This window comes from Emticicia agri (assembly GCF_004168285.1).
Taxonomy (GTDB): Bacteria; Bacteroidota; Bacteroidia; order Cytophagales; family Spirosomataceae; genus Emticicia; species Emticicia agri.
The window spans coordinates 1-115343 of sequence record NZ_SEWF01000002.1 but is presented as its reverse complement, the minus strand read 5'-3'; the positions used below and the strand labels follow the sequence as shown (position 1 = coordinate 115343).

The window sequence follows — 115343 nt, the reverse complement described above, 5'->3', positions numbered from 1 at the left end:
AAAAAGACTCCACCATCAAATCCTCGGCCAACATACGCTCCCGCACATATCTGTATGCAATACGATACAAAAAGCTACCATAGTGCTCAAAAATTTCCTTCTGAGCAGCAGCGTCTTTGTGTCGCAGACGTTCGATTGTAGAGGTTAGAACCAAGTTTAAACGGGGCTTTTAGACTAAATGCACAAAAGGCACAAAAAGTTGTATCAGTACAAAAAAAATTTAAGAAAACCGTAAAAACAACCTGAAAATACTATAAAATACTGCTATTAAGTAAGAGTTACGTATTACAATAAAGGTTGCTGATTTCAGGTAGATTTGATTTCTTTTAAATAATGGCTAACTTGTCAATCAAATCTATAAAAAAACCTACACCTTTATGACCAGACAAATTTCTTTGTTGCTTACCATTGCATGCCTGATTTTTTCTGAATCGCTTCTGGCACAATCAAAAATAGACAGCCTTTTACCCGTTCGTGGATTTTGTATCGGTGCGCCACAACCTAAGCAAGTAGATACTTTTGTAAAATTTATTAATGAAGAATTAGCCACACGTAAAGTAAATACGCTCATACTGCGTGTTGACTGGAATTATCAGTTTCAAAGCCATCCTGAACTACGTGATAGCATTGCTCTATCGAAGCAGGATGTGAAAAAGATGGTAAAAGCCTGTCAGAAAAATAATATCCGTATTATACCGCAAATCAATTTGTTAGGGCATCAGTCATGGGCTAAAACCACGCATAACTTACTAAGGGTATATCCGCAATTTGATGAGACACCACATGTAAAAATGCCTGAAAAATATGTATGGCCTAACGCCGATGGGCTTTATTGTAAAAGCTACTGCCCGCTACACCCTGATGTACACAAAATAGTTTTTGAACTGGTAGATGAAATATGTGAGGTTTTTGAAACAGATGCTTTTCATGCAGGAATGGACGAGGTATTTTATATTGGTGATGATAAATGCCCGAGATGTGGAGGAAGAGACAAAGCAGAATTATTTGCCGGAGAGGTGAATAAAATCAGAAATCATCTGGCATTGAAAAATAGAAAACTATGGATTTGGGGCGACCGCCTGATTGATGGTAAGACTACGGGTATTGGTATGTGGGAAGGCAGTTTTAATAACACCCATCGGGCCATAGACCTGATAGAAAAAGATGTAGTGATTTGTGACTGGCATTATGAAAGACCAGACCAGACTGCCGTTCTGTTTGCTTCAAAGGGTTTTAATGTAATTACCTGCCCCTGGAGAAATCCTAAAAACGCTGTGGTACAAACGCAGGATATGGTAAGATTCAGAAAATCGGTTACACCTGTCATGAAAGACCGTTTCCAGGGTATGATGCAAACAGTGTGGTCTGGTGCCGGACAGTTTTTAGATGAATTTTATGGCGTAAAAGTGAATACAGAAGCCGGAGAAAATACGCAATCAGCATGTTTTAAGGCGATGTTTGAGGAAATTAAGAAAATGGAGGAAAGCAAATAAGAAAACTATGGAAACCTCACTGAAACGTATTGCTTCTATTGATGTATTTCGGGCATTGACCATGCTCCTGATGATTTTTGTAAATGACTTCTGGACGTTGACAGGTATCCCTGACTGGTTACAACACTCCGAAGCTCATGTTGATTTTCTTGGCTTTTCTGATGTTATTTTCCCTTGTTTCTTATTCATTGTAGGTATGTCAATTCCTTTTGCTATTAAAGCCAGGATTGCCAAAGGTGAAAACAATTTTCAGATTATCAGGCACATTGTGATGCGTTCGGTCGCGCTGTTAATCATGGGCCTTTTTACGATAAATATCCCAGAAATGAATGCCGAAGCTACAGGCATGAGTCAGTCGGTATTTCAGGTAAGTGCCGTCATAGGCTTTTTTCTTATCTGGAATGTGTATCCTAAAAGCGAGGATTCTAAAAAATACCTGTTCATGGCCTTACAGATACTTGGGATTGCTATTTTACTGTTTTTGGTTTACAAATTCAGAGGTGGAGAAGGTGGGGCAAAAGCAGAAATGATGCAACCGCACTGGTGGGGTATTTTGGGTCTTATCGGCTGGACCTACCTTACTTGTGCTATTCTCTATCTTTTCTTTTATAAAAATAATACCTTGTTAGTAGTCACATGGGTATTTTTCAATTTATTAAGCATTGCAGGACATGCCAAATGGTTAAACTTGGTGTGGCCGGATGGCCCCGATGACTGGATTTTAGGGAATGGTGCTTTTGCTGCATTTACTTTTACAGGTATATTAGCAACTCTATTGTTAGAGCGTTTTTATACTGCCGAAAAGAAAGCAAAATTAACCTATATCTACATAGGACTCGGTGTGGCAATGTTGCTTTCAGGCTTCATGCTTCGGAAATTCTTTATTATATCGAAGATTTACGCTACACCAACCTGGGTGTTTATATGCTGTGGCATTGCTTTTATTACCTATGCTCTTATTTACTGGCTGACAGATTTACAGCATAAAGCCCATTGGTTCAATAGCATCAAACCTGCAGGTACAAGCACATTGACTTGCTACCTGATACCTTATATTGCTTATTCTTTTTATTTTGCTTTGCCTGTAAGCCTGACATTTGGCATAGTCGGTTTAATCAAATCCTTGCTATTTGCTTTAATGATTATTGGGATTACGGCTTTACTTGGGAAGATTGGTATTAAGTTGAAGATATAAGAATGTGTATATTCCCTATATCTTCAATTTTCTTAATATTCCTGAAACGTCGATACAGATATAAAATTCTGCCGAAGTTTGCGGTGCGTCCCAGACGATTTGAAAAATCGTGATACAACTCCCATTAGATTTGGATAGATAATTATTCAATCACCAGCCAGGTATATCCTTCGGCAGGCAATTGAATGGTCAATTCTATGGAATAATCTCTGTTGAGTTGATATGTAGTGGCTTTGCCATTTTCTGTTCTTACCTTGGCTTCTTTTGTAAGCCCTGTATAATACAGAGGTAATCTGATTTTTCGGGTGATAGCTTCTTTTAGCGGATTATACAGCATAACTAACCCTTTTGTAGTCAGAGACGGATTCACGTGCATAATTCCATCCCAGTCTCTACCGTCAGGACGGCGCAAATGTATAATATCAGTATTCAGAATATCTCTGTACTTTTTATACCAGTTAATGGTTTCTATGACTACTTTTTTGGTTGCCTCAGTATCATATAATCTTGGGCCACGGTAACAGGCCTGTATGCCAGCTCCGTAGTATTGCATCATTAATTGTTTATAATCATTCAGGTGTTCGCTTAGTGGTTCCAGGACTGCTTCTGCTCCCCCACCCTGATATTTGGTCAATGGCACAAATCCCCAACCCATTGACGGAATTTTATCCCAGGTACCATCAAAAATATTTTGTCGGTTCAGCATCTTCTGCTGTTCTCTCGACAAAGAGAAATTAACTTCCCGATACCCTAATGCAATCTTATGGCTACCATCCAAGAAATACCAGTCAGGGGCATTGATATATACGCCACGGGCATTGAGCCACTGATAGAACTCTTTCTGCATTTGCATCTGTACCCATTGCGAGTCGTCTAAGCCTTTATGGCCGGGGTGCTTGGTAGAAGCACAAACATCGCCCGGATATGGGCCGTCATGTTCGAGCAAATCAAAGCCTGTTTCGCTGATAAATTTCTTGAGGCTATTGAGATAGTTGATGCCCCATTTACTTGCCAGACAAGGTGCATTACCAAAGAAAGCTCCTTTATCCGGTAAACCTGTTACAGGGTCAATCACATCATTTTCATCATCAATCCGGCGGCTGCTGAATAATGAATATCCTCCCAATTTAATCCCTTTACTATGGGCATAGTCAGCTAATTCTTTAAATTTCTTGATATTGTCATCAGAGGCATCTTCCATATTCAAGCCACTTCCAAAGCTCAGAATCACCATTTCGTAACCGGTTTCAGCACATTGGTCAATTATAGATTTAACTTTTACCGGGTCAGTACTAATCAGGTGCATAAAGATTGGATTCTGGGTTGTCCAGGGGGCAATGGTGCGATACATTTTCCTGCGTGCCAATCCGTTTCGCTCTCTGTCATAGCTATCTAAAAGCAATTCATACGAACAGATAGATTTATAATGCGCATCAGGTGCTAAATCAATACCAACCCCTAAAGTCGGATAGATTTCTACTACACAGGGGGTTTCGTAATTATAGTTTACCTGCGATGTATAGGAGCTATCAATCTTCCAATGGGTAGCCTGGTCTGACAACTCATAGCGCATTGCATTGTTATAGGCATAGTTATTTTCTATATATAGCTTCTGTGGTTTTTTCATCTTTTCAGGCTTGCCTACCACAGCAGATTCTTCTTCCGGTGTAGCCAATATTTCATTGACTACCTGTGTGAGTTTAAAAGCGCTGTTTGATTTATTCTCAATGCTTACCCATTTACTCAGGAGTGGTATTCCGTCAAAAATTTCATAATGCACTGCTACCTCTAAACCTTTCAATAGCGGCAAACCTGACTTAAAAAACAGCACAAGACTCTTACCAGTTGGCAGATTTTTATTAGCTGTCCAGGTAGTTGACTTCCAGTCAAAGTGTGGTTTTACCTCACCTGTCTCATAGCGTGCATACTGAAAATCTTCGGATTGACTGGTAAATTTTTCTATCCATTCTTCTAATAGGTACCCATGCTCTTTTTGTCCGTATAGCCCTCCGACATTGTACGCCTTGCCATTAATTACTACTCGGGCTTCGGGTCTTACCGAACGAACAAACTGCTCATTGGTAGTCAGGTTCTTGAAACTAACCGTCGCAGCATTTGGACTTATTCGAATTTGTCGGGTTATCAGGCCATTCGTAATTTCTAATAGTTTGCCATCTTTTAATACTTTTATTTCGCTTTTTTGCGTAAAAGGCTGAATCAACCAATCTTTAGCTGATGTTTGGGCAAAGGTGGTATTGACTGCTAATAAGCCGACTATTAACAGGTATTTCAGGGTTTTCATCTTTTGCATTTTATTTTAGCGCATCAGTAAGTTCATAAGTCCAGGCATATTCACATGGAATCGTATTTGGATTTACCTGTGGTGCAGTAATGGTAAGTACCTTATTTTTATAAGTGTATTTTACCTCGCCACCAAAACCCAATAATTTTACTTTAACAGGTTTTTCTACATTTTCTACTGTAATGGTTTCCTGCCATTTGCTGGCAATGGCGTAGAGTGCCTTTCCTTTCTGTGTAAAATAGAGTTTTGATTCTTTAGTGTAAGCAGGGGCTTTATTCCATTTACGGGTACCATAAATAGCACTACCATTTACTTTTAACCAATTACCCATTTCTCTCAATCGCTGCTGCATAATCACCGGAATACGCCCATCGGCAGTTGGCCCGATATTCAACAGGAAATTACCTCCACGGGATACAATATCAATTAACTGATGCACTAATTGCTCGCCTGTCTGATAAACTCCTAAATTTTCATTACGGTTATACCCAAACGATTCACCTATGCCTCTACATTCTTCCCAGGGTCTGGCAAAACCATTGGTAAGAGTATTATCAGTACCCCCATGACCATATTCAGAAGTATAAAAACTCCCGTGTTTGCTTTTGGTATCGTTACCCCAACGGTCGTTTACGACAACGCTGTTTTTTACAGGCGAATCGTTATATAACCATGCCAGAAACTCTTCGCTCTTCCAGGTTTTGGCAGGATGGTCCCACTCACCATCTGTCCACAAAATATCAGGTTGATATTTAGTTACGAGGTCTTTCATTTGCGGAATCATGCGCTCGTTTACGTAAGTATTCACATCACTTTTATAAACCGGATTAAACCATTCGTATAATGAATAATAGTAGCCCATGTGCAGGTTTTTGGCTTTTACAGCTTTAGATAAATCTCCGGCTAAATCTCTGTGCGGGCCTACATCAACGGCATTCCAGTTCCACGATTGCGGACTTGGCCAAAGAGTAAAACCCTCATGGTGTTTTGAGGTTAATACTACATATTTGGCTCCGGCTTGTTCAAATATCTTGGCCCAATCATCAGGCTGAAATAACTCGGCTTTGAATTGCTGCACAAAATCCTGATAAGAGCTTTTGCCATAATTCTTCTCGTGGAAGGCTACAAACTCTTTATGGATTTTAAGATTTGGCGCAAACAGGCGTTGCCAGTACCATTCGGCATAGCCACTACCAAAACCATCAGCATTTGAGTTGGTAGCCCAGGCAGGCACAGAGTAGATACCCCAATGAATAAAAATACCAAACTTAGCATCTTCAAACCAGGCAGGGGTCTGGCGTTGGTCAAGACTTTGCCAGTCAGGTTTATATTGTGCGTATGTACTAAAGCATAGCAGTGTTGTCAGGATTAGAAGGATTTTTCTCATGTAAAATAGGTTATAAGGTGAAATAAAGGCGCAAAGAAAGGCGTGTCATGATTTTTAAACCATAGCACGCCTAAGCACTAATTATTATAGGATATAAGTTTGCTTATTTAGGGAAATGGCTCTTTGCCATAAATACCTTGCCGCCATCGTCAGCCAGTGTAACTGAATAACTAAAACCATGTTGAATAGAGTAAGCGCCATATTCGCCCTGCTTGTTGATAGCTATAAAACCTACCTGAAAACCTTTAGCCTTTTCAGGGTTTATTTTTACGATACGCTCTACGGCAATTTTACAGGCTTCTTCCGGTGTTTTGCCTAAACGCATCATTTCTACTACAAGGTGCGTTCCGGCTACTCTGATTACCTCTTCACCTTGACCGGACGAAGTAGCTGCCCCGATTTCGTTATCAACAAATAAACCTGCGCCTATAATGGGTGAATCTCCTACACGGCCATGTAGTTTAAACGCCATACCACTGGTGGTGCAAGCGCCCGACAGGTTACCCGAAGCATCAAGGGCAATGGTACCCATCGTATCATGGTTAGGCGTACCATCGTCAAAATAGCTTGGGGCAAAAGGGCCGCCATCTGTTTTTTTGGCTTTTATCTGTTGCTGCTCAATATTAATTACAGGCTTATAATCTGATTTCTTCAGCCATTCTTTGTATGTTTTCTCTGCATCAGCCGATAATTTGTCAGGCTCTCTTTTGAAACCATTGGCTAAAGCAAACTGCAAAGCACCATCGCCCACCAGCATCACGTGTGGGGTAGTTTCCATCAGTTTACGAGCTACCGAGATAGGATGTTTGATATGTTGTAAAAAGGCAACTGAACCACAATTGGCTTTTTCGTCCATGATACAGGCATCTAAAGTTACCTTGCCATCACGGTCAGGGTTTCCACCCAAGCCAACACAGCAATTAATGGTATCTTCAATAGAGTTAGCTGCTACTTCTACGGCGTCTAAGGCACGGCCATTTTTCTTGAGTACTTTCCATGCTTCGGCATTTACTGCCAGGCCACTATCCCATGTAGAAACAACAATTGGCTTACTGGCTATGGTTTTGGAAAAAGCCTTGGTTGCCGATATAAATGGTAAGCTCAGTGCCGACCATTGTATAAATTTTCTTCTTGATTGCATTAGTTTGTTGGTTCGTAGGTTATGAGATAAGATTAACTTAAACAGTTTCTTAGTATTTTACAAATTTACGTTCAAATGTACCATCGTCATAAAAATCCAGTATCGCATAGGCTGGTTCAAAATCTCTGAAAGCCCCTTTCCACCAACCACCCGAAACTGCTCCGTTGTTCAGGTAGGTTAAGTCCCAATAAGTAAGCGACTCCTGCATGTGTAAATGGCCGCTCAGACAGGTTTTAATATTCGGGTAACTTCTGAATAGTTTCACCATATCAAATACATCGGTATGAATCAGATTTCTTGGCATCACAATATCTCCGTTTTCCTGATTCTTATTCAGAAATAACCCCGATGCCGCTGACAGAATCGGAATATGAGAAGCAATACAGATATGCTGACTGCCCGGTGTTGCTGCCAGTTCAGCTTTCAGCCATTCCAACTGCTCGGGGTCAAAATAGGCAATATAACCTCCTTTAGGATTCAGTTGGGTAGAGTCTAAAATAATGAATTTCCAGCCTTTTTTCTCAAATGAATAATATCTTTTCGGCATCTGAAACTCATCTGTTACCCATTTTTTGCCGTATAGTCTGTCACCTTTTACATCTTCGGTTTTGCTAAACCAACCCCATACATCGTGGTTACCAATAATATGCTTTACTTCTAATTTATTGTTCTCTTTCAGTATTTTCTGAAAGAGTTTAAACTGAACCTGCGTTTCATCTTTCGATTTTTCCAGTGCATCAAAAATAGCATCGCCCCCATTAATGATAAAATCAGGCTTAGGGTTGAGCGCATTGGCACTTTGGTAGGCTTTTGCCATTCCCTCCTCAGCTATTTTACTTGTAAAAACGTGAACATCGCTCAGGTAAGCTACCCTTAATGCTTTTTTACGGGCAGGTGCGGCCGTGGCTTCAACACCTGCTAATGTACCTGCCAGTGCACTATTTCTCAGAAAACGACGACGATTCATAAAATATAAGGATTATTGTCTGACAATTTTTAGTACCCAGGCATAGCTACTGCCTTTTACTTTTCTCAATTTCTCCGGAATTTCTACTACTACCTTCCCCTCTTTTGCTGTCCATTTCAGTTTTTCGGTGCTACCTAACAGGTTCATCAAAGTATTTTTTGATAATGCCAGATTACTTATTTCAATAGTAGACGGAATACTTTCGCCTTCGTCTGCCCTATAAATAGCATAAGTTGTATTGGCATTGTGAGTAAATACCAGTTTGTTTTGCTTGCCTATTTCGTTATCACCTCTGGTATTATAAATAGCTTCGCTGTTTATTTTCATCCATTTACCAATTTCTTCCAGACGTTGATAGGCTTCTGCATGAAAATCTCCTTGCGGGCTTGGGGCAATATTCAATAGCAAGTTACCATTTTTTGATACTACGTCTGTCAGAATATGTATTAATTTTCGGGCAGATTTGAAATTTTCTTTCGGAATATAGCTCCACGAATCGCCCATAGTCATACAGGTTTCCCACGGAATAGGCATATAATGGTCTGGAATCTGTTGCTCCGGTGTAACATAGTTTTCAAACTCACCGCTTACGGTTCTGTCAACTACCAACAAGCCCGGTTGGCGCTCTCTTCCCATTTTAGCAATGCGTGCCATATCAATATCCTGATCGAAAGGAATGGTTCTTTGCCATGAAACCGACGAATCAATGGTGCTGAATGGGCGTACCCAACCGCCATCTAACCATAAAATATCCATCTTGCCATAATCGCTCATCAGTTCTTCTATCTGGTTATAGGTAAATTGTTTGAAGCTCTTCCATTTCTCAGGATATTTGGCAGGATGATAAGATGGATTGCGGTCTTTCGGAGGAAAATAAGACCACCAGTAATCATCTGTATGCCAGTCAGGCTTAGAGAAATAAGCGCCTATCATAAAATCATCTTTACGGAATGCCCCGAATATTTCTTTGGCTACATTGCTTCTTGGGTTTGAAGCAAAAGGCGTATTGGTAATTTTGTAATCGCTTTGCTTCGTATCAAACATGGCAAAACCATCATGGTGCTTGGTTGTAAAAACCAGGTATTTCATGCCTGCATTTTTAGCAGCAGCCGACCATTTTTCAGGGTTAAACTCTACCGGATTAAATGTTTTAGGCAGGTTTTCATAAGCCTTTTTGTACTCATACCAATTGTCTTTAAAAGGTCCTTTGCGCTCACACCAGCCCTCGTCTTCGGGGCAAAGGCTCCAGCTTTCTACAATTCCCCATTGGCTGTAAGTACCCCAGTGCATCATTAAACCAAATTTCACATTCTGCCATTGGTTTAGTTTTTCTTTCACCTTGGGGTCGCTCGGAACTACATATTTATCATGATTCTGTTCAGAATGTTGCTGAGCAAAAAGGGATTGCCCTAAAAGTGCTATGAGGACAGTGATAAGTGTTTTTTTCATTTTTTTTGGTGTCGGAGAAAGGAAAGAACCCCATCCCTAACCCTTCCCCAACAATGGGGAAGGGGAGTTTTCTTACTCCCTCCCCATTGTTGGGGAGGGTTGGGGTGGGGTTTTCTTTCAATATCTATAATAATTATTTGCTTAGGTTTTCAGCGAAATACAACTTCGTGATACTTTAAAAATTCTGTTTCAATAAATGCGGTCGTTCACGCTCAATCTTTAGCATTAATTCTCCAAAAAGGGTATTTGCCCAGGCAAACCACTTGCGGGTAAATTTGCTGGCATCGTCTTTATCGAAAGACTCGTGCATAAAGCCCGTGCCTGCATGTGTATTTTTCAGGAATTTTAATTGTGCCAGAATTTCCGGGTCGTTGTTAGACGTCATGGCACGCATAATAATACTCATCGGCCATATCTGGTTGACAAGCGTATGTGGACTACCGATACCCTCGGCGGCTTTACCTTTAAAGAAATAAGGATTACTTTCGCTCAACACAAAACGACGGGTATTCTGATAGATAGGGTCAGTAGCTTTTACAGCTCCCAGATACGGTAAACTTAAAAGATTAGGTACGTTGGCATCGTCTTGTAACAAACAGTTACCAAAGCCATCTACTTCCATTGCGTATATCTGTCCGTAAACCGGATGGCTGATAATGGCAAACTTCTTAATAGCTGTTTCTACCTGATTAGCAAAGGCTGTACACTCTTTAGCAAATGCCGCATCTTTAGTTACTTGCTCTGAAATCTCTGCTAACTGACGGAAAGAAACTACGGCAAACAGATTGGAAGGAATGAGGAATGGATACAATGTAGCATCGTCAGACGGGCGGAAGATACTATGGATTAAACCATTGGGTTTGGTATTATTGCCATAGCCATTACCCGGCACTGTATCAGTTGACCATGAAGTGGTACGACCAAAACGATACTTACCTCTATCTGTCAGGCGTTGTTGTTCCCGACAGGTAGTAATAATCAATCTGGCGGCTTGCATCCATTTTTCATCAAAAACACTGGTATCGCCAGATGTTTTCCAATAGTGATAAGCCAGACGAACCGTATAACACAATGAATCTAACTCCCATTTGCGTTCGTGAAGCTCGGCTTTCATCTCTGTATGGTCAGACATCCATTCTGATTTACCCGGGCCATCATTAAAGGCATTGGCATAAGGATCAATCAGAATACATTCAGTCTGCCGATTGATAACCCCGGCTATCAGGTCTTTTAACTGAGGGTCTTGCTTGATTAAGGGCAGATATGGCCATACCTGTGCTGTGCTGTCTCTTAACCACATGGCATGAATATCGCCTGTAATCACAAAAGTATCAGGTCTGCCATTCTTGGTCTTAAAAATAACTGTTGTATCTAACGTATTCGGAAAACAATTCTCAAATAACCAGCCCAGTTCAGCATCTTTAACCGACGACTTCATGCGTTGAATGGTAGTTTCAATAACCGGACTACTGAAATTTCTTTTGTTGGCAGCTACCCGCACTGTCGGGAAATCGGCAGCTAATACAGTATTACCCGCCATCAGACCAAGCCCGGCAAGAGAAGTGGTTTTAATGAAAGTTCTTCGATTCAGGTTTTTCATTCAGGTCAGGGTTAAATATCAGGGCCTTGTTTCTTTGGCTAATATATCTGCGGCTTCTTTATCATCATATTCCACTATCAGCCTTTGTAATTCCTGCTTTAGTGAAGTTATGGTTGCTTTTGGGGCAGAAGCATAGATATTTTTGAGTTCTTTAGGGTCGTTTTTCAAATCGTACAATTCCCAGAAATCACCATCATCATAAAATCTAATCAGTTTATAACGGTCGGTACGCACACCAAAATGCGGCATGGTATTATGCTCGTCGGGGTACTCATAATAATGATAGTATAATGATTTGCGCCACGAAGCAGGTTTCTGATTTTTGAGCAGTGGCAACAAAGATTTTCCCTGAATCTCATTCGGGATACTCACCCCGGCTAATTCAAGAAAAGTAGGGGCAAAATCAATGTTCTGTGCAAAACTATTTACGATAGTACCTTTCTTTATCAGTTTTGGGTATGTCATTACCAAAGGCACATGAAAAGACTCTTCGTACATAAAGCGTTTATCAAACCACCCATGCTCGCCTAAATAAAATCCCTGGTCAGAGGCATAGACAATCAGGGTATTTTCGCTCAGACCGTTTTTGTCTAAATAGTCCAGTACCCTACCAATATTTCTGTCTAAAGACTTTACACAAGCCATATAATCGTGCATATAACGTTGAAACTTCCATTCGTCTAATGCCTTGCCTGTTAGATTTTGTTTTTTGAACTGCTCATTCAAGGGTTCATAATAGGCATTATAGGCTTTGAGTTGTGCCTCGTTCATGCGTTTTTTATGAAGCAGAGCGTTGTCATCTACTTTCAGGTCATAGTCCATACGCAGGTCTTTGGCTATGTGCATTTTTTGTTTCTGCGCTGCTATTCTACCCTTATAGGTATCGTAGAATGTACCGGGCATTTTAAATTTCACCGCATCAAAAGCATGTAAGTCAGCCGTATCGGGTAGCCAGGTACGGTGAGGAGCGTTTTGTCCGATAATCAGACAAAAAGGTTTGGCAGTATCATGTTTATTCTGTAACCAGTCTATGGCTCTGCCTGCAATAATATCAGAGGCATACCCCTCCTGACGACGGGTCTGTCCGTCCATTTCAATAAAATCAGGGTTATAATAACTCCCCTGCCCTGGAAGAATAGACCAGTAGTTGAAATACTTAGGCAAATTTACCAGATGCCATTTGCCTATCCAGCCTGTTTCGTAACCTGCCTCCTGCAAATGTTTCGGAAAAATATCCTGATTGGTGTCAAACTTGGTTTTATTATTGATATGTCCGTTTTTATGACTGAATTTACCCGTGAGTAATGTAGCCCGGCTTGGCCCACAGATAGAATTAGTACAAAACATATTCCTGAAAATAGCTCCGTCTTTAGCAATTCTATCAATATTGGGGGTTTTGATATGAGGACTGCCATAAGCACTAATGGCCTGCAAGGCATGGTCGTCAGAGAAAATAATCAGAATATTGGGCCGTGTAGGGGCTATTTTTTTCTGATTAAAAGCAGAAAATGAAAAAGCCAGAATGCCAAAGGCAAACGCCTTAACTATGTATTTTTTCATTGCCTTACCATTAAGCTGTTTTCAACAAACTTTCTACTACGTATGTATGTACCCCATAGATTTTAGCGTTTTCGCCCAGTTGAGAAATCTCAATGCTTAAATCCTCTTTAAAATCGGTGAGGCAATACTTATTAATGGCATGCTCTATCGGGTTCACAATCAGTTTTTGCGCTTTTGAGAGAACACCGTCAATAATAATAATCTGCGGGTTAAATAGGTGTACGGCAATAGAAAGCCCTTTGCCCAATTCTAATCCTATATTATGAATAATGTCAATGGCAAAAGCATCACCCTGTTGTGCAGCAGCAATCACCATCTCAAGGTTTATGTCTTCTATGCGGTCTTTATATTCTCCCAATTTAGAAACTTTACCCTGGCGTAACCCATCTTTAATGTTTTTGAGTAAAGAAGATGCCGAGGTGATGGTATCCAGACAACCTACTTTTCCGCAAGTACAAAGCACTCCATCAGGGTTCACCTGAATATGCCCCAACTCACCTGCAAAACCTGAAGCTCCGTCGAAAATATCACCGTTTACTACTATCCCTAAGCCAATACCCCAGTCAACATTAATAGAGAGTACGTGATGTTTACCTTTGGCTAAACCGAAACGATACTCTCCAAAAGCGGTAGCCTTTGAGTCGTTGATGACATAAGCCGGCAATTTGAAGTGTTCTTCTATTGATTTACCCAAAGATTTATTATCACTGTTAAGGCTCTTATAGGTATAGTTAATTCCCGTATTTTTATTTACCAGTCCGGGAATAGACACCCCTAAAGCAATCAGTTTTTTGCCTTTGGTAATCTTTTGTTCAATCACACTATCAACCAGTGTAAAGAGGGTTTCTAAAAAAGACGGATTGTTTTTTAACTGCAAATCAAACTCTTGTGTAAATATTACCTGATTGCGCAGATTCAGAATAAATACTTTGGTATCGTGCGTATTAATATCGAGTACTAACACAAACTTTTCTTTAGGATTAATCCCATAGATAGCCGGACGGCGCCCTTGCTTGGATACGCCAAAGCCAGTTTCGACAATCCATTTTTCTTCAACTAATTCTTCAATAAGGGCAGTAATAGAAGGGATACTGATGTGTAACGAATGTGATAATTCTGCAATAGTGTTCGTTTCATTAAAATACAGCTCAGTTACGATTCCTTTTTTTTGCTTGTTTTTTTTGATGTCAATAACCGATTCTTTGCTGGTCATTTCAATCTCGTTATCGAGGGTAATTTCAGACATAGGTTTTTTATAGTTAGAATAAGGTTAGGCTCATACTATACATACCACAACGAGCAATATAAAAGGTATGCAAGCAGATGTCTGGTTTAGCTTAGGGGTCAAGATTTTAAAAATCACTAAGCAATTTATTAAAAAAACGCCAAGACTTCTCTCCGTGTAGCTCTTTTTTGCAAATCTAATCTAAATATCATACAAAATTTAATAACATATAGCATATTTTTAAAAAAATTTAATAATTAGTTTTTATTAAATAATTTTTCTTTATGTTTGTATCCATATTTAACATTTTTTTAAAAATAACTTAACACACTTAACTTAAACTGTACCTGTTTCAGACAACAGCTTTAACCCGCATTTTTTAAATCCACTCACACTTAATTGTCTTTATAAGCCTGTTCATTACTGGTAAATATTATCAGAAGTGCAGAAACACTTATGAGTGTCTGTTTAAGAATGTTTAACCCTAAATCGTCGGAATATAGCTAAAAGTTACTCTAAACCTCTCGCCTTGCTATTGAAGTAAAGTATATAGAAGGTAATGCTGATTATATATTATTCTGTTGCTTCTGCCTGATATTAATCCGGAAGCAGACTTTCTGAGTTCCCGGTTTAATCCGAAGGTCATAAACAGGGAAAATCAATCAAGAACTTTTAAAGCAATCATTTTTAACCCAAGTCAAATTATATGAGAAATTTTTTACCAAAGTTGGTGCTGATATTGCTGATGGGCTTTAGCCTGCCGGTATTAGCACAGAACGTTACAGGTAAGGTAAGTTCGAATGGAGAGCCTATACCCGGTGTTTCGGTAACCGTAAAAGGTACAAACAACGGAACTGTAACAGACCCTGAAGGAAAATACACTTTAAGTATTCCTAATTCAAAAACTACATTGGTTGTTTCGTTTATTGGCTTTTCTACCCAGACTATTGAAGTAAACGGACGTTCAATCATCGACATCGAATTGATAGAAGACAGCAAACAATTAAATGAAGTAGTTGTAACTGCCTTAGGTATAAAAAGAGAATCCAAATCAATCGGTTATTCTGCACAGAAAATTGCCTCAAAAGAATTAGTACAGGCAGCTCCGCCAGATATTGCTTCAGGTTTGATGGGTAAATCGGCAGGTTTGAATATCTCTGTGCCAAATGGGGTGCAAGGAGGTTCGCAAAGAATCGTTATCAGAGGTAACAACAGTATCTTGGGTACTAACCAGCCCTTAATCGTAGTTGATGGTATTCAGGTACAAAACGACCCAATCGGTGATACAGGTAGCTCAACCAGAAAAAGCAGTGATGTAACCAGCCCTAAAGACTGGGGTTCGTTCCTGAACTTTGTTAATACTGATGATGTAGAAGACATTACTATCTTGAAAGGTGCCAATGCGGCTGCTCTTTACGGAGCACGTGGGGCAAATGGTGTAATTATGATTACGAGCAAAAAAGGTGGTAAAAGAGATGGTTTTGGTTTAGATTATAGCTTCTCGTCTTTATCTACTTCGGCTTACCGTTTCATGGATATGCAGAACGAATATGGTTATGGTGCAGCTTCTGCCCTATGGTCGGCAACACAGCCTTTCCCGACTACTGTTAATGGAGAGTTACGCTACCCTGGTAACTATCCCTGGGATGCACAAGACGTGAACAATACTTACCGTAGCGGTGGACCTATTCCGGGTGGTTATTCGTCTTGGGATATTTTCAGCTGGTATGGTCCGGCTTCTTCATGGGGTCATAAATTAGATGGTACCGAATTAATCTGGTGGGATGGCGTGAAACGTAAATGGGAAGCACAACCAGATAACAGAAAAGCGTATTTCCAGACTGGTAATACCAACAGACACAATCTTTCGTTCAGCGGTGGTGGTGATTACGGAACCCTACGTGTAGGTTTAACCAGATTAGACAACAAGGCGATTGTTCCGAACAGTAATTATGACCAAACTAATGTAAACATTGGTTCATCTTTGAATATCTCGAAAAAAGTAAAGGCTGAAATTACAGGTAGCTATACTAACTATAACCGCTTGAATACGCCTGAGTCTGCCAATGATAACGGTTGGGCGAACTTCATGATTCACGGTATGTCGCGCGATTATATTCCGTTAGAATTAGATACCTATAAAAACGCTGACGGAAGCAAGAATTTATTCGACCAGTCATCACCTTTCAAATACTATCCTTACAACAACAATGCGTTTAAGGATATGTTCTGGAAATTCTTCGAAAACAACCAGAGATTATCCCGTAACCAATTATTAGGTTCTATCCGTCTATCGGCTGATATTACCCCTTGGTTGAATCTGGCCGGACGTGCCTCTATCAACAATGCCAATACTGTTATTGATAGCAAAAATACCCCGGTAGATGTAGCAGGTATTCAGGGAGCTTATGGTGTAGAAAACATTGCGAATCAGGATTTGAACTTTGAAGCATTTACTACTTTACATAAAGATGGTTTGTTTGGCTCAAAATTCAATGGTAGTTTATTGATTGGTAACTCTGCCCTACGCAGCAGAAGCCACGGGGTAAATACATGGAATGCAGGTAACTTTGACGTACCATTCAAATACTACTTGAACAACAACCTTGATAAAACCAAAATCACTACCAGCGAATCTCGCTATGATTTGAATCTGAACTCATTATTTGGTATCGCAGATTTATCATACAATAATTATTTGTTCTTACAGTTGACAGGAAGAAATGACTGGTCTTCTACCTTGCCTATTGCTACTTCGTCTTATTTCTTCCCATCAGGAAGTTTAAGCTTTGTATTCACAGAAGCGATTGATGCTTTCAAAAACCAGAACTTCCTGAGCTATGGTAAATTGAAAGTATCGTTGGCTGAAAGTGCCAATGGTGCAACCCCGTATATGACACAATATACGTATAATACTTCTACCATTACCAACACTATCAATGGTACTGCAGCTACTTCGTTTGGTGGTTTACCTGTGCGTAGTTTACAAACTACTTTACCTCCGGCTAACTTACTACAACCACAAAGAAACAAATCTTTTGAGATTGGTACTGAGTTAGGCTTCCTGTCAGGTAAATTAAGCATGGAGTTAACTTACTATCAGACAAGAGCCACAAGCCAGATTTTAAGTTCTTCTCTGGCAACCTCATCAGGTGCTACAGCGGTTACTTTCAATACAGGAGAGTTAGCTAACAAAGGTTTTGAGTTTATTATCAGAGCTACACCTATCAGCACAGGTTCTTTCAGATGGGATTTAGCGTTGAATGGTGCGCATAACCAGAATAAAGTAATCTCTTTGGCTGAAGGAATCGAACGTTATCCATTAGCTGATCTTTGGGGTACTAATGGTGCATTGATGTACGTAAAAGCAGGCGAAAACTACGGCACTATCTATGGTTATGATTACACTTACCTGAACGGACAAAAAGTTGTTCAGAAAGTAGTTGACAAAACAACTGATAAAGTAGTAGGTACGCAGTATGTAACTACGGCAGACCCTGTTGCGATTGGTAATACTACACCGAAACTAACAGGTGGTTTGAGCAACACTTTGCGTTATAAAAATTTCAGCTTGTATCTATTGACCGATTTCAAATTGGGTGGTGATATTTACTCGGCTGACTACGGTGCTTCTATGGGTCATGGTTTGTCGCCAAGCACTTTAGTTGAAAGAAACGGTGGTGGTTTACCATATACTTATCCTGATGGTAGCACAGCCAACCACGGTGTAATTTTAGAAGGTGTGTTTGCTGATGGTACCAAAAACACAGATGTAGTACACTATATGTATAAATATGCAGGTCAGTACATGGGTTGGTCGAACGTAAAAATGCCAAGAAGCAACCTCGTTTTTGAAAACTCATGGGCTAAATTACGTGAGGTAAACCTTACTTACTCGGTTCCGTCGGCGCTTGTAAAACGTACTAAAGTATTACAAGGTTTAGACATATCGTTTATTGGTCGTAACCTGTTCTATTTATTCACAACCTTGCCTGACAGAATGAATCCGGAGGCTGTAAACGGTATTGGCAACGCACAAGGTTTCCAATGGTCGCAATATCCGGGTACTCGTGATTTAGGTTTCTCATTAAAAGCAAGGCTATAATCTATTAAACACAGAATCATGAAAAATTTATCAAAAATAGCTATCGTTGCCTTGCTTGTTACTTCGGTATCATGTAAGAAAGATTTTGAAGAAATCAATGCACCCTGGGACAAACCCAGTAGTGCTTCTACTCCTGAGATGTTTAATGCGGTGGTAAGCTCATTGCCATTAACAGCCGGAGAGCAATCAGTAATGAATGCCTGGATTTACCCTATTACACAGCAGGCAGCTATCACGTCGGGTTCATACCCTTACGATAACGCCAAAGGTGCCGTGTGGGAAAACTACTACTATACACTGGCTAACGTACGCATCATTGAAGACCGCATTGAAAAAAGTGAAAACCCGGCTTCAATGAATAATATATCGGCCATGTTGAAAACCATTATGGCTTATAAGAGTTTTAAAGCTACCAATTACTTTGGTGCCATGCCTTATAAAGAGGCCGGTTATGCAGCATTGGCAGCCAGCAAAGGCACAGGAGTATATAAAGCCAAATACAATACACAACAGGAAATATATACCGACATTTTAACTAATCTGAAATGGGCAGTTGATAACCTGAAAGCTGATGCCTCACAGGTTTCATTAGGCAACTACGAAACGCTTTTCAAAGGTGATGTGGCGATGTGGACTAAATTTGCCAACAGCCTTCGTCTATACATTGCAGCCACTATCTACGATAAAGATAGAACATTGGCTACCACGCATATCACAGAGGCTTTAACAAAACCATTGTTGGCTGATACGGACAACGTAGGTATCTGGCCTGCGCAATTAGGTCTTTCTTTACAATGGCGTGAGTGGTCATTTTCAGCTAATTCTTATTTAAGAATGGGCTCTACTATGTGGAACCTGATGTCGGCCAATGACAACAAAGATGGTAGTGGAATTTTTGATTTGCGTGCCAGAATTTTCTATGAGCCAAACAATGCAGGTGAATGGTCGGCTTATCCGCAAAACCCTATTTCAGGCGTAACGCCAACGGAAGGTGGTTTACCTTATGATAAAAAACGTTATACAGCCTGGACTGATAAAGGTGCCAGCAACCTTTACTCACCGGTAAACCTCTATTTTGCCCAGGATTTAACTACAATTCCTGAGCCAATCTTAACGGCAGCACAAGTACGTTTCATTAAAGCTGAAGTATATAACAGAGGTATGGGTGTGGCTGCTAATGCTGCCATGGCTAAAGCCGAGTATGAAGCAGGTATTAAAGCATCATTGAATATGTGGAAAAGTATCGCTTTCAACTCACCGGTGTGGGTAGTAGCAAAACCAACATCTGCTACAGCCACTGATGCTGAGGTAAATACCTTAATAACTAACCCTAAAGTAGCTTATTCAGCTGACCCGGCTACCGCATTGAACCAGATTTATGCGCAATTATGGATTGACCAGTTCAGACAACCATTCGATGCCTGGACATTGAAAAGAAGAACGGGTAACAAAACACCGATGTCGACTTCAAATACGCAATATTACACAGGCAACTTTGGTACCTACAGTCGTTTTGTGTATCCTGACGATGAAATCACTTACAATGCTGACAACTTTAAAGCAGCATCGGGCGGAACGAATCTGAACTCAACAAAATTATGGATTGCGCAATAATTTCAAGAAGAAAACATTATATTTGAAAATATTTTAAAAAGTATTAAGTAGAATTGTTTCATCATAGTTTTTCCAGAAAAAAAGCCCTCTGTGAGGGCTTTTTTCTTGTTGGGCATGATGCAAAACTATTTCTTATTGCCTCAGCTATTCTAATAACGGCCAGCCCACCGACTTACAACTCCTTCACTGATTAAAATTTAGCCAAACATCTGATTATCCGTGCCTTACTTCTTCAAAAAAATATTGAATTTAAATAACCATACCCCCCTGTTTCATAGTTATACGTTTAGTAGCAGATTAAAGAAAGTTTCACCATAACCCTTTAATACAATGAAAAAATCAAAAATCATACTGCCGTTAGTAGTCATTTTAGTAGTAACCATCTTTTCATCTTGTGCACCAACAGGATTCACTGCGCATCAGCATGGTTTCTTTTATGGAGTTATTCATGGCCTTGTTTTCCCATTTGCGCTGATTAGTAAATTATTTACTTCTGAATACGGTTTATATGCTGAAAATAATACAGGTTTTTTCTATTGGTTAGGCTTTATCATAGGCATTTTTGGGCTTGGTGGAGGCGGACGCCGTGCTACCAGAAGGTAATAACATCAGGTTTAAGATTTGGAGGTTTGCCAAACAAAAAAGCCATCAGAAATGAACCTGATGGCTTTTGGCAATATAAATAAACAAGCTGTTAGTTTAAAACCGGAAATTCTGCTTTTAATTCATCATCTAATTTATCAGCCCAGTACTCAAAGTCAGAAATAAAAGTTGATAATTCGTTGTAATCAATGCCTTTGATGTCTCTTTCAAAACTTGCCCATACTTTAGGAGAGTTAGGAACCAATGTGAATTTAATACCTAATTTAATATCGTTCAGTTCGAGCAAACGGCGGTAGAATGCCATCGGATTAGCCAGAGGTATATCCATTATAGGGCAGAATACACGTAAGAAATCACGGCGTGAACCGTTGGCAAAATTCAACTTCTGAATCCATACTTCTATATTGGCAGAACCGTTTTTCCATTGCCAGTTATTTTTTTCAGGATTATATACCTGCTCACGGGTAAGCCCAACTGATTCGGCATAGCAATGAACCATTTCGGTAACCCGGTTGAAATGAACGTCATGAGCATTGGCAGAAATATTCTGAGAGTTTTCCATTTCTAAGATAATATTTTTGAAATTTAAGATTAGTTTCTTTGAACAATAGATGATTTCGTAAATTAACGAATTAATTATAATAAATGTTTAAATTTCTTATCTGGTAATGTTTTCAGTACCCATACTGGCACCCCCACCCATAGCCCAGCGGCCACGTGCCTTGCCTCCGATAATGAGATACTCTACTGTTCCGAAGGCTTGTCCGAAGCCATAACCAATAATCAGGTAATCGCCAGACAAGAAGCCTACACCATTATACGTAGCACCGCCTACATTCCATTGTGCCTGATAAGTGTCGCCTGTTTTCTGCAACATCAACTTTCCTTTATAAGCCGAACCATCAGGGTTTTTACCAACTACATCAAAATTTCCCTCGCTGTTTTTGCTTAGTACCTCTAATCCGGTAGCACCATTCATCTTTCCGGCTGTCCATATGCCGTCAAAAGTTTTTTCAGCAGGGTTAGCTTTATAGACTACAATTCCGTAGTCGCCTCCACCAACACCATAGCCAACAAATAATTTCCCGTCAGCTAAAAGGCCAATGCCTCCGTAGCTACCTGCAGAGGTAACCCAATCTACATCATAGGCTTTTCCTACAGCTTTAATATTCAGATTACCGGTATACGGTTTTCCATTAGGCAATTTGCCCTCTTCAATTTTCCATGCACCGGTTTGTGCAAATGTGGTTTCTGTGAGCATAAGAGTGAATAGAATAAAGACTAAAGTTTTCATGGCGTTTGATACATATTTGTTTGATTGATACTACAAAGTTGCAGTGAAAATCAGCCCCTGGAAAGACGGAATTTGATAATGGAGGTTCCGGTTTTGTAAATGGAGGGAATACGTCAATAATTGGTATTGACGAATAGGTAGCAAAGTGTAATAGCAATCTATTTTTTGGTAGCGTTGGCGTTGAGTTTTCTTAATTCGTCTCGTATCTCAACTAATAAATCGTCAACCTGAGGTTTGGCTTCGGTACTTTGCCCCAATGCTTTCAGAAAAAAATAAAGAATTGTGCCTACTATCACGAAGTCTAAAGTAGCTTGCAGGGCTTCTCCCCAGCCAATTTTTACCGACAATACTTCTGTATATCTGTGTTTTAAGTCTATTCCTCCTATCAGCACCCCAATAAAAGGCATAAAGACTTTATCTATCAAAGCCGAAATAATTTTCTGAAAAGCAGTACCAATTACTACCCCTGTGGCAAGATCCAGAATATTGCCCCGCATCAAAAAAGTTTTAATCCGCTTATAAGTACCCATAAAACTATTTGCTTTGTTCTGTTAATTGTCTGATGAGATTTCCCCCGGCAGGTATCCAGTCTGAAACCTTAGAAATAACCGTAGGTGCTACTTTGGTTACGGCAGGATAGGTAATAGAATCTTTGGTAAGATTTTTAGGTAATACTATATCAATGGCACTCATCAGCCATAAAAATGTACTGATACCAAAAACCCACGTAAAGACACCCACCATAGCCCCTGCAAAACCATCAATGGTACCCAAAATAGTAAATCTTAAAGCCCTGCGGAGCATCCAGCCTAATTTATTAATTAAAAAAATAGTAGGAAAAAAGATGATAGAAAAACTCAGATAAGGAAGAAAACGATTCGCCAGACTTTCGCCGATAGTAGGTGCAAGTAAATTCATACCATACCCCAAAAACTTAAATCCGACTACAATAGCCACAATAAAGGCTATTACACCGATGATTTCAATAAACAGCCCTTTTACATAGCCACGATAAGCCCCGTATAAAAGGATAACGATAAAAATTAAGTCAAGCACGTTCATGTTGTGAAACAGGATTTCAGGATTAATACGTAAAACTCCCGGAAATATTTCTTTCCTAATCCTATATTATATACAAAGATACAGTTTTTTGTAAGCAAACGGATACAAAAAAAGGCAGTCTTTTCCAAAACTGCCCCTTTCCTTTATTGACCTATGCCATAACTACTCATATTTTCCACCGCCATATTTGGCAATATGCTCTTTTATCTGGCTGATACGGTTTTCAGGGCTCGGGTGGGTACTCATAAATTCTTCCTGCCTTGCGCCCCCGCTTGCTTCTTCTAAAATCTTCATTACCTCAATCATGGCGTTTGGGTTATAGCCTGCCTCAATCATGTATTTTACACCAAATTCATCAGATTGCAATTCATCATCACGTCCGAATTTCATTTGCTGAATCTGGGCTACATACTGGGCAATCTGTCCTGCACCCATACCCGAATAAGGGTCTGTAGTAGCAGTAGCTACTGCTCCCACAAGCCCCTGATAGAAATCTGACTTAGCCATTTGTTCTGCCGAGTGTCTGTGGATGACATGCCCTACTTCATGGCCTAATATACCTGCCAGTTGAGCTTCACTTTTAAGACGTTGCAACAAAGCTACAGTAATAAAAATCTGACCTCCCGGCAAAGCGAAGGCATTTACCGTCTGGTTATCAGCCAACACATGAAAATCAAACTGGTAAGGAATCTGCACCCCTTTCGATTTGGCTTCGGTCTCCAACTGATTCACAATTTTATAACCTACTGCTTTTACCTGCTGTTGTACTTCGTTGTCCTGATATACGCCTCCATACTCTTGTGCCATTTGCGGGGCACTTTGTACACCCATTGCTACCTCCTGCTCGGGTGTTAAGGCAATGTGTTGTTCTTCGCCTGTAAGGGGGTTTACCTGATTTTTGCCATAATAACTAATCGCAGCTACAATTGCCATGATTACGCCAATAATAAGTCTTAATTTAAATCCTGATGATCTCATAGGTTATCGTATTTTATAAAGCGTACAGTTCTACGCTGTTATTACTAAAATTAGAAGCAATTGTTTAGAAAAAGTAATAAATTTTTCAGAAAAACTATGTAAATGTTGTCAAAGTTGCTCACCGAATTAATTCGGTGGCTAAAATAACAAAGGATTATTTTAATAAAGTAACGCAGACTTAAGTCTGCTTATATAAGAGAACATACCTTCATAGAGATGGTGTACCGTTTCATTTGTTAGTAATTTTGATGATAAAGAGCAATAAACTTTCATTTTAATATAGCAAGCGCCGCATCAATATACGTATAGTTTTCCGGTTGAAAATGGTGAATGGGTTTTACTACCTTAGTTTCGCCTAAACGAACAATAATGGCATTCTTTTCTTTGATGGCAAAAACATATTGCCCGAACAGCCCATTCATTGACGGGATAGCCATACCCTTATGATTCACAATCCAGAACTGATACCCGTAATAATCTACAGGCTTTCCTCCCTCTGTCGGGTCTTTCAGATAGCTTGCAGGCATCAAAGCGGCTTTCATATAATCTTCCGGCACAATTTGTTTGTCTTTCCACTTTCCATTAGTGAGCATCAGTTCCCCAAAACGTGCGTAATCATGAGCTACTCCATTAAAACAACAAAAAGCCTTCTCATGTTTTTTTTCACCGTCGAGCAGCCACAAAGCATCATGTTCTGCACCCATTGGTTGCATAAAATAGGCTGAAGTCAGGGCAGAAATACTTTTACCAAAAGCCTTTTCTAAGATTAAACCCAATACTTGCGTGTCGCCACTTCTATACTCCCAGTCAACACCCGGTGCTTCTTTGGCTTCCATCAGGTTCACTACATATTCAGCATTGTCGGCATAATAGAGTTTGGCCGAAAGGCTCTGGTAACTCTGGTCAGATTCTTTGTAGCTACTGCCTGAACTCATGGTTAATAAATCTTTGATACGTACTTTGGTTAAATTACCCTCTTTAAAAATGCGGAACGTAGTTGCCCACAGGTTCATCTAAAGATTTAATTCTACCTTCACTAACCCCAATGCCAATCAGCATAGAGATGATACTCTTGGCTGCCGAAAACGAACCGCTGATACTATCTTTGGTATAACCATCCCAGTAGCGTTCATAAAGCAATTTACCATTCTGTATTACCAGAAAAGCATGCGTATTATTAGAATCAATTTCTGCTAATAGTGCCTCAGGAATTTGTTTTTTATTATAGGCTGAATCTAAACCCCAGGGCTGTGGAACATTCCCGTTTTCTATAAGACGAGTCGGGTGTGTTCTGAAATCGAAAATAGAATGTTTACCCCACGAAAGATAATTGCGGATATGCTCGAAAGGCTGTAAAAATAAAAGTCCGAACAATAGAAAGGTAATTGCCGTCAGGGCAACAACTGTTTTTTTAAACATCAGGATAATGATTTGTGGTTAAGAAATACTTACAAAGTTGTGCCTGGAATCTGTGTGAAATTTACGCCAAATATTATCAATCAAACAAGGTTTTAGTGTGGAAAATTTCTTTGCCTTTATTCAAGTTGATTATCAGTAATTTAGCCACTATTTAGAAAATTTCTAAAACCAATTGTTGGAATCTGGTGTTAAAATAAGTAAGTTTGATATTGAAGTTATTTAGGATTATTCCTTTCATTTAAAAATGTGTTGTTTTGGCTATGCCTGCATCAAATGATTTCAATCATAGCTCTGCTATGCTTTTATCATTTGATTTGGCTCGCTCAAAACACCCCTATTTTTAAAAAGAAACGAAAACCCTAAACAACTTCATAGTTGTCATGAAAACGATTGGCTAAACCTAAAAATATATAAAGTATGACTGACGAGCAATTATTAGCAGAAGAACCCTTGCTTATTGAGGATAAAACCCGATTTGTCCTTTTTCCTATCAAACACAACGATATCTGGCAATTTTATAAAAAACATGAAGCGTCTTTCTGGACGGCTGAAGAAATTGATCTATCGCCGGATTTGAAAGACTGGGAAGGACTAACTGACGGAGAACGTCATTTTATCTCTCATGTATTGGCTTTCTTTGCTGCTTCTGATGGTATCGTCAACGAAAACCTCGCAGTCAATTTTATTTCACGTGTGCAATTTGCCGAAGCTAAATGTTTCTATGGTTTCCAGATTATGATGGAAAACATTCACTCAGAAACCTATTCGCTGCTCATCGATACTTATATTAAAGACCCTGTAGAGCGTGATAAAATGCTCAATGCTATTGACCACATTCCGTGTGTAAAGAAAAAAGCAGACTGGGCTTTGCGCTGGATTGATAACGGTAACTTTATTGACCGTCTTTTAGCTTTTGCCGTAGTAGAAGGCATCTTCTTCTCGGGTTCATTCTGTTCGATATTCTGGTTGAAAAAACGTGGTTTAATGCCAGGTCTTACCTTCTCTAACGAGTTGATTTCTCGTGATGAAGGCTTACACCGTGACTTTGCCTGTTTACTATATACGCAATACATCAAGAATAAATACGAAGCAGCAAAAGTATATGACCTGGTGAAAGATGCGGTTAGTATTGAGAAAGAATTTGTAACCGACGCTTTACCAGTTTCGTTGATTGGTATGAACGCCGAATTGATGTGCCAGTATATCGAATTCGTAGCCGACCACCTGTTAGAATCCTTAGGATTAGAGAAAGTGTATAACGCTGCCAATCCTTTCGATTTTATGGATATGATTTCGCTACAAGGCAAAACCAATTTCTTCGAAAAACGTGTAGGCGAATACCAGAAAGCAGGTGTGATGTCGGGCAAAGAACAAATGTCATTCTCGCTTGATGAAGAATTTTAAATATTTTGTTACTTAGTTTGGTAAGGATAGGGGCAAAAGATATTTTGTCCCTATTTTGTTTAAATAACCTGAACTTATAACCACTATGCCCGATTTACAGCACTTTCTTCTATTTGCATTAGCGGCACTGATGCTGAATATTACTCCCGGCAATGATATGCTTTTTGTTATTACCCGAAGCCTGAGCTATGGCACCAAAGCAGGTATCTTTGCGGCTTTAGGTATTGGTGTAGGTTGTTTTGTACATATTTTTGCCTCATTAGTAGGTTTATCACTTATTATCCGCCAGTCAGAATTTTTATTCAATCTGATTCGCTATGCCGGAGCAGCCTATCTGATTTACATAGGTATCAAAAGTTTTTTAGAGAAGCCTTCAACTATGTTGGTCAATCAGAATCAGGCAAAAAAAGACTCATCGCTTAAAACCTTGCGTCAAGGGGCTATTACCAATGTATTGAACCCAAAGGTATCTCTTTTCTTTTTAGCATTTTTACCTCAATTTGTCGATAATCAGGCTGATAATATTACTACACAGATATTAGTTTTAGGGCTTTGGTTCAATGTTTCGGGTACAGTAATAAATATATTGATTGCGCTTTTATTCAGCAAAATAGTAGCCCGTTTAAACAAGTTTCAGCAATTCTGGCAATGGCAGAATAAAATTTCAGGAGCAGTATTGGTAGGCTTAGGCTTACACATTGCCTTGAAGAAATAATCACAAACGCTCATATAGCTTCACTAACTGCTCGGCAATAGGTTTGGCGGCAAATTGCTTTACATGTTCTGTGCCTTTATTAATTAGTCTGTTCTGCAAGGCTTCACTGCTCAATACATGATGTATTTTTTCGGCCAAATCATTTACATCTAAAGGATTGGCATATAAAGCACCATCACCCCCTGCTTCTTCCAGACATGAGCCTGTGGCGGCTACTACCGGCACCCCACTGTGCAGTGCTTCTATGATAGGTATACCAAAACCCTCAAATATAGATGGGTAAGCAAACAAAGAACAGCCTTGATACAAAGCAGGCAAATCTGCGGCTGGTACGCCAGTCAGAAAATGCACACGTGCCTGGATGCCCGATTGCTGTACATATTGCTTGAGTTCATTTAAGTAATGAGACTGCCCCCCTACTAATACCAGATCGTATTCTTTGGTGGGCAATTGCTGATATGCCTGAATTAACCGTAATTGGTTTTTTCTTTCTGTAAAAGAGGCCACACATAAAAGGTAATGCTTTTGGATATTGTATTTTTGCAATACTTGCTGAATGATTGTTTTATCCGGTATTCTCTGGCAGAAAGTAGGCTGGCAACCCTGATAAATTACTTCAATCCTATCGGCAGGTATCTGATAAAAATCGATAATATCCCGCTTGGTTTGTTCGCTTACGGCTACTATGGCGTCGGCATTGTTGCAGGCGTGTTTAAATTTTCTCCGGTAAAAAAATCTGTCAATGGCAGGATATTGCTCGGGATAACGCAGAAATATCAAATCATGGATACTCACCACCGATTTTATACCTTCTTTTTTCAATCCATAAGGTATCTCATTGCTTAGTCCATGAAAAAGGTCAATTTTATCCTGCTGCAAATCATTTTTGATAAACCAGCTTCTCCACCACGAGGCAGGTAGTTGAGCATAGCTTTCTGGGAGCTTTATTTGTAATTGACTCGGGAAGTCGCTCAATGAGTTATGCCAGTTACCTTTCATTTTGGGCGTATAGGCAACGTATTGATGTTGTGGGGCGTGTTCTAACAGAGCCTCAATCATGAATCTGCTATAATTACCCAACCCTGTATAATTATTAAAAGCCCGCTTTGCATCAAAACCTATTCGCATTGAACTATCTTTTCATTAATTTTGTAAATAATCATTGGGGTTACCCCATTTACACTCAATATTTTTTCCCTTCAGGGGCTCTATGGAATATCAAATTTATACATTACCCAATGGTATTCGCATTGCACACCGTCAGGTACCTTATACTCAGATAGTACACTGCGGACTAATGCTCGACATGGGTAGCCGTGATGAAAAACCCAATCAGGTGGGTTTAGCTCACTTCTGGGAGCACATGGCATTCAAAGGTACAAAAAAGCGTAAATCTTATCATATAATTAATCGATTAGAATCAGTAGGAGGCGAATTAAATGCCTATACTACCAAAGAAAAAATCTGTTTTTACGCCTCAGTTTTAGACAATCATTTCGAAAAATCTGTAGAATTACTGGCTGATATTACTTTTCATTCTATTTTTCCTGAAAATCAGATTGAAAAAGAAAGAGGGGTGATTTTAGAAGAAATGTCGATGTATCAGGATTCTCCCGAAGATGCCATCCAAGACGACTTCGACAGTATTGTATTCGCTAATCACCAATTGGGGGCTAATATATTAGGTACGCAGGATAGCGTAAAGTCTTTTACCCGTAAAAGCTTACAGCAATTTATCAATGAAAATATGGATACCGACAAGATTGTTTTTGCCATTGTCGGTAATATCTCATTTAAAAAAGCTGTTCATATTGCGGAGAAATACCTGAAAGACATACCTCAGCGCAAAACCCATCTGAAACGTACGCCGCCGCAGAGTTATCTGCCGCAAAGGGTCAGTATTACCAAAAGCATTACACAAGCGCATTGTGCCATTGGTCGCCCCTCTTATTCTTTGACAGACGAACGCCGCCTGCCGTTTTTTATGCTGGTTAATCTTTTTGGTGGGCCGGGTATGAACTCACGTCTGAATATGACCCTGCGTGAGAAATACGGATTGGTATATAGCATTGATGCCAATTACTCACCCTTTGTTGATACAGGTTTTATAGGGATTTATTTTGCTACCGATAAGGCTAATCTTGACAAAGCGAATAGTCTTATTGTGAAAGAAATGCAATTGCTGAAAGAGAAGCCCTTAGGCAAATTGCAACTGCATACAGCCAAAGAACAATTGATGGGGCAATTAGCTATGGCCGAAGAAAGCAACCAAAGCTATATGCTGATGATGGCCAAAAGTATATTGGATCTCGGGCGGGTGGAATCGTTAGAAAATATCTTTTCTGAAATACGTAAAATTGAAGCAGAAGAACTGCAGACCATTACGCAGGAAATGTTTGACGAACACCAGTTAAGCTACCTCACTTTCTTGCCTGAATAAAAACAAATCAAGAAAGAATTATATTTTTTAAAGCATTTGCGATGGGCTGAATCAGCCTTTCGCTGACTTTTTTTACTTTTGGTTTTATTGAAACTCTTGGCGCAATGAAGAATATATATTTTACTGCCGGTCCTGCCGAATTATATCCCAGATTTGAGGAATTTGTTAAACAGGCTGTCGATGAGCAAATAGGCTCAATCTCGCACAGAAGCGGCCAGTTCAGAAAAATCTATCAGCATTGTGTCGAGAATTTAAGGGTTTTGATGAATATTCCTGAAACCTCGGGTATTTTCTTTACAGGCTCAGCATCAGAAGTATGGGAACGTATTCTGTTGAATATGGTGGAGCACGAAAGTTTCCATCTGGTAAATGGCTCTTTCTCTGACAAGTTTTATAAATATGCCGGAAGTCTGAACAAATTTGCTCATAAACAGGAGAAACCTATTGGTGAGGGTTTTAGCTATGCCGAAGTAGAAGTTCCCGAATATGCCGAGTTGATTTGTACTACCCAGAACGAAACCAGCACAGGTGTACAAATGCGTGAGGCTGATATTCATAAACTGAAACGCAGTAACCAGAAAAGATTTGTAGCGGTTGATATGGTATCATCGGCACCGATTCCTGAATTAGATTTAGATTTGATAGATACCGCTTTCTTTTCAGTACAAAAAGCCTTTGGTTTACCTGCAGGTTTAGGCGTATGGATTGCCAATGAAAAATGTCTGGATAAATCGAAGAAATTAGCTAAACAGGATGGTACGCATATAGGCGCACATCATACTTTGCCTGCGCTCTGGAAAAACTACGAAACTTTTGAAACCCCTGCTACACCCAATGTGATGGGCATTTATCTTTTAGGAAAAGTAGCCGAAGATATGAACAAAACAGGGATTGATACCATCAGAAAAGAAACCGACGAGAAAGCCAGAAAAATCTATAAATACCTCGAAACCAGTAGCCTTTGCAGTATTGCCGTTACAAACCCCGAGCATCGCTCAAGAACGGTGATAGTAGCCAATACTAACAAACCATCAAAGGTAATTATTGAGGCACTGAAAGAAAAAAATATGATTCTGGGTAGTGGCTATGGTCCTAATAAAGATTCCCAAATCCGTATCTCAAACTTCCCATCAAATACACCCGAACAAGTGGATAATTTGTTGAAGGAGTTGAAGAAATTGGAATAGGATTTTCGTCTTGAACTTTGATTTAGCTGATTTAATGATTTCGCTGAAACGGGCATTAATATTAATAACTGACTCTAAAGAAATCATTAAAATTACTCCAGTCAGGTAAATCAGAGTTCAGACAAAATTGTTCGAAAACTACTACTTAAGCGCAAAAACAACTTTGACCCTATAGCGTTTATTGATAGTTCTCGGTATTTCTGTAATATTATTTTCTGATGCCATATCAGACATATCATTGAAATTATTAGCATCCCTATATATAAAAGTAGAATCCGTTTCTCCAGTATCGGAGACTTTCAAAATTTTCTTAATTGCTCTTTTTGAAGCTTTTGCCATAGCCTCTGCCTTTTTCCCAGCAACCTCTATTGCCTTCTGAATAAGTACATCCTGAAAATCATTTTCTTTTGATGAAGTAAAAGATACATTTACATCCGTAAAACCAGCCGAAATTAGTTTCATCATAAATTCGGCATACTTTTTTACATCTTCAAGTCTGACTGATACACTTTGAAGAGTTCCAAATTCAATGTCTCTCTTACCAGTATTATAAACCATCGCTTTTCCAACTGAAATAGGTGTATAAGTAATGTTTTTATTAGGTACTCCATTCTCTTTCAAAAAGTTTACAAGTAAATTCTCTGCATTTTTATGTTTGGAGTAAGCAACTTTAATATCTGTTGAATCTGTAAATTTCAACTGAATATTAAAGACAACATTATCGGCTGGAATATCAATAGAGGCTTCGCCTACTACAATGATTCTGTTATCAGGGTAATATGATTGTCCGAATGTCCAAAATGGTAATAATAGAAGTAGAATAACTTTTTTAGTCACGTTAATTTTTTAATAAGTTTATAGAGTCTAAGGTATTAATTGTTTTGATTCATGCAAAATTATTTGAGAGCTATATATTTGCAGTAAGTATATCCGAGAAAAAAGACATCAGTATTGATATTTTCATAACTTATTCATTTTCCCCTTCAAGCCACTCGGATACATTATTGTCAATAATACCATAATCATCAGAAAGCTGAATTCAACGCCATTTCTGCCATTTCCTACTACAAACCAACCATCTTTCCCATGTATCATAATAATGCCTGCAATCAGGATAATGATGGTAATGATACAGGCCCATTTCACATATTTTTCAAATACAAGGCAGATGGCCGCCAGCACATGAGAAATTTTAATAGCCCATGCCAAAGGGAGTCCGACAGGTGAGAATCCTATCTGATTTAAATACAGATTCCCAAAATCGTTTACACCATTATTCAACATGACCGGTATACTGTGCATAAGCAGAATAATAGCAATGGCAATTCTTAATAAGAAAGTATGATTGAGTTTCATTGATAGATGATTTAAGTCAGATGTACGCTTGATTAATCAAATATAATAGAAAAGTGCGTTTAAATCTACCATTGTATGCGGAGATACACTACTGAATATAAACAGATATAAAGTATATTTGATACAAGTATTTAATAAAAAGAACCATGATCATAGAAGCCCAAATAATAAGTCCACCTTATTCAGGCCAGTTCGTTGAAAGAATTTATGACAATCAAAGTCTCTGGAATTCGCAGGATTGGACATGGATAAAATTTACTAATGAAGATTACAGTGAATGGGTCGGGCATTTTCGTGGATTCCCGAAAGAAGTAGCTATTTCAAAAAAACATAATACCGTTCTGGTTTTAACAGCTGATTACTTATATCAATTAGACCGATTAACTGCTGACATTATTGCTATTGAGGCACAGCCATTTTATCAGAATCTGACTTTAACTCCAAATGAAGATTTTATTGTTAACGACTACTCTCACTTATACAAAATACAAACTAATGTCAGCGAAACCATAACATTAGTGAGCCCTATTCAAATGAATATGATTAAATTCAAAAAATGGCAGGGCAATAAACTTACATTTACATGCGAAACTTCTATTGATTGGGAAACCTTGTTATTGGAATATGACTGTGAAAATGATGAGATAAAAGTTCTCGGCTAACCATCTATGGAAAATGGTTTATATGCGTTTTTACAAACTCATACAGGCTGTTAATTAAATGTTCCTTGTTACTGTAGTAACCATTTTTAGCCTGTTTAAATGCTGCATCTTCCATAAGCTTCTCATATGCCTTAAAGTAACCGTTTTTTTTATTCTTATATTTTTCATAAAAGTAGCTTTGCCTTTCGTTACTTACTCTTATGAAATCGGCAATTTCAGGCAAATGGAGTGCCTTTTCAATTTGCTCCGTTACTTCTTCCATATGACACCCAATAGCATAATTAAAATCCTCATAGTATTCATATGAAAGCCATTCGGCAATAGCTGCAAAACTAAATAGAATAGCATCTAAGGTCTTTAACAATTCGAAATTAAACCATCCATATAATTTTAATGATTGATATTCTTGGGTATCAGCCTCTATTTTTCTTTCTATTACTTCAAGTATTGACCTGATAGCATATTCTTTTTCTCTGACACAACGTTTAAGAATCAACTCTGTGCTGCTATATATCTGTTTTTCAATTTCGATCAGAGCAGCCCCAATATCAAATTTATTTTTAAATAATGCTTTTTGCGCTATATCTGCATTTACACCTGTTTTCTCAATTAAAATATTAAGGAATTCTTTTTTGATTAAATTCTCCGCTTCCTCTACATTCCCTTCAGCTATTTCAAGGACTCGTAATGCATCACTCACGCCTACAGGAATTTTCTGGCGCAGTAGTTTTATGTTTTCTAAGTAGTTGGTTTTTATCACAGCTTCTTTATTTTAAATTCTTTACTTTTGATTCTAATCACAAATTTTCCCTTAACCAAAAATTCCTTACATTTGAGTAGCTTAGTTGCGATTTTCAAACTATCTTATCACCCACTTTTATGGTAAACAATACAGCAAGAAATATCGACGAATACCTTATAGATTTCCCTGAGGCAACTCAGGAAATATTGCAAAAAATCCGTGCGCTTGTTCATGAACTGGCCCCAGAAGCCAAAGAAGCTATTAAATATGCCATACCAACTTTTGTACTCAACGGCAATCTCGTTCACTTTGCGGGCTACAAAAACCACATTGGCTTCTATCCTGCGCCAACCGGAACAGAAGCATTTAAAGAAGACCTTGCTCCTTATAAAACAGGCAAAGGCTCGGTTCAGTTTCAGCTCAATGAACCCATTCCTTACGACCTGATAAAGAAAATTGTTCAGTTCAGAATTGGTGAAAATCTAAAGAAAACTACCTCAAAATAAGAAGTTCAATCTACTGATTCAGAAAAGGATTAGTACGACGTTCTACTCCGATAGTAGTTGGGTCGTTGTGTCCCGGATATACTTTATAATCGTCGGCTAAAGTCATTAATTTGGTTTTGATACTATTCATGAGGTCAGTATAACTGCAAAGCGGAAAATCATAGCGACCGATACTACCTCTGAACAATACATCTCCGCCAATGACAAACTTTTGTGCATGGTTCACAAAAGCTATATGACCGGGCGCATGGCCGGGCACAAAAAGGATTTCTAATTCAGAATTACCAAATCTGATAATATCTCCTTCATCTATGAATCCATCGGCCTCTACAGGTTCATAACCTTTTACCCCCCACATCTGGCAACGGCTTTCCACATTGCTCAAAATTGGTAACTCGTTTTTGTGCATGAGCATCTTTACACCAAATTTACGCTTCACAAAGGCACTCCCAAAAACGTGATCGAGGTGGGTATGTGTTTGCAGCAGGTGTTTAACCGTCAGTTGATTATCGGCAATAAAATCGGCCAGTTCTTCCTTTTCATATTGCGCCAAACAACCCGGGTCTATAATCACGGCGTCTTTGGTTTCGTCCCACAAAACATAAGTATTTTCGGCAAAAGGTGAAAATGTAAAATAATGGATATGTATCATCAGCTATCAGAATTGAGGCCATAAAGGTAGGAAGAAATTAGCTGAAGTATGAGCGGTTTTTATCTTTTGAGGTTCTATGCGGAGATTAAACACCCTATTCTCCGCAGAATATGCGGAGAATAGGCTAAAAATAATTTATTCTACTTCTCCAGATACTCTTTCAATCCGGTATTGATAATATATGTCCAACCTTCCACAAAGTTTCCTTTGGCAAAATCCGGATTTAACTGGTCAAAGTTTTCAAGTCCTTCATGTGTCAATATCAGCTTTGTTTTATCACCTTCGGGAAATAGCTCGAAACTCACCAGCGAATCTCCCTGATACCCATCATATCGCCAGCTATAGGCCAGTTTTTTTTCGTTAATTACTTCTTTTATCACACATACGTGCAGGTACTGTTTGCCTTTGTCGGGACCACCATAAAATTTAAATTCAAAGCCTACTTCGGGCTTAAAATCTTCAAAATTAAAATACCATTGTTTCAGTTGTGCGTTTTCGGTGAGCGCTGTCCAGACTTTCTGTACAGGCGCATCATACACCCGTTCGATTTTAATAGCTTGATTGTTCATTTTTTGTACTGGTTTTTGTGAATTTAACTGTTCTGATTTTTTAAAAAATTATCTAAAGCGTCTAATTTATTTGTCCAGAATTGGCGATACTGGTCTGCCCATGCCGATACCTCATTCAATTTCTCCAGTTTGGCCTCACAATAGCGTTCACGTCCCTCCTGCCTGATGACAATCAGACCACATTCGGTCAGTATTTTGATATGCTTGGATATAGCCGGGCGACTTATATCAAATTGTTCGGCCACAGCATTCAGGTTCATGGTCTGATTGGCTATTAAGCCAATAATATTTCTTCTGGTGGGGTCGGCTATGGCCTGAAAAACATCTCTTCTCATTGTTTATGTTAGTTATGTAACCAATCAGTTACAAACATATATGTAACAATTCGGTTACGCAAATTTTCTGAGATATTTTTTGTAAACTATCGGCTGTTATATACCATAGTGTTATTGCGACAAGGTTTTACAATAAAAAAGTCCTGACTTTTAGAAATCAGGACTTCGTCAACCTTTTTGGTTAGCTTATATTTTTTCAGACCTATTATGCATCTTCCTCTGAAACACCTAATCTTCTATCAGAAGCTATAGCATTCTGCAATTTTATAATCAAATAAACCAGATAAATAGCTATCAGATTGACTTCGACTTTAGCAAAATCTTTACTGCTATTAACATATAATTCAAGTTTAGAGAATGAGAAATTAAACATAAAACTGGCGCTATCTTCTAAATTAATTCCTATAAATACTGCTACTCCTGCTACATATTCAAAAGCAAAACCTCCAAAGGCGAGTCCAAATATCTGTAAGATTTGATTGATTTTTGAAAGTGTCAGTCCTGCCTCAATTCTCTTTTCGATTAGTAACCAGCCACTACAGATAGATAAACCAAAGAAAACCGCCATCAATAAATACAACAGAATACTCATACCCTGTACAGGAAATGTAGATGCTATGAGCCAGATTAAAAGCAGAATACCGACGGTACCGCCTGCTATCTGATAGTAAGCCAGAAAGGCTATTTTAGATTTGAATTTATTTGTTTTTTGCATATTTGTGTGAATACTTGAATTAAGAGTATGCTTAAATTTTGTTATTCTGACCGAAAAGCACAGATTTTCTATATAGACAAGGCGCCATTTTGCAGATGTAGCCAGCAGCTACATCGAAAAAATGCAACGCAGTATAGCCAGAAAAGATGGCTTCGAAGGTCGAATCATAAAGTTTAAACATACTCTAAGTTACAACAGTTCTTTCATTACTATAACTCTTAAATTGCTCTTCTGTTACAATTTTCCATATCCGCTCTACGCTATCCACCAATTCAGTGAAAGTATTATACAAGGGTGCAATACCTAATCTGATATTATCTGGTGGACGGAAATCGGGGATAATGATTTTTGAACCATCATTGGGCTTAATCATGGCCTGACTGATGCGATAACCTTCAGGGTGACGGATAGAAATATGTGAGCCTCTTTGATTGACATCTAATGGGGAAGCGATACTAAAGCCTATTGGCACTAATAGCTGCTGTATTAATTCAATCAAAAATTCGGTTTGTTGCTGGCTCTTGGCTCGCAAGCGGTCTATGCCTGTCTCTATAGTAATATCAAGACCTGCTTCTATGGCAGCTAAAGATAAAACAGACGGCGTACCTACGGCAAAACGCTGAATAGAATCTTTGGGCTGATAATCAAGACTGAAATCAAAAGGTGCCTGATGGCTGAACCACGCCCAGACAGGGCTTTGCAATTGTTTTTGTAAGTCCCGGCGAACATATAGAAACGCAGGTGCACCAGGCCCGCCATTGAGGTATTTATAAGTACACCCCACGGCCATATCAGCCTCGGACTCATTCAGATTGATGGGAACGGCACCCACCGAATGGCTTAAATCCCAGATAACCAACGCATCTTTCTGGTGGGCTAAGGCATTGATTTGTGCCATGTCATACATAAAAGCACTTTTAAAAACCACATGGCTTAATACCACTAAAGCCGTATGGTTATCTATTGTTTCTTCAAATTGTTTTTCTGAAACGGTAATCCCATTCTGACTTTCTATGATACTTAGTGAGTGATCTTTGAATTGCTGGTGAATCAATCCCTGTAAAATGTACAAATCAGTCGGAAAATTGAGGTTATCGGAAATGATTTTCTTTTTTTGCTGATTCAGATGTAAAGCGGCAAAAGCTAATTTGTATAGATTGAGGGAAGTAGAGTCTCCTACAAATATTTCGTCGGGCTGTGCGCCTACTATTTCAGCAATTTTAGCGGCTGTTTTTTGTGGCAGGTCTATCCAATGGTCGTTCCAACTGCGTATCAGTCCTTTACCCCATTGGTTGGCTACTAAATTGTTGGTTTGTTCAATCGTTTTTTTGGGTAGTTTCCCTAAAGAATTACCATCGAGATAAATAGTATGGGGTTCGTTGACAAATTCCTCTCTGAATGGGGCTAATTCATCTTTCTGGTCAAGTTCAAAAGCTTTTTGATATAATTCGTTAATCATTCTGAGGAATTTAGATATTAGATGAAGTTTTCTGGATAAAAATAATTAAAGCAGATAGACTATTTTTCGGGATTCTCGTCTTCATCAAAATCAGTCTGATAGACATATTTTCCCGTGTAAGAATCAGATAACTTTACCCAATCAATAGAGCCTGTGCCATTAAAAGTAAAACGTATATCTGCTACTTCTGCCGGAGTCTCTTTAAATTTAAAAGTATTTTTAAAAACCTGTTTTTCGTTGATGAAAATTGTTAAAATATTGCCTTTGACCTGTACTTTAAACTTATTCCACTTATCCTGATTTACGCCAAATTCATGTAAATCATAATCTTTGCCTTCATGCGGAGTGGTTCTCCTGAAAACATTTCCTCCTGCCGTCAGCTTGGCAAAATCTGTACAACCAACTGTGGTAAATCCGACTAAAAAAAGATTAAAGTTTTTATCCATAATAATCACTTCCATATTGTAGCAGCCTTCCCCCCCCTCGCTTTCAGGGTTTTTCATGCTTGCCTCAAATGTAAGACTGTCTGAATTTATACCGAAAGGTTGTGTAAGCGCATGTACTGACTGGCTGTAATCTTTATCGTTATCTTTTATTTCATCAGGCATGTTTTTGGGGTCGAAATGCAAAACCCCATTTTTTATGTAATCATTAACAGTACTGATATTCGTTATCCAGTTTTTTTCATAAGCTACGCCAAATGCCCACGATGCCCATTGATTCGGACGTGAATAAACAATATGATTCAATTCTTTTATTATTCTGCCATTGACAATTAGTTTTAACCGGTAAATGCCCGGATAAAAATAGGTTTGCGAAATAGTGTCACGAAGTTTGTCGCTTTTTGTTATGTAGCTAATCACACTCTTGTTAGAGATGATCCGCCCTACACCTAATTCTACTTCCACGTTTTTTACTCTGTTTATGGTACCTAAATCGTAGGCGATACGTACAGCCTGCGGATATTGCCCCACAGTTTTGATGACTTTAAATTGCACATCTTTGAGTTCGTCTGCAGAAAAAGGTCGGGTAATCCACCAATTTAACAAGAAATAGCCACCAGTTCCAATCAATATGAGTGCTAAGATACTATATAAAACCCTGAACAGATTTTTTTTAGAATCAGGCTTTACTTCCTGAAAAGTAGCAAATGGCTCGTTGTTTAATTGCATAAGCTGGGTCTTACTAAGGGCAGGCAGTAGAGATTCGTTGACATTTATGTAATTGATACTAACGGGCTGTTTATCAATTTCTTTATTTTTTTCAAGAAAATCCTCCCAGTTGGTATAACCTAAATATAATGCAATGCCTGTACGAGAATGCATCTGAATACGAACTTCTTTGCCTCCGTATTCAAAAATGAATCTTCGGAGGAAATCTTTACTGAATAAGTATTTTTTTGCTTCGCCATTCAGTTGCTGATGCAGGTTTTCTTCTATATCAGCCAAGAGCGATTCTAAAAAGGCATTTTTACTTTTGAGGGTATCAAAACTAACAAATTCTTCAAAATCACCCTCCCATTTTACATCCCAGTCATCTACAATTTTCTGTAGAAATTGCTCGCGTAATTCGTACAGATATACTCTGTCTTTGAGTAGCATTATCTAATAGGCCTTTTCATGGAATAAGTTTTATAAAAATACTCTTTTGCAAAATGTTTTGCAAAAAAACTTTATTAGCAAAATATATTTTGCCAAAGATTTACCACCATTAAATAACAAATTTGAAATCCGAGATTCACATTCTAGTTTCAATTAAACCCAAGCATTGACCATGAAAAAATTTATCCTCTCTTTAGTGATAGGCTTAATGACTGCTCAGACTTTTGCCCAGATGTTTGTTACCGATCCCAATGATGGTAACATCACAATTACACCTAAGGGTGTTACAACCGGAAGAACTGCTGCCCCAGGAGGATCACCTACAAAAGACCCCAGTAATACAGCATTTGGTTATTATCCGTTTACTTTGCTCACCTCAGGTATGTATAACACCGCAATGGGGATGTCGTCGCTCTACTTTACTACTACCGGAAATGCCAATACGGCTATGGGTCTTGCTGCATTACGAACAAATAGTATCGGGAGTTTTAATACCGGTTTGGGAGCATATGCATTGTTCAGTAGTGTAGGCAAATCAAGAAATACCGCTATAGGCTATTACTCTATGTACTATGCTGATGACAATGCAGCCGCAGGTGATGGCTTTAATACGGCCGTCGGGTTTGAGTCTTTAAGAGGCAGCACAACCCCTGCTAATAATACAGGTACTGGTAATACGGCAGTCGGACATCAGGCATTAACGAGTAATACAAGCGGACAATTCAATGCTTCTTTTGGATATGCCAGTTTGCAGTCTAACACCACCGGAAGTGGGAATGCTGCTTTTGGCCAAGGGAATTTACTCTACAATACGACTGGAGGCAGTAACTCTGCTTTTGGAAATGGCAGTGCGCTTAATAATACCACAGGAAATTTCAACGTCGCTATAGGGCATGATGCCTTGTATTCGAACAAAGCCAAAAGTACAAGCATTGCGATTGGCGATGAAGCAATGTATTATGCTGACAATACTGAAACCGCCGGTAATAGTTTTAATATCGGTATCGGATACAGAGCTTTAAGGGGTAGTGCCACTGCTGCCAACAATACGGGCACAGGCAATACCGCTACAGGTTTTGAATCGATGCTAAATAATACAACCGGACAGTTTAATTCCGCTTATGGGTATGCGAGTTTGTCTTCGAATACAACAGGTACCAGTAACTCCGCTTTCGGGCAAGGCAACTTAATCAGTAATACTACTGGTATTGGCAACTCAGCTTTTGGAAATGGAAGCTTATTGGGCAATACTACGGGTAGTTTCAACGTGGCTATCGGTCATGATGCTTTGTACTCTAACAAAGCTAAAAGTACAAGTATTGCCATTGGTGACCAGGCCATGTATTATGCTGATAACACTACAACAGCAGCGAATAGCTATAATATTGGTATCGGATATAAAGCGCTAAGAGGCAGCACTACTGCCGCCAATAACACAGGTGTAGGCAACACAGCTACTGGTTTTGAGTCGATGTTGGAAAATACAACCGGACAATTGAATGCCGCTTATGGTTATGCAAGCTTGCAATCTAATACCACAGGGAGTAATAATGCTGCATTCGGACAAGGTAACTTAATCAATAATACTACCGGTAATAATAATACAGCTGTCGGAAACGGTGGTTTATTAGGTAATACAACCGGAAATTCAAATGTCGCTATTGGACATGATGCCTTATACTCGAACAATGCTAAAAGTGGAAGTATTGCCATTGGTGAAGAAGCAATGTACTATGCTGATAATACGTCGACAGAAGCTAGCACTTTTAATATAGGCATTGGATATAGAGCCTTAAGAGGCAGTAGTGTTGCTGCTGATAATACCGGAATTGGAAATACTGCTATAGGTCATGAATCGATGGTGAGTAATACTACTGGGATACTTAATACAGCTTATGGTTATGCAAGTCTGGAAAGTAATACCACAGGGAGTTACAACTCAACTTTTGGACAAGGAAGTATGTTGTCGAATACCTCAGGAACTGCTAATTCAGCTTTTGGTATAGGCAGTCTGTATCAGAATACAACAGGTAACGAAAACATTTCGATAGGACATGATGCTTTATATAGTAATAATACCAAGAGTGGAAGCATTGCTATCGGGCAGGAGGCCATGTACTATGCTGATAATACAGGTGCAGGCGGTAATAGTTACAATATTGCTATTGGATATAGTGCATTGAAAGGTAGTTCTACTCCAGCAAATAATACAGGTACGGGCAATGTAGCTATTGGTAATGAATCTATGAAAAATAATACTTCCGGAACTTCGAATACCGCTCTTGGCCGATCAAGTCTGGCTGGCAATACTACAGGTTTATATAATTCAGCAATGGGGCACGGGGCTTTAGAATTAAATACAACAGGTATTGATAATACGGCCATTGGCTATCAGGCATTAAGTGGTAATGTTGGAGGTTATAGAAGTACTGCAATAGGTAGGTTAGCCATGCAGTTGATGAACGCCACGGGAAGTAGCATTACAGGGAATACAGCCCTTGGCAATGAGGCATTAAGAGGAAGTGTTATTTATGCCAATAATTCCGGGACAAATAATACAGCAGTCGGGCATCAGGCTGCAATCAATAACTCTACAGGAACTTATAATGTTGCTGTGGGAAGCCTTTCACTATCAGCAAACAAGACTGGTACCAGAAATACAGCTATAGGATTTGAATCACTGGTAAATAGTGATGGGGCAAACTATAATAATTCAATAGGATTTAACTCTATGAGAGCTAATACCACAGGTAGTTGGAATACTGCTTTAGGCGATGAAGCGCTGAGAGCTAATACCACCGGAGATGGAAGCACAGCAGTTGGTCAAAGAGCAATACCAAGAGCCGTTGGCTCTGGTAATACAGCTTTAGGTGCTATTAGCGGCGAACTTCTTACCTCTGGTAACAATAATACATTCGTAGGAAATTCCGCAGGGTATTTCCAGACTGGCGGTTCAAATAATACCCTTATCGGCTATAATGCCCAACCACCAAGCGCTTCAGGTAGTAATCAGGTAAGAGTGGGTGACGCTGCTGTTACTTATGCAGGTGTACAGGTTGCCTGGACTGTTACTTCTGACAAACGTTGGAAAGAAAACATTCTCCCAGTTTCATTAGGGATTAACTTTATTAAAGACCTCCGCCCAGTGAGTTATCATAGAATTGGAAATACCAATAAAGATTTAGAAATGGGGGTAATTGCTCAGGAGTTAGAAGCAACCCTGAATAAAGCAGGTGCAAAAGGCCTGGGCATACTTCATAAAGACGACAAAGGATATTACTCAGTACGTTATAATGACCTTTTGGCTCCGATGATTAAAGCCATGCAGGAACAACAAGCTATGATTGAACAATTGCAAAAAGAAAATACGCAATTGAAATCAGACAATAAGGGTTTTGAGAGTCGTCTGGCAAGTATTGAAGCGGCTCTATCAAAAAAATCAGAAACCAAAGAAGCAACAAGCGAAGATAAAAAATAAAATGTATTCCCATTTTGCATAATACTTTCGGTTTAAGCTACTAAACCCTCTTCTTTGTGAGGAGGGTTTCTTCAAAATCTCAATTAACCTTTGCTTAAAACCTTTTATAATCATGGAAACTAAATTAATCTCAATCGGTGGCCGTCAAAAAGTAAATCCGGCAGAAGTGCTCTTTCTGCTGGCTGATATTAACTATACGCTTATTGTATTCGAAGATGGCAAAAAAGCTTTTGTAGCGACAACTTTGGGCGAATTAGAAAAACGCTTTATTGCAACTAATTACTTTTACCGAACGCATCGTTCTTTTTTAGTGAATCTGCAACAGATTGAGACCATCGAAGAAAATAAAGTGGTATTAAAAAATAAAACCTCTGTTTTAGTTTCACGACGTAAAAGAGAGGTTTTATGGGAAAGATTTTATGGTATTGCCTGAAATTACCTAAACCTCTTCTTCTTATTCTTCACCACCCCTACAACTTCATTGCCTTGTATTTTCTTTTTAGGATTAGACAACAAACGGTCAGCTAAATCGGCTCGATTGAGTTTATGCAAACGACTACGAATCCAGCTTTTAAACTCGGGTTTATACCAGAAAAAGAATCGGTTTTGTGCCAGTTTTTCTTCTTTGGTTTTAGCTGTTTTGATAGGTTGTAAAGTATAAGGATGTACTCCCGAATAATAGATAACTTCGGCTACTGTCATAGGCGTAGGCGTAAAATCCTGCACCTGTTCTAACTGGAAGCCTAAATCTTTGGTTTCGGCGGCCAGATTTGCCATATCAGCCTCTTCACAACCCGGATGAGAGGAGATGAAATAAGGAATCAATGGTTGTTTTAACTCATGCTTCTCCTGTATCTTATCATATTTCTGTTTGAATTTCTTGAAATACTTAAAAGACGGCTTACGCATTACACGCAACGTATCGTCAGAGGTATGTTCAGGAGCAACTTTCAAACGACCTGATACGTGGCGCGTTACCAACTGCTCCATGTATTCGTCGTGATTGCCGTCCTGATTATTTTTATTGAAATCGTCCACCAATAAATCGTAGCGGATACCCGACCCTACAAAGGCTTTTTTCACTTCGGGGTGTGCATCTACTTTCTGATAGATTTTGGTTAATGGCTTGTGCGAGGTATCAAGGTTTGAACAGATAACAGGATGAATACAACTTGGTGCCTGACAACGGGCACAGATAGACTCATCTTTGCCTTTCATGCGATACATATTGGCCGATGGCCCACCCAAATCAGAGATATAGCCTTTAAATTCAGGGTGTTGCACAATCTGGTCAACTTCTTTCAGGATAGATTCTTCGCTTCTGGAAGCAATGAATTTGCCCTGATGGGCAGATATGGTACAGAAACTACATCCCCCAAAACAGCCCCGGTGCATGTTTATCGAGAACTTAATCATTTCGTAAGCCGGAATCGGCCCACGTTTTTTGTATTTGGGGTGCGGTAGCCGGGTATAAGGCAAATCAAACGACTGGTCGATTTCCTTTTCGTCCATAATCTTGAACGGTGGATTAATTACCAAAGTCTCATTACCTACTTTCTGAATAATACGGTTTGCCTGCCACTTGTTCGATTCTACCTCTACTATCTTGAAATTGGAAGCATATTTGATTTTATCTTTCAGACAGACCTCATGGCTTGCCAATTCAACTGTATTCCAGCCTCTATCGTCAGGTAACGCTTCTGAACTATCTTGTAAATAAGCTACCTGATTTACATTCCTGATAGTATTGAGCGGTACACCTTTTTTCACCAGTTTCAGTATCTCACGCAAAGGCTGCTCACCCATGCCATATACCAATAAATCTGCCCCTGAGTCTACCAGGATTGAAGGCATCAATTGGTCTTTCCAATAATCGTAGTGAGTTACCCTTCTTAATGAAGCCTCTATCCCTCCTATTAATACAGGCACATCAGGATAGAGTTCTTTTAATATCTTGGTATAAACTGTTGTGGCATAATCAGGACGATACCCAGCTTCACCACCCGGTGTATAGGAGTCATTCGAACGTAAACGCTTGTTAGCTGTATAATGATTCACCATCGAATCCATACAGCCAGCCGTCACCCCGAAGAAATACTTCGGGCGACCATATTTCTTAAAGTCCCGCAAATCATCTCTCCAGTTAGGCTGTGCAATAATAGCGGTTCTGAATCCTTCGCTCTCAATAATACGCCCGATAACAGCCGTTCCAAAGGCAGGATGGTCAACATAGGCATCTCCTGAAACGAGTACAACATCTACTTCGTCCCAACCTCTTTTCTCTACTTCGTTCAAAGTGAGTGGTAGCCAATCTGTTATGGGTCTTTCCGGTCTTATAATCATGTTACAAAATTAACTGATTTTTACGAGAATAGTGGTATTATCCTTATTATCCGCCAGTAATGAACAAAAAAACCAACAAAAAAGTCCCATAATCAGCACTCAATTGCCGCGCCTTAACAATTTCATTATCAAATAAATAGCTGAGAGCGATAGGATAGCTATGCCCACCCCAATCCATTCCGGCATTTTAAGGTTTGATAAAAACCATATAATGGAGATAGCAGCAATAGATGGAATGAATAAGCCAAAAGGCAATTTGAATGGAATTTCGGCAGAAGTTTTATTCATGAGACGATATTTGACAACCGCCAATACTACACCCAGATAGATGATTAGTAAGGAAGCACTGGCAACAATAATCAGTTGCCGGAAACCGCCTGTAACGGCAAAAATAAAATCTAAGATGGTATAAACGATAATAGCCCAGTATGGCGTGGCATATCTGGGATGAACTTTAGCAATAAAGGCCGGAGCCCATCCGCTTTGTGCTCCTGCAAATAGTACCCGGGGATAGGATAAAATTGAACCGCTTAACGAACCAAAAACAGAAATAATACCGCCGATAGTGATTAATGTAGCCCCAAAATGTCCGAAAATCTTCTCTGCAACCGCTGCCAACGGAGCATCTTTATGATTCACTAACTCTGTCCCCAACACCCCCTGAGCTACAGACTGGATAATGATATAAAGTAGAATGACAATTCCCATACCTAACAAAATACCCATCGGAATTACCCGATTGGGATTTCTGGTTTCTCCACTTACACTCAATGCGGCTTCTCCCCCACCAAAAGCAAAGAATAGTAATAAAGATGCACCGCCTATATTAGAAAGTGTAGGAAATGACTGCCATTTGAGATTATCTACTGACACATAAAAGACGCCAACCGCAATGAGTAAGAATAAAGGCACCAGTTTGGCAACTGTATTGATTTTCACCATCGAATTACCATACTTCACGCCTCTGATATTTATCCAGGCAAAACTGCCAAAAATCAATACAAAAAACAGGCTTCTATAAGCAAGCATGTGGAGAGATGGGATATAAATAGTTAGCATATCTGCCATCGCATTAATTACAGCCGCATTTATCAGTACTCCTGTGCCAAACCAGAAGAGGGCATTTGCCAGAAAGCCTGCAAAATCACCAAAGGCATCATGAATATAAGCATAGGCTCCTCCGGTAACAGTAACACGGCTACCGATTTCGGCAAAACACAAAACAATGGTAAACATCAGAATACCGCAGAATATATAAGCGATTATACTGGCTTCGGCCAGATATGCGGCTACCAGACCCGGCAAGATAAAAATACCTGCCCCAATAATCATATTGATGGTATTGGCTGCCAGGCCCAGTATATCAATTTCTCTCTTAAGTTTGTCGGTTTCCATTAGGTTAGGGTAGTAAGGCTGAAAAATAAGGTTTTTTTTTGTCTTGAACTGTGATTAAGCTGATTTGATGATTGCACTGATGTCAATTATGATGTTTGAATTACAGAAAGGACAAATAACAATCAAAGTAATTTCAGTGTAATCATCAAATCAGCTTAATCACAGTTCAGGACAAAAACAAAGAAATTATATTTTTCTAATGTACCTCATTTTTTTCTACATCATTCTATTATAAAACTGTCTTTTCATCAGACTATCCATAATCAAAAAATCTATAATTTTTACAAGTTTCTGAAAACTATCGGGAACGTTCCCGAAAACGGAACCGATAGAAATTGTCATGGAAATATAAAAAATAGTCATAAAAGTCTTTGTTAAGTGCAAAAATAACTGTAATATTCTTCTGAATTTGGTTTTTTAGTAATGATTAAAGTGAGAGACATGGTTAAGGAAAAATATTAAATAATTGTATTTTTTCTATAACACCTGACCTCTGAATTATATTTCTATTTTCAACCTTGTCATTCCACCTATAAACCTTGATTCTACTATATGAAACAATTCTACTGAAAACGGGATACCTTTAATACATGTGGCTGTAATTACGGCCACATAATCCCTTGTTTGAACACTTCTATTTAACCAATGTAAATTGCATAAATTCTATGACTACTAAAAAAAATAATCATATTTCGAGAAGAAAATTCCTTGATTTGGGTAGTAAAGGCGTATTAGCCGGCAGTACACTATTAGCAGGTCTGCCTACTATAGTGCCTTCTTCTGTTTTTGGTAAAAATGCCCCCAGCAACCGAATTAATGTAGGGGCTATCGGTGTAGGAAGAATTTCCCGTGGGCATGATATGCCGGGCGTATGGAAACACGATTCTGCACAGATTATGGCTGTATGCGATTTGGATAGCACTCGTGTAGAATTAGCACAGAAATTAGTTAATGGCTATTATACCAAAAAGACCGGGAAGGAATTTAATGGCGTTACAGGTTATGGCGATTACAGAGAATTATTATTGAATAAAGATATTGATGCCGTAATTGTAAGCACACCCGACCACTGGCATGCACCCATTGTAGTACACGCCGTAGAAGCCGGAAAAGATGTGTATGTACAAAAACCTGCCTCGCTTACCATAGCCGAAGGCAGAATGATGGCTGATGCAGTAAAGAAATCGGGTAGAATATTACAGATTGGTAGCCAGCAACGGTCAACTTCACAATTCAGATATGCCGCAGAGTTGGTAAGAAACGGAAGAATAGGTAAATTGCAGAAAGTATATGTAGGTTTACCAGGCGACCCATCAGGCAATGAAGAGCCTCAGATGCCTATCCCGAAAAACCTGAACTATGATATGTGGTTAGGTACAACACCGGAGGTATATTATACCGAAAAACGGGTACACCCCAATGTAGGGTTTGAGCGTCCGGGCTGGTTGCGTTGCGAACAGTTTGGGGCTGGAATGATTACAGGTTGGGGCGCACACCATATTGATATTGCGCACTGGGGAATGGATAAAGAGTATTCGGGCCCGATTGAAATATGGGGTAAAGCCGATTTTCCGACCAGTGGTTTGTGGAATGTGCATGGCATATTTACGACCCATGCGCTATATGACAATGGAGTAGAAATGATTATCAGCAATGAGATTCCGAACGGAATCAGATTTGAGGGAACTGAAGGATGGATTTTTGTTTCACGTGGTGATAGTGCTGTTACTTCAAGCGACCCGATAGCCAAACAGAATGCCGCCAAAAAATTAGACGCCAGCGACCCTAAATTGATTACGTCAGAAATCGGCCCGAATGAGTTGCACCTGCCCGTAAGCACCGACCACCACGGAAACTGGCTGGAAAGTGTTGCCTCACGCAAAGAACCCATTGCACCTGCAGAAATCGGTCATCGTTCATGTACGGCCTGCTTATTGCACCATGCCGCCATGAAACTGAAAAGAAAATTATATTGGGATCCTGCTACAGAGCGTTTTAAAAATGACAACGAAGCCAACGCACTTTTGTCTCGCGAACAAAGAAGTGCTTATGCAATAAAAGTGAATAAATAACCATATATCAGACCTGATGAGAAAAAAACAGTTAGCAACGGGGTTTGCTTTAGTACTCAATATGTTATTCAATCAAGAAGTATCTGCCCAGACTTCAAAAGAAATTAAACTGATTACCCTTGACCCAGGTCATTTTCATGCGGCTCTGGTACAGAAAAACATGTTTCCGGGAGTAAGCCCCGAAGTACGGGTATATGCTCCTGCAGGTGCCGACCTTGACTTTCACTTGCAACGCATTCAAGGCTATAATGCCCGCAAGGATAATCCTACTGCATGGGACGAGAAAACTTATACAGGCCCTGATTATCTTGAAAAAATGCTGGCTGAAAAAGCAGGCAATGTGGTAGTGATTGCCGGAAATAACCGTATTAAAGCTGACTATATTCAAAAATCAATTGATGCCGGGTTGAATGTACTGGCCGATAAACCTATGATAATCGATGGCAAAGATTTTGACAAACTCAAAAAAACCTTTGCTACCGCTGCTCAGAAGAAGGTAATGCTTTACGACATCATGACCGAGCGCTATGAGATTACTACCATGCTGCAAAGAGAGTTTTCGATGTTACCGTCGGCTTTTGGGAAATTAGAAAAAGGAACGGCTGATAATCCTGCCGTAACCAAAGAAAGTGTGCATCATTTCTACAAATATGTATCTGGCAGTGTCCTGACCCGCCCATCTTGGTTTATGGATGTTGCCCAGCAAGGAGAAGGCATTGTTGATGTAACTACGCACCTGGTTGACCTGATTCAATGGGAATGTTTCCCTGAGCAGGTGATTGATTATCAGAAAGACATCAAGCTGACCAATGCCCGTCGCTGGACAACTGATATGACTTTGAACCAGTTTAAAACCATTACTAAAACAGGCGGTTTTCCTGACTACCTGAAAAAAGATGTGGTAAATGATGTATTAAAGGTCTACTCAAACGGTGAAATCAATTACCAGCTAAAGGGTGTACATGCCAAAGCATCAGTTATATGGGCTTATCAGGCACCTGAGGGTGGTGGTGATACGCACTATTCTATCATGCGAGGTACCAAAGCAAATCTTATTATCAGACAAGGAGCCGAGCAAAACTATAAACCCACGTTATACATCGAACCTGCCGGCAACGATAAAACCTATGAAACAGGCTTAATGCAGGCTGTGGCAGCAGTAGCAAAAAAATATCCGGGGGTAAGTGTAAAGAAAAATGCTAAGGGCTGGGAAGTGGACATTCCGGAGCAATACAAAGAAGGACACGAAGCACATTTTGGCAGAGTAGCCGAAAAATACCTTGAATTTCTGAAACAGGGCAAATTACCTGCATGGGAAGTACCCAACATGATTGCCAAATATTATACAACAACCCAGGCTTTAAAACTGGCAACCAAAACCCAATAAAACCTACCTGATTAAACTATGGAAAACAATCAGAACAACCGTCGTAACTTTTTAAAGAATAGCCTGGCAAGTACCGCAGGGTTGGTACTCTCTTCAAGCCTTGTGAATGAAATTGCCGCAAAGTCAAGTACCATAGAAGCACCTTATATTCATAAAAATTTGGCACCAGCCATTCGTTTTTCAGTAATTGGGCTCAATCATGGCCATATCTATGGTATGACAGAGGCTATTATACGAGGTGGTGGAGAGTTAGTAGCTGTTTATGCCAAAGAACCTGATTTAATGGCAGCTTACGTAAAAAGATACCCGAATGTAAAACAGGCTAATAGTGAGAAAGAAGTGTTGGAAGATAATTCAATTCAATTGATTTTAAGCGCTGCCATTGCCAGCGAACGTGCACCAATCGGTATCAGAGCCATGCAACATGGGAAAGACTTTATGGCCGATAAGCCCGGTATTACAACCTTAGAGCAATTAGCACAGGCAAGAAAAGTGCAAAAAGAAACCAAGCGCATCTATTCAATTATGTATAGCGAGCGCTTCGAAAACAGAGCAACCGTAAAGGCAGGTGAATTAATCAAAGAAGGAGTGATTGGTAAAGTAATACAAACCATTGGCTTAGGCCCACACAGAATGAATACCAAAACCCGACCGGAATGGTTTTTTGACCGTAGCAAGTTTGGGGGTATCATTACTGATATTGCCTCTCACCAGTTCGACCAGTTTCTGTTTTTTACAGGTTCTACCAAAGGTGAGGTTATCAGTTCACAGGTGGGTAATGTAAATCATCCTGAGTTCCCGCTTTTTGAAGATTTTGGTGATGCGATGGTGAAAGGCAATGGTGGCACAGGTTATATCAGGGTAGACTGGTTTACACCTGACGGACTAAAAACCTGGGGCGACGGCCGATTGACTATTTTAGGGACTGAAGGCTTTATTGAAATTCGTAAAAACATAGATATTGCTATTAAAGACACTGGTAATAATTTGTATTTAGTTAATAACAAAGAGACTAAATACATTGATTGCAGTAAAGACCCTCTGCCATTTGGCGGCCAGTTAGTAAGCGATATCGTGAACCGAACTGAAACAGCTATGACACAAGACCATTGTTTCTTAGCTACCGAGTTATCATTAAAGGCCCAGAAGTTTGCGAAGAAGCTGGAGTTGGTGAAGTAGTTATACTTCCTTTTTCTATTCAGGAAACTTAAGTTAATTTCCAAATAAATAGAGACTGAATCTGGTCTCTTTCAGGCTCTGTTTACATGATAATATTTTGAAAATTTTATGACTTCTAATTAAGTTTTCAAATCTTGCTTGTGGGATATTACTTTGTTTAAATATGGACATAAAATTCCATATTTAAACAAAATCACAAATGGGAGATTACCTTGTAGGTAATAATGGCGGCGGCTGCTAATTTTATTTTATCACTATCTGACATACGGGATGGACGATAATTATATCTTGGGTTCCAGGTACCTTCTGTAACTCCGGCAACTAAATGTGGTTGTTCATAATTTACAGTACCGGGCACCCATACTACTTTCAGAGATGTATTTGGTTCAACGAATACATACCCCGGATATGGCAAGTATTGATCCGTGGCATCGGTAGTTTTTATTTTTAGGTCAGGATAGTCTTTGTTTGGATCCCAGACACAATCAACCTCATCACCCTCTTCAGTGAATCGATACCCTGTGACAGGCAACCAGCGCTCCTCAGTTTTGTCTGACCAAGCCATATAATCAGGGTGCAGCAGGCCAGGAGTCCAGATAGTATGCAATCCCTTATTTTTGTCTATAAATCTATAACCCGGCAATGGATTCCAATCGCCCTCTATTTCAGCCGACTCTGCTTTAAATTCCGGGTGTTCAAGCCCCTCCTGCCATACTACATCGGTATTTTGCCAAAAGAGGCGTGCGTCAGCATGGTTGGCATTCTGCCATACGTATCCCGGTTCGGCAGGTTTTGCCAGAAATAGACCAGCCAGTTTTATTCTGGGAGTAAAAGCTACTATCAGATGCCAGAGTAACAACACAATTAAAATAGCAACTATGGACAAAGTAGTAGCTGAAGCCTTTCGTATATCTGTTATCATACTTTTAATTTAATTTTCTGTCAAACAAAATCCGGGTTCAGAATTTCAGGGCAAGTCCAACTCTGACTGAAGATAATCCTGTATAGCCGAGTTCTGTGAAACCTCCGAATTTTTCTGTAAAATAGTATTTCCCTCCAATAAAATAATTAAAGAACAAGCCGCCATTGTTGCCATAGTAACTATCGTTCCATCTAAAGTGTCGATAACCCAAACCAAGACCCGCATATAAATCAAGTTTATCGACATTGATTTTCAACAAACGACAGAGGTGAATCGAACCTCTTGCACCCAGATAATAGGCTTTATAACCACTTGAATAGCCATAATAACTACCTGAATTATAATCAAATTGCCCACCTATACTGAGGTCTTTCTCTATGCCTTTCTCGAACGAAATACCTATAGGATTGCCATAGTAGTAGGACGACAAGCCTATGCCAACATTCAGAAGGTTATCTCCTTTTGCATATCCGCCCCCACTTGCAAAGTTGCTTCTTTTTGAAGATGATGTTTCATATTTACGCACAGGTTCAGACTTGGGTTGCACAGTTTGTACTGGGTGCGCTACCTTTGTTTGAGTGGCAGACTTGTTGTCATTGCTTTGATTAGGTCGTGCGGTTTTTGTATCAGTAGTGCTAACAGCAGACTGACTATTAACTGACCCTGAGCTTCCGGTATTAGAAACTTTCTTATCAGCATTTGACTTATTGGGTAAGGACTGTGCTGAACTACTACTGCTATTAGCAGACACCCTTTTATCAGTATTTGGCTTCTTGGGCAAAGACTGTACTGAATTACCACTGCCATTAGAGGTCACCTTCTTATCTGCATTTGGTTTATTGGGTAAGGATTGTCCTGAACTACCACCACTATTAGAAACTTTTTTTTCAGCATTTGGCTTACTAGTAGTGGCTGGCTTCTTTTTTGGTAAAGGTTTTGAGCCGCTACTTGTCTGAGCATTGGTCATTGTAGGCACTACCATAAACATGATTAGCCAACAGCAGTATATATATTTTTTCATACGGTTTTATTTGACTACCTATTATGTAATATTTCTACTTGAAATTACCTACAGCTACCAATTTGAAATTACCACTAGGACTTGCAACATAGGGATTAGAAGATGCAATAAGTTTATAGGTTCCCTTTTTTACTCTTCCAACAAGAATCGCAGAACTTGTATAACCATCATCTCCAACCAATTGCCCATCACTATCATATAATTTTAAACCAACTTTGAGAGTTGCAGAGGTTAATTGCAAATCAATCAGCGAATTTTCTTCGGTAATTTCAAAAGTGAAAGTCTTTATATCCTTATTACTGGCCATGTTTCCCTCCATTACTTTTTCAGAAACTTCATGTTTTTTGAGATTTTTAACTTTACCCAATAATTTAAGGGTATAATTTCCTCTTGAACCGCGCACTTTGGTAGCGGCCATGATTGCATAAGTACCTTTGTTAAGTCTTGCTATGATAAAATGCCTTCTCTGACCTAAATGCCGTTCAACCTCCTGCCCATTAGTATCATATAGGTAAAGACCAATTTCTGTATCTTTTGATTCCATCTCTATGTCAATATAGGTATTATCTTCGGTTACTTCAAAGGTATAAATATGGTTTTTAGGGGTTACGGCTATTCCACCACCACCATTCGTTCCCCATGATTTTTCACCAGATTTCTGTATTTCAAAAGGCACTTTAACAATATCCTTTTTCACTCCTCCAATTTTTAACTCAAACTTCCCTAATGCATATCGTTCTGATACAACCGAAAGATAATATTTCCCTGCATTAAGTTTTGCTTCACCTTTGACAATCCGTCCACGTTCAGACTGCCACATTCTTTCGCCGTTACTATTGTATAGAAAAAAAGCAACTTCTATGTCGGGTGAGCTTAGTTCATATGCAATAAGTTGGTTGTTACTTTCTACTTCATATATAAACAAGTAATTCCTAAAAGATTCAGGATAAGTAAAACCTCCTGCTCCGTCATTAGCAGCAATCCATTCACCCGTTGCCTTTTTAACAGTTGTACTCGGAGTTGGGTCAGTGTTGTCGTTATCATCAGGAGTGGGTTCATCAGCCGATTTTGTACAAGCTATCAGCATTACCGTCAATACTAATAGTATGAAGAAATATCTCATTGTTTTCATATTCTGATTGTATGATAGACTTAAAGCCATACAAGTATATCTGATATATTTATTAGCGTCATCGGTACTATCATCAAAGCCTGGGTTTATCTTCCCAATCAATATGTTTTCTTTCCAAATAAGTACCGTTAAAAAAATAAAAAGTCGATCTCCTATATCTATGTCGCTTTAAAGCTACTTTTGGATAAATAACTTTTTCTATGACCTTATCTTACTCCTATACAACCCGGCTGTTGTTATACATCTATATTATATGCCACAGCTATATGGCTAATGCACAACAAAAACCTGTCAATGAAAAACTTCTTTATGCAGAATCTACCCTTGCTGAAGGTATCCGTAAGAATGACTCGATTCAGATTGCAGAGGGTTATTATTTACTCGGCAAAATGCGTGGAAGTGAGCATAATTACCCGGAGGCTTATCGGCTAATGTACCTCTCTCTGAGAATCAATGAGCGTCATAAAAATTGGTATAGTGCAGGAAAAGTCTATTTGAGGTTAACAGATTTTGAATTGGAGCAGAAGCACATTAACGAAGCCAAAGCCATGTTGAATGAGGCAGTACAGATATTTAAAGAACATAAAGTTGAAAAAGGTATAAGAGATGCTTATTACTTATATGGAATGATTCATATGGCCGACTTTAATCCAAGACCCGATTATGATAGTGCTTTGTATTATTTCAAGAAACTGGAGGTATTGGCTTTGAAAGATAAATCTGAAAAGCATCTTGGAGGAGTAAGGGAGGTAATGGGCACAATATATATGAAATTACATGATAAAAGCGCCTTGCCTAATCTTGAATATGCGGTAATGATAAAACAGAAAGAGAAACCGGAATCTCCCTGGCTGAGAACTCGTACAGAGCTTGCAGATGCTTACCTTATATTCAAAGATTTCAAACGAGCAAAGAAGATACTTGAAGGGTCTCAGGCTCTCATTGACCAAGGCTATAAATTTGATAAGTATATTGTTGTTACACATTATGAAACGTATGACAAGTATTATAAAGCTATGGGAGATTGGCAAAAAGCCTATAAGGCAAAAGAAAAATACTAATCATATAAATATGAAATATTAAACTCAGACAGAGAAGGAAGCGTAAGCAAGTGGCGTATAAGATTAGAAACCGAGAAAAAAGACTTAGAGTTAAAATTACAGAAGTCAGCACTTGAAAATAACCAGAAGGAGATTCTTCAGCAAAGATATTTATTGATTTTAACAGGCGTTTTTATAAGCATTTTTATCATTCTTGTTTTTTATCTATATAAGCTTTACCAAAAGCAAAAACTACTGAGTGAGCATAACGCTATTCTTATTCAGGAACAGAACCATCGGGTAAAAAACAACCTCCAAATTATTTCCAGTTTACTTAGCTTACAATCAAACCAATTAAGTGATTCGAAAGCCAAGCAGGCTATTGATGAAAGCCAGTTACGCATTGAAGCAATGGCAGTACTGCATCGACAACTATATGATACAAAAGAGTTGGATAAAATTGATATGGAACTCTTTATTCATAATCTATCTGATATGATTTTTGACTCTTATGGCATAGAAGAGGTCGAGTTAGAGTATCACATCAATATTCGTCCTTTGAAAGCCGAGAAAGCAGTCTTTTTAGGACTGATGATTAATGAGCTTATCTCCAATGCCTGTAAACACGCCTTTGCAGAGCACCCTGCTCCTGTATTGAGTATTGACTTAAGCGAAAAGAATCATCAGATAACTATGCGCATAAAAGACAATGGACTGAAATCGGTAAGTTTTCAGAAAAAAGAATCGTTTGGCATGAAATTAATCAATATGATGGTAAATCAATTAGATGGGCATCTTAGCTATGAATTTAACAATGGGTCAACTTTTACGTTTAAAATTGCTTGAAAACTATGAAAAATCTTAATATTCTGATTATCGAAGATTATATCATTACAGCTACTGATTTGAAAGAAATACTGGAAAAACATGGGCATCGGGTAACAGCCATTGCTAAAAATCATGGAGAAGCCATTCGGGCTATTGAACGAGAAATACCGGATTTGATGTTGGTGGACATTATTTTACGCAATTCAGCACAAGATGGCATTGAAACCGCTAAAGATATAGTAAGTAATTATTCTATTCCTGTTATTTTCCTGACGGCTAATTCAGAATCAAATACTTTCGAAAGAGCAAAAGTTTTGAATCCGGCTGCCTACCTTTTTAAACCCTTCCGTAATAAAGAATTGGTTTTTCAGATAGAATTAGCATATAATCATTACATGTTGAATAAAGAAGATGATAATCCAACAAGGTCAGAGAGTATTTTTTTGCCACATAAAAAAGGGCATCAGCGAATCAAGAAGTCAGATGTATTATGCATAAAGGCTGATAGAGCCTATGTGTGGGTATTTGTGAAAGAAGAAAAAAATCCCTTCATGTTTTCGATGAATTTGGGCTATCTGGCGCAATTTTTTTCAGGCAATAATTTTTACCAGATATCACGCTCTTATATTGTCAATCTTAATTTTCTGCATAGATTTGATTCAGAAAACATTTATCTTAATCATTTCAATATGGGTATCCCTATTCCGCAAAATAGAAGAAATGAGTTAATGAAAAGGCTGGCAATTGTCAGAACACCGAACTGAAAGTAGAAAGTCAGATATAATCATAAAAACTTTGTTCAAAAAACTTGCTTTACAATTTTTTTATAAACAATTTTGTCGAACAATTTAGTTTATGCCCAAAATAGACCACGACACCAAACAAAAAATACTGCAAGCCGCTGAAAAAGTATTTCATCGAAACGGATTTAAGGGTACACGCACTACCCAGATAGCCGAAGAAGCAGGTATCAGCCGTACGATGTTACATTACTATTTCAGAACGAAAGAATCACTTTTTCAGGAAGTTCTGGAAAGTACGCTGAGTCTGGTATTTGCTAATATGAAGCGTCTCATTGGTCAGCAGGTTGATTTAGAAACATTGATAGGCGGAATTGTAGAGGTAGTGAATGATTTGTTTGAGGCAAAACCCGGTTTACCCAGTTTTATCATAAATCTATTTAATGAATCAGAAGAGTTAGCCTATTTTTTAGCACATTCACAAGAAGATACCATTCCATTTCAATTAGATGAAATTCTTAAACAGGAGAAACAAACAGGAAATGTGGGCGAAGAAGTAACCGGAGAAGACCTGATTATGAATATTTATGGCCTATGTGCCGTGCCTTACCTGACAATGAATTATGTAAAAGCAAAAGAAAACAGAGACGACGAAGGTATGAAAGCATTCATCAGGCAAAGAAGAGATAAAATAAAGGCCTTTGTGCTGAATGGTATCAGACCTTAGTTTTACAAAATGGCTCCGGCCATATTTTTTTGATTCTAATTAAACAATTTTGTTGAACAATTTTGTTTTTTAATAAACCAAACATTTATAGCTGTAAATCCTTTAGCAATCATTAATACATCTAAGCTCAATTACCATGAATACTTTTATAAAACCTAAACACTTAGCTTTATCTGTTGCAATTTCTCTGCTTGCTTTCTCTAAGGCTTTTTCGCAGAGCGTAACCATACTCCCAAAATCACAAACCAATACCGACACGCTCGCAACCAAACTCTTCAGAATGACTAACGGGGCAGGTAGCTTAAAAGTAATGGCTTCAGATAATGCAGGGAATGGCAGGTGGACAGATACAGTAGCAACCAAGTTCCTTAAAATGACTACTGGAGCAGGTTTGTATAAAGTAATGACTTCGGATGGTGATGGAAATGGAACCTGGACAGATGCCAGCTTTTTTTCAGACCCTTATTGGGCTGCCGAGAATGAGTACCTATATATGATACCATCCGTTAAGCTGGGGATTGGAACCAATACTCCTGCCTATAAATTAGATGTTAGAAATACCGCTCTTTCAACAGTTGCTAATTTTAGTGGAAGTTCAACTATTGGCGCAGGAATAAGAATCTCTTCCGGGGTTACGGGAAATATAGAGGAAATCCCTATTTCAAAGGAGTGGCAGATATTCCATTCCGGAACAGGAACTACCATTGAAAACGGCGGATACGGACAGTTACACTTCAAAGACCATGAGGGTACAAGAATGATTATACGCAATACCGGGAGGGTGGGTATTGGGGTTCTGAATCCATCTGAAATGCTTGAAGTAGATGGAAATACCCGTATTAATGGAAAAATAGATATCCGTAATACCGGATTAAGTGTATTTGTTGGTGAGGGAGCAGGAAGAAATGATGACTTAACTCAAAATTATAGCACTTTTGTTGGCTTCAATGCAGGCTTGGAGAATACTACAGGCACGGATAATACGGCTATTGGAGCAGGTGCATTAGAAAATAAAGTTTCAGGAAATTTTAATACTGCCATAGGACGTGTAGCACTTGCTAATAATATATCAGGTATGTCTAATGTAGCTATTGGTTCTTATGCAGGTTATAATGCAACAGGGAGTTATAATGTATTTATAGGAGACGGCGCAGGTTCTGATGCAACAGGCAACGATAAACTATATATTCATAACTCAAATACTGCTACCCCTTTAATTTATGGAGATTTCTTCGAGCGGAATATGGGTGTAAACGGCCGATTAATTATAGGAGCGCATACCCCTTATGAAAATGCCAGTAAATTAGATGTAATAGCTAATGAAAACGGGCGTTTTATTATACAAAATTGGGTACCGACTACTTACAATACACTTGTTGTAGCAAGATTGCTATCTACAACCAACAAAGCACCTCAGATGCGTTTTGAAGGTATTGGAAATAGCTGGACGGATATTGGTCAGGATTCTAATGGGTCTTTTGTAGTAGAAGGTAATGATAACTCACGGTTGGTTGTTAAGAATACAGGTGAAGTAGGGATTGGGGTTGCTAATCCCGGCGCTCAGTTCCAGATAGCCAGTTCTTTAAAAGATATTTTCAGTGCTTCAAGTAATTCTACTGTCGGAACATGGTTTAATTTAGCCAATTCTACTACCGGAGGTAAAAGTTGGAAATTTATATCTACCGGAAGCGGAAATACCGAAGGCGCAGGTAATCTGTTAGTAAAAGATGAGACCGATACCAGAATGTTTATTAACTCTGCTACTGGTAAAGTAGGGTTTGGTACTGTCGTTCCAAATTCTCAATTGGAAGTAGTGAGTACGACCAATGAAACCCTGCGTGCTACCAGTTCTTCTACTACAGGCACATGGCTTTCAATCAATAATACTTCTACCAACGCCAATAACTGGAAATTTGTATCTACTGGAAGCGGAAATAGTGAGGGTGTCGGACACTTGCTTCTGAAAGATAATACAGGCTCTAAAATGATTATTAAAAGCAATGGTGCAGTTGGAATTGGTACAGAATCACCTACAAGAGCGAAATTGGTAATAGATGGTAGTTTGTCAACTACTATCCCAAATTATGGTTATCTGAATAGTAATGGAGACACAGGTACAAGTTCAGGTGCTAATAATTATTCTATTTATGCTTCACATCGTATTGCTGCCTCTGAGTTTAATGCTTATTCAGACGCCCGTATCAAAAAAATAAAGGGCTTATCAAACAATGCCCATGACCTTAATACTTTAAAGAATATTCAGATAACAGATTATCAGTTAACTGACTCTATCTCTAAAGGAAATACGAATTACAAGAAAGTAATTGCCCAACAGGTAGAAGAAGTGTATCCTTCTGCTGTGACTAAAATAACCGATTTCATTCCTGATATTTACCAGTTAAGCGCTATCGAAAAAGGATTTATTCCACTAACCAGAACAACTTTAAAAGCAGGTGACAAACTTAAATTGATTACTGACGAAAAACAGGAGGTTGTAGAAGTACTGTCTGTATCAGCCAATGGTATTCAGGTCAGTTCTGAAAAAAGCGGAAAAGTATTTGTCTATGGCAAAGAAGTAAACGATTTCCGTGCGGTTGACTACGAAGCCTTGACTACTCTGAACATCTCTGCTACACAACAGTTATTAAAACGAATTGAGGTTTTAGAAAAAGAAAATCAGGATATGAAGCAATTAAAACAAGACGTAGAAAGTCTGAAAAATATATTGTTGACAACTCAAAAAGGGAAATAATTACTGTTACAACGACTGAGTTTAGAAAGACAGTTGCCATTGGTAGCTGTCTTTTTTGTTTAGTTAAAAATATGAAAAAAACGAACATTAATTACATTCGTATATCTATCAATGAAATAGTCCATCAAATAAAAACTCCGAAAAATTATGATATTTCAGAAAATTGGATAATTTTGAAATAGAAATTTAACTTTTGCCGAACAATCATCAATTATGAAAACCACAGAATATCAAAGAGAGTACCAGAAAAAGTACAGAGAAAAAAACAGAGACAAACTCAACCAAAGGTCTCGGGAGTATGCGGAACAACATCGGGAAGAAATGAAAGAGTATTGCCGTGAGTATCGCAAAGCAAATAAAGAGCGTGTGTATGCCTATGAAACAGAACGTAGGAGAAAAAATAAAGAAAAAAGGCTTTCAGTTAATAATAACACCTGATAAAACTATACATCTGACATAATAGACTATTCGAAAGAGGCTACCTGTTAACAGTAGCCCCTTTTCAGTTAAGTTCTGCCCATAAACTATTACAAAACCGTAATAATCACCCGCTGATAGCGTGTCAGAGCAGGTGTGCCTTCATCTTTTCCTTCCACAATAATATGCACAGTATCTCCGCTGTTTAGTGTGGCAGGTAATGTTATTTCTGCAGTTTCATTGGTTTTCTTGTTTATTTCAACGGCTTCTTTGGCAGTTCCTGCTTCCTTATATTGCCAGTAAGTAAAGTTTACTTTGTTTTTATCAGGGTCTTTGGCACTGGCTGCAATCTGCACTTTACTACCTGCTTTCGCTTTAATGGCATTGCCTGTTTTTACCGAAATCTTAGGCGCATGGTTGGCATTCTTAAAATCTTTTACACACCAGTCTGCACGAGCAGCAAAGTCTAACTGAATAGGTTCAATCCAACGGGTCTGCGGATAAGTTAAGTCCATTTTCTGGGTAAATGGGTTATAGTCGGCTACCTCTTTACCATCTTCCCAACGATTCGGGTTTTCTGCCGATTGCTTCAGTCTTCCTCCCCAACCTCCATACGCCGGATTCTGGATATTACCTAAACCTACATCAATCAGATGCAGATACGATGGAGAGTCTCCCTCTGAGATAAAATCATACTTACCGAATGCGCCCCACTGTCCGGTTTTTACTTTGCTTAAATCACCATGTATGTGTTCATCATCACCTTCCTGTTTTTGTCCGTCGCCATAACTATAATACATTTTGGTCAATGGGCCGTGGTTGTTAATGATTTCATCGCCCATAAATTTGCCCTCCAACAAATAGTGTTGCGACTGCGGAACGGCTCTTTTCCAAGGGTATGCAAAACACCAGAACTGGCTGGCATTGTAGAATACCTTCAGGTCTTTCCAGTTTGGCGCAACGTACTTTTTATAGGTAGCATCCTGGTCTAAAATGGCATAAATGATTGCTTTCTTACATACTTTCGTATAGATCTGCTGCCATTTAGGAGTATTCTTATACTGCTCCTCTATTGATTTTAATGCTCTGGCTATTGTATTTGTTCCACCCCATACCTGCAGATAAATAGTCTCTGTGGTAGCGTCGAGCAATTTGTTCTTAATGTACTCCGACCCCTCGGTTATTTGTTCCATCTCTCCTTCAAAATCAATATTACCTATCTTTATCAATTTCCGGAGTGAGTTGGCAGTCGGAAAAGATTTATCATGTAAAATCAGATTCGGGTATACTTTTTCGTAAGCGCCAATCAAATCCTGCATCCAGGTAACACCCGGCCAGCGAAGGTCAGTTTTTTCCTTGTACAGGTTCTTGGTCATAGCCATTTCAGAAACAAACTTAGTACCTTTACCATCGCCTTTATAATGCCACATAGAACTACTATATACCAGACCCTCTATCTTAAATTCATTGGCATAGAGTAGCATTCTGATAAACGAATCTACATCATCTATCTCACCATCAGTGGTTACGATGGTACGGGGTTTAGGCTGTCCCATTGCCATGTTATTCAGCAATAACATTCCGAAGAATGAAATACATAACAGGTATAGCTTTTTTTTATTAAATAAAAAGAAAATGCCTTTTTTCATTTTTCCATGATTTTATAATTTTTCAAATAAATACTTTGACTTATTTTTGATTGCGAAAATAAAAGTAAAAAATTATTTCTCAAATATTTTCGTTTATTTTCTTTTTATTTCTTTTAGTTTCTTTTAGTTTTGCTTCAAGGAAATGAATTTTAAAGATGTAACTTAGCTGATTATTTATTTGTAAACATTTAATATTCATTACATAAACCATGCTACCCAATCAGCGGAGAGATAGAATTTTAGAATTATTGCGTGAAGACGGCTCGGCTAAAGTAGTCGATTTGGCACGTCTCTTTAAAGTAACAGAAGTAACAATCAGGCAGGATTTAGAAAAACTCGAAGCCGAAGATTTGATTATAAAAGAGCATGGCGGTGCCTACCTGAAAAACGTAGAAGACCAGGTCCGGAGTTTTTCGCTGGTACACCAGGATAACCTTGACAAAAAAGAGGTAATTGCCCAGAAATGTCTGGAATTTATAGAAACAGGCGATACCATTATTCTCGATTCGGGTAGTACTACTACCGAGATTGCCAAGAAAATAAAGACCTCCGGTATCAAAAGCCTGACTGTGATTACCAATGCGCTCAACATTGCCCTGATGCTCGGCACAGAACCGAGTATTGAAGTGATTATGACAGGCGGAGAATTTAAACCCCCTACTCTATCACTGACCGGACAAAAAGCGGCTGATTTTTTTAAGGGCTTAAATGTGCAGAAGTTATTTCTGGCTACTGCGGGTATTTCGCTCAAATCAGGCTTAACCTACCCAAGTATCAGTGACTTAGTAGTAAAAAAAGCCATGATTGATGCTGCCGAAGTAACTTACCTGGTAGCAGACAGTACCAAAATCGGTAAAAGTGCTTTGGCAAGCCTGGGTGCATTAGGATTAATAGACTATATCATTACCGATGCCGGAATAGAAGAAAAACATAAGGATGTGTTCAGAGAAAACGAAATAGAAGTAATTATAGCCTAAATGCTGAAAGACTCAACACCTGTCACAGATATACTACGACAAAACCTGAATCTGTGCGCTTAAAAACAAGAAACATGAGTATTGGAATCATTATCGGAAACAGAGATTTTTTTCCGGATAGTTTAGTAGAAAAAGCAAGAATCGAAATCATTGATGTTTTTGCCAAACTAAACCTTAAACCTATCCTTTTAGATAGTAACGACACCAAGCTGGGAGGAGTAGAAACCTTTAAGGAAGCACAGAAATGTGCCGAATTATTCAAAGCTCATCGGGAAGAAATGATGGGAATACTGGTATTATTACCCAATTTTGGTGATGAAAAAGGAGTAGCAGATACGCTTAAATTAGCTAATCTGAATGTACCTGTGCTGATACAGGCATACCCTGACGACCTCAATAAAATGAATGTAGTCAATCGTCGGGATTCATGGTGTGGTAAAATCTCGGTTTGCAATAATCTGTATCAATACGGTATCAAATATACTTTAACAAGCCAGCATGTGAGTTCGCCGTCAAGCGAAAACTTTCAGAAAGATTTATTAGATTTTGTAGCGGTTTGCAGGGTAGTAAAAGGTTTGAGAAATGTACGAATCGGAGCAATTGGTGCAAGACCGGGGGCATTTAATACGGTTCGCTATTCAGAGAAAATTCTTCAGAGAAATGGCATTACTGTAACTACTTTCGACCTGTCTGAAATCCTGGGAAGAGCCAACAAACTGGCTACTGACGATGCGAAAGTAAAACAGCATTTAGAGTCAATTAACGCCTATGCGCCTAAAGGCCGAACACCCAACGAAGCCATGCTACAGATTGCCCGACTGGATGTAGTGCTGAAAGAAATAATGGAAGAAAATGTATTAGATGCCACAGCTATTCAATGCTGGACTTCGCTGCAACAAAACTATGGTTGTAATGTATGCACAAGCATGAGTATTATGTCAGAAAATATGCTGCCAAGTGCTTGCGAGGTAGATGTAACGGGTACGCTTTCGATGTATGCCATGCAATTGGCATCGGGCTCACCAAGTGCATTAGTAGATTGGAATAATAACTATGCCGATGATGAAAACAAATGCGTATTGTTTCACTGTGGCAACTGGGCGAAGTCGTTCCTGCCGGATATTCAAATCAGTACTGCCCCGATTTTAGGCACTACCGTTGGCGTAGAAAATACCTATGGTGCCTTGGATGGGCGCACACCTGCGATGCCATTGACTTACGGACGCATCAGTACTGATGACCCCCAAGGAATTATTAAAGCCTATATAGGCGAGGGAGAATTAACTAATGACCCTCTGAATACATTCGGGAATCGGGCAGTAGCACAAATCCCGGATTTACAAGAATTGATGAAATACGTTTGTAGAAACGGATTCGAGCATCATGTAGTAATGAATGCTTCAAAAACTGCAGGTATTCTTGAAGAAGCCTTGGGCAACTATATGGGTTGGGAGGTTTATAAGCATTGAAATATTTTGACCCCATCCCAGCCTTCCCCAACAATGGGGAAGGAGCAGTGAGCCCCTCTCCCCACTGTTGGGGAGAGGGGAGGTCGGCCGCTGCCGTTGGGGAGAGGGGTTTTTCTCTCCAAAAATCAAAGAAAATGGAAATTAAAGTATTAGAAGAAAAATCAAAATTGTACAGAAGAAACATTCTGAAATACATCTACCATGCCAAAGCAGGGCATACAGGTGGGAGTTTATCAGTCATTGATATTCTTAATGTATTGTATAATAGGATAATGCATGTTTCGCCTGAGAATTTTGATTCTAATCTGCGAGACCGATATATCCAAAGCAAAGGACATTGTGTAGAAGCCCTCTATGTAATATTAGCAGATAAGGGCTTTTTTGCAGAAGAAGATTTATTGACTTTGTGTAAATACAATTCGCCTTATATCGGTCACCCAACCAAAAAAATCAGAGGTATTGAACAAAATACTGGGGGATTAGGGCATGGTTTATCCATCTGTTGTGGCAATGCGCTGGTTGCTAAAAAAGATAAATCCGGTGTAAGAGTTTTTACTGTATTGGGCGATGGCGAAATGGCCGAAGGGTCTAACTGGGAAGCATTTATGTTTGCAGCCCATTATAAATTAGATAACCTCTGTGCCATATTAGATTACAATAAATTACAGATTACAGCACCAAATGCCGAAGTAATGGGGTTGGAACCTTTAAATAAAAAATTAGAAGCATTCGGGTGGGCGGTTCGTCAAGTAGATGGAAATAATATAGAAGCCCTGACACAAACCTTAGAAAGCCTGCCTTTTGAACAAAGTAAGCCCTCATTTGTAATTGCACATACTACCAAAGGCAAAGGTATCAGCTATATGGAAAATGTATTGAAATGGCATCATGGTGTACCTAATGCGGAACAATATGAAATGGCATTAGCAGAGTTAAATTAAACAGACAAAACGCTGAATTTGAAAGCACAGATAGAGCATCTATCGGAATTATGGATTATACAATTAATAAAGCAAATCTGGAGGTTTTCTCCGAAACTTTACAGTTTCTGGCTGAACAGGATAAGGACATTTATGTAATAACGAGCGATTCCCGTGGCTCGGGCAAGTTAGTTTCTTACGGGCAGCGTTTCCCCGAACAGATTGTGGAGGTAGGTATTGCGGAACAAAACTTAGTAGGCGTAGCCACAGGCATAGCAAGTATGGGTAAGAAAGCATTTGCCGTTTCACCTGCCTGTTTTCTTACAGCAAGGGCATTAGAGCAGATTAAAAACGATGTCTGTTATTCTGATAACCCGGTTAAGCTCATTGGTATTTCGGCAGGAGTGAGTTATGGGGCCTTAGGCAGTACACACCATAGTTTGCACGATTACGCCGTACTACGAGCCATTAATAATATTACCATTGTTGCCCCTGCTGATAACTACGAAACCGAACAAGCTATCCGGCAAGCAGCAACCATGACAAGCCCTGTATATATCCGCTTCGGCAAGAAGAATATGCCGGACTCATTAAGTGGTGCATCAGGAAACGGTAAACATGATTTTAAAGTCGGTAGAGGGAGGATTATTCAAGAAGGTACAGATTTAACATTTATAGCTACAGGCGAAGCGGTGTTACCCTGCGTGCAAGCGGCAGAGGTTCTGGCAAATGAGCATGGTATCAACTGCACAATTGTAAGTATGCACACCATTAAACCTTTAGATAACACCTTAATTATGGAAATTGCCGCCAATGGCAAACCCATTATTACAGTAGAAGAACATTCAATTTATGGGGGATTAGGCGAGGCCATTGGGTCTTTGCTTTTACAAAACGGTTTTCGTAATCCATTCAAGATTGTGGGCTTGCCTGACGACCATACCGTTTCGGGTTCGCAGGTAGAAATTTTTGAGCATTACGGTATATCAAAGAAAGGATTAAGCGATACAGTTTTAACATGGATAAAAAAGTAAAATGATGCGAGGATTTAAAGGTATATTCTTACTAAGTGTTGGACTCTTTTTGAACATCAACTCTGTTTTCGCTCAACTAAAAATTGAGCAATGGAACAGATTTGAACTCAAATTGCCGAACAATTCAGATAAGAACAGCTTTTCAGATAATCTGCTGTCAGCAACTTTTACCCATAAAGATACTTCTATTACTGTTTCAGGCTTTTATGATGGCAATAACCAGTATATCGTTAGATTCATGCCGGATAAAACGGGTATCTGGAAATATAGCACCAAGAGCGCATTTACTCCTTTAAATAACAAAAAAGGAGAGTTTGAGTGTATCAAAGCATCTGCAAATAATCATGGTATTGTCAGGGTTTCGCAAACTTATCATTTTAAATATGCCGATAGTACTGCTTATTTTCCCTTAGGTACTACAGCCTATGCCTGGACACACATGGCTGACGATGTTCAAGAACAAACCTTGAAATCTTTGCAGAATTCAGGATTTAATAAAATCAGAATGTGTGTGTTTCCGAAAAATTATGAACTCGTAAAAGAAGAGCCTACTATATATCCTTATGCAGTAAAAGAGATAAAAAAAGACGCAAAAGGAAATGAAGTAAAAATATGGGATTTCAGTCAGTTTAACCCCGCCTTTTTCCAACACTTAGAAAAACGCATTGATGATTTGCAGGCATTAGGGATTGAGGCAGACTTAATCGTTTTTCATCCTTATGATAAAGGCAGATGGGGATTTGATGAAATGCCTATGGAAGCTAATTTGAATTATATCAAATATTTAGTAGCCCGTCTGGCTTCTTTTCGCAACATCTGGTGGTCGTTGGCCAATGAATATGATTTTGTAAAAAGCAAAACAGACAAAGACTGGGAAACGCTGATTAAAGCGGTTGTAAAAGCCGACCCTTATCATCATTTATGCTCTATTCATGGCAGTACGGCGAAATACTTTAATTACCAGATGCCCGAAATCACCCATACATCTATTCAGGATGGAGCACCTGTGCTCAACTGGGGTGGAGCGGCCATCGTGAGAAGCATTTATCCAAAGCCCATCATTTTTGATGAAGTGGGTTATGAAGGAAATCTGAAATCACGCTGGGGCAGATACAGTGGCGAAGAAATGAACCATATGGTCTGGATGGGTCTATTGGGTGGCACCTATGTTACACATGGTGAATCATATATGTTTAAAGACCATCGGGATACTATCTTCTGGGCAAAAGGAGGGCAATTCAAGGGAAATAGCTGGAAAAGAGCCGCCCTTGCCAGGCAAATACTATCAGAAACAGGCCCATTAGAAATGGCCGATGTCAGTCGGGATTTTAAGACCGCTACCAATGGTAAAGGCACTTATCTGATTTACTTCGGTAAAGAAATGCTTGAAGAATGGATTTTTGATTTGCCTCATAAGAATGCCAGTTCTGAGCGACCAAAGCCTGGCACTAAATACAAAGTAGATATTATTGATACGTGGGATATGAGCATAACTAAAGTCAATACCACGTTTGAAGCCAGCGAGGCAAACGATTATCGGATTGCTGATAAATCTAACCGAAAAATCAGGTTGCCCTTAAAACCCTATATTGCCCTGAGAATTACCCAAACAAACCCTGACTGATATGAAAGCTAAAATTCTCAACCTTATACTATTTTCACTACTCTATCACATTTCCCTTGCACAGAAACCAAGGGTATTTGTGCTGACGGATATTGAGAATGAGCCGGACGATGCCATGTCTTATGTGCGTTTTCTGACTTACGCCAATCAGTTTGATACTGAGGGGATTGTAGCTACTACCTCTTGCTGGCAACGTACCAAAACTGCCGAATGGCGTTTGCATGAGATTACAGAGGCTTATGGCAAGGTAAGAGATAATCTGGAAATACACGAAAAAGGCTACCCTACCGAAGCCTATATGCACTCTATCATCAAAAAAGGCTTACCTGTTTTTGGCAAGGAAGGTTTAGGCGAGGGTAAAGATTCTGAAGGTTCTGAATGGTTGGTACAAAGTATACTCAAAAACGATGCTCGTCCATTATATATTCAGGCCTGGGGAGGCACTAATGTATTAGCACAAGCTCTCTTCAAACTGCAAAAGATTAAAAAACCTGCTGAAATTGCCCAGATTGTGAAAAAGCTTCGGGTATATACCATTTCTGACCAGGACGATACAGGCCCTTGGATTCGTAAAAATTTCCCTGATTTGTTTTATATCGTAAGCCCCGGTTATGAAGAAAATGGCGGCGGACAATATCACTATGCTACATGGTCGGGCATCTCAGGTGATATTTTTCATGGTCGATTCACTGGAGCAGATACGACTATTGTACGTAACAGATACCTTGACCAACACGTACGCCAGAATCATGGCCCATTAGGTGAGAAATATCCAAAGATTGATTTTCTGATGGAAGGAGACAGCCCCTCATTTATGGGTCTTATCAACAATGGATTGAACTCTCCTGAAAACCCGGACTATGGTGGCTGGGGAGGGCGATACGAATTGTATATTCCACAATTCAAAAAGTATATGTACGAGCCGGAAACCCGTCCTATCTGGACAGATACACAGGACGAAGTATATAGCGATATTACCAAAGCCTATCATACAAGCAATCATGCTACCATCTGGCGATGGAGAAAAGCGTTTCAGAATGACTTCTTTGCCCGAATGGATTGGTGCGTAGCCAAAAACTATAAAGAAGCCAATCACCCTCCAGTTATCACATTGGGTCATGCTAATACGCTTATAGTAAAATCAGGAGCCAATGTAGTTTTATCAGGCAAAGCCACTGACCCCGATAATAATGAGGTGAGCTATAACTGGTTCTTTTACAAAGAAGTAGGAAGCATTACTGCCAGCCGCTTTACATTAAGAAATCCTGCCAGTCAGGAAATCAGTTTTACGGCTCCTAAAGTAACCGAACCCAAAACCATGCACTTCATATTAGAAGTTACCGACAATGGCACTCCTAACCTCACACGTTACCAGAGAGTCATTGTGAACGTTACCCCCTGAAACCTATGAAAAAATTACTTTTTTTATTTATACTGCTCAGCTTAACAGGCATTTCGTGTAAAGAAAAACAGGACGGGAAGCCCAAAATAGCGGTAGTTATCTCTACGCTCAATAATCCCTGGTTTGTGGTTTTAGCAGAGTCAGCTGTCGAAAATGCCAGAAAATTAGGCTACGAAGCCAAGATTTTCGACTCTCAGAATAACCCTGCTACCGAATCAGATAATTTTGAAAACCTGATTTCATCAGGCTTTGATGCCATTCTTTTTAACCCGACGGATGCCGATGGTTCAATTGTGAATGTTCTGAAAGCCAAAGAAGCAGGTATTCCGGTTTTTTGTATGGATAGAGAAATCAATGCCGATAATGCCGCCACAAGCCAGATACTCTCTGATAATTATTCGGGCTGTGTGGAAATCGGGGTAACTTTTGTAAAAGCACTGAATGAAAAAGGCAATTATGCCGAAATACTCGGTTTGGTAGGTGATAATAATACATGGGCAAGGTCAGGAGGTTTTCATTCGGTAGTAGATAAATTCCCGAATCTTAAAATGGTGGCTCAACAAAGCGGCGATTTCGACCGTAACAAAGCTATGGAAGTACTCGAAACCATCATGCAGGCACACCCTGATATTGAGGCTGTTTTCTGTGGCAACGATGCCATGGCAATGGGAGCTTATCAAGCTTTACAATCGGCAGGCAAAGCTGATAAAGTAAAAGTATTTGGTTTCGATGGGGCATCTGATGTAATAGAAAAAATTAAGGAAAAGAAAATTGTAGCAACTGGTATGCAGTACCCCAAAGTAATGGCAAAAACTGCTGCCCAGTATGCCGATGAGTATTTTAAAGGTAAAAGAGATTTTCCGCAAAGAGTACCTGTAGAAGTAGAATTGGTAACAGCTGCCAACGCTGGCAGCTATCAATAATAAACGCATGAAAAAAGGCATATTCATAGTTATTCTATTAGTTCTTGGTTATAATTCCATCTATTTCAAAAAATTAAGCGAAGTGAGAAATCAGCAACAAACCAGTTTTGATTTCAAAACCTTTGCCGATTCTTTGTATTATCAGGGTATTCTTAAAAGCAACAATGCCGTTGAGCTTTCACAATTATCGGCATTGGTACAATCAAATCCTGATTCAGCATTTAAAGCTTATGGGAATCGGTTAGGTATTGGTAACTCAGCTTATTTTATGGTAAAAGGTGAAGGTAAAGTAATTGAAAAACAGGCAAGTGGGCTAAAAGTGGTTACCGACACTCATACTATTCTTATGGTTGATACCAAATACATCTTCGGCAATGCTATCAGAGATGCTTCTGGTTTGGTAAAACTAACCGATTTTAAGACCAATGCCGATTTTAACAAACTCTCGGAAGCACTTAATAATGTTATCAGAGAAAAAGCCATTCCCGAAGATTTGAAAGCCATCAATGTTGGCGATAAAATAACCCTGAGCGGGGCAACTAAATTAAGTAAAACCCAGGATAAATCAACTACACTAAGCATTTTACCAATCAGAATCTCTAAAACAGAATAAGAATTTACAGGTGCTAAAGGCCATTAACATATCGAAATCTTTTCCGGGAGTAAAAGCACTCAATGAGGTAAACCTGAGTTTTTACCCATCAAAAGTCAATGCTATCTTAGGCGAAAACGGAGCAGGGAAATCTACACTCCTGAAAATACTTACGGGTGTTTATACTGATTATGAGGGAGAGATTCAATTAAATGACCAGCCTGTAAAATTTAAAAATATCAAAGATGCCCAGAAAGCCGGAATCGCCATCATTCATCAGGAACTAAACCTGATTCCTGCACTGAACATTGTAGACAATCTGTTTTTAGGTCAGGAAATCCGGAATAGTTGGGGATTATTGGATACTCCTCAGATGACCCGGATTACCAAAGAACTACTTCAAAAATTAGAACTCAATATATCCCCTACTACGTTGGTACAAAACCTGAAAGTAGGTGAACAACAATTGATAGAAATAGCCAAAGCCTTATTGGCTGATGCGCAGGTGATTCTGATGGATGAGCCAACCTCCGCACTCACTGACAAAGAAATTGAAAACCTGCACCGCATTATTGCCGACTTGAAAAAAGAAGGCAAAACCATTGTATATATTTCGCATAAAATGGATGAGTTGTTCAGAATAGCAGAGACTTATACCGTAATGCGTGATGGAAAAAGCATTGATGCAGGAGAAATGAGCCAGACTACCGAGCAGGATTTAATCAGAAAAATGGTAGGTCGTGAGATATTGATTCAGAAAAAGCAGGCAAATACTACTGATAAAAATGCCTTATTAAGCATCAGGAATTTTACCTTACCCCATCATACACTTAAAAACCGGAACCTGCTTGACAATATCTCTTTTGAACTGAACGAAGGAGAGATTTTAGGAATTTTTGGGCTTATGGGCGCAGGTAGAACTGAATTACTGGAGACTATTTTTGGTGTAAATTCAACCAAAAGCAAAGGCAGTATATCCATTGGCAATCAGGATGTTAGGATACAATTACCCAAAGATGCTATCAGACACGGAATGGCTTTTGTAACTGAAGACCGCAAAACCGAGGGTCTGGTATTAGGTATGAACGTGGCCGCTAATATCAGCCTGACAACCTTATCAGAAAATAGCCTTTTAAACGAACAATCAGAACGACAACTTGCGAAAGAATATATCTCGGCCTTAGCCATTAAAACTCCGTCGGCACAGCAGCTATGTGTCAACCTGAGCGGAGGCAATCAGCAAAAAGTAGTTTTAGCAAAATGGTTAGCCACTAATCCGAAAATTCTGATGTTAGATGAGCCTACCAGAGGAATTGACATCAATGCGAAAAACGAAATATACGAAATCATTAAAAAACTGGCAGCCGAAGGCAAAAGCATTATCGTGGTTTCGTCAGAAATCCCAGAATTATTGGCTTTAGCCGATAGAATACTGGTAATGTCGGAAGGGAAATTGAAAGCAGAATTTTCGGCAGACGAAGCCAATGAAGATAAATTGTTAAAAGCTGCTATCTGAGAGATATACAAAACCTATTCACCCTCATATAGATGAATAAAGAACTATTAAAGAAATCACAGTCATTGATAGCACTTTTTGTGTTATGCTTGGCTATTAGCCTATTATCGGATAAATTCCTTACTGCTAATAATTTATGGAATGTATTGCGGCAAATATCTGTCAATGTGTGCATTTCGGTAGGTATGACCCTCGTAGTACTTACAGCAGGCATCGACCTCTCGGTAGGTTCTGTCTTAGCTTTTACTTCTGCTGTTTGCGCAGGATTATTGAAAAACGGCATTGCGCTTGAGTCCTTCGATTTATTCATTGGTTTTACTACTTTAGGAGGCATATTAGCCGCACTGCTGATAGGCTTACTGATTGGCGTTTTTAATGGCTGGGTTATTACCCGCTTCTCTCTCCCTCCTTTTGTAGTTACGCTGGCTATGCTTACTGTTGCCCGTGGTGCAACCATGCTCTATACCCAGGGAATGCCCATTTCAAATTTAGGAACCAGCTTTGAATACATAGGTTCCGGTTGGTTGATAGGTATTCCGGTACCTGTCTGGATTTCGCTCATAGTTGTTTTAATAGTCGTATTTATCAGTAAAAAAACCACTTTCGGCCGATACATTTATGCCATTGGAGGTAACGAAAAAGCTGCCTTTCTTTCAGGAATCAATATTAATTCTATTAAATTGGCCGTTTATGGCATTGCCGGACTGATGGCGGCTGTTGGAGGTGTACTGGTTAGTTCCCGTCTGAATTCGGCACAACCTAATGCAGGCACAAGCTATGAATTAGATTCTATTGCTGCTGTTGTAATCGGTGGCACATCACTTTCGGGAGGCATCGGTTCTGTAACAGGCACTGTAATTGGCGCAACCATTATAGGGGTTTTAAACAATGGTCTGGTATTGCTGAATGTATCGCCCTTCTGGCAACAGGTAGTAAAGGGCTTAGTGATTTTATTAGCCGTCATCATTGACCAGAAGAGCAAAAAGAAGTAAAACTGATAACCCATCATTCTAAATTTCAACGCTACAAATGTTTGTTCTCGCCATAGACCAGGGTACAAGTAGTACCAAATCTATTATTTTTGATAAAGCAGGCAATCCCGTTGCCAAAGGTCATGCCGATTTGCATACCGATTATTTCGACAATGGTTTTGTAGAACAAAATCCCGAAGAAATTTATCAGAATGTTTTAGCCTCTGTAAAACTATGCCTGACAGATTTTGTAGCCAAAGGATACAGGATTGCTGAGATTGCTTCTTGTGGCATCAGTAACCAGCGAGAGACTTTCGTTCTCTGGGATAAATCAGGTGTGGCTCTTTCACCTGCTGTAGTATGGGCGTGCAAGCGGTCTGTTGACATTTGCCAAAAGTTAAAAGCCCAAAATCAGGAGACTTTGATTAAAGAAAGAACCGGACTAATTATTGACCCTTATTTTTCTGGCACAAAGTTATTATGGTTAATTGAAAATGATAGCGTATTAAAAGATAAACTAACTAAGGGCGAAGTGTATTTTGGTACAGTTGATTGCTGGTTATTATTCAAATTAACTAAAGGACAATCGTTTAAAACCGATTATACCAATGCCCACCGCACACTTCTTTTCAATATCAATACGCTTACGTGGGATAAAGAAATTTTACAACTCTGGGGACTGGAAAAACTAAACCTGCCTGAAGTATGCCCATCTTCCTATGATTTTGGAGAATGGAATTTAGATTTTATATGCAACGATTCTCTAAACTCATCATTAAAGATTCATGCACTGATTGGTGATTCTCATGCGGCTACTTTTGGGGAAGGATGCTTTGAAAAAGGCACAGCCAAAGTAACCTTAGGAACAGGTAGCTCAATTATGATGAATATTGGGGATAAACCTGTAATTTCTTCAAACGGAATGTTGACAACCATTTGCTGGAGTACTGAAAACCGGGTGGATTATGCACTTGAAGGGGCCATTGTAGCCTGTGGCTCAACCATAGAATGGCTGAAGAATGAACTTAACCTGTTTCAGCATTCTTCCGAAACAGAGGCTATGGCTAATGCCGTTGCCGACAATGCTGGTGTGTATCTGATACCCGCCTTTAGTGGTTTGGGTGGCCCGCATTGGCAAATGAACCGACGGGCTTCTATTGAGGGAATGACTTTTGGCACAAGTAAAAACCATATTGTAAGAGCGGCTTTAGAGAGTATCGCCTATCAGATTAAAGATGTGATTGATGCCATGAGTCAGGATATGGGTGCAGCCTTACAGGCTATTTCTGTCAATGGAGGTATTACCCGCAACCAGTTTGTAATTCGGTTTTTAGTTGACTTACTGGGCATATCTCTCAAAAAACAATCGAATGCTGATATTTCGGCATTGGGGGCAGCTTACCTTGCCGGATTGAAAAGTGAGGTATATGAGAGTATTGAGCAATTAAAAAAAATGAATCAGGCAAAGACAGAAGAAATACAGCCGGATTTATCAAATACAAAAATACATACTGCTTATGCAGGCTGGAAATCTTTAATAGCAGCCTATAAAAATTAGGCAAGAAAATAAGAGTTGTTTATTTATCGAAACAACCAACTATTGCTTAAAAAACAGAACGCTACGCTAAGCTTCTGACCTACCTTACTATCTTATATCAATCATTTTTTACTTTGCTTAATAGCCATAAGCTTATCTAATAAAATATCCTCTAACAACCGAAGATTTATTACCATTTCAACTAATTATATCCATTTACAGGCACTAATACTGTTTCTGGTGTCTAATGCTACCTGAACTCGCCACATCTCTTCTACGCTTTTATCCTGATTTATCTTAAAATTTTTTTGCCAAACCTCTCCATTGAGCAAAATAAGAATTATAGCAATATTTCAATATAGAATATAATTTTTATTACCGAAAACAGAAGAGTACAGGACGCTCTAAGGATAAAAAGTAAATAATTTTATAAAAAACATGAATTATCCGTGTCTTTTTAACCAATATCTACTTTTATTCACCCTAAATCAGGCGTATTTATGAAATCAAAATTTACTATTCATTTGAATAGGGTTTATGCAATGGGGGGCACCTTTTTGCTGATTCTATTCTGCTCTTCCTTTGCTTTTTCGCAAATCAAAGGTACCATTACAGGTTCTGACGGTGCAACCTTAGTTGGTGTAAACGTTTCTATTAAAGGAACAAACCGAGGTACTCAGACCGGAGCAGATGGTACTTATAAAATTGATGCTGCGAAAGGTTCAGTTTTAGTTTATAGTTTTGTTGGTTTTACAGCCAAAGAAGTAACAGTAGGTGACCAGACTGAAATCAATGTAACCTTAGAACTCGACGAAAAATTATTGGGAGAAGTCGTTGTAGTAGGTTATGGTAGTCAGTTAAAAAAGAATGTAACAGGCGCAGTACAAACTGTTGGTGCAAAAGAAATAAAAGATATTCCGGTATCGCAAATCGGACAAAAGCTTCAAGGCCAATTAGCCGGGGTACAAATTAACCAGACCACCGGAAAGCCCGGACAAGGAATGAGTATCCGTATCCGTGGACAATTATCAGTTTCGGCTGGTAGCGACCCCCTATATGTCATTGACGGTTTCCCCATTACGGGAGATATTGGTGCTATGAACCCTGATGAAATTGAAGATATTTCTATTCTGAAAGATGCTTCTTCTACTTCCTTATATGGTTCAAGAGCCGCTAATGGTGTGGTCTTGATTACCACTAAAAAAGGTAAATCAGCAGGCACAACTGTATCTTTTAATACTTTTGCCGGTATTCAGCAGGTGCCGATGAGAGGACGTATTAAAATGTTGAATGCAGAAGAATTTGCCCAATTCAAAAAGGAGTCTTACGAAGATGCAGGGCAGGCTGTTCCTGTTGAATTCCAGAACCCTTCACAATACAGAGATAAAAACAATGACTGGTACGACGCTTTAATAAGAGATGCTCCTGTACAAAGTTATAACCTGACAGTTACGACCAACAGAGAAAAAGCAAGAACTTCGTTTGTAGGCGGTGTTTTCAATCAGGAAGGGGTTGTGCTGAATAATACCTACAAAAGATATTCATTGAGAATGAACTCTGAATATGATATTTCTGATAAGGTAACCCTTGGTTTTAATGTTGCCCCACAATATGTATTTGATAATACACCAAGAACTGACGGCGACAGAGGGACAGGTATTTTGTTTAACGCCTTGCATACATGGCCTATTATGCCCATTTATGAGGCAGATGGCAAAACGCTGACCTTATTCAACAGATTCCCGGCCAGTACCGGAAATATCTTTGCGTATCCGAACTGGGTAAGAGCAGCAGAAGAACTGGTAAATGAAACTACAACTACCAATATAATCGCTAATGCTTACATCCAATACAGACCAATCAAAGATCTGGTTTTGAAATCTACTTTCAATATTGAAATGTTGCGTTCTAAGTTTTTCTTCTTTAATCCATCAACTGCTACCAGTGCCATCAACGTGGCCATTCCGACTACAGCAGTTTCAATACGCCAGAATTTTGAAAACCTGACATGGCTGAACGAAAACCTCGCTACCTATACCAAGTCGATAAACGACCATAATTTTGAGCTTTTGGCAGGGTTTTCTCAACAACGTTTCCAACAGGAAGGAACACGTATCCAGGCAGATACTTATGCTGACGACCGGCTTCCAACAATTCAGGGAGCCATCAATATCAACCGTGGAGGTACACAAAGCCAGGTACAGGAATGGGCCTTAACTTCTGTACTTTCAAGGTTAACGTATAACTACAAAGGTAAGTACTTATTAACGGCTGCTGTACGCCGTGATGGTTCTTCGCGTTTTGGTGCAGACAATCGTTGGGGTACCTTCCCTTCTGTTTCGTTGGGTTGGGTTCTTTCAGACGAATCCTTCATCAAATCAATGCCTAAAATATCATTTGCGAAATTAAGAGCAAGTTATGGCGTTATTGGTAATAACAATATTGGTAACTACACCCCTTATGCCTTGATTAACAATACTGTGAATGCTGTTTTTGGTAACACCGTAGCTCCGGGTGCTGTGGTAACCTCTTTAGCAAACAGCCGTCTGGGTTGGGAAACAACCAAACAATTAGACCTTGGTTTAGATTTGGGCTTGTTCAACGACCGCATCACGTTTGTTTATGATTATTATACCAAACGTACTACTAACCTATTATATAGCGTACAGATTGCTCAGGAAGCCGGATTTACCAACTTCAACGATAATATAGGAGAAATCAAATTCTGGGGGCATGAATTTGCTTTGAATACCAGAAATACAACCGGAAAATTCAAATGGAGTACCAATGCAAACATTTCAATCAACCGTAACAAAGTAATTGCGTTGGCTGATGGTATCGACCGTGTGTATGGTACATTCCATATTACTCAAGTGGGTAAACCATTCGGTCAGTTCTACGGACATATCTCTCAGGGTATGTATCTGAATGCTGAAGATTTGAAAAACTCTCCACAAGTACCTGGCCGTTCGGTGGTTGGTAGTATCAAATTGACTGACCAGAATGGTGATGGTATCATTACCAACGGTGGTGATTTTGACGACAGAGTAATTATGGGTAATCCATTCCCTAAATTCACTTATGGTATTGTTAATAACTTCTCTTATGGTAACTGGGATGCCAGTATCGTTGGTTCGGGTTCACAAGGCAACCAGTTATTAGTTCGCCACATTTATAGTACTGCCAATCTTGATGGCGTATTCAACCTGGTGGAAGGCGTGAAATATCGTTTCCGTTCAGAATCAAATCCGGGCAAAGGGATGTATGGAACTACCGTTGGTGGTGGTAACGTAACAGGTATTGAAAGAGACTGGATGAACAGCCGTTTTGTTGCTGATGCCTCATTCTTTACTATTAAAAACGTAACCATTGGTTATACCATTCCAAGAGCCAATAAAGTATTCAGATCGGCCCGTATTTATACATCTATTCAACAATTGTATGTATTTACCAAATACTGGGGTGGACCAAATCCTGAAACATCGGCACAAGGTGATGGAAATGGGAATGGTGGAAACCTGAGCCAGGGTATCGACTTCTCGAACTACCCGGTTCCAAGAACTTTCACACTTGGTATAAACCTAAACTTTTAATAACCTAAAACATCCATAAGACAATGAAAAAGACACTCATAACAGCACTATTTATGTTTTTGGGGTTATCAAGTTGCAAAGACTTTTTGACGGTTGTCCCAGAAACTAACTTGAGTACAGCCATATTCTTTACCAAAGAAGCAGACTTCCAGCAAGCGGTTAATGCGGCCTATGTACCTTTACGCCCAATTACCAATGACCGCGCATGGCTTTTAGGCGAAATGCACTCAGATAATGCGTATTATTATAGAAATATACTTTTTGGTGCTACCGAACAACAAGAAGATATTGCAGACTTTGCCGTACCAACGGCCAATGGTGTTACTTCAAATGTCCATGTACTGAATCAGTATCGGCTGGATTATCAGATAATTGGCCGTTGCAATCAGGTTTTAGCTGCCATTGACAAAGTTGAATTTGGTGCAGAATCTAAAAACAACCTGAAAGGGCAAGCGCAGTTTTTAAGAGCCTATGCCTATTTTGAGCTGGTGCGTTATTTTGGCAAAGTACCTATGCACCTTACGCCGGTAACGAATCGCCAGGAAGCAGCCATCGCATTATCAGAGGTTGAGGCGATTTATACGCAGATTATTAAAGATGCAACAGCCGCTATAACAGGGCTTTTACCAAAATCAAAACAGGAACCCGGCAGGGTAACCTCAGGAACAGCAAGAATGTTGCTGGCAAATGTATATATGGTAAGAAAGAACTGGGGAGAAGCAGAAAAGCTACTGAAAGAAATTGTAGCAAGTGGTGAGTACAAACTAATGCCTGATTTCAACGATGCTTTTTCGACCAATACCGGAAATAAAAACAACATAGAGTCTATGTTTGAAGTACAGTATCAGGAAGGTGCATCAGGCTTTAATGGGGCCATTATTTATAACTACCTGCCTCGTCCGATGAGTCCGGAAGAATTAAAGCCTATTACAGGTACCTCTAACCCTCAGCCATTGACAGGTGAAGGAAACGGAGCGCCAACCCCTGATTTAATCAACTCTTTTGAAGCGGGCGATAAAAGAAAAGACGCAACTATAGCTTATGTTACCATTGCCGGAAGTCTGCGAGCTAATAAAGTTTTCCCTTATAACAAAAAATTTGCAAAAACACACTCTTTGCATGGCAATACAGGCAATAACTTCCCGATTTATCGCTATGCAGAAGCACTTCTGTTCTTAGCAGAAGCGTTGATGGAGCAAGGGAAAACCGCAGAAGCACTGCCATACCTTAATCAGGTACGCACACGTGCAGGTTTGCCTGATGCCACAACAACTGCCCAGGCAGACCTAAGAAAACAGATATATCAGGATCGCAGAAGTGAGTTGGCATTTGAAAACAAACGCTGGTTCGATTTGGTACGCACAGGTACAGCTGTTGAGGTGATTACGGCTTATGGGCAGAAAGTGAAAGCCAATCCGGTAGAATATTATTATCCGGAAGGTGCCACCGTACGCAGCCATGCTTTTTCTAATATCAGTTTATTGTATGGCCTACCAGCTGATGAAGCAGCATTATCACCGCATTTTTGATTTAAGTAACAGTTCATTTAAACACTGCATAAGTAGAAAATAAATATGTAATTTAGGGTAAATAGGGGTATTAAGCTTTTGCTTAGATATTCGTTTGAGCATCATTAATACCTCATATTTTTCTTACATCTGTTTTCTTCTTCCCTTATGCAGTGCTTATAAAACCCTCCATTTACGCCTTAACTTATTACAATCATGTTATCCAATCAACGAACACTCCAACTTTCGGTCGGAATCTTAGCTTTAGTATCCGCAGCGTCGTTTACGTTGCTGAAAAACCCGCCACCGCCTGTATCAGACAATGATGACCCGAAAATTAAAAAACTAAAGCTATCAGAAGGTTTTTCAGCGCAGCATCTTTATAGTCCTTCAGAAAACAATCAGGGGTCCTGGGTTTCTATGACTTTCGATGATAAAGGCCGTATGATTGCTTCTGACCAATATGGCAAATTATTTCGTGTAAAAATTCCTGCTATTGGCTCTACTGCAAAAGTTGAAGTTGAAAAATTGCAGATTGGTATTGCGCCAAATATTGATACTACAGGTATGGGGTATGCACATGGGCTGTTATATGCCTTTAATAGCCTTTATGTAATGATTAATAACAGTAAAAATAATAAGATTTTCCCTCGTAAAAGTGGGCTTTACCGCTTACAGGATACCAACAACGACGACCAGTTTGATAAAATCACACTCCTGAAAGAAATGAACGGTGATGGCGAACACGGCCCTCACAGCATTATTTATTCTCCTGATAAACAATCTTTATATGTGATTTCAGGAAACCATACTGATGTACCTCCGATGGACTCTTATCGCTTACCATCAAACTGGAAAGAGGACAATTTATTTCCATTGATAAAAGACCCTCGCGGGCACGCCAACGACCGCATGGCGCCCGGTGGGTGGATTGCACATACCGACCCTGAAGGAAAAAACTGGGAGTTGGTAAGTGCCGGGTATCGGAATGCCTTTGATATGGCCTTTGATGCAAACGGCGATTTGTTTGTGTATGATGCAGACATGGAATGGGATTTTGGTTTGCCTTGGTATCGGCCAACCCGTATCTGCCATGCTACGAGTGCCAGTGAGTTTGGCTGGAGAACCGGAAACAGTAAATGGTCTCCGACTTTCGCAGATAATTTACCTCCGGTTATCAACATTGGTCAGGGTTCCCCTACCAACTTATTACATCTGAAAGATGCAAAATTCCCGGCTAAATATAAAAATACGCTATTGGCCTTCGACTGGAGTTTTGGTATTATGCACGCTATTAACCTGAAACCTTCCGGCTCATCTTTTACAGCTACCAGAGAAGAATTTTTGTCAGGTCTGCCATTGCCTTTGACCGATGGAGCAATAGGTCCTGATGGTGCCTTGTATTTCCTGTCAGGTGGTCGTAGGTTAGAGTCAGATTTATATCGTGTTTACTATACAGGTACAGAAAGCACAGCTCCGGTTACCGCAGCACCTATTAATGCAGCCAATACTTTAAGAAGAAACTTAGAGAAATTTCATGTGGGAGGACCAAATAAAGAAGCGGTTGCTACAGCCTGGCCTCAATTGAAAAGCCCGGATAGATTTATCCGCTATGCTGCCCGTTTAGCCATAGAGCAACAACCAGTAGCCGAATGGCAGGATTTAGCTCTGAAAGAAAAAGACCCGGTTGCCTCAACACAGGCATTGATTTCATTGATACGTATGGGTAAAGGCGATAAGCAAAATGAGATTCTGAATGCCTTGTTGGCCATCAATATAAAATCTTTGAACGAAGCCCAACAATTAGATGTATATCGTGCTTTTGAACTTGCCTTTTTAAGAATGGGTCAGCCAGATGCTACAACCAAGCCAAAAGTAGTGGCTTATCTGAACCCGCTTTATCCGGCAAATACGGCACAATTAAACCGTTCATTAAGCAAACTTCTGCATTACTTAGACGAGCCAAGTGCTATCAGGAAAACATTGGCTTTGATGACGGTGAAAGAGGAGCCGGGTACCAATGCCTTGATGCAGGAAACAGCCACCGCTTCGAGCGATTTGATTCTGAGAAGTTCACAATACGGGGGTGATATTGCTGCCATGTTAGCAAATGTTCCGCCTGCACAGCACACCTATTATGCCAATGTGCTAACGATGGCCAAAACAGGTTGGACACCCGCAGAGCAGGATACCTACTTCAAATGGTTCAGCAATGCTTTTAATTATAAAGGTGGGCGCAGCTACGTTGGTTTTATAGACAGGTCTCGTAAACTGGCTTTGAAAAATGTACCTGATGCTAAGAAAGACTATTTTGATAAACTTTCTGGCGCAGAAATGCTGAGTAAATCGGGTAATGATTTAATAACGGCAGCTACGCCAAAAGGGCCTGGCCGCTTTTGGAACTTACGAAATGGGCTACCAATTCTGGAACAGGGTTTAACCGGACGCAATTTTGAGCAAGGCAAAGCCATGTTTGCAGCTACTACCTGTAAAGCATGCCATACCATGAAAGGCGAAGGTGGCTCGACCGGACCAGACCTGACGCAATTAGGAACCAGATTCTCGGCAAAAGATATGCTCGAAGCCATTGTTGACCCGAACAAGGCTGTATCTGACCAGTATGCTGCTACGCAGTTCAGTCTGAAAAATGGTGGTTCAATTGTTGGCCGCCTGGTGAATGAAGATAAAACTGCCTTTTATGTTTCTCAGAACCCTTATTCGCCTGAAACCCTTGAAAAAGTATTGAAAAAGAATGTGGTTTCTCAAAAACCGTCTAATGTTTCAATTATGTTTCAGGGGCTAATTAATAGCCTGAATGAGGAAGAATTTAAAGACCTGATGGCTTATCTGATGGCAGGAGGCAACGAAAGTAATGCCATGTTTACGAAAGCTGAAGTAAAAAAATAACATTTGAGGCAATAAGCGTGGCATACTACGTAAACAAGTGTGTCACGCTTTAACTTTCCTGAAAAACAAAATAATACAATGAAAACAAAAAAAATTTCAAAACTCAGTCAAGTAGTTTTACTTTTCATTATCTTGCTAACGGGTTGTAAAGTATCAAATTCGAACCAGAGTGAAAAAGGTTTTAAATCTATTTTCGATGGAAAAACGCTTAATGGCTGGGAAGGAGATACCAAATACTGGCGTGTAGAAAATGGCAATCTGGTAGGCGAAATTACCCCAGAAACCTTATTGAAAACCAATTCATTTATCACATGGTTAGGTGGAGAGCCAGCCGATTTTGAACTGAAAGGTGAATTTAATATCACTGAAAAAGGCAATTCGGGTATTAACTATCGCAGTGTAAAACTAACTGATGTACCTTATGCTTTAAGAGGCTATCAGGCTGATATTGACGGTGCCAATCGTTACACAGGCCAGAACTATGAAGAACGTGGGCGCACTACCTTAGCCTATCGTGGAGAAATTGCCACCATTAACCCTCAATCGGGCGATTGGAAACCGGAAGATGTAAGAGCAAAAGTGCAGAAAAATGCGTGGACTGAAAGAAAAGTTACCGGAAGTCTGGGAGAAAACGAAGCGTTGAAAACAAAAATCAAAAGTCAGGATTGGAATACGTTTCATCTAATTATCAAAGGGAATCGTTTACAACACTATATCAACGATGTTTTGATGAGTGATGTAACCGATGAAGATCTGGTAAACGGAAAATCAAAAGGACTTTTAGGCGTGCAGGTACATGTAGGCCCTCCTATGAAAGTTCAATACCGTAATCTAAGATTGAAACAATTATAATTTTTCAATAAAACCTGCCCCAGCGTATGAAAGATTCATGATAATTTATATCAGGCAGGTAATATATTTAAAGCTAAGAATAGTCAATTATCTAATGCCCGAATGATGTTTGACAGGCATCAAATAAAGTATCAGAAGTATGAATGAAGAAAAAAAAGTAGAAGCCTCACTATCTGGTTGGAAAGATAAAATTTCAAATCCGGCTCAACTTGGTGGTATAGAAACCTCTATTTTAGATAATGGATTAGGGCGTGGAAACAGAATTGCCTGGATAAATACAGGAACAGGATTAAGATACAAAGTTATTCTTGACAGAGGAATGGACATTGCTGATGCCTTCTATAACCAATATAGTCTGGCATGGTTGAGTCACGGAGGGTTTACCTCTCCTCAGCCACAATCTGACAAAGGCATTGACTGGCTCAGAACCTTTGGCGGAGGGCTGCTTACTACCTGCGGTCTTTCACACGTAGGTGGTCCTGAAAAAGATGAATTTGGTGAAAGAGGTATTCACGGACAAATATCCAATACGCCTGCCGAAATTGAGTCAATTATTCAGCCTGACCCTCTTGCCGGAAAAATGGACATGAGTATTACCGGAGTCATCAAAGAAACCAGGGTTTTCGGGCCAAGTTTAGAACTAAGAAGAACCATTTCCGGAAAATTGGGTGAATCTATTATCAGAATTCATGACGAAGTAATCAACCGTGGCAATACCCCCACCCCATTGATGGTACTCTATCATTTCAATTTCGGTTATCCGATGGTTGATGAAGGTACAGAGATTTTATGGGAGGGCAAATGGCAACCCCGCTTTGGCAGTGAAAATGCCAGAATCTTCAAAGCAGGAAACGATTTCAAGAAATGTCCTGCGCCAATAGACGACCATCTGGGTACTGGCGAAGAAGTTGCGTTTATTGACCCTACAGCCAATGAAGCAGGTCAATGCAGCTGCGGATTATACAATGCTAAAATCGGTTTGAAAGTTGAAATCAATTTCAATAAAAACGAATTGCCACATCTGATAAACTGGCAGCACTGGGGCAAAAACGAGTATGTAACAGGCATAGAACCTGCTACCAATCCGCCGATAGGGCAAGCACAGGCAAGAGCCAACCAAGAGCTTATGTTTCTGAATCCTTACGAAACCCGCAATTTCGATTTAGAAATCAAGGCATTAGAAATTTAAACCTACAAAATACATTCAACCCCAAAATTACATGATGTCAAATTTAAGTTTAGCACAAAAAGCATTAGAACAAGGAAAAGGTATTTTACGATTAGCTCCGACTTGGGTTCCTCGTTCATTTTGTGTTCCCGGACGAAGAATCAAATTACACCCTGATGATTATTACGTATTAGGTGGCGTACGTGGCGGTATTGATGAGCGTTGGCTTTCGTCAACCACACCTGCTAAAAACGGCCCATTGACAGGAGAAAATGAGGGATTGAGCTTTATCGTTTTAAATGAAGGCGAAAGAGTATTACTCAAAGACGCCATTGATGAAATGGGTGCAGAGATAATCGGAAGCCGCCTTTGGGATGAATATAAAAGCTGGCCGATGTACTCAAAATTCTTTGATAATATGGGGCCACTGCCGCACCATATTCATCATAACGACGAAGAAGCTGCCAAAATCGGACAATTAGGAAAACCTGAAGCTTACTACTTTCCTCCGCAATTAAACAATCATGGCGGCGATTTTCCATATACATTTTTTGGGATTGCCCCGGGTACCACCAAAGAGCAAATCAAAGAATGTCTGATGAATTTCACGAAGGGAGATAACAAAATAACTATGTACTCTCAGGCTTTCCCTTTGATTCCGGGTACTGGCTGGGATGTACCTCCGGGCATGTTGCATGCACCGGGCAGTATGTGTACCTATGAGCCACAAAAAGCATCAGATGTATTCGCCATGTATCAGTCTCTGGTAAATGAAGCCATCATTCCCGAAGAATTATTATGGAATGGTACTCCACCAGACCAGATTGGTAATTATGACCAGCTGATGGGTGTGATTGATTGGGAATTGAATACAAATCCAAATCTTTTAGAAACCCGTTTCATGGCACCAAAACCTGTAAAAGACGTAGCCGAAATGGAAGCAGAAGGTTATAGCGAGAGCTGGGTCTGCTATCGTTCAGAAGCCTTTTCTGCCAAAGAATTAACCATTCTTCCGGGCCAGACCGTAACCATTAAAGACAGTGCTGCTTACGGTATTATTATGATGCAAGGGCATGGGAAAATGGGTGTATGGGATATTGAAACACCCTCATTAATTCGTTACGGACAACTGACAAATGATGAGTTTTTTATTACAGAAAAAGCAGCAATGGAAGGTGTAAAAATAACCAATCATTCTTCTTGCGACCCAATTGTGATGCTTAAACACTTTGGGCCAAACAACCCTGATTTAGTATTGTAAAACAGCAATCATTCAATCTCAAAATCTATATAAATAATGGAAAATAATTATCCCAAACTCCATAACGCTACCTGGCCGGGTATTGTAGGAAAAGGGCCGGATTCAGAGCCACCCATTTCGTTGGATGCGATGCTCGAAATGACAGCAGCAGCTGAAGTAGATGGCGTAAAATTCGATGGTGTTGATTTAGGCCTTTTCGACCCTCATTATGATTTAGATACATCAGATGATGGCGTAAAAAGATTAGCCGATAAAGTTGCCAAATACAATCTTGAAATAGGAAGTCTGGTTGCGCCAATATGGGGTGGCCCGGCTATGGGGTCTGTCGATGAGCGCAAGCAGTTTGTAGAAATGGTGCGTAAATCTTGCGAAATCGGTCAGAAACTACGTGCTATGGGCATTCGTCCGCATGGGATTGTCAGAATCGATTCTGCCAGTAGCGTAGGCAATTGGGCTGCTGACCCGGTTCGTAATTCAAAACTGATTGCTGATACGTTCAGAGAGGCTTGCGATGTGGCAGCCGATTATGGCGAAAAATTAGCCGCAGAAGGTGAAATCTGCTGGGGTGGTATGCACTCATGGACAGCCATGCTTGACACCCTCGAAGCAGTTGACCGTCCGAATATTGGTTTCCAGGCCGATATGTCGCATACAACTTTGTACCTGTTAGGTTACAATGCCCCTGAAGCCCGTATTTTACCGGAAGATTTTCAGTGGGGCGATAGAGAAACTTTCCTTGCAGGACTAAAAAAACTGACACATGCGCTTCGTCCGTGGACGATTGACTTCCATGTAGCACAGAATGATGGAACCGTTCATGGCACAGGTTCACACGATAAAACAGGTCGCCACTGTCAGGCAACAGACCCCAATGGTAAATTAGACATTACCCATGATGCAGGCTATTGGCTACGTGATGACTCCGGCGTGCTTACCAAGGCATTCAAACACATTTGTTGGGATGGATGTATGTTTGCCAACGACGTGATGACCCAGCAAAAAACATGGAACGATATTCTGGCTGCGATGATAAAAGTTCGTCAGGCACATGGATGGGTGGAATAAATAAAACCAAATAAAAAATGTCAACAAAGAAACAACTCAGAATAGGATTAATAGGAACGGGTTTTATGGGAAGAACCCACTCCAATGGCTATAACCGTGTACCAAACTTTTTCCCGGAATTAGAATTTACCCCTGTATTGAAGGCCGTTTGCTCAAGAAATGCCGAAAAAGTACAGGCTTTTGCCGACCAGTGGGGTTATGAATCTATCGAAACAGATTGGAAAGCACTCATTGCCCGTGATGATATTGATGCCGTAGATATTTGTACACCTAACGACAGTCATGCAGAAATTGCGATTGCTGCTGCCAAAGCAGGAAAAATGATTTTGTGCGAGAAACCACTCTCCCGTAACCTGGCAGAGGGGCAGGCAATGGTTGATGCGATTGAAAAAGCTGGTGTGCAAAGTACAGTATGGTACAATTACCGTAGATTGCCTGCCGTAACTTTAGCCAAACAAATCGTTGATTCGGGTAAATTGGGTAAAATATACCATTACAGAGCCAATTTCTTACAAGACTGGACAATCAGTGCCGACCTTCCGCAAGGAGGTACAGGCTTGTGGAGAATGGACTCAGAAGCAGCAGGTTCTGGTGTAACCGGAGACCTGTTGGCCCACTGTATTGATACCGCCATGTGGTTGAATGGTGCTATTACAGACGTTTCGGCAGTAACCGAAACATTCGTAAAAGAACGTATGCATCAGTTAACTGGTAAAGTTCAGCCTGTGGGTATTGATGATGCCTGTATTTTCCATTGTCATTTTGCCAATGGTTCGTTAGGGCTTTTTGAGTCAACTCGCTACGCACGTGGTCATAAGGCACTTTATACTTTTGAAATCAACGGAGCCGATGCTTCTATTCGTTGGGATTTACATGATTTGAACCGTCTGGAATATTTTGACCATCGTGATGAGTCTATTGTACGTGGCTGGCGTTCAATCATCGTAACTGATGGCGACCAACCTTATATGAATAAATGGTGGGTTGGTGGCTTAGGCATCGGCTACGAACACAGTTTTATCCATCAGGTAGCCGACTTCTTGAAAAGTCTGGAGGCAGGAACACCTTGCTCACCGACTTTCAAAGAAGCATTGCAAACCCAGAAAGTTTGTGAAGCTGTTATTGAATCGGCTAATAGCAGAAGTTGGAAAGACACCAATGTAGATGGTGATTTTGTTTAAATCAGCGCACTAAAATAACGATGCTGGCAAGGTAACTTGTCAGCATTTTTTAATCTATGAGTCAGAAACCCATCCTTGAAGTACAGAATCTTTGTAAATCTTTTTCAGGAATACGAGTGTTGGATAATATCACTTTTAATCTTGAAAAAGGTGAAGTGCATGCACTGATGGGTGAAAATGGCGCAGGAAAATCAACATTCATGAAAATTCTGATGGGATTATTGACACCTGATTCCGGTGAAATAATTTTAGATGGAGAACGAATTGAGTGCAGCAATGTTCATGAAATGTTGAAAAAAGGAATCTCAATGATTCATCAGGAAATATTGATGGTTCCTGAGTTAACTGTTGCTCAGAATATTTTTTTAGGAAAAGAACTTCATCGTTTCAGTTGGTTAGATGAAAATACTATTTACAAAAAAACCAGAGAGCTACTCAAAACCCTGAATGTTAACATTGATGCGAAGGCAAAAATGAAACACCTGAGCATTGCCGATAAGCAAATGGTAGAAATTGCCAAGGCTATCTCAAACAATGCCAAAATCATTATCATGGATGAGCCAACCTCGGCACTTTCTGACAAAGAGGTTTCTACCCTTTTCAACATCATCAAAGACCTGAAGAATAAAGGCGTTGCCATTATTTATATCTCCCATAAAATGGATGAAATCTATCAGATTTCAGATAGAATAACCGTTTTGCGAGACGGCCAATATATTGCTACAAAAGCTGCATCGAATCTGCCTATTAAAGACCTCATCTCGATGATGGTAGGTAGAGAAATTGAAGATATTTTCCCTGAAACTGAACACCAGACAGGTAAAACAATTATCAAAGTTGAAAATCTGAGCCAAAAAGGAAAGTTTGAAAATATCAACTTTGAAGTAAAATCAGGTGAAGTCTTAGGAATTGCTGGGCTTGTAGGTGCGGGACGCACTGAAGTTGCCCGTGCAATAGCCGGATTAGATGAATTTGAGGAAGGAGAGATTCTGATTGCCGATGAAAAAGTAAAGGTTCAGTCTCCAAAAAATGCCATGAAACTGGGCATTGGCTATGTGAGCGAAGACCGTAAAGCATTAGGTTTTATTCCGCATTTGTCGGTCAAGCAAAATATAAGTTTATCATCATTGCCAAGCTTGTCGAATAAGTGGTTCATTTCAGATGAAAAAGAAAGTGCGCTGGCCAATTCAATGAAGAACAACTTGAAAATCAAGGCTTCGGGCATCAATCAGAAATTGATGTATTTAAGTGGAGGGAATCAACAAAAAGTGGTTATTGCTAAGGTTTTAGCATCTTCGCCTCAGATTATTATTTTAGACGAACCTACCCGGGGAATTGATATAGGAGCAAAGTTTGAGATTTATAAATTAATTAATGAGTTAAAAAGCAAGGGTTTAGCCATCATTCTGATTTCATCCGAACTGCCTGAGATTTTTGGCATGAGCGACCGGATACTCGTGCTTTCAAAAGGCAAACAAACAGCATTATTAACCAAACACGAAGCTACCCAAGAAAAAGTTATGCAGTATGCAGTACATTAAAAACCTAAGACAATACGGTATCCTTATTGCTTTTGTGGCGATTTGTCTTACCCTGAGTTATATCAGTCCCCAGTTTCTGACAGTTTCTAACTGGTCAATTATTTTTACGCAGGTTTCCATCAATGCCTTATTAGCTTTTGGGGTTACTTTTGTTATCATTACAGGCGGCATCGACTTATCTATTGGTTCAGTTGTGGCAGTTTCGGGAGTGGTAGCGGCCTTATTGGCTCGTAACGATAACTATCCTGTTATTGTACCTATTCTTGGCGGATTATCGGTAGGCTTACTATTTGGGGCATTAAACGGCTTTTTAATTACCAAAAGTAAAATTGCTCCATTCATAGTAACTCTGGGTATCATGACTATTGGCAGGGGTTTAGCCCTCATTATCAGCAAAGGTCGTCCTATCTCCAATCTTTCAGAGTCTTTTAACTTTATTGGCGGTGGTGATATAGCTGGTATTCCGTTTCCGATAATCATCTTATTCATCGTATTCATTATCTGCTCGATTGTCTTAAAGAAAACGATTTTTGGCCGATACGTGTATGCTGTTGGCGGAAACGAACAAGCCTCCTGGGCATCGGGTATTAGTGTGAATCAGGTAAAAATAGCCGTGTATTCACTCTGTGGCTTATTGGCAGGGTTGGCAGGCATTTTATTGACTTCGAGAATCACTACAGGACAGCCCAATGCAGGTGCAAGTTTTGAATTAGATGCTATTGCGGCGGCTGTAATAGGTGGTTCAAGTACATCGGGAGGTGTAGGAAGTATTCAGGGAACACTTTTCGGGGTAATTCTCATCGGCGTTTTAAATAATGGATTAGACCTACTCAATGTGAGTTCATATTACCAGCAGGTAGTAATGGGCGTTATCATCATCGGGGCCGTTTTATTAGATAGTTGGAATCAAAAAATTAAAGATTAATATGAAAAAACTCATCCTTTTTGCCGCCATTTCAACGCTTCTTTCCTGCGATTCTGCTACAAAAGAAGAAAAGACAAAAATTAAAGTAGGAGCAACTATGCTCAGTATGCAAAACGAATTCATTGTCAACATCAGTGATGAAATGGAGAAAAAGGCCGATGAATTAGGAATAGAATTGATTTTAGTCGATGCCGAACATTCTCCTTTAAAGCAGATTGAACAGGTTGAAAGTTTTATCTCGCAGAAAGTAGATGTAATTATCATGAACCCTTGCGAGGTAGAAGCAAGTTCACCAGGCGTTACCAAGGCTTTAGCGGCAAAAATCCCCATCGTTAATGTCAACTCAGCCACAAGCACCGCTCCTACCGCTTTTGTGGGTTCAGATGATAGAGAATCAGGCAGAATTGCCATGAAATATATTGCTGAAAAATTAGGCGGAAAAGGAAACGTAGTCATGATTCATGGTTTTATGGGACAAGCCGCACAGATTCAGAGAGAAGAAGGAGCTAAAGAGATTCTGAAACAATACCCCGACCTGAAATTAATAGCCAATCAGACGGCAGAATGGGATAGAGCCAAAGGAATGGACTTAATGCAGAACTGGATTCAGTCTTATGGCACAAAAATAAATGCTGTCTTTGCACACAACGACGAAATGGGTCTGGGAGCAGTAAAGGCCCTACAAGCAGCGGGTATGAAAGATAAAGTAGTAGTAGTAAGCATTGATGCCATTCAGGATGGACTGCAAGCCGTTAAAAATGGTTCTTTAGATGCAACAGTCTTTCAGAATGCCCAACAGCAAGGCGCAGGAGCCATTGAAACAGCTTTAAAATTAGCCAAAAAAGAAGTTGTCGAAAAAGAAGTAATGATTCCATTTCAGTTAGTAACGCAAAGCAATATCAGTGAGTTTTTGAAATAATTCCAGGTCTCAATCTTTGTAATGTCTTACCCTGAAAAAGTCAACTAATTAGAGAACTATAATTTTCTCAGAGGCCATTCAATAATTTGCCATTATTGAATGGCCTTTTTTTATTCAATTAATAGCCTTATTAATCTGACAGACAATAGCATTCCGAATATAGTCTGGCTTTCCTTTCTGTACCTGATGATGCTTAAATTCAGGCTAATAACGCCATTGCGAATAAATAATTCAGCCTGAGATAATACAGGTTAGTACATGAGAGTTAATCTGTTTTTTTATACTATTTTTCTAAAAAATAGTACAATTCTGTCTTCTATATTAATTGGTATTATGATTTGAAAACTGTCTTCAACCTCTTATTTACCTGTTTTTTTAATACTGAAGCATATAGTAAACCCTATCATTCTATGATTGTAGATATAAAAAAAATTATCGCAGGAATTCTCCTAATTCCAAGTCTGGCTTTTGCGCAAAGTCAGCAATTAAAAGATTTTCAGACACCTCCCAACGCTGCCAAACCAAGAGTATGGTGGCATTGGATGAACGGCAATATTACCAAAGAAGGTATTAAAAAAGACCTTGACTGGATGAAACAGGTAGGTATTGGCGGATTTCAGAACTTTGACGCCAATCTGATGACACCTGTAGTAGTGCCTAAAAAACTGGTTTTTATGCAACCCGACTGGAAAGATGCGTTCAGATTCACCACCGAATACGCAGATAAAAACGGGCTTGAAATGGCAATTGCAGGTTCGCCGGGTTGGAGTGTAACAGGTGGCCCCTGGGTAAAGCCTGAAGATGCCATGAAAAAATATGTCTGGACAGAATTAAAAATTGAAGGTGGCAAACCGTTTGCCGGAAAATTGCCGCAACCATCGGGCGTATTGAGTAATTTTCAGAATGTTGAGGTTTTTGGCGAAGGTTTATCAGGAGGATTTATAGGTACAAAACCTGATTTTTATAGAGATGCCTTAGTAATTGCTTACCGGATTCCGGCCAAAGAAAAAACTTTGGCAGAACTTAACCCTAAAGTAACATCAAGCGGAGGCGAGTTTGGCCTTAAAAAACTCACTGATGGTGATTTAAGTATCTCAATGCAATTACCGCCCAAAGCCATAGGTGAAGACATCTGGATTCAGTATGAGTTTGAATCACCACAAACATTTAAGGCATTGTCAGTAGTAGGGGCAAATCATGGACCTCTGGAACAATTTAGCGGCAGTTCTGAAAACAGGTCTCTGCAAGTGAGTGATGATGGTATTAATTTTAAAGAAGTCGTTAAGATACATGGCAGTGCTGTTCCACAAACTACAGTTAGTTTTCCGCCAACTACGGCAAAATATTTCCGGTTTGTGTATAAAACGCTTGCGGCCTCTGCGGGATTTGCAGCCATGATGGGTGGTAATGCAGGCCCTCCAAAACCTGAGGGCGTGGGCGTAGCAGAATTTGTTTTATATACTACCAGCCGTATTGATAAAGCCGAAGACAAAGCAGGTTTCTTACCGTGGGCAGAAACCACTCCCTCCTATTTACCTGATAATACAGATGCTATTCCCACAGAAGATGTGATAGATATAACGACTAAAATGAGTGCAGATGGTACTTTAAACTGGACCGCCCCGGCAGGCAACTGGATGATTGTCCGTTTAGGGTATTCGCTCACAGGCCGACAAAACCACCCTGCTTCACCGGAAGCAACAGGGTTAGAGGTGGATAAGTTAGACAAAGACGCCGTAAAAAGATACATCAACACCTATCTGGATATGTATAAAGATGCCACAGGTGGTATGATGGGGGCAAAAGGCCTGCAATACATGGTGCTGGATAGCTATGAGGCCGGACACATGAACTGGACAAAAAATCTGCCGGAAGAATTTAGAAAAAGACGGGGATATGACTTAACCAGATGGATTCCTGCCTTAACGGGTAGAGTCGTGAAAAGCGTTGGAGATACTGAAAAATTCTTATGGGATTTCCGTAAAACTATTGGTGAAATGATAGCAGAATATCATTATGATGTGATAGGCGATGAACTCCATAAACGGGGAATGAAACGTTATACAGAGTCGCACGAAAGCAGACGTATTTATCTGGCTGATGGGATGGATGTAAAACGGAACGCAGAAATTCCGATGGCAGCTATGTGGACACCCGGTAGCTTGGCAGGCGGAGCTAATGAAGAACCAAGAAGTGAAGCCGATATTCGTGAATCTGCCTCTGTAGCTAATATTTATGGCAAACCCTTTGTGGCGGCAGAATCAATGACTTCTATACAGAATGCTTTTTCATGGCATCCCGAAAAATTGAAACGTACGGCTGACCTTGAAATGGCATCAGGATTAAATCGTTTTGTGATTCATACTTCTGTACATCAGCCCTTAGATGACAAAAAACCAGGCTTTTCACTTGGGCCATTCGGACAGTATTTCACCCGTCAGGAAACATGGTCAGGCGCAGGAGCCAAAGCCTGGATGGATTATCTCGGTCGAAGCTGCTATCTGCTTCAACAAGGTAAAAACGTGGCTGATATTCTGTATCTCTACGGAGAAAATACCAATATTACCTGGATTGCCAGAGAAAAACTGCCTGATATTCCGGCAGGATTTGAATATGATTTTGTGAATGCTTCGGCTTTGCAGAATGTCATTCAGACAAAGAATGGCCAATTAATTGCTACCAGTGGGAATACTTATCAGGTATTGATGTTAGATGAATCTACAAAGTCTATGACCTTATCAGTACTGAAAAAAATCAAAATTTTAGCAGATGCCGGAGTAAAAGTCATAGGTGCAAAACCGGAAAAATCACCGACTTTAACTGATAATGAAGCTGAGTTCAGGAAATTGGCTGATGAAATCTGGTCGAAAAACAACGTAACAAGCTTTGATAAAACCAATTTGAAACCTGATGTGATTATCAACGGTGCCAGGAGTAAAATACTTTTCCGCCACCGTCAGAGTGCCGACCAGGATATTTATTGGTTAAATAACCGTGGAGCAGAGCCAACCGATGCCGAGATAAGTTTCAGAGTCAAAGGAAAGGTGCCGGAATTGTGGAATCCGCAAACGGGAAAAACAGAGAAGGTTTCTTATAAAATAGCTAATGGCCGAACCATTATTCCATTGAAGTTTGAATCGTGGGATGCCTATTTCATTGTTTTCAAAGGTGCTACCACCACTCAGGGTTATACCAAAGCAGTAACCAATGAAAAATTGATTACACCCATCACAGGTACATGGAAAGTAAATTTTGATAATAAAACTGTTGCGCTTGAAAAACTTAATTCGTGGTCTGAAAACGCTGATGCTGACATTAAATATTTTTCAGGTACTGCTACTTACGAAAATACATTTAATGTGCCTGCTGTTGATAAAGCAGGGAAATATATCATCGATTTGGGTGAGGTAAAGAATATAGCTGAAGTAATTGTGAATGGTAAGAATATAGGCACTGCCTGGAAAACGCCTTTCAGATTAGATATGTCGGAAGCCGTAAAAACAGGCGAAAATAATATTCAGATAAAGGTTACCAATCTTTGGGTGAATAGGTTAATTGGCGATGCACAGCCAGATGCCAAGAAAACAACCTTTACTACTATGCCTTTTTACAGAAAAGAATCACCTTTATTGCCCTCGGGCTTGTTAACTTCGGTAAATGTATATCTCATAAAATAGCCATTTGCAGAAACCTAGAAATGAGCTTTATCTCATATAAAACAAGAGTCATCCCAAATTTCAGGATGACTCCTGTTTTGCAAAACTCTCTGTTCAACTAATCAGGATTTGAGTAGTTCTGACTTAAAGGGCATATTATAATGTCTCTTGCCTGTATTTTTATAAAGGGCATTGGCAACGGCGCCAAAAACAGGTGGAAATGGCGGTTCACCCAAGCCTGTCGGGTCAATATCGTTCTGAACAAAATGGACATCTATTCTTTTAGGTGCCTCATGATGCCTGATGATTCGATACGTATGAAAATTATTTTGCTCGGCTAATCCATTTTTATGCGTAAGTCCTCCATAAAAGGCATTACCTATGCCATCTACCACAGCCCCCTGTACCATGTTAGAGGCAGCATCAGGATTGACAACAATTCCACAATCAATGGCGCTTGTTACCTGCTCTACATAAGGTTCATCATCTTTTCTTATAATATCTACTACATGAGCAGCGTATGAATTATGGCAGAAATAAGCAGCAATACCCCGGCTATACTTCCCATTTTCAGGTTTACCCCAACCAGATTTGTCTCTTGCCAGTTTCAATACTCCGGCATAACGGTCAGGGTCATAATCGTTGTTTTTCCCTACAGGGTTTTCTTTGGCGCGTTTCAACAGTTCTAAACGAAACTCAATCGGGTCTTTCCCCATAGCTTCAGCCAACTCATCTAAAAACGATTGCTCGGCTGCTGCATTAAAGTTTGAACGGGGAGCTCTGAATGCCCCAATGGTAATATTGGAAGGGATTTCCCAACCTTCAGCCAGATAATGTTCTACTGCTCCTGCCGGAAAACGATTGGCAGCAATCGGATGTTCTGGTATTCCTCCTCCTTTCACATGAAAAGCAATCAGATTTTTGTTGGCATCTAATGCGGCACGGTAAGTAGCCGTGTACATCGGCCGATATATACCATAGGTCATATCATCTTCACGGGTATAAATCATTTTCACAGGAGCTTTTACCTGTTTTGAAATCAAGGCTGCTTCAACCAGATAGTGCCCATAGGCTCTGCGCCCAAAGCCGCCCCCCATGCGTGTCATCTGAATTTCAATCTTATCGGCCGGAAGATTTAATCTTTTTGTTAAAGTAGGCTCTATCAAGGCAGGGGCTTGCAAAGGGCCTGCCAGTACTGCTTTTTCGTCTGTAACATGCGCAAAAAAGTTCATAGGCTCCATACAATTGTGTGCCAGAAACGGAGCATTATAAGTACGTTCTACCACATAGGCAGCATTCTTAAACATGGTTTCAGGGTCGCCGTCTTTTCTCAGAACTGTTGCCGGTTGTTTGGCCCTTACCTGCATTTTCTCCAAATGGCTGCTTGTACTTTCAAGACCACCCGGTACCAGTTGCTCATTTTTGTTTCCACGCATATTTACCATTTCTTTGGTATCTGTGGTTACTTCCCATTCTACTTTCAGCTTTTTGCGGGCATTCATTACTTCCCAGGTCGAATTGCCTACTACGATTACTAATTCGTTGAAAGTCCGTGTATCAAACATCTGTTTTTCAAATCCTTCCGGAAATACCTGAATTGAGAAAACATGCTTGATTCCGGGCATTTTCTGTACCTCTGAGGCATCAAAAGACTTTAATTTCATACCAAATGCCGGAGGATGTTGAGCCATAGCAATCAGCATTCCTTCATGGTGGTAATCAATACCGAAAAGTGGCTTACCGGTAACTATCTTTATCCCTTCAACATTTTTCTTTGAATTTCTGACAATTGAAAAATCTTTGGGTGATTTCAATTTTACCTCTTTCGGCACCGATAGTGTAGAGGCTTTAGCCGCCATTTCGCCATATCTGGCAGATTTTCCACTTTTGTGATATAAAACTCCGGCTTTTGTAGTTATTTCACCCACCGATACTCCCCAGGTTGCTGCGGCAGCTTCAACAAGCATCTGACGGGCAGATGCCCCTGCATTACGCAAAGGTTTCCAATATGACCTGACCGACTGGCTACCTCCGGTAAATTGCGAGCCAAATTTCATATTATCGTGTGGGGCCATTTCTACCACTACATTTTTCCAGTCTGCATCCAGTTCTTCGGCTATCATCATTGGCAATGAAGTCATGACATTCTGCCCAAACTCCGGATTCGGACACATAATTTTTATTACATTATCAGCCGTAATCTGAATGTACCCTGTAAGTTGGTTCAATTGTTCGGGCAGATTTAACTCTTTTAGTTTGTCTGCAGGTTTGAATCCTGACAACCAGGTAAAACTTAACATGAAGCCACCTCCGGCCAATGCTGAAGATTTTAAAAAAGAGCGTCTGCTATAGGTTGATTGCGTTTTTTCCATTTGTTCGATTATTTACTGATTACAGAAAAAATTATTTCTTTGCAGCCGTCTTTATGGCCTCTTTTATACGAAGATAGGTACCACAACGACAGATATTGCCACTCATACCCAGTTCAATTTCTTCTTCTGTCGGATTAGGTTTTTCACGCAGCAAGGCTGCTGCTGACATAATCTGCCCTGCCTGGCAATAGCCACATTGTGCCACATCATGTTCAAGCCAGGCTTTCTGAACCGGATGCGTAGCTTTTTCTGATAGACCTTCAATTGTGGTAATTTCTTGTTTGCCGATAGACGAAACAGGTAGCTGGCACGAACGAACTGCCGTGCCGTTCAGGTGTACGGTACAAGCACCACACAAGCCCATGCCACAACCGTACTTAGTGCCGGGCATCTGCAAATGGTCTCTTAAAACCCATAATATCGGTGTATTTGGGTCAGCATCTACCTGTCGGCTTTTACCATTGATTTTTAAATTATATTTAGCCATAAATGTCAGTATTAAAATTTGAGTAATGCCATGTAAAAATAATTCAATATTCTCTAATAAAACTTACATTTTTCAAACGGATGCTTACGAAAATCAAACAAATCAAGGAGTCATCAGTCTGGTAAAAGAAAGTGAACCCATTTTCCAGGCACCGTCCTTTTTAATATACACTTCTGTTACTATAAATGGATTGGTTACCTCATTGCTGCCGATAACAGCTAATAATGTAATTCGATTCAATAAAATAGCTGTATTATCAATAATTTTAACAGAAACCTCGTGTATATCAGCTTTTTTGTAGTGAATACCGCCGCTTTTGATAATATCTATTTCACGGTCTTTCCCCCATGAACCTCCCATGTGCACAAAGACCGATTTTTCATCAAATAGTTTTGTCAAAGCCTCTACATTTTTATCGGACATCCATTGCCATTTGTTTTTTGAAAGAGTAATGATTTCCTGTTCTGCTGCTGAGTTTTGTGCAAAAGATATATCGGCAATCAAAATGAGTATAAGTATTCCTAAAATTGATTTTTTCATATAATTATTATTTAATTTATATGGTATCCGGTCTATTTTTTAATCTGATGCGTGTCTCTTACACTACTGAATGTTAAGGCCAATAGTTTCCAATCTTTCCCTTGTTTCTGGTAAACTTCAGTTACCGTAAACTCTGTTTTGGCCTCTGTCTCCCTAACTATAGCTTCAAGTGTTATTCGATTCCAGACAATGGCCGTTTCTCCAAAAAGTTCAATAGCTGAATCATGAACATTAGCTTTCTTATACCAGATACTTCCTGTTTTAATTATTTCCAGTTCCTCATCCTTTTTCCATGTTCCGCTCATATGAACAAATTTTGCCTTAGTATCGAAAAGTTTTTCGAGCTTAACCACATCTTTATCTGCCATCCACTGCCACTTATCTTTAGATAGCTGCATAATTTTTTGTTCTTCAGAAGATTGCGCAAACGACCATGAAATATTGAAGAAGAATATTACTAATCCTATGATTTTGTTTTTCATTTTTAATATTGTTTATTTTTAAGGGTTCTTTGCAAAGAATTACAAATACAAAGTTCTTAGAATCTTCTTTTACCAATAGTATACAAATTACTGTTTTTACTACCATTTTTACTGATAGGCACAAAATAAGTTTGATATAGTGCTAAATTTATACCCAAATCATAATCAGGATGGAAAATACTTTAAACATTAACGATATAAACGAGTGGAATGCCTTTAATAATCAAAAAACACTGCACCCTTTGGTGAGCGTAATTGATTTTTCAAAAGCCAATCCAAGAGATTGGGGAGATGCTGAGTCTATCAAGTTTCATTATGGTTTATACAGCCTCATTCTGAAAGATGTAAAATGTGGCGACATGCGATATGGACGTAATTATTATGATTATCAGGCAGGCACATTACTATTTTTCGCTCCGGGTCAGATTGCAGAAATAAAAAATACAGGTGCATATCAGCCATCAGGCGATGGATTGTTTTTTCATCCGGATTTTCTGAGAGGTACAGCTCTTGGTAAAAATATGCAGGATTACAAGTTTTTCAGTTATCATACCAACGAAGCATTACATTTATCTGACGACGAAAAACAAATGGTTTTAGCATGTTTCTCAAAAATAGAATCTGAATTAAAACAGCCTATCGACAAACATAGCAAGAAGCTCATTGCTTCAAATATCGAACTACTTTTGAATTACTGTGAACGCTTCTACGACCGCCAGTTTATTACAAGAGATAATGCGAGTAAAGGTATTTTAGAAAAGTTTGAAGAATTAATCAACGGTTATTTTTTATCTCATAAACCTCAGACAATAGGCTTGCCATCAGTAGCCTATTTTGCTGATGAATTGCATTTATCGGCCAATTATTTCGGTGATTTAATAAGAAAAGAAACAGGTCAAAGCGCCAAGGATTTTATACTGAATAAAACGATTGAAGTAGCTAAAAATAAAGTGTTTGAAAGCAATAAAACTGTCAATGAAATTGCCAATGAATTGGGGTTCAAATATCCACAACATTTCAGCCGATTGTTTAAACAAAAAGTAGGATTAACGCCAAATGAGTATCGAATGAACTGAGTGTATAGTTAGAAACTTTATGAGTTAATCTTATTCTGTTCAAAATAATTTTTTTTCACAAATCCTGCACCATCAAAATCCCGAGCGGCGTCCTCTCATTTAGCTCAGTTCCACTACGGCTACTAAACTCCGGTTTTGCTACCATGTCGGCGGTTCGACTTGTATTTGCAAAAAATAGGCGCAGGGGCGCACTACTCATTTTAATTTATAAAGTTTAACTCAAACAGTTTATCATAATCCAGTAGATTTCTCCATAGTTTCCGGATAGCGGGTACCCATTACTTTGATATGAGCCGATACGTTTTCGATTTCCTGCAATTCTTCCGGTGTCAACTGAATGTTTGCTGCCCCATTATTCTCTGTTAAACGATGTATTTTAGTAGTTCCCGGAATTGGTACAATCCAGGGCTTTTGTGCCAGAACCCATGCCAGGGCAATCTGCGCAGGGGTAGCATTTCTTCGTTCTGCAAACTGAATTAATAAATCTAATAAGGCCTTGTTGGCCATACGGGCTTCTTCGGTATATCTGGGTAAAATATTACGAATGTCGCCTTCGGCAAACTGCGTGTTTTCATCGATTTTACCTGCCAGAAATCCTTTTCCCAAAGGGCTATAAGCTACTAAACCAATGCCCAGTTCTTCAATGGTTGGAATAATTTCTGCTTCATGCTGGCGTGTCCACAAAGAGTATTCGCTTTGCAAAGCCGTAACTGGCTGTACAGCATGTGCTTTACGAATAGTATTAGCTCCGGCTTCTGAAAGCCCGAAATGTTTTACTTTTCCCTCTTTGATTAGGTCTTTTACCGTTCCGGCTACTTCTTCAATAGGTATGTTCGGGTCAACACGGTGTTGATAGAAAAGGTCGATAACCTCAACTCTTAATCGTTTCAGCGATTCTTCAGCTACTCGTCTGATATTAGCAGGGTGGCTATTTAAACCAACGCTTTTATTTTGAGAGCGGTCAATATTAAATCCGAACTTGGTAGCAATAACTACTTCTCCTTTGAATGGTTCTAATGCTTCTCCAACTAAGATTTCATTCGTAAATGGGCCATATATTTCAGCCGTATCGAAAAAGGTTATGCCTTGTTCTACGGCAGTACGCATAACTTTAATCATTTCATTCTTATCACCTGCCGGACCATACCCAAAACTCATACCCATACAACCTAATCCTATGGCAGAAACTTCCAGACCAGTATTCCCTAATTTACGCTTGTTCATGACTATTAATAATTTGATGCTTTATAATGATAGAACAAAATTAGCAGTTCATTATCACTCAAAATAACGAAATTCAAAGGATTACTTACGAAAATCAAACATTCCTGAATTGAGACGGGCTTTGTTGCAAATGTTTCTTAAAGAAATTATTAAAATGAGTAACCTCTGTAAAACCTAAGGCGTAAGAAATTTCAGATATATTCCACTTACTATGTTTAAGCAGGATTTTGGCTTCCTGCAAAACACGCTCTGCAATAATCTGTGAAGTTGTTTTGTCGGTGGCTTCTTTTACCGACCTGTTCAAGTGGTTTACATGTACATTAAGCTGGCTGGCAAAGTCAGAGGCAGAACGAAAGTTTACTTTCGAGTGTGCCTCCTCAATAGGAAACTGCCTTTCCAATAGTTCAAGAAATAAAGTCGAAATCCGTTGCGAAGCATTAATCGGATGCTTATCGAAAGTAGATGAGGGTTGCATTTTTGTAGCAAAATGTAGTAATTCAAATACCAGATTCCGCAAGGCATCATATTTATGAATATAATCAGAGTTGATTTCCTCAAACATACGTTCGTAAATAGTAGTCAACTTATTTACCTGCTCATCAGTCAGTTCAAAGATATGATTGCCATTGGGTTGAAAAACCTCATACTGACTCAGATTGCCGAATTGATTGAAAAAGTGCTGATTAAAAATACAGTAAACTCCTTCACGTATATTATCCAAATGTTCCCATTTATAGGGTATCTGGGGATTAGAAAAAGACAAAGCCTGTTTTTTTACCTCAAAAATTTTATCGGCATAATGTACCTTACTGTTTCCGATAACCAGCATTATTTTGTAATAATCTCTTCTTTTATAAGGAATAGGCTTGGCTTTTTCGCCTGTAAAAGGCTCCAGTCTGAATATATTAAAATGCCCGATTTCGTTACGAAGATTATCAGGTAACCAATCAAACTTTCTTTTATAAAGTTCTTCTAATGTTTCTATATTCCCCATATTCTGCAACGGTCTGATAAATGAAAGCACAAAATTAATTGATTATCGTAATGTCTATTAACGAAAATCAAACTAAAACTTACGATTTTCAAACAATATCTACCATTGCCTTTAATGGATTATTAGGATAGATTACTTTTGGCTTTTCAGTTCCCTTCAACAAACAAGCGCAAGTATCCGGTTATCAGATACTTGCGCTTGTAAATAGTAGAAAAGGAATCAAACCGCCGACACAAGGATTTTCAGTCTGAAAACACTTTATATTGATGTTCCTATTAACCCTTCTTCTACTGGCAATTAGCCAAAATTCTTGCCGTAAAAACAGCTCCACTATTCGTTTGAAAACCAGGATTCAATTGTACATATTGCCCGCCCTGATAAATAACCGTACTACCTATTGAAATCTGATTTGCACTCCCGTTGACAGTGATAACTGTATTGGATGCTTTTTGGTCGGATGTGATTGTACCCGTAGGAGTAAGTAAAGTCTGACAAGGAGCATTAATGGTAATACTATTAGAGTTGCCGGATACCACTCCGCAAAGCGTACAAATGGCCCGATAGGTGGTAGTAGATGAAGGACTTACCGAGATTTGTTGACCCGTGAAACCATTTGACCAGGTAATTACTCCACTCCCGCAACCGACCGCTTTTAGTATACTGCTTTGTCCGGTAGTAATCGTAGTAATTGAAGCCGAAATAACAGGTGCCTGCAGATTTAAGGTATAAGAGGCAATAAAACCGTCACGGGCTTCAGTGCTTGTGGTTAAGTTAGTAGTTCCGGCTGTTGGGTCAAAATCAATCGTATGAAAGAAACTACCTGCTGTCCAGATTTTACCATTTGGCATAGCTGTAATTGTCAGTATTTTTTCACTGTCGTCTCCTGAACTTGCTTCGCTCAGCACCATGGCATCGGTAATTTGTCCATTGGGGTTTAGTGCGGCTAAATACACATCGTTGTCAATCACATTGCCTGGCATGGAGAAACCTGTATTGTCAAAATCGATGGAGCTATTGATAAGGCCTCCTACATATATCTGATTACATGAACCCAGACTAATATCTAAACCTCTGTTAAAAAGTCCGGTTGAAGGTAGGGGCTTTATCCATAGCACATCTGTATCAGGTTTATATTTAGCGATAAAAGCAGTAGCATTTCCTGCACCTGAACTGATAGGCTTTTCAGGTAGTTCTAACTGGTATTGATTATAAGGCCCAAAGAGTGGAATGCCCTGATAATATCCGGCTACAATATAATTGCCGTTGGTATCAATTTCTAATCTTACAGGACCACTCATTGGGGCGGTGCGTGCAATGCTTCTGGCAAATATATAGTTACCATCGGTGGTATATCTACCTAAAAATATCCCTTCACCCGGTGGCAGACGAACCGTATTGGCTGATGGATCAACGTCCATAGCTCCACCATAGGTATTTACTATTACCAACTCGTTGGCAGCATTCATACGAATAGTTCCGGCATGGGCATTGAAATCACTTATCAAAGTTTTTGCCCATGCAAAATCTCCATTGCTATTGAGTTTGAGTAAGGCAATAGCATAATGTTCTACCGACATCATGAATGTATTGGCTGATGGGTCAAAATCAATATCTCCGGTGAAGGTCCCCATAGCATATACATTTCCTGCATTGTCGGTAGTTAACGAGTTCAGATAAGAATTAAAATTTGGATTGGTTGTATTGCATATCTTTGTCCATATTTCGGTGCCTGCCGGGTTGAATTTATTTATATAAAAACGACCTGTGCCCGTGGAATTGGTAGAACTTGCGGTTGAGCCTGATGTATAGATATTACCACTATTATCAAGGGCAATTTCGATTGCTCCAGTGTTATAGGCTTCACAGGAAAATTTTTTGCCCCATACAAAAGCACCATTGGCACTGTATTTGGCGACGAATCCGGTTGATATGCTGTAAGGATCGGTCTGAATGTTAAATATTGCTGCTGAGGGGTCCAAGTCATACGTACCATTAAAAGCACCCGTTATATACAGATTATTGGCATTATCACGGGTTGAGGCTTCTACCCTTAAGAATGCTGATCCGTTAATGTTATTGCCGGCAAATTGTTTAGCTTCTGCCAAGCGGAAGAGCGATTCATATCGGGTATTGGATATGTAACTAACGGTGACAGTAACACTATTTGACAGATTACTGTTACAACCTGCCGGAGCTACGCATCGGGCTGTGTAAGTGGTGGTGGTTTCGGGAGATAACTGTATAACGCTACCATTCATATTATTAGACCAAAGCACCTGATTAGCACAACCCGTTGCTGTTAAAGTAACAGACTCCCCTAAATTAATAGTACTACGACTAACCGTAACAACAGGAGCTGCCGGATTACTTAATACAGTAGGTATAACGTTGTTGGAGACTGAACTATAACAAGTACTATTAAAACAACGTACCGTGTAAGCCTGACCTGATACAGGATTCGAAACCGTAACGGATGCACCTGTTTGCCCTGTTGACCATACGGTTGTCATGTTGGCACAACCATATACACTCAGGTAAAGGTGTTGTGTGGGACAAAGTGTAAGGCTATTGGTATAGGATGAAGTAGCCATTGGCGTAGCTGGCAATGGGTTCACCGTAATCGTCACGATGTCTGATTCTGCACCTGATGTACTCCCTACTACACAATGCGCACTGTAATTGGAGGTTTGTGTAGGACTCACTGTAATACTATTGGCCGTAATACCTGTTGACCATATGGTTGAGCCCCCCGTACAGCCTGACGCTGTAATAGTAACCGATTGCCCTGCACAGACAGTGGTAGCAGAGGGAGATAATGTTGGAGTTGGCACTCCGCCTGAATTAAAAATGATTACTTCTGTGGTATTTGCGGCAGGGCAGTTCACACCATCATTCATCGTTACTGTATAAATACCTCCCATAGCAGCGGTGGCATTGGTACGGTTGATGGTTTGTCCTGTAGCTGTAAAACCATTCGGGCCTGTCCATGTATAGGTATTGCCACCAAGGCCATCGGCCATCAGCTCTATCGTATTACCCTCAAAGTATGGGCCTGTATTTGATGCTTCAGGCAAAGCGCCGGATGTATTTACAACAAGATTGAAAGATGATTGTTGAATTAAGGAACAGACTTTACAAGTAGCTGTATAATTAGTGGTATTGGCAGGTGTAACCAATAAAGAATTACCTGTATAATAAAGAACTTGTCCATTCTCCTCATAATTCCATGTAACTAAGCCACTACAATTATTCACACTCAATGTACTACTTTCGCCGGGACAAATACTGCTTTTTGTAACTCCAATAACAGGTACTTCGGCAGTTTTCATCTGAATCGTGAGATTGGCTGAATAGGCACTATTACTGCCACAACGGTTACAACGAGCCCGATAGGTAGTTTCCGTAGAAGGATTTACAATGATATTATCATCCGTACCGATTTGAGTAGTGTTAATGAACCATTGAACCGCACCACTGCAATTAGTAGCCGATAGCTCAATTTTGGTTCCTGCACATATAGAGGTTTGTGGTGTTGAAATAAGCGGAGCGGTATTGGCCGACAAAGGAGTATTAAATGGCGCAGATGCTTCACTCAATAAACCATTCAGGCTACAACGAACCGTATAGGCCGCAGTAGTAGATGGAGGGACACTGATAGTAGTGGTGGTAGCTCCGTTAGACCAGACAGGTGTGCCACCCCTACATCCATCCATACCCAACGTAAGACTTCCGGCAGAACAGGCATTCACCTTAACAGCAGGTTTCTGTATTTTAAAACGGAATGTTTGCAATATATCGCAAAACCATATAACCCCGGCTGACTCTACATATACCCTTTTACAATCAGGCATAAAATCAATATCAGCCAAAGGCGAGGGATTTAGATCTATGGCATCACGGGGTTCATATACCTGAATGCTGGTAAGAATGCGTAGCTGATTGCTTTGCGTAAAGCGCATTTCGCGAAGCTCTATAGCAGCGGCATAGCTTCCTGTAAATGTTTTTTGTCTGGCCGGACGCAGATAATCATGTACTAAGCCTGTTTGCCCATTATACACTACTACAAGAGGGTCTATGGCATTTTCAGCATTGATAATAAACTGGTGTGTAGTCCGGAGGTCAAAATCATAGGTGCCTGACAAATCTATCCAGGTATTGACGTGAATATTGTTATAGGCATCGAAATAAAAATTAAAAGGCTCAGAGCTTTTATTAACAAAAGGCAACACAAATTTAAAATTCCCAAGCGAATCATATTTGCTTATGAAGATTCCGTATGCACCGACAAATTCTTCTACAAAAAAGGTAGAAGCCGAAGGATCGAAATCTAAACGTTGATTTGAAATCTGGCCATGTAAAGCAATGCCACCGCTATTATCAATTTTTACACGAAACAAACCGGAGGTTCCAGTTAAAGAACTTGGACCTTCTGATTTTAATACTTTTGCCCATTCAAAATCACCGTTGGATTTGTATTTAGCAAAAAAAGGAATGTTTGTCTGGCAAGTCGGATCTGTAGGTTCGGCTACGCAGTCTGTTAAATAGCTTGAAACATCAAAAGCGTCATCCTCCGGATGAAAATCCAATAATCCAGTAAATGTACCACTTATTACCACTTTATCACTAATTGGGTCATAGGCTATATCCATAGGAAGAAATTGACCATTTGATAAATTGCCGATGATTTTTCGTACCCATAGAAAATTCCCGTTTTTATCATATTTTACTAAAAATATACTTGCTTTTTCGGAATTAGGTCCTGAATCCAGGGGTGAAGGGTCGAAATCCATATCATACTTGCCGTACAGATAAAAATTTCCGAATTTATCAGGTAAAATCCCAGCCATAACAACTGTCTTCTTTTCAACCAGATTCATAATGTTTTTGGCAAATACAATATCACCATTAGGCGAAAGTTTCACTATCCATTGGGCAAAACCTAAACCATCCTGGGGTACTGTACTGCCGTCCGGCTGCATAATACCATTTTGCGAGCGTCCCGTAAGATATATAAAACCATCCTTGTCAACGGCAGTCTTGTCCAGAAAATCAAGCGTAGCCCCACCCATTTTGCGGCTCCAGAGCAAATTGCCTAACGAGTCGGTTTTCGTAACTAAAAAATCTACATTATAAGCATATTGACTATATATTGGTGGACTAGGCTCATAGGGGTAAACAAATAGTGAATCGTTACCAGAGGGCTTCACATCAGTAGGGCGAACCACTACGGTAGTACGGATGATGTTGGCGTTGGCATCAATATAGTATTCCTGAGGAGTTCCATAGTCAGTATAGGCTTGAATATCTCTTGGTAGCACACCTAATTTATGATAAGATTCATACTGATAGTTTTTATACTGCCCTGCAGCATTCATCTGTATCAACAGCAAGCAAATAAAGAATAAAAAATTTTTCATGGGTATATGTATAAGAATAAAGATTTGTATAAAGTATTGCTTTATGAAACCAATGGAATCTGTTATTTTTCAGTCCTAATCTTTACCTTACTGTTCATAAGTAATAAGCACCGTATAAGGCTTGCTCAGAATGCTGCTGCTGTTGCCTGCAATATTCAGAATTTGAATCACAGTACTATCTATATAAAAATCAAACTGATGCCCACCGTAAGCAGTCCATCCTCGCCCATGCTTCACTGTGGCCGAAACCGATACAAAAACCTCTACACTCAGAATTTTGGACAAGCTAAGTCCATGAGCTATTGAGGTATAAGTTCCCTGCGTCGCTGCCGTTGTACCTGTTAGTTTGAGTACTTTAATCGCCGGAGCACTGCTTCCCAGTTTGGAAAAACCTTCAACCGATACATTGCCATTTTGATTAATATCCAATACCGTTTTAGAAATAGTGCTGTTATCATTATAGCTGACAAAGCGAAAGGTTTTATTAGTAATAGCCGGGATACCGAAAGTAAAATTATCGGTATCTTTAAAAAGCCCCCAACGTCCAAGATTCTGATAAGCACCTGAGGTAAATACGTCGGAAGTTTTGGTAAGTAGGGGGCTAAAATTTGCCGAAAGCCTAATACCTTTAGCAGCATCTACGACACTGACATTACCATCAATAACCAAGCGCTCACCAGGAGCCAGTGCAGCAACTGTATTACCAATACCTACATTGCCGTTGCGAATGACCGTGAGGGCATTGCTATAAATAATAGCATTTTCTAAAGAATCAAAAACACCATTGCCTAACTGGAAAATTCTGTCGCTATAAGAATAATCACTATAATTGGTAACTGTTGTATTACCAGGGTTATTAAATGTTCCCATACTAATACCCCCATATTTATAGGCCGTTAATCCTTGTCCTAATGTGATGGATGATTCTCCAAAACTATGGCTGCCAGAACCTGCCGCTATCGAATAATCACCGTTTGCTTTTGCATAAGAGCCTAATGCAACAGACGATGCTCCAAGACTTATGTTTCCCCTCCCAAGCGCAACTGAAAACGTGCCCTGTGCTTCTGAGAACATACCGGCTGCTACTGAATTTGAACCAAATGCTGTCGCTCCCGCCATTGCAATAGCATCTAAACCAAGAGCGCTTGAAACTCCTAAGGCAACGGAGTTATTACCTGTTGCCGATGCACTACTTCCTAATGCTATTGAACAATACCCGGTTGCCTTGGTATTAAGCCCTCCGGCAATAGAAAACCTACCTATACTATCTGCATTCCAATTATCTGCGCTGTAAATACCTGTAACAGTTCCTACTCGAAATGCACTTAAAGAAGGTATCCACATCAGACGAGTACCTGCGCCGGAAGCAGGTAATATAATAGGTAAATTACTTTGTAAATTCAATGCACTATCCCGCTTTGAGAAAATGCCATTGTCCTTTGAAGGCTCCAACAAAATAGAAGATTGCGCTTTAGTAACAAGCGTATTAAATAAGCAACACCAGGCAATAAGGAAAGTGTATTTCATTTTGTTTCATGAATTTTAATGATAGTACAAATCTTTAGCTCTATACTTTCTTATTTTATTTATTGCTAACTATCATCTAAAATACCTACGTTAAAAAGCTTTTTCCATCCCACACAGCCGAGTAGCAGGTTTTATCGGTTGAATGGCTACTTTTTTGAGTGAGTAGCAGACTTGTAATTGCAGACAAAACTGAGACGTGAATGCAGTTTGCTCAAAATATCTACCATTCAACCGACGGATACTGCCAATAAGGCTTAAGTATTTTGAAGAAGTGCTGATTTCTGTTATCTTGGAAAGGAATTAATGTAATCGCTGTCTCCTACATTTTATGCGATGTCTGATTGGCATGTATTTTCTTTTATGGATAGGTCTGCAAGCTAAAGCGCAGCAGGTAGAGACTATATTTATACCTGCTTCTAATACCTTTATTCACGAACCCTACCTACGCTTTGACTCCTTTGTGATTGAAAATGAAGTTATAAAAAAAGCTTACTCAAAAGAGATGCGGCTGCAAGACCACCAGGGCTACTTATGGTTTGTGGCCGATAATCAATCGCTAATTAGATATGATGGGCATTATGCCAAAACCTATGATAGTACCCGGTTTTACGGCATTCAGATGATTAATAAAACGGTATGGTCTTTGACAGACAGTGGAGTGGCTATTTTTGATACCACCACCGAAACCTTTGCTTCTTATCCCACCCCATTGGTCAAAAATTACGTTTATTGGGGTGCTGCGTCAGACTCTGTCAGCAAGTTATATATACTATTCCCGTCTAATTCTGATAATGTAAGGTCTCCTTTTTTTGAGTTCGACATTCAAAAAAAGAAATTCAGACATATTCAGTTATCACACCTACTTAATGGTTATACGCAAAAGTATGAACCAGACTCCCTGCTGATTCTCTGTAAACCTTTGACTGTAGATACTAAAGGACGGGTATGGGGACAAATAAGCTATGGCTCAGATACCGATCATGGGCGTTCTGCTTTCGGTTATTATGACCCGCACTCAAACATAGCTGTATGGTATCCTTTATACGGAGCTTATAACCCAGAAATTAAGAATAAGAATCCTAATGCTCCTCAGGAAATGTCAATTAGTAATGTCTATATAGATAATCGTTATATCTGGGTAGGAGGATGGTATTACTTAGGGTTACTACGGTTTGACATTCAAACACTTCGCTGGAAACAGTATCATTTTTCGGAGTTGGTAGCCAATCAGGTATTCTATATTCGTACATTTCAGCAAAACAAATTTATACTATATAGCAATAATGGGATTAAAGTTTTTGATAAATTCAGAGAAACATTGCATGAGTATCCTCATATTCCGGACAATCAATTTTCACCTCCTACTAATTCAAATTCTATTTTCTCTGGTGATAGAAATACCATCTGGATTGGAAAGCACAATGCTATTGGCGATGCCGAAGTCTTTTATTTAAGCCCTGAAAATCAGGTATTCAGAACTTTCCCTCAAGCAATGAAGAAAGAAAGGCTCCGTGTATTTTGCCAGTATAAAACACAGCTATTTTTCACTTACCAAAACCCCAGAGGATTCGTTTTAGCTGCTTATGATGAGCAAAGCGGAAAAGTCTCCGAATTATTCAGACAGCCTTACGGGGAAACACCAGAGCAGTATTTTCATATGGCTATGCCAGATACCATTAATCAGGTAATATGGTTTGTCGGAAAAGTAGAAGGGGGTAGTATCAGGCAATGGGATTTACGCCGTAAACAAATGATAAATGTACAGGCACCTATCCAGGATTCGAAATTAAGAACTGACCAACTTTATAATGTCATGTCTCTGACCCAGGATAAAGAAGGTAATATATGGATTCCTGTTACACAAACTACATTAACTACCGAAGGGTCATTGATTAAATATGATAGCCGCATTAAACAATACAGGCATATAAAATCTATTGAAAATTTAATAAATAAGCAAAGGCTCCGGTCTGTTATGGCAGATAGCCGGGGAACTATCTGGTTAGGGAGTTGGGATGACAACCTGATTCGGTGGTTTAATCCTAAAACTGAGCAATTAAGCATTAAGAATGCCATTAATAGGAAGGCGACAGAAAGTAATATTCCCATTAATAAAATGATAGAAGACACCAGAAGAGGAGTAATATGGATTGCTGCTACGAAACATGGTTTGTGGAAATACACCATGAATACTAATCAGTGGCAGCAAATACCTCTAAGTAATGTTGATTTTGTTTTCAATCTGCAATTAGCCCATGATGGAATACTCTGGATAAAAAGTGATAATGGGCTTGTCAGGTACTCACCTGATACAGGCACTTTTAAGCAATTCGGAGCTGAATATGACCTGAAAATATATGACTACGGAATGCTTATTAAAGGTAATAATGACGAGCTTTTTTTTGATAGATTTCGGTTTTATCCACAAGAAATTCGTGACAATGCATCCAAACCGAAGCCAATCTTCAGCTTTATCAAAGTATTTGATCAGGAGTTAGCACTTTCTCAGAATATTAACACTATTCCCGAAATTACACTTCGCTATAACCAGAATTTCTTTACCGTAGGTTTCTCGGTGCTATCCTATATTCAGCATCAGAAAAATCAGTATATGTATCGTCTGGATAACTTTAATAAAAACTGGATTACCTGTGGTAATAATCCGTCAGCCACCTTTACCAATGTTCCTCCGGGAGAATATACGCTTTATATTAAAGGAGCCAATTCAGAAGGCATCTGGTCAGATATCCGTTCTTTAAAAATCACTATCACTCCCCCTTATTGGCAAACATGGTGGTTTCGAGGCTTAATAGCTGTCTTTATTTTTGGCATTCTTTATCTCTTATATAGATACCGGATTGCTCAACAAACCCTTAAAAGTCGTTTGGCTGCAGAAGAAGCACTTAATAAACAACGTGAAGCCGAATATCAACAGCGCATTGCACAGACTGAAATTGCTGCCCTGCGGGCACAGATGAATCCACATTTTATTTTTAACTGCCTTAATTCTATACAGTATTACGTAGCCAACAATGACCTTGATGCTGCTTCTGACTATCTGACTAAATTTTCGCGGTTAATTCGTTTAGTGTTAGAAAACTCTCGTTCTGAAAAAGTAACACTCAGTAATGAGTTAGAAACACTACGATTTTATATAGAAATGGAAGCTATGCGATTTGGCAAAAAACTCAATTATGAGATACGAATTGATGAAGACATTGAACCCGATATATTACAGATTCCGCCACTACTTATTCAGCCTTTTGTAGAAAATGCCGTCTGGCATGGTTTAATGCACAAACCACAAGGAGGCACGGTAAGTATAGCCATAAAACAGCCACAAGCCGAAACATTACAGATTCTGATTACAGATGATGGCATTGGTCGTAAAAAAGCGGTTGAGTTTAAGAGTAAATCAGCCACTAATCGTAAGTCTTTCGGCTTGAAAGTAACCACCGAACGCATTGAATTAATCAATGGGCTATATCAAACAAATACAAAAGTACAGATGATAGACCTGACCGATGCACAGGGGCAAGCCAGCGGCACACAGGTGATTGTTGAAATTCCGATATAATTCTAAATAAAATACGCATGTTACGTGCCATTATTATTGATGATGAACCTAATGCTGTAAGCCTGTTGGTGCTAAGATTAGGTCAGCATTGCCCACAAATAGAAATAGTGGCAACCTGCACAGATAGTCTGGCAGGCGTTGAGGCCATCCGACGATATAACCCTGATGTAGTTTTTTTAGATATCGAAATGCCACAGCTAAATGGGTTTCAGGTGTTGGAAGCCATAGGCGAAATCACATTTTTATTGGTTTTTGTAACTGCCTACGACCGTTTTGCCCTCAAAGCTTTTAAGTATAGTGCGCTTGATTACCTGCTGAAACCCATAGATACACAGGAGTTGATTACAGCGGTAAGAAAAGTAGAAAAACAGCTACAGACTTCTTCGGCTCAGATTCGCCATCTTAAACAGCAATTTACCCACAAAAACCCTTATCTGCCTGAACGGCTTGCTTTACCTTACCAGAATGGCGTAACTTTTGTAGCTATCCATGAGATTATCTATTGTGAGGCTGATGATAATTATACAAGATTTCATCTGGTAAGTGGTCAGCAACATATCACAGCTAAAACCCTGAAAGATATACAGGAACTATTAGAAGAGCATGATTTTTTACGAGTCCACAGACAATTCTTAATTAATATTCATCACATAAAAAAGTTTGTTAAAGGAGAAGGAAGTTATTTAGTGATGAATAACGAGCAGAGTATTCCTGTATCAAGAGGGCAGAAAGAAAAACTGATGGAACGCTTTGGATGGGTCTAATAGTCTGCTGTTCTACAAATTAGAGGATTATTTTTGATTTTTTGATCTATTAGCTCTTTGAAATTGCACTTTTCCTAGAAAACGAAAATGGATCAGTCCCAAAAGTTGTGGGGAGGTAAAATAATTTCGACCTTTGCATTTTACTAAAAGAACAGATGCAAGGAAATTACGAAGAATTATTAAAGTTATTGCTACCAGCTATCATTATTGAAAATTTTGAACTTACTTCTAATAAGACTACAGAGGAGGTGATGCATTTATATCTACAGGAATTTAATCATATACCCAAAGAATTTGAATCTCAGAAGTTGGAATCCAAAGGTTTCTTTGATGAGATTACAGTTCAGGATTTTCCAATCAGAGGGCATAAAGTTTTTCTACACATTAAGCGCCGTAGGTGGTTTAGTCATACGCTTGGCAAAGTAGTATATCGGAACTGGGAATTAGTAGCGGACGGCACTCGAATGACACAAGAGTTTGCCGCTTTTTTAAAAGCTATCAATCGATTCTAATGCAGATGCTA

Annotated in this window: 89 protein-coding genes (1 of these 89 running past the window's edge); 49 read left to right on the top strand and 40 right to left on the bottom strand. The window is 39.5% G+C overall.

Translation table 11 applies throughout. The features are described from left to right. Positions 1-154, bottom strand: the 5' end (the start) of a protein-coding gene (locus tag EWM59_RS01585; protein ID WP_130019190.1) for an RNA polymerase sigma factor. Its footprint begins 401 nt before the window's first position; the window shows 154 of its 555 coding nt (coding positions 1-154); the start codon lies at positions 152-154; the stop codon falls past the left edge of the window. 223 nt (positions 155-377) lie between these two features. Between EWM59_RS01585 and EWM59_RS01580 the strand changes: the two genes are divergently transcribed. Continuing rightward, complete coding sequence (locus EWM59_RS01580; protein ID WP_130019189.1) at positions 378-1493, top strand: family 20 glycosylhydrolase; 1116 nt, start codon at positions 378-380, stop codon at positions 1491-1493. Positions 1494-1500: 7 nt separating this feature from the next. Continuing rightward, positions 1501-2688, top strand: a complete 1188-nt coding sequence (locus EWM59_RS01575; protein WP_130019188.1) for a DUF5009 domain-containing protein — start codon at positions 1501-1503, stop codon at positions 2686-2688. A gap of 142 nt (positions 2689-2830) precedes the next feature. On the opposite strand, the gene EWM59_RS01570 is transcribed toward EWM59_RS01575, so the two are convergent. The 8 genes from EWM59_RS01570 to EWM59_RS01535 form a co-directional block, all read right to left on the bottom strand. After that, positions 2831-4990 carry an alpha-galactosidase gene (locus EWM59_RS01570; RefSeq protein WP_165372081.1) on the bottom strand — a complete coding sequence of 720 codons (2160 nt, stop codon included), beginning with the start codon at positions 4988-4990 and terminating at the stop codon, positions 2831-2833. Between the two features lie 10 nt (positions 4991-5000). Further along, positions 5001-6377, bottom strand: coding sequence for an alpha-L-fucosidase (locus EWM59_RS01565; protein ID WP_130019187.1), 1377 nt, complete (start codon positions 6375-6377; stop codon positions 5001-5003). A 103-nt stretch (positions 6378-6480) separates the two neighbouring features. Further along, the gene (locus EWM59_RS01560; protein ID WP_130019186.1) at positions 6481-7518 is read right to left on the bottom strand and encodes an isoaspartyl peptidase/L-asparaginase family protein; all 1038 of its coding nucleotides are present in this window, start codon (positions 7516-7518) and stop codon (positions 6481-6483) included. A 49-nt stretch (positions 7519-7567) separates the two neighbouring features. Then, complete coding sequence (locus EWM59_RS01555; RefSeq protein ID WP_130019185.1) at positions 7568-8485, bottom strand: metallophosphoesterase family protein; 918 nt, start codon at positions 8483-8485, stop codon at positions 7568-7570. Between the two features lie 12 nt (positions 8486-8497). After that, positions 8498-9934, bottom strand: a complete 1437-nt coding sequence (locus EWM59_RS01550; RefSeq protein WP_130019184.1) for an alpha-L-fucosidase — start codon at positions 9932-9934, stop codon at positions 8498-8500. Between the two features lie 175 nt (positions 9935-10109). Further along, positions 10110-11534, bottom strand: a complete 1425-nt coding sequence (locus EWM59_RS01545; RefSeq protein ID WP_130019183.1) for a glycoside hydrolase family 125 protein — start codon at positions 11532-11534, stop codon at positions 10110-10112. 18 nt (positions 11535-11552) lie between these two features. Next, the gene (locus tag EWM59_RS01540; RefSeq protein ID WP_130019182.1) at positions 11553-13094 is read right to left on the bottom strand and encodes a sulfatase family protein; all 1542 of its coding nucleotides are present in this window, start codon (positions 13092-13094) and stop codon (positions 11553-11555) included. 10 nt (positions 13095-13104) lie between these two features. Then, complete coding sequence (locus tag EWM59_RS01535; RefSeq protein ID WP_130019181.1) at positions 13105-14340, bottom strand: ROK family protein; 1236 nt, start codon at positions 14338-14340, stop codon at positions 13105-13107. 685 nt (positions 14341-15025) lie between these two features. Between EWM59_RS01535 and EWM59_RS01530 the strand changes: the two genes are divergently transcribed. From EWM59_RS01530 to EWM59_RS01520, 3 genes are all read left to right on the top strand, one after another. After that, on the top strand, positions 15026-18424 hold the full coding sequence (locus EWM59_RS01530) for a SusC/RagA family TonB-linked outer membrane protein (protein WP_207219926.1): 3399 nt from the start codon (positions 15026-15028) through the stop codon (positions 18422-18424). Positions 18425-18442: 18 nt separating this feature from the next. After that, entirely contained in the window at positions 18443-20038 is a 1596-nt protein-coding gene (locus EWM59_RS01525) for a SusD/RagB family nutrient-binding outer membrane lipoprotein (protein WP_130019180.1), read from the top strand. Between the two features lie 330 nt (positions 20039-20368). Further along, positions 20369-20641 (top strand): hypothetical protein, encoded by a 273-nt coding sequence (locus EWM59_RS01520; protein ID WP_130019179.1) that lies wholly within the window; start codon positions 20369-20371, stop codon positions 20639-20641. Between the two features lie 91 nt (positions 20642-20732). Here the strand turns inward: EWM59_RS01520 and EWM59_RS01515 are convergent, their stop codons facing one another. From EWM59_RS01515 to EWM59_RS28530, 7 genes are all read right to left on the bottom strand, one after another. Continuing rightward, positions 20733-21203, bottom strand: a complete 471-nt coding sequence (locus EWM59_RS01515) for a YbjN domain-containing protein (RefSeq protein ID WP_130019178.1) — start codon at positions 21201-21203, stop codon at positions 20733-20735. A gap of 96 nt (positions 21204-21299) precedes the next feature. Then, entirely contained in the window at positions 21300-21935 is a 636-nt protein-coding gene (locus EWM59_RS01510; RefSeq protein WP_130019177.1) for a hypothetical protein, read from the bottom strand. Positions 21936-22093: 158 nt separating this feature from the next. Beyond that, positions 22094-22465 (bottom strand): large conductance mechanosensitive channel protein MscL, encoded by a 372-nt coding sequence (mscL, locus tag EWM59_RS01505; RefSeq protein WP_130019176.1) that lies wholly within the window; start codon positions 22463-22465, stop codon positions 22094-22096. A 4-nt stretch (positions 22466-22469) separates the two neighbouring features. Further along, positions 22470-22997: a CvpA family protein gene (locus EWM59_RS01500; RefSeq protein WP_130019175.1), complete on the bottom strand. Its 528-nt coding sequence runs from the start codon at positions 22995-22997 to the stop codon at positions 22470-22472. 162 nt (positions 22998-23159) lie between these two features. Further along, a complete protein-coding gene (locus EWM59_RS01495) occupies positions 23160-23975 on the bottom strand; it encodes a M48 family metalloprotease (protein WP_130019174.1) in 816 nt (271 codons plus the stop codon). Between the two features lie 269 nt (positions 23976-24244). Further along, the gene (locus EWM59_RS28535; protein ID WP_130019173.1) at positions 24245-24988 is read right to left on the bottom strand and encodes a serine hydrolase domain-containing protein; all 744 of its coding nucleotides are present in this window, start codon (positions 24986-24988) and stop codon (positions 24245-24247) included. Beyond that, the gene (locus EWM59_RS28530; protein ID WP_130019172.1) at positions 24954-25394 is read right to left on the bottom strand and encodes a serine hydrolase; all 441 of its coding nucleotides are present in this window, start codon (positions 25392-25394) and stop codon (positions 24954-24956) included. Before EWM59_RS28530 ends, EWM59_RS28535 begins: the two co-directional genes overlap by 35 nt. 417 nt (positions 25395-25811) lie before the next feature. Here EWM59_RS28530 and EWM59_RS01480 point away from each other — a divergent pair, with 417 nt between their 5' ends. Both EWM59_RS01480 and EWM59_RS01475 read left to right on the top strand, forming a co-directional pair. After that, entirely contained in the window at positions 25812-26798 is a 987-nt protein-coding gene (locus EWM59_RS01480) for a ribonucleotide-diphosphate reductase subunit beta (RefSeq protein WP_130019171.1), read from the top strand. Between the two features lie 85 nt (positions 26799-26883). Beyond that, positions 26884-27513: a LysE family translocator gene (locus EWM59_RS01475; RefSeq protein ID WP_130019170.1), complete on the top strand. Its 630-nt coding sequence runs from the start codon at positions 26884-26886 to the stop codon at positions 27511-27513. Here EWM59_RS01475 and EWM59_RS01470 read toward each other — a convergent pair whose 3' ends face one another. Next, entirely contained in the window at positions 27514-28641 is a 1128-nt protein-coding gene (locus EWM59_RS01470; RefSeq protein ID WP_130019169.1) for a glycosyltransferase family 4 protein, read from the bottom strand. A gap of 82 nt (positions 28642-28723) precedes the next feature. Between EWM59_RS01470 and EWM59_RS01465 the strand changes: the two genes are divergently transcribed. Then, on the top strand, positions 28724-29953 hold the full coding sequence (locus EWM59_RS01465) for a M16 family metallopeptidase (RefSeq protein ID WP_130019168.1): 1230 nt from the start codon (positions 28724-28726) through the stop codon (positions 29951-29953). 104 nt (positions 29954-30057) lie between these two features. After that, on the top strand, positions 30058-31140 hold the full coding sequence (locus EWM59_RS01460; protein WP_130019167.1) for an aminotransferase class V-fold PLP-dependent enzyme: 1083 nt from the start codon (positions 30058-30060) through the stop codon (positions 31138-31140). 141 nt (positions 31141-31281) lie between these two features. Here EWM59_RS01460 and EWM59_RS01455 read toward each other — a convergent pair whose 3' ends face one another. After that, on the bottom strand, positions 31282-31977 hold the full coding sequence (locus EWM59_RS01455) for an SIMPL domain-containing protein (RefSeq protein WP_165372080.1): 696 nt from the start codon (positions 31975-31977) through the stop codon (positions 31282-31284). Positions 31978-32100: 123 nt separating this feature from the next. Next, complete coding sequence (locus EWM59_RS01450) at positions 32101-32496, bottom strand: DoxX family protein (RefSeq protein ID WP_130019165.1); 396 nt, start codon at positions 32494-32496, stop codon at positions 32101-32103. A gap of 146 nt (positions 32497-32642) precedes the next feature. Between EWM59_RS01450 and EWM59_RS01445 the strand changes: the two genes are divergently transcribed. Then, on the top strand, positions 32643-33158 hold the full coding sequence (locus EWM59_RS01445; protein WP_130019164.1) for a hypothetical protein: 516 nt from the start codon (positions 32643-32645) through the stop codon (positions 33156-33158). A 4-nt stretch (positions 33159-33162) separates the two neighbouring features. On the opposite strand, the gene EWM59_RS01440 is transcribed toward EWM59_RS01445, so the two are convergent. Beyond that, positions 33163-33918 (bottom strand): hypothetical protein, encoded by a 756-nt coding sequence (locus EWM59_RS01440; RefSeq protein WP_130019163.1) that lies wholly within the window; start codon positions 33916-33918, stop codon positions 33163-33165. 119 nt (positions 33919-34037) lie between these two features. Between EWM59_RS01440 and EWM59_RS01435 the strand changes: the two genes are divergently transcribed. After that, complete coding sequence (locus EWM59_RS01435) at positions 34038-34406, top strand: iron chaperone (RefSeq protein WP_130019162.1); 369 nt, start codon at positions 34038-34040, stop codon at positions 34404-34406. Between the two features lie 10 nt (positions 34407-34416). Here EWM59_RS01435 and EWM59_RS01430 read toward each other — a convergent pair whose 3' ends face one another. From EWM59_RS01430 to EWM59_RS01405, 6 genes are all read right to left on the bottom strand, one after another. Further along, a complete protein-coding gene (locus tag EWM59_RS01430; protein WP_130019161.1) occupies positions 34417-35058 on the bottom strand; it encodes an MBL fold metallo-hydrolase in 642 nt (213 codons plus the stop codon). A gap of 140 nt (positions 35059-35198) precedes the next feature. After that, positions 35199-35627 carry an SRPBCC family protein gene (locus tag EWM59_RS01425; RefSeq protein ID WP_130019160.1) on the bottom strand — a complete coding sequence of 143 codons (429 nt, stop codon included), beginning with the start codon at positions 35625-35627 and terminating at the stop codon, positions 35199-35201. Between the two features lie 23 nt (positions 35628-35650). Continuing rightward, complete coding sequence (locus tag EWM59_RS01420; RefSeq protein WP_130019159.1) at positions 35651-35962, bottom strand: ArsR/SmtB family transcription factor; 312 nt, start codon at positions 35960-35962, stop codon at positions 35651-35653. A gap of 205 nt (positions 35963-36167) precedes the next feature. After that, positions 36168-36677, bottom strand: a complete 510-nt coding sequence (locus tag EWM59_RS01415; RefSeq protein ID WP_130019158.1) for a hypothetical protein — start codon at positions 36675-36677, stop codon at positions 36168-36170. Between the two features lie 184 nt (positions 36678-36861). Next, positions 36862-38136 (bottom strand): kynureninase, encoded by a 1275-nt coding sequence (gene kynU, locus EWM59_RS01410; RefSeq protein WP_130019157.1) that lies wholly within the window; start codon positions 38134-38136, stop codon positions 36862-36864. Positions 38137-38195: 59 nt separating this feature from the next. Next, positions 38196-39737, bottom strand: coding sequence for a hypothetical protein (locus tag EWM59_RS01405; RefSeq protein WP_130019156.1), 1542 nt, complete (start codon positions 39735-39737; stop codon positions 38196-38198). A gap of 172 nt (positions 39738-39909) precedes the next feature. On the opposite strand from EWM59_RS01405, the gene EWM59_RS01400 reads away from it, so the two are divergent. Next, entirely contained in the window at positions 39910-43215 is a 3306-nt protein-coding gene (locus EWM59_RS01400) for a tail fiber domain-containing protein (protein ID WP_130019155.1), read from the top strand. Positions 43216-43327: 112 nt separating this feature from the next. After that, positions 43328-43648 (top strand): LytR/AlgR family response regulator transcription factor, encoded by a 321-nt coding sequence (locus tag EWM59_RS01395; protein WP_130019154.1) that lies wholly within the window; start codon positions 43328-43330, stop codon positions 43646-43648. A 2-nt stretch (positions 43649-43650) separates the two neighbouring features. On the opposite strand, the gene EWM59_RS01390 is transcribed toward EWM59_RS01395, so the two are convergent. Together EWM59_RS01390 and EWM59_RS01385 are read right to left on the bottom strand one after the other, a co-directional pair. Continuing rightward, entirely contained in the window at positions 43651-45558 is a 1908-nt protein-coding gene (locus tag EWM59_RS01390; protein WP_130019153.1) for a YgiQ family radical SAM protein, read from the bottom strand. A gap of 99 nt (positions 45559-45657) precedes the next feature. Next, entirely contained in the window at positions 45658-46953 is a 1296-nt protein-coding gene (locus EWM59_RS01385; RefSeq protein WP_130019152.1) for an APC family permease, read from the bottom strand. Positions 46954-47618: 665 nt separating this feature from the next. Between EWM59_RS01385 and EWM59_RS01380 the strand changes: the two genes are divergently transcribed. The 3 genes from EWM59_RS01380 (at position 47619) to EWM59_RS01370 (ending at position 51591) form a co-directional block, all read left to right on the top strand. Beyond that, positions 47619-49025 (top strand): Gfo/Idh/MocA family protein, encoded by a 1407-nt coding sequence (locus EWM59_RS01380; protein WP_130019151.1) that lies wholly within the window; start codon positions 47619-47621, stop codon positions 49023-49025. Between the two features lie 61 nt (positions 49026-49086). After that, a complete protein-coding gene (locus EWM59_RS01375; RefSeq protein WP_229239257.1) occupies positions 49087-50412 on the top strand; it encodes a putative oxidoreductase C-terminal domain-containing protein in 1326 nt (441 codons plus the stop codon). Positions 50413-50430: 18 nt separating this feature from the next. Next, on the top strand, positions 50431-51591 hold the full coding sequence (locus tag EWM59_RS01370) for a Gfo/Idh/MocA family protein (RefSeq protein WP_130019149.1): 1161 nt from the start codon (positions 50431-50433) through the stop codon (positions 51589-51591). Between the two features lie 193 nt (positions 51592-51784). On the opposite strand, the gene EWM59_RS01365 is transcribed toward EWM59_RS01370, so the two are convergent. From EWM59_RS01365 to EWM59_RS01355, 3 genes are read right to left on the bottom strand one after another with little or no spacing between them, the layout of a single operon-like run. Next, positions 51785-52513, bottom strand: coding sequence for a hypothetical protein (locus tag EWM59_RS01365; protein WP_130019148.1), 729 nt, complete (start codon positions 52511-52513; stop codon positions 51785-51787). A 37-nt stretch (positions 52514-52550) separates the two neighbouring features. Continuing rightward, a complete protein-coding gene (locus EWM59_RS01360; RefSeq protein WP_130019147.1) occupies positions 52551-53534 on the bottom strand; it encodes a hypothetical protein in 984 nt (327 codons plus the stop codon). Positions 53535-53568: 34 nt separating this feature from the next. Further along, positions 53569-54657: a hypothetical protein gene (locus EWM59_RS01355; protein WP_207219925.1), complete on the bottom strand. Its 1089-nt coding sequence runs from the start codon at positions 54655-54657 to the stop codon at positions 53569-53571. A gap of 209 nt (positions 54658-54866) precedes the next feature. Between EWM59_RS01355 and EWM59_RS01350 the strand changes: the two genes are divergently transcribed. From EWM59_RS01350 to EWM59_RS01325, 6 genes are all read left to right on the top strand, one after another. Beyond that, positions 54867-55727, top strand: coding sequence for a hypothetical protein (locus EWM59_RS01350; protein ID WP_130019145.1), 861 nt, complete (start codon positions 54867-54869; stop codon positions 55725-55727). Between the two features lie 153 nt (positions 55728-55880). Then, positions 55881-56552: a sensor histidine kinase gene (locus EWM59_RS01345; protein WP_165372079.1), complete on the top strand. Its 672-nt coding sequence runs from the start codon at positions 55881-55883 to the stop codon at positions 56550-56552. A gap of 5 nt (positions 56553-56557) precedes the next feature. After that, entirely contained in the window at positions 56558-57298 is a 741-nt protein-coding gene (locus EWM59_RS01340; RefSeq protein WP_130019143.1) for a response regulator, read from the top strand. A 91-nt stretch (positions 57299-57389) separates the two neighbouring features. Then, positions 57390-58001, top strand: coding sequence for a TetR/AcrR family transcriptional regulator (locus EWM59_RS01335; RefSeq protein ID WP_130019142.1), 612 nt, complete (start codon positions 57390-57392; stop codon positions 57999-58001). A 136-nt stretch (positions 58002-58137) separates the two neighbouring features. After that, positions 58138-60753 carry a tail fiber domain-containing protein gene (locus EWM59_RS01330; RefSeq protein WP_130019141.1) on the top strand — a complete coding sequence of 872 codons (2616 nt, stop codon included), beginning with the start codon at positions 58138-58140 and terminating at the stop codon, positions 60751-60753. A gap of 213 nt (positions 60754-60966) precedes the next feature. Next, positions 60967-61191, top strand: a complete 225-nt coding sequence (locus EWM59_RS01325) for a hypothetical protein (protein WP_130019140.1) — start codon at positions 60967-60969, stop codon at positions 61189-61191. 89 nt (positions 61192-61280) lie between these two features. Here the strand turns inward: EWM59_RS01325 and EWM59_RS01320 are convergent, their stop codons facing one another. Further along, a complete protein-coding gene (locus tag EWM59_RS01320; protein WP_229239253.1) occupies positions 61281-62819 on the bottom strand; it encodes a nucleoside hydrolase-like domain-containing protein in 1539 nt (512 codons plus the stop codon). Between the two features lie 209 nt (positions 62820-63028). Between EWM59_RS01320 and EWM59_RS01315 the strand changes: the two genes are divergently transcribed. The 23 genes from EWM59_RS01315 (at position 63029) to EWM59_RS01205 (ending at position 96381) form a co-directional block, all read left to right on the top strand. After that, positions 63029-63796, top strand: coding sequence for a DeoR/GlpR family DNA-binding transcription regulator (locus tag EWM59_RS01315; RefSeq protein ID WP_130019139.1), 768 nt, complete (start codon positions 63029-63031; stop codon positions 63794-63796). A gap of 74 nt (positions 63797-63870) precedes the next feature. Beyond that, positions 63871-65265, top strand: coding sequence for an L-fucose/L-arabinose isomerase family protein (locus EWM59_RS01310; protein WP_130019138.1), 1395 nt, complete (start codon positions 63871-63873; stop codon positions 65263-65265). Positions 65266-65399: 134 nt separating this feature from the next. Continuing rightward, positions 65400-66206 carry a transketolase gene (locus tag EWM59_RS01305; RefSeq protein ID WP_130019137.1) on the top strand — a complete coding sequence of 269 codons (807 nt, stop codon included), beginning with the start codon at positions 65400-65402 and terminating at the stop codon, positions 66204-66206. Between the two features lie 50 nt (positions 66207-66256). Next, positions 66257-67219: a transketolase family protein gene (locus tag EWM59_RS01300; RefSeq protein ID WP_130019136.1), complete on the top strand. Its 963-nt coding sequence runs from the start codon at positions 66257-66259 to the stop codon at positions 67217-67219. A gap of 1 nt (position 67220) precedes the next feature. Beyond that, positions 67221-68843, top strand: coding sequence for a DUF5060 domain-containing protein (locus EWM59_RS01295; protein WP_229239252.1), 1623 nt, complete (start codon positions 67221-67223; stop codon positions 68841-68843). Position 68844: 1 nt separating this feature from the next. Further along, a complete protein-coding gene (locus EWM59_RS01290) occupies positions 68845-70245 on the top strand; it encodes a DUF1593 domain-containing protein (RefSeq protein ID WP_130019135.1) in 1401 nt (466 codons plus the stop codon). Positions 70246-70250: 5 nt separating this feature from the next. Then, the gene (locus tag EWM59_RS01285; protein ID WP_130019134.1) at positions 70251-71168 is read left to right on the top strand and encodes a D-ribose ABC transporter substrate-binding protein; all 918 of its coding nucleotides are present in this window, start codon (positions 70251-70253) and stop codon (positions 71166-71168) included. A gap of 7 nt (positions 71169-71175) precedes the next feature. Beyond that, positions 71176-71781 (top strand): DUF2291 family protein, encoded by a 606-nt coding sequence (locus EWM59_RS01280; RefSeq protein ID WP_130019133.1) that lies wholly within the window; start codon positions 71176-71178, stop codon positions 71779-71781. Between the two features lie 10 nt (positions 71782-71791). Then, positions 71792-73276, top strand: coding sequence for a sugar ABC transporter ATP-binding protein (locus tag EWM59_RS01275; RefSeq protein WP_130019132.1), 1485 nt, complete (start codon positions 71792-71794; stop codon positions 73274-73276). A gap of 32 nt (positions 73277-73308) precedes the next feature. Beyond that, positions 73309-74268 (top strand): ABC transporter permease, encoded by a 960-nt coding sequence (locus tag EWM59_RS01270; RefSeq protein ID WP_130019131.1) that lies wholly within the window; start codon positions 73309-73311, stop codon positions 74266-74268. A gap of 37 nt (positions 74269-74305) precedes the next feature. After that, the gene (locus tag EWM59_RS01265) at positions 74306-75805 is read left to right on the top strand and encodes an FGGY family carbohydrate kinase (protein WP_130019130.1); all 1500 of its coding nucleotides are present in this window, start codon (positions 74306-74308) and stop codon (positions 75803-75805) included. A gap of 479 nt (positions 75806-76284) precedes the next feature. Next, positions 76285-79377 carry a SusC/RagA family TonB-linked outer membrane protein gene (locus EWM59_RS01260; protein WP_130019129.1) on the top strand — a complete coding sequence of 1031 codons (3093 nt, stop codon included), beginning with the start codon at positions 76285-76287 and terminating at the stop codon, positions 79375-79377. A 23-nt stretch (positions 79378-79400) separates the two neighbouring features. Continuing rightward, positions 79401-80906 (top strand): RagB/SusD family nutrient uptake outer membrane protein, encoded by a 1506-nt coding sequence (locus tag EWM59_RS01255; RefSeq protein ID WP_130019128.1) that lies wholly within the window; start codon positions 79401-79403, stop codon positions 80904-80906. 195 nt (positions 80907-81101) lie between these two features. Beyond that, positions 81102-83792 carry a c-type cytochrome gene (locus EWM59_RS01250; protein WP_130019127.1) on the top strand — a complete coding sequence of 897 codons (2691 nt, stop codon included), beginning with the start codon at positions 81102-81104 and terminating at the stop codon, positions 83790-83792. A 78-nt stretch (positions 83793-83870) separates the two neighbouring features. Further along, a complete protein-coding gene (locus EWM59_RS01245) occupies positions 83871-84644 on the top strand; it encodes a 3-keto-disaccharide hydrolase (RefSeq protein WP_130019126.1) in 774 nt (257 codons plus the stop codon). Positions 84645-84783: 139 nt separating this feature from the next. Further along, positions 84784-85833 (top strand): aldose 1-epimerase family protein, encoded by a 1050-nt coding sequence (locus EWM59_RS01240; RefSeq protein ID WP_130019125.1) that lies wholly within the window; start codon positions 84784-84786, stop codon positions 85831-85833. A 31-nt stretch (positions 85834-85864) separates the two neighbouring features. Then, complete coding sequence (locus tag EWM59_RS01235; RefSeq protein WP_374755932.1) at positions 85865-87073, top strand: hypothetical protein; 1209 nt, start codon at positions 85865-85867, stop codon at positions 87071-87073. 33 nt (positions 87074-87106) lie between these two features. After that, the gene (locus EWM59_RS01230; RefSeq protein WP_130019124.1) at positions 87107-88138 is read left to right on the top strand and encodes a sugar phosphate isomerase/epimerase family protein; all 1032 of its coding nucleotides are present in this window, start codon (positions 87107-87109) and stop codon (positions 88136-88138) included. Positions 88139-88155: 17 nt separating this feature from the next. Further along, positions 88156-89319 carry a Gfo/Idh/MocA family protein gene (locus EWM59_RS01225; protein ID WP_130019123.1) on the top strand — a complete coding sequence of 388 codons (1164 nt, stop codon included), beginning with the start codon at positions 88156-88158 and terminating at the stop codon, positions 89317-89319. Between the two features lie 56 nt (positions 89320-89375). Then, positions 89376-90860 carry a sugar ABC transporter ATP-binding protein gene (locus EWM59_RS01220; protein WP_130019122.1) on the top strand — a complete coding sequence of 495 codons (1485 nt, stop codon included), beginning with the start codon at positions 89376-89378 and terminating at the stop codon, positions 90858-90860. Next, positions 90847-91785: an ABC transporter permease gene (locus tag EWM59_RS01215; RefSeq protein WP_130019121.1), complete on the top strand. Its 939-nt coding sequence runs from the start codon at positions 90847-90849 to the stop codon at positions 91783-91785. The genes EWM59_RS01220 and EWM59_RS01215 overlap by 14 nt, the downstream gene beginning before the upstream one ends. A gap of 1 nt (position 91786) precedes the next feature. After that, positions 91787-92704 (top strand): sugar ABC transporter substrate-binding protein, encoded by a 918-nt coding sequence (locus EWM59_RS01210; protein WP_130019120.1) that lies wholly within the window; start codon positions 91787-91789, stop codon positions 92702-92704. Positions 92705-93114: 410 nt separating this feature from the next. Then, positions 93115-96381 (top strand): glycosyl hydrolase, encoded by a 3267-nt coding sequence (locus tag EWM59_RS01205; protein ID WP_130019119.1) that lies wholly within the window; start codon positions 93115-93117, stop codon positions 96379-96381. Between the two features lie 101 nt (positions 96382-96482). Here EWM59_RS01205 and EWM59_RS01200 read toward each other — a convergent pair whose 3' ends face one another. From EWM59_RS01200 to EWM59_RS01185, 4 genes are all read right to left on the bottom strand, one after another. Further along, entirely contained in the window at positions 96483-98732 is a 2250-nt protein-coding gene (locus EWM59_RS01200) for a xanthine dehydrogenase family protein molybdopterin-binding subunit (RefSeq protein ID WP_130019118.1), read from the bottom strand. A 31-nt stretch (positions 98733-98763) separates the two neighbouring features. Beyond that, complete coding sequence (locus tag EWM59_RS01195) at positions 98764-99219, bottom strand: (2Fe-2S)-binding protein (RefSeq protein WP_130019117.1); 456 nt, start codon at positions 99217-99219, stop codon at positions 98764-98766. Positions 99220-99321: 102 nt separating this feature from the next. Next, positions 99322-99759, bottom strand: coding sequence for a nuclear transport factor 2 family protein (locus tag EWM59_RS01190; protein WP_130019116.1), 438 nt, complete (start codon positions 99757-99759; stop codon positions 99322-99324). Between the two features lie 32 nt (positions 99760-99791). Then, on the bottom strand, positions 99792-100241 hold the full coding sequence (locus EWM59_RS01185) for a nuclear transport factor 2 family protein (protein WP_130019115.1): 450 nt from the start codon (positions 100239-100241) through the stop codon (positions 99792-99794). A 170-nt stretch (positions 100242-100411) separates the two neighbouring features. On the opposite strand from EWM59_RS01185, the gene EWM59_RS01180 reads away from it, so the two are divergent. Continuing rightward, positions 100412-101317, top strand: a complete 906-nt coding sequence (locus EWM59_RS01180; RefSeq protein ID WP_130019114.1) for a helix-turn-helix domain-containing protein — start codon at positions 100412-100414, stop codon at positions 101315-101317. 231 nt (positions 101318-101548) lie between these two features. On the opposite strand, the gene EWM59_RS01175 is transcribed toward EWM59_RS01180, so the two are convergent. The 4 genes from EWM59_RS01175 to EWM59_RS01160 all read right to left on the bottom strand — a co-directional run bounded on the left by EWM59_RS01175 (position 101549) and on the right by EWM59_RS01160 (position 110479). Next, positions 101549-102541, bottom strand: a complete 993-nt coding sequence (locus tag EWM59_RS01175; RefSeq protein ID WP_130019113.1) for an aldo/keto reductase — start codon at positions 102539-102541, stop codon at positions 101549-101551. 94 nt (positions 102542-102635) lie between these two features. Beyond that, a complete protein-coding gene (locus tag EWM59_RS01170) occupies positions 102636-103535 on the bottom strand; it encodes a helix-turn-helix domain-containing protein (protein ID WP_130019313.1) in 900 nt (299 codons plus the stop codon). A gap of 287 nt (positions 103536-103822) precedes the next feature. Beyond that, complete coding sequence (locus EWM59_RS01165) at positions 103823-108952, bottom strand: 3-coathanger stack domain-containing protein (protein ID WP_130019112.1); 5130 nt, start codon at positions 108950-108952, stop codon at positions 103823-103825. Positions 108953-109039: 87 nt separating this feature from the next. Beyond that, positions 109040-110479 carry a hypothetical protein gene (locus EWM59_RS01160; RefSeq protein WP_130019111.1) on the bottom strand — a complete coding sequence of 480 codons (1440 nt, stop codon included), beginning with the start codon at positions 110477-110479 and terminating at the stop codon, positions 109040-109042. Positions 110480-110807: 328 nt separating this feature from the next. On the opposite strand from EWM59_RS01160, the gene EWM59_RS01155 reads away from it, so the two are divergent. The 3 genes from EWM59_RS01155 to EWM59_RS01145 all read left to right on the top strand — a co-directional run bounded on the left by EWM59_RS01155 (position 110808) and on the right by EWM59_RS01145 (position 115332). After that, positions 110808-114056 (top strand): histidine kinase, encoded by a 3249-nt coding sequence (locus EWM59_RS01155; RefSeq protein WP_130019110.1) that lies wholly within the window; start codon positions 110808-110810, stop codon positions 114054-114056. Positions 114057-114073: 17 nt separating this feature from the next. Then, positions 114074-114820, top strand: coding sequence for a LytR/AlgR family response regulator transcription factor (locus tag EWM59_RS01150; RefSeq protein ID WP_130019109.1), 747 nt, complete (start codon positions 114074-114076; stop codon positions 114818-114820). Positions 114821-114975: 155 nt separating this feature from the next. Further along, positions 114976-115332 carry an ISAon1 family transposase N-terminal region protein gene (locus tag EWM59_RS01145; protein WP_130019108.1) on the top strand — a complete coding sequence of 119 codons (357 nt, stop codon included), beginning with the start codon at positions 114976-114978 and terminating at the stop codon, positions 115330-115332. Positions 115333-115343 lie beyond the last annotated feature (11 nt).

Bases quoted from the DNA above. Each gene is read 5' to 3' on its own strand.
- EWM59_RS01295 (WP_229239252.1), top strand. From the start codon at position 67,221: ATGATGCGAGGATTTAAAGGTATATTCTTACTAAGTGTTGGACTCTTT.
- EWM59_RS01400 (WP_130019155.1), top strand. From the start codon at position 39,910: ATGAAAAAATTTATCCTCTCTTTAGTGATAGGCTTAATGACTGCTCAG.
- EWM59_RS01570 (WP_165372081.1), bottom strand. From the start codon at position 4,990: ATGAAAACCCTGAAATACCTGTTAATAGTCGGCTTATTAGCAGTCAAT.
- EWM59_RS01150 (WP_130019109.1), top strand. From the start codon at position 114,074: ATGTTACGTGCCATTATTATTGATGATGAACCTAATGCTGTAAGCCTG.
- EWM59_RS01180 (WP_130019114.1), top strand. From the start codon at position 100,412: ATGGAAAATACTTTAAACATTAACGATATAAACGAGTGGAATGCCTTT.
- EWM59_RS01565 (WP_130019187.1), bottom strand. From the start codon at position 6,377: ATGAGAAAAATCCTTCTAATCCTGACAACACTGCTATGCTTTAGTACA.
- EWM59_RS01175 (WP_130019113.1), bottom strand. From the start codon at position 102,541: ATGAACAAGCGTAAATTAGGGAATACTGGTCTGGAAGTTTCTGCCATA.
- EWM59_RS01520 (WP_130019179.1), top strand. From the start codon at position 20,369: ATGAAAAAATCAAAAATCATACTGCCGTTAGTAGTCATTTTAGTAGTA.
- EWM59_RS01465 (WP_130019168.1), top strand. From the start codon at position 28,724: ATGGAATATCAAATTTATACATTACCCAATGGTATTCGCATTGCACAC.
- EWM59_RS01310 (WP_130019138.1), top strand. From the start codon at position 63,871: ATGAGTATTGGAATCATTATCGGAAACAGAGATTTTTTTCCGGATAGT.
- EWM59_RS01460 (WP_130019167.1), top strand. From the start codon at position 30,058: ATGAAGAATATATATTTTACTGCCGGTCCTGCCGAATTATATCCCAGA.
- EWM59_RS01535 (WP_130019181.1), bottom strand. From the start codon at position 14,340: ATGTCTGAAATTACCCTCGATAACGAGATTGAAATGACCAGCAAAGAA.
- EWM59_RS01235 (WP_374755932.1), top strand. From the start codon at position 85,865: ATGATGTCAAATTTAAGTTTAGCACAAAAAGCATTAGAACAAGGAAAA.
- EWM59_RS01205 (WP_130019119.1), top strand. From the start codon at position 93,115: ATGATTGTAGATATAAAAAAAATTATCGCAGGAATTCTCCTAATTCCA.
- EWM59_RS01475 (WP_130019170.1), top strand. From the start codon at position 26,884: ATGCCCGATTTACAGCACTTTCTTCTATTTGCATTAGCGGCACTGATG.
- EWM59_RS01525 (WP_130019180.1), top strand. From the start codon at position 18,443: ATGAAAAATTTATCAAAAATAGCTATCGTTGCCTTGCTTGTTACTTCG.
- EWM59_RS01515 (WP_130019178.1), bottom strand. From the start codon at position 21,203: ATGGAAAACTCTCAGAATATTTCTGCCAATGCTCATGACGTTCATTTC.
- EWM59_RS01170 (WP_130019313.1), bottom strand. From the start codon at position 103,535: ATGGGGAATATAGAAACATTAGAAGAACTTTATAAAAGAAAGTTTGAT.
- EWM59_RS01210 (WP_130019120.1), top strand. From the start codon at position 91,787: ATGAAAAAACTCATCCTTTTTGCCGCCATTTCAACGCTTCTTTCCTGC.
- EWM59_RS01480 (WP_130019171.1), top strand. From the start codon at position 25,812: ATGACTGACGAGCAATTATTAGCAGAAGAACCCTTGCTTATTGAGGAT.
- EWM59_RS01290 (WP_130019135.1), top strand. From the start codon at position 68,845: ATGAAAGCTAAAATTCTCAACCTTATACTATTTTCACTACTCTATCAC.
- EWM59_RS01145 (WP_130019108.1), top strand. From the start codon at position 114,976: ATGCAAGGAAATTACGAAGAATTATTAAAGTTATTGCTACCAGCTATC.
- EWM59_RS01190 (WP_130019116.1), bottom strand. From the start codon at position 99,759: ATGAAAAAATCAATTTTAGGAATACTTATACTCATTTTGATTGCCGAT.
- EWM59_RS01415 (WP_130019158.1), bottom strand. From the start codon at position 36,677: ATGCAAAAAACAAATAAATTCAAATCTAAAATAGCCTTTCTGGCTTAC.
- EWM59_RS01340 (WP_130019143.1), top strand. From the start codon at position 56,558: ATGAAAAATCTTAATATTCTGATTATCGAAGATTATATCATTACAGCT.
- EWM59_RS01160 (WP_130019111.1), bottom strand. From the start codon at position 110,479: ATGAAATACACTTTCCTTATTGCCTGGTGTTGCTTATTTAATACGCTT.
- EWM59_RS01195 (WP_130019117.1), bottom strand. From the start codon at position 99,219: ATGGCTAAATATAATTTAAAAATCAATGGTAAAAGCCGACAGGTAGAT.
- mscL (WP_130019176.1), bottom strand. From the start codon at position 22,465: ATGGGTACTTATAAGCGGATTAAAACTTTTTTGATGCGGGGCAATATT.
- EWM59_RS01285 (WP_130019134.1), top strand. From the start codon at position 70,251: ATGAAAAAATTACTTTTTTTATTTATACTGCTCAGCTTAACAGGCATT.
- EWM59_RS01500 (WP_130019175.1), bottom strand. From the start codon at position 22,997: ATGAACGTGCTTGACTTAATTTTTATCGTTATCCTTTTATACGGGGCT.
- EWM59_RS01420 (WP_130019159.1), bottom strand. From the start codon at position 35,962: ATGAGAAGAGATGTTTTTCAGGCCATAGCCGACCCCACCAGAAGAAAT.
- EWM59_RS01225 (WP_130019123.1), top strand. From the start codon at position 88,156: ATGTCAACAAAGAAACAACTCAGAATAGGATTAATAGGAACGGGTTTT.
- EWM59_RS01555 (WP_130019185.1), bottom strand. From the start codon at position 8,485: ATGAATCGTCGTCGTTTTCTGAGAAATAGTGCACTGGCAGGTACATTA.
- EWM59_RS01215 (WP_130019121.1), top strand. From the start codon at position 90,847: ATGCAGTACATTAAAAACCTAAGACAATACGGTATCCTTATTGCTTTT.
- EWM59_RS28530 (WP_130019172.1), bottom strand. From the start codon at position 25,394: ATGTTTAAAAAAACAGTTGTTGCCCTGACGGCAATTACCTTTCTATTG.
- EWM59_RS01270 (WP_130019131.1), top strand. From the start codon at position 73,309: ATGAATAAAGAACTATTAAAGAAATCACAGTCATTGATAGCACTTTTT.
- EWM59_RS01575 (WP_130019188.1), top strand. From the start codon at position 1,501: ATGGAAACCTCACTGAAACGTATTGCTTCTATTGATGTATTTCGGGCA.
- EWM59_RS01200 (WP_130019118.1), bottom strand. From the start codon at position 98,732: ATGGAAAAAACGCAATCAACCTATAGCAGACGCTCTTTTTTAAAATCT.
- EWM59_RS01365 (WP_130019148.1), bottom strand. From the start codon at position 52,513: ATGATAACAGATATACGAAAGGCTTCAGCTACTACTTTGTCCATAGTT.
- EWM59_RS01560 (WP_130019186.1), bottom strand. From the start codon at position 7,518: ATGCAATCAAGAAGAAAATTTATACAATGGTCGGCACTGAGCTTACCA.
- EWM59_RS01240 (WP_130019125.1), top strand. From the start codon at position 84,784: ATGAATGAAGAAAAAAAAGTAGAAGCCTCACTATCTGGTTGGAAAGAT.
- EWM59_RS01390 (WP_130019153.1), bottom strand. From the start codon at position 45,558: ATGATTATAAGACCGGAAAGACCCATAACAGATTGGCTACCACTCACT.
- EWM59_RS01315 (WP_130019139.1), top strand. From the start codon at position 63,029: ATGCTACCCAATCAGCGGAGAGATAGAATTTTAGAATTATTGCGTGAA.
- EWM59_RS01320 (WP_229239253.1), bottom strand. From the start codon at position 62,819: ATGAAAAAAGGCATTTTCTTTTTATTTAATAAAAAAAAGCTATACCTG.
- EWM59_RS01325 (WP_130019140.1), top strand. From the start codon at position 60,967: ATGAAAACCACAGAATATCAAAGAGAGTACCAGAAAAAGTACAGAGAA.
- EWM59_RS01265 (WP_130019130.1), top strand. From the start codon at position 74,306: ATGTTTGTTCTCGCCATAGACCAGGGTACAAGTAGTACCAAATCTATT.
- EWM59_RS01395 (WP_130019154.1), top strand. From the start codon at position 43,328: ATGGAAACTAAATTAATCTCAATCGGTGGCCGTCAAAAAGTAAATCCG.
- EWM59_RS01280 (WP_130019133.1), top strand. From the start codon at position 71,176: ATGAAAAAAGGCATATTCATAGTTATTCTATTAGTTCTTGGTTATAAT.
- EWM59_RS01545 (WP_130019183.1), bottom strand. From the start codon at position 11,534: ATGAAAAACCTGAATCGAAGAACTTTCATTAAAACCACTTCTCTTGCC.
- EWM59_RS01425 (WP_130019160.1), bottom strand. From the start codon at position 35,627: ATGAACAATCAAGCTATTAAAATCGAACGGGTGTATGATGCGCCTGTA.
- EWM59_RS01255 (WP_130019128.1), top strand. From the start codon at position 79,401: ATGAAAAAGACACTCATAACAGCACTATTTATGTTTTTGGGGTTATCA.
- EWM59_RS01405 (WP_130019156.1), bottom strand. From the start codon at position 39,737: ATGCTACTCAAAGACAGAGTATATCTGTACGAATTACGCGAGCAATTT.
- EWM59_RS01445 (WP_130019164.1), top strand. From the start codon at position 32,643: ATGATCATAGAAGCCCAAATAATAAGTCCACCTTATTCAGGCCAGTTC.
- EWM59_RS01450 (WP_130019165.1), bottom strand. From the start codon at position 32,496: ATGAAACTCAATCATACTTTCTTATTAAGAATTGCCATTGCTATTATT.
- EWM59_RS01355 (WP_207219925.1), bottom strand. From the start codon at position 54,657: ATGAGATATTTCTTCATACTATTAGTATTGACGGTAATGCTGATAGCT.
- EWM59_RS01185 (WP_130019115.1), bottom strand. From the start codon at position 100,241: ATGAAAAACAAAATCATAGGATTAGTAATATTCTTCTTCAATATTTCA.
- EWM59_RS01155 (WP_130019110.1), top strand. From the start codon at position 110,808: ATGCGATGTCTGATTGGCATGTATTTTCTTTTATGGATAGGTCTGCAA.
- EWM59_RS01375 (WP_229239257.1), top strand. From the start codon at position 49,087: ATGTTATTCAATCAAGAAGTATCTGCCCAGACTTCAAAAGAAATTAAA.
- EWM59_RS01540 (WP_130019182.1), bottom strand. From the start codon at position 13,094: ATGAAAAAATACATAGTTAAGGCGTTTGCCTTTGGCATTCTGGCTTTT.
- EWM59_RS01510 (WP_130019177.1), bottom strand. From the start codon at position 21,935: ATGAAAACTTTAGTCTTTATTCTATTCACTCTTATGCTCACAGAAACC.
- EWM59_RS01330 (WP_130019141.1), top strand. From the start codon at position 58,138: ATGAATACTTTTATAAAACCTAAACACTTAGCTTTATCTGTTGCAATT.
- kynU (WP_130019157.1), bottom strand. From the start codon at position 38,136: ATGATTAACGAATTATATCAAAAAGCTTTTGAACTTGACCAGAAAGAT.
- EWM59_RS01245 (WP_130019126.1), top strand. From the start codon at position 83,871: ATGAAAACAAAAAAAATTTCAAAACTCAGTCAAGTAGTTTTACTTTTC.
- EWM59_RS01430 (WP_130019161.1), bottom strand. From the start codon at position 35,058: ATGATACATATCCATTATTTTACATTTTCACCTTTTGCCGAAAATACT.
- EWM59_RS01370 (WP_130019149.1), top strand. From the start codon at position 50,431: ATGGAAAACAATCAGAACAACCGTCGTAACTTTTTAAAGAATAGCCTG.
- EWM59_RS01380 (WP_130019151.1), top strand. From the start codon at position 47,619: ATGACTACTAAAAAAAATAATCATATTTCGAGAAGAAAATTCCTTGAT.
- EWM59_RS01260 (WP_130019129.1), top strand. From the start codon at position 76,285: ATGAAATCAAAATTTACTATTCATTTGAATAGGGTTTATGCAATGGGG.
- EWM59_RS01360 (WP_130019147.1), bottom strand. From the start codon at position 53,534: ATGAAAAAATATATATACTGCTGTTGGCTAATCATGTTTATGGTAGTG.
- EWM59_RS01550 (WP_130019184.1), bottom strand. From the start codon at position 9,934: ATGAAAAAAACACTTATCACTGTCCTCATAGCACTTTTAGGGCAATCC.
- EWM59_RS01435 (WP_130019162.1), top strand. From the start codon at position 34,038: ATGGTAAACAATACAGCAAGAAATATCGACGAATACCTTATAGATTTC.
- EWM59_RS01300 (WP_130019136.1), top strand. From the start codon at position 66,257: ATGGATTATACAATTAATAAAGCAAATCTGGAGGTTTTCTCCGAAACT.
- EWM59_RS01165 (WP_130019112.1), bottom strand. From the start codon at position 108,952: ATGAAAAATTTTTTATTCTTTATTTGCTTGCTGTTGATACAGATGAAT.
- EWM59_RS01385 (WP_130019152.1), bottom strand. From the start codon at position 46,953: ATGGAAACCGACAAACTTAAGAGAGAAATTGATATACTGGGCCTGGCA.
- EWM59_RS01470 (WP_130019169.1), bottom strand. From the start codon at position 28,641: ATGCGAATAGGTTTTGATGCAAAGCGGGCTTTTAATAATTATACAGGG.
- EWM59_RS01580 (WP_130019189.1), top strand. From the start codon at position 378: ATGACCAGACAAATTTCTTTGTTGCTTACCATTGCATGCCTGATTTTT.
- EWM59_RS01250 (WP_130019127.1), top strand. From the start codon at position 81,102: ATGTTATCCAATCAACGAACACTCCAACTTTCGGTCGGAATCTTAGCT.
- EWM59_RS01335 (WP_130019142.1), top strand. From the start codon at position 57,390: ATGCCCAAAATAGACCACGACACCAAACAAAAAATACTGCAAGCCGCT.
- EWM59_RS01305 (WP_130019137.1), top strand. From the start codon at position 65,400: ATGGAAATTAAAGTATTAGAAGAAAAATCAAAATTGTACAGAAGAAAC.
- EWM59_RS01530 (WP_207219926.1), top strand. From the start codon at position 15,026: ATGAGAAATTTTTTACCAAAGTTGGTGCTGATATTGCTGATGGGCTTT.
- EWM59_RS28535 (WP_130019173.1), bottom strand. From the start codon at position 24,988: ATGAACCTGTGGGCAACTACGTTCCGCATTTTTAAAGAGGGTAATTTA.
- EWM59_RS01350 (WP_130019145.1), top strand. From the start codon at position 54,867: ATGACCTTATCTTACTCCTATACAACCCGGCTGTTGTTATACATCTAT.
- EWM59_RS01495 (WP_130019174.1), bottom strand. From the start codon at position 23,975: ATGAGATCATCAGGATTTAAATTAAGACTTATTATTGGCGTAATCATG.
- EWM59_RS01220 (WP_130019122.1), top strand. From the start codon at position 89,376: ATGAGTCAGAAACCCATCCTTGAAGTACAGAATCTTTGTAAATCTTTT.